Origin of the sequence: Eubacterium ramulus ATCC 29099 (genome assembly GCF_000469345.1) — a bacterium.
GTDB lineage: Bacteria > Bacillota > Clostridia > Lachnospirales > Lachnospiraceae > Eubacterium_I > Eubacterium_I ramulus.
Genome location: NZ_KI271135.1, coordinates 22,642 through 104,303 on the forward strand (window position 1 = coordinate 22,642; position 81,662 = coordinate 104,303).

Genomic DNA, 81,662 nt, shown 5'->3' on the forward strand with positions numbered 1-81,662 from the left:
CGTAAAGCGGACATTCGCAATCCGCTTTCGCTGCCTGCTCATGAATTGCATTTTACCAGACCTTACACTTCATGGCAAGTTGCCGGTCATCCATCGGAAACTTCTGCCCGCAGATTTCCTGATATTTCTCATGCCCTTTTCCGGCAATCACCACAATATCTCCCGGTTTTGCATGGGAGATTCCATAGGCAATAGCATCTCCACGATCCGGGATCCTGCCATATTTTCCTTTCGTTACGTCCAGACCCCTACAGATCTCATCCACAATTTTCTCCGGATCTTCATCCCTTGGATTATCCGTGGTCACCACCACAAGATCCGCCAGTCTTCCTGCCACTTCTCCCATCTGAAACCGTCGTTCTGCCGAACGGTTACCGCCGCATCCGAAGATGCAGATGATCCGGCCCGGATGATAGTCCTGCAGCGTAGTCAGCAATGCCTCCAGTGCCATGGCATTATGGGCATAATCAACCAATACAATAAAACGCGGTGACACAGAGAGCATTTCTATTCTGCCTGGCACCTGCAAAGTGTGCAGTACCTGCTCCATCACGTTCCACGGCACCTGGTAATGCTCCGCCACTGCAATGGCTGCCAGGGAATTATAAACAGAAAATCTACCCGGTGCATTGACCACGATGCGTTTCTTCTGTTCTTCCGGCTTTTTCTCTGTCACACCTTCTCCTGACTCTGTAAATGACGTTCCCTTTGTCATTCCCGCCTGCCCCGCATCATGTACCGTCAGCTCATACCGCACCCCCAGCCGGCTGCTGCCCCGTAAAAGCTGGGGAGCCAAAGCGCAATAGTCCGACTGACCGGAAAATCCATAAGTCACAGCCTGACAGCCACTTTCCCGCCACATTTCCTGCCAGTAATCGTCATCCTGATTGAATACTCCGCACCGGCACCGGCGAAACAGCTGCCGCTTGCAATCCATATATTCTGCAAAATCTGCATGTTCCCCTGCACCGATATGATCTGCCCGCAGATTGGTAAATACTGCTGTATCAAACACGATTCCTTCCACGCGGTGCAGTTTCAATGCCTGGGAAGACACTTCCATCACCACATATTTGCAGCCGCCATCCGCCATTTTCCGCAAAATCTCATACAGTTCATAAGATTCCGGTGTTGTATACTCGCTCTCCTGCTGCCAGGAACCATAACATACTTCAATGGTTCCGATCAATCCTGCCTCATAACCGGCGGCAACCAGCATCTTCCAGATCATCCAGACTGTGGTAGTCTTTCCTTTTGTCCCGGTAACCCCAAGGATGCACAGCTCTTTCTGCGGGTTATCAAACCACTGCCTGGAAATAGCTGCAAGTGCAATTCTGGTATCCGGAGTTTCCAGTACGCAGACCTCCTGCATATCCGGAATCTCCCTCAGATTTTCATCCAAACGACTGACACATTCTTTCCGTCTAACTGTTTTTCTCTCCCAACTTTCCACTGTGTATGATTCTTGTTTAAAATCTGTCGCTGCCTCCGTCAGGATCACGGAAGCACCCCGCCGCACAGACTCCCGGATAAACTGATGACCGTCCTGTCTGCTTCCCCGGATGCATACAAAAATACCTCCCGGCTCTACGTTTCTGCTATCGTAAGCCACCTGTGTAACTTCCCTTGGGAGTTTCCCACGGACGCATCGATATGTAAGTCCCTGCAGTAATTTTTCTGTCTGCTTCATACTAGACTCAGCCCCTGCTATTCCGTTGTATTTAGCATATGCCGGTTCTTTCAAATTGTCACACAACTGAGGTGACTGAATGTTCAAATTCCCACATTACCAGAGCCAACTCCCTATTGAATTTTAGGGTCTCATAGTATATGATATGTAAGAGAAAAATCGTCAAACGATAAATACATAATCATTAAGGAGGAGACCTATGAGACATTTAATGAGCCCTTTAGATTTATCCGTACAAGAAACAGATAAATTGCTCAATCTCGCGAACGATATTGAAAAAAATCCGGAAAAATATGCACACGCATGTGCCGGCAAAAAGCTTGCTACCTGCTTCTATGAGCCAAGTACCAGAACACGACTCAGTTTCGAAGCAGCTATGTTAAATCTTGGTGGATCTGTACTTGGTTTTTCCAGTGCGGACAGTTCTTCCGCCGCAAAAGGAGAAAGTGTTTCTGATACCATCCGTGTCATCTCCTGCTATGCCGATATCTGTGCAATGCGTCACCCGAAAGAAGGTGCTCCGCTGGTTGCCTCTGAAAAATCTGCAATTCCAGTGATCAATGCAGGTGATGGGGGACATCAGCATCCGACACAGACACTTACCGATCTTCTTACGATCCACAGTCTCAAAGGTCATCTCGACAATCTGACTATCGGTTTATGCGGTGACCTGAAATTCGGTCGTACTGTTCACTCACTGATTCATGCTCTGATTCGTTACCCGAATGTAAAATTTGTCCTGATTTCTCCGGAAGAACTGCGCGTACCAAGCTATATCCGCGAAGATGTCCTTGCACAGAACAACGTTCCGTTCAAAGAAGTAGTCCGTCTCGAAGACGCTCTGCCGGAACTTGACATCCTTTACATGACCCGTGTACAGAAAGAGCGTTTCTTCAATGAAGAAGATTACATCCGCATGAAAGATTTCTATATTCTGGACAAAGCAAAAATGGAGCTTGCTCCGAAAGATATGCTGGTACTTCATCCACTGCCTCGTGTAAACGAGATTTCTACAGAAGTAGATGATGATCCGAGAGCAGTATATTTCAAACAGGTTCAGTACGGCGTTTACGTTCGTATGGCCCTGATTCTTACATTATTAGGAATGGAGGTATAAGCAATGTTAAACGTAGGTGCAATCAAAGAAGGTTTTGTATTAGATCATATCAAAGCAGGCATGAGCCTTTCCATCTATCACGATCTGAAACTGGACGAGCTTGACTGCTGTGTTGCTATCATCAAAAATGCAAAAAGCAACAAAATGGGAAAAAAAGATATCCTGAAAGTTGAATGCAACATCGACAATCTGGATCTTGATATCCTCGGTTTTATTGATCACAATATTACAGTAAACATCATCAAAGATCAGCGCATTGTGGAAAAACGTGCATTAAAACTTCCGACATCCGTAACAAATGTCATCAAATGTAAAAACCCACGTTGTATCACATCCATCGAGCAGGAACTGGATCAGATCTTCCTTCTGACAGACGCTGAGCATGAAGTATATCGCTGCAAATACTGTGAAGCAAAGTACAAGAAATAAATATATCATTAAGAACAGACCACATACCTTGCTATGTGGTCTGTTTTTTTATATAATAAACACTGATGAGGATTTCGTTTTACTCATTATTTCAAGAAAAAAATCATTTTCATGAGGAGGGTTTTTACATGATCATTCCAAAGTATTTTGAAGACAATCATATCTTTGGTGTCAACGATGAGCCAATGCGTGCTTATTACATTCCGACATCACCGGCACAGGATCCGAACTGGATGAGCCGCACGGAAACGGATCGTTTCTTATTACTGAACGGCGATTGGAAATTCCGTTATTTCGACAGCATCTATGATTGTCAGGAAGCTTTTTATGATGAAGGGTATGACACGAATCACTTCGACACACTTCCGGTTCCGTCCAACTGGCAGGATCACGGCTACGATATCCATCAGTATACCAATACACGCTATCCGTTCCCGTTTGATCCTCCATATGTACCGCACGAAAATCCATGCGGTGCTTATGTGCACAGCTTCACATATAAAAAGCCGGAAGGAACCGCAACTTACCATCTGAATTTCGAAGGTGTGGACTCCTGCTACTATGTATGGTTAAACGGCATATTTATCGGATATCATCAGGTTTCTCATTCCACCGGTGAATTTGATATTACGAGTGCTCTGCGTGAGGGTGAAAACACACTTGCCGTTCTCGTTTTAAAATGGTGCGACGGCAGTTATCTGGAAGATCAGGACAAATTCCGTAATTCCGGTATTTTCCGTGATGTTTATGTATTGGCCAGACCTCAAAACTATATCCGCGATTTTTTTGTCCAGACGCAGTTAAAGGACAACTATACCGCTGCTGATGTAACGATCCCGCTGACCTTTGCCGGTGAACCCATCCCGGTTTCTTACAAACTGACCGCTGCCTGCGGCTGCATCGTTGCTGAAGGTATTTCCAACGGAGACAGCATCACATTTTCTGCTTTCGACCTCACACTCTGGAATGCAGAACATCCATACCTGTATACACTGACGCTGTCCACTGACAACGAAACCATCCGTCAGCGCATCGGTTTCCGTGAAATCAGCATCAGGGATGCCATTGTATACCTGAACGGTCAGAAAGTCCGTTTCCGCGGAACCAACCGTCATGACAGTGATCCTTATGTAGGTTCTGCTGTTACGCTGGAACATATCCGCAAAGATATGAGCCTGATGAAACAGCACAATTTCAATGCTATCCGCACCAGCCATTATCCGAACGCACCGGAGTTTTATGAGTTGTGTGACGAATACGGTTTCTATGTCATCGACGAATCCGACATAGAGATCCACGGTGTTGTAAACCTGTACAACCTGAATATCTGGAAAGAAGGAAAGAAAAACCCGTTCCCACCGTTTTTATCTGACAACGAAGACTGGACAGACAGCGTTGTAGACCGTGTCCGGAAAAATGTAATGCGTGATAAAAACCGTACCAGCGTGCTGATCTGGTCCATGGGAAATGAGGCCGGTTACGGTTGTACCTTTGAAGATGCCCTTGCCTGGACAAAATCTTACGATCCAACCAGACTGACCCACTATGAGAGTTCCATGCACCATCCGCGCAATCCAAAACGCGGAAAAACTGATTTCTCTAATATCGATCTGCGCAGCCGTATGTACGCTGCAATCCCGGAAATGCATGCATATCTGGGCAATAACCCGGATAAACCGTTTATTCAGTGCGAATTTGTCCATGCTATGGGAAATGGACCTGGAGACATCGAGGACTACTATCAGTTAGAGGAACAATATGACACATTCGTGGGCGGTTTTGTCTGGGAATGGTGTGATCACGGTGTTTATATGGGAACCACAGATGATGGACGCAAAAAATTCTATTACGGTGGTGACTCCGGTGAATATCCGCACGATGGCAACTTCTGTATGGACGGACTTGTTTACCCGGATCGCACACCAAGCACTGGTTTAAAAGAATATAAAAATGTGCATCGTCCGGTTCGTGTACATCTGGTGGATGCTGCTTCCGGTACTTACATCCTGCAGAACAATCTGGATTTTACAAACTTAAAAGAAGAAGTCTATCTGACCTATGAAATCCTGCAAAATGGTATGGCAGTTGCTTCCGGTGAAATCAGAGATACTGAGCTGTTAGATGTTGCTCCAAGAAGTAAAAAGACTGTTCAGCTGCCGATCAAGCCATTAGAAAACGGTGCCTGCTCTGTCATCATCAGTTCTCATCAGTTACATGAAAAGCCATTTACACCGGCTGATTTCAAACTTGGTTTTGACCAGATCATGTTGAACGAAAACTGCACGGATACATTAACCGCTCTGCTCAATGCGGAAAAAGCATCTGCAGACTCCTGCTCTTGCGCTGCAAATGGCACTGCTTCTGCTATTACTTATACAGAAAACGATCGTGTCATTACGATCAACGGTGCTGATTTTGTCTATGTATACAACAAACTCACCGGTATGTTTGACAGCATGATCTACAAAAATCACAGCTTCTTAAAACGTCCGATGGAAATGAATATCTGGCGTGCACCGACAGATAATGATCGTGTGGTCAAGAGACTGTGGTATGAAGCAGGTTATGATAAAATGACACAGCGAGCTTATAATACAACTGTAGAAGCACAGGAAGATGGTTCCCTGAAACTGCACACAACCTCTTCCATGGCCCCCATCTTCCGGCAGCGTTTCCTGGAGATTGATGCAGAATGGATCATCACACCGGATGGAATCGTCAGATCCAGCATGGAGATTGAGCGGGATGCGATCATGCGTGGCATGTACAGCGAATATTTCGAAGATGTGACAGAAAATGACAATCCATTCCAGCCAAATGAGGCATTTCTCCCTCGACTTGGTATCCGCCTGTTCCTGTCAAAACGTATGAATCAGGCAGAATACTTTGGATACGGACCTCATGAGAGCTATATTGATAAACGCCGGGCAAGCTATCTTGGCAAATTTACTTCCCGTGTCTGTGATCTGCATGAAGATTACATGCGTCCGCAGGAAAACGGAAGCCACTATCATTGCGAATATGTCAGTGTTGCTGATGACAGCCGAAAACTGACCGTATATAACGAGCAGCCAATTTCCTTTAATCTGTCCGAGTATACAGAAGAAGAACTGACCACGAAAGGTCATAATTATGAACTGGAAAAATCCGGATACACCGTATTCTGTATCGATTACAGACAGAGTGGTATCGGTTCCGGAAGCTGTGGTCCTCAGCTGGCAAAAGAATATCGTCTGGACGATACTCATTATACGTTCTCATTCCACTTGAAACCGGAAATTTTATAATTTCTTATCAAACACAAAAACATAAGACACATTCGATGCCGTAGAATGTGTCTTATGTTTTCTTTCTTATTACTTCGCACTTATAGAAGTGAGAGCCCATTACATATCTATCTTACCAGGCTCCGCTATATCCCAGTGTCACACTGCTGTTTTTTGCTCCCTGTTCCATGCTTTCCTGTAATGATTTTCCCTGTAGGATACCATATAAAAAGCCTGCAATGAAGCTGTCACCGGCTCCCATCGTATCCACGACATCGCATGGAATAATCCCAAACTCCGTATAACTTGTGCCGTCATAAGCAATACTTCCTTTTGTGCCTCTGGTAACGATGACTGTCTTTGCTCCTTTTTTCTGCATTTCTTCCATGAAGTTTCGCATCCATTCTTCATCTTCTCCATCATAGGCAAAAAATGCATAATCCACAAATGGAATCGCGATATCAATCACCGGGCTTTCATATTTCGTTGCAAAGTCAAAAGCAATCCTGGTGCCACAAGCCTTGATTTTCTCAAGATCATTCTCTATCATCCCCCAGATTCCGGATACAACCAGATCATGGCTTCCAAGAAATTCAATATCTTCTTCACTCAGCTTGAATTCTGCCATAACGCCTTCCTCATAGTCTCCGAGAATACGCTCCCCGTCTATGATTTCCACGTGTGTCACAGCCGTACTGCCAGGCATCACTTTCAAATGAGAAACATCCACCCCTTTTTTTGCAATTGAGTCCTTCATTAATTTCCCATATGCATCGTCTCCAACGACACCGGTATAAGACGCTTCCCCGCCAAGACGGACTGTATATACGGCAACATTCACCGGATTTCCTCCCGGAAATGCCTCACCTGTCTGATCATAAGCATCCACGCAATTGTCTCCTACAGCTGCAACTTTAATCTTTTTCTCCATGTTTAACATCCTCCCTTTCCTTCCAACATCATTTGCCGTACTCTGTCATGTGCCCGTTTTGCATACACATATGGTTCCCGGATATAAGCCGTTACCAACTCAATGGTAGCTGTGTCATGATAACCGAAATGCTGTATTTCCTCCAGAAGTTCCGGAAGAGGGAGCTCACCATCCCCCGGGATCACATGTGTCTCACTGTTGCAATCACAATCCACCAGATGGAGATGTCTGCAACGGTCACCCAGTTTCATAAAATAATCCATCACACTTTCGCCTTCAATGGATGGCACTACCACATCACACATTCCGTATAAATATTGGGAATCCACCATCTCAAGTACTTCCTGCAGATCATTTGCGTTAGTACATACATTTGTTTCAAAATGAGTCAGTGTCTCCAGCAAAACCGGTTCCTGGATCTGTTGTGCATATTCTGCCAGTTCCCTCAGCGTTTCGACCAGTCGCTCCTGGATTTGTCTGCGGCTTATGGTATTTTCCGCATGACCGGTAGAAATAAGTGTGTATTCTGCTCCCATTTCTTTTCCCATTTCAATTGCTGTCTTGAGATAATCTACTGCCTCCTTACGCTGGCTGGAATCTCCGATCATATAATTGTACGGATATGCATTGTGCTCCGGTGTATACACATGAACCGGCATTTCATAGACTTCAATCAATTTCTTTACCTGTTCTATCCCGCCCCGTTTCAGATCCGGTGGAAATGCATGGGGACGCCCTCCCCAGAGTTCTATATAATCATAGCCGATTCTTTTCGCATCCTGAAACGCAGCTTCCAGTGGATAATACTGATAGCCACTGGTAAACATTCCCAATTTCATACATTCCCTCCTTATTTTTTATATCCTGCACAAATAAGAGAACTGCCGAAAACATAACATTGATTTTCAGCAGTCCTCTTGTCACTTCATCCTTGTTCGTCTTTCAGCACGCAGAATCATTATTTATCTTTTCGCTCACATTCATTAATAATCAAACTGGCGATAATATCTTCTGATTTCCATTGGATGGCAATTGATCTGCTCCATATGCGCATCAATACGCTGTGTTACAGCATGCGTTACCAGATGAGACAGATTTCCACGGAATTCCTCGCTGATTCCTTTCAACTCATAGTCTTTGGAATCAATTACTGTGTAATTTGCACAAACACGCGGCAGGAATTTTACTACTCGTTCACTCAGAGAACGCTGTGCATCTTCACCTACAAATACAGTGACCGGTGTATCACGGTCTACAATTTCCAGCATTCCATGGAAAAATTCTGCACTGTGGATAGATTTTGTACGGATCCAATGCTGCTCTTCCCAGTAGCACATTGCATAAGAATATGTGGAACCATACTGATTACCTGCTCCTACAAAATAATGGATACTGTCATTGCAATGTTTCTTTGCAAATGCCTCTCCAAATGCATCCGCTGCTTTCTCAACTTCTACCAGATCTACAGCCAGATTTTCATCCAGTTCTTTGTAATACCGATCATATTCCGGGAATTCACCTGCATTGTACATAAAACGGTCTGCAACCATAAAAAACTTCAGCTGTTCATTGCCCGGATATGCAATTTCATAATCTACGATCTGTGCCAGTTCTGCAGTATCCACATCAATAAATCCAAGCACCTTTGCTCCCGCTGCAGAAGCTTTTTTGACACCTTCCACCATCTCGATGGTACTTCCGGTTACGGATGAAACCACAACAATCGTATCTGCTCCAACTTTTTTATTTCCAGTTGTCAGATATTCTGCTGCATTTTCCACGAAAAAGTCAAGTCCTGATTTTTCTTTCATATGAACTTCTGCCTGTAAGCAGGAAGCATAAGTGCCTCCTATGCCAAGCCAGCAGATATTTTTAAATCCATCTTTACAGATCTGGTCTACAATTTCTTCGATTTTCCCGCGCAATGCAAGTGCACCTTTTACTCTGTCAATCTGTTTCTGCTCATCAAATTTCAACATGATATTTTGATATCCTCCTTTAATTCCTTTTCCTTTTTTGTAACCACTTTATATGAATTACTATACCACATTTTTTTAAATAGTCAACATCTTTTTTTAAAATGTTATTCTAAGCATTTAATAACTATATGTTTTTTTGCGATTATATCTTGTGTTTTATTCATTATCATTCATTTTTTTGGCATATTTGCATAACCGACTGATTTAGACCACTAATCCGTTTTTTTATACCAATAATATTTGACGAACAGATTGCATCTGTTATATGATAGAAACAAGCAACTATTCGGTAGCATGAATGTAAAAGATGTTCTATAATAATCTTTTCATATAGTTATTTTTAAAATTGGAAGTAAAAGGAGCGTATTTTTAAAATTTATGAGAAAAAATTTACTGACAATGGATGTCATTCTTGCAAAAGAGATCATATACATGTTGAAAAATGAAGGCTATCACCCCGGAGACCGTCTTCCTTCTGAGCGTTTTCTTGCGGAACATTTTCATGTGCAGCGGCCTACTATCCGGAATGCCCTGGCACAGCTTGTGCGTGAGCATTACCTTTTTTCCCAGGAAAGACTTGGATATTTTGTTGCTCCGGATAGAATCAAAATATCTACTCACACCTGTACTGATAATTTTGATCCCGGAGAAAGATGTCCGAATATTCGCTGGCAGCCTTATTCTTTTGAAGAAATTTTAGTAGATAAACGTCTCTCCGGCAAAATGCTGATCCCGGAACAAACACCAGTTTATAAAATCCTTTTCATTTATTATGAAAACGACACCCCGCTGTGCCTGGATTATTCTTATACTCCAATCGATATCTATCCTGGTCTGACTGCTGAAATTCTGGGTTCACGCCCGATTTTGAATGTATTGCAGACTGATCTTCAGATACCGATTTTGAAATCCAATCAGCGTGTGACACTCATTTACACAAATGAGGAAGAATCCAGTCTGCTCCAAACTGCACCGGGTAGTCCCATGATGAAATACAAAGGTCTGGTATATGACGACACCGGCAGACTGATTCACTTTTTTGAAGACATTATGAAAATAGATGATTTTGCATTTATCAGAGATGCGGAAATGGAGGAATCATGGAACAATTAAATCATGTAGCAGCACAGGTGCGCGATATTATTGTAAGCAGGATTGAAAGCCATGAATATCTTCCCGGAGAAATGATCCCTAGCGAACGAGTCCTGGCAGAAATGTATGGTGTAAGCCGACCTACTATCCGCACAGCCATCGATGAACTTGTAAATGAGCATTATCTCGTGCGTCGACAGGGAAAAGGTACCTTTGTCAAGAAACCGGAATATAACAAAGTCGCTTTCGGTGTATTAAACGAATCCAAAAATGCCAGTTTCACTTCCCTTGTCCGCAATTTTGGAATCGAGATATCCAACAAATTACTGTGCACCGGTACCATCCAGGGACGTTATTATTATGCTGATAAACTTGGTCTTGCATTTGAAGAACCAATTTATGGAATCCACCGTATCCGCCAGGGTAACAAAGAGCCACTGGCTATTGAGTACACTTACGTTCCACTGAAATTTTTCCCGGATATCGATAATTATAACTTTGAACAGATTTCTCTGTATGACTACATGTCCACCAGAGATCACCTGCCCGTTGTTTTCCAGGAATCTCTGACCATGGTAGAAGCCGGAGATAAAATCCGTTCCTATCTGCATCTGGAAGATGAAATGATCGTCAATCACCTGGAACTGATTGGCTATGACCGACACGGTAACCTTGTAGAATATACAGAAAGTTATTCCCGCCCAGACAAACTGGAAGTACGTTTTGTATCAAATAATACAGATCAGAAACGCTGTCTGTAAAAAAATAAGTCGAGCGCACATGAAATTTGTGCGTTCGACTTATTTCTTCTTTATTCACTTTACCAGGTAGTTTTATGTTCATCAACAACCTGCAGGGTATCCGGATCAACAAGATAAAAATCTACCAGTTCCGTACTGTAGCTTCCACCCGGATATAATTTTTCCAGTACGATTTCTGTACAGGTTTTTCCTTCATCGTTTGTTTTTTCCCCATTAAAATTAATGTACAGACGATATTCCACATCCACCATGCGGGTTCCTGCCTGCTCCTGACCGGCACTGATAAGTCCATAGGTTTCTCCCTTTGCATTTGCATCGAAGCTCAATTCTGCGTCTGTAAACTGTCCTTCGTTTTGCAAATACTCAAACACTGCTGTTATCTCGTTTTCAAGCAGCTGATACTGTTCGAGTTCACTCGAATAAGAGTCAGAATCAGAAATGCCGTTATCTGTTGCGGATTCTCCGGCAGTTTCATCTGATGCGCTATTGGATGCGCCATTTGTTGAATTGTCTGTTATATCCTGATTGGCATCGGATGAATCAGTACTATCCTCTGACCAGTTTGAATCTGCTGACGGCAGACAGCTATTTATTCTTTGCATAACAAACGGATTATTTGTCCGATACAGTGTCGTTGTCACGTTATATGCGCGCTCAGAATACGCCTTCAGATAGGTATACTTTTCATCCTGCGATATCACTTCTTCCTTCCATTCCAGTCCCAAATAGATTATGACACTGTTTTCTGCCATGCAAAGCAGAAAGATTGCACATATAATAACAAAGCAGACCTTGTTAACGGAGCTTCTTCTCGAGAATGTTTCATTGCCAAACAGCCGGATATTCAGCCAGATGACCAGAACCAGCAGTCCAAGGAATGTCACCAGGATGGAGATCGTTGCAAACATATAACGAAGCACATATCCGCTGTCTGTATTGATTCCAAGTGCTGCCGCATAAAACAAAATGCAGTACGCAAGGAAAATGCTGATACATCCAATACGAAGCGGATGCTCCTTTTTCACCACAACACTCTGCTTCATGACTTCTGTTAAAGTTTCTGCATCTCTGTGATCCACACATTCTCTGACAATATCAGTAGCTGGAAATCCTTTTGATCTGACTTCAATGCCATTGTAACAAATGAATGTTTCCTGCATTTTCTCCTCATCATCAATGGCAAGCGCAATGATCAATCGCAGCAGCCAGATCTGTTTCAGCTGATCTGCCTTACATTTTTCCATGACAATCTGATCCAGCGCCTGTTCCGCCAGTTCGTATTTTCGCTGACAAACATCTGCCTGCGCGCATATCACCAGATAAAAGTTACCGAGCACAGTATTCTTTCTTCCATGTCTGTGATAAAAATACAGCGCATAATCATGCTTTTCATCCGATGACATTTTTCGTGTCTGTTTTCTGCTACCTGCATTCAATGCCAGGCGAAGCCCGAATGCCAGAATAACCATTGCCGCTCCATAGCCCCACAATGTCTGCGTAACAAAAGCATGTGTGACGAACAGAAAATACCCTAATAATCCATACAGAGCAAATATAAGCGCCACACCAACGCCAAGTTTTATAAAATAATTCCCTGCCCGCCTTTTTGCCACAGGATTCCAGGAGTATTCATTTTTTTGAAACTGGTCAATATTATATATATTCATAAATGCTCCATTAGAATGCCATTAAAATTTTCTGAGTCCAATACTTCCGTCATCTTCGGTGTTTTCAATGGCACGGATTTCTACATAATAACCGGCATTTGCATTGATCTCCACGTAAACACGGTCTCCGACTTTATGACCAAGAATGGCTTTTCCGATTGGAGATTCCGTAGAAATCCAGCCTTTCAGGGAGTTTCCGCGCACGGTTGTCACCAGTGTATACACTTCTTCTTCGTCATCATCTTCAAAATATAAAGTAACTTTATTGTTGATTCCAACTTCATCGGATTTTGACTCATCGGATACAACTACCGCTGTTTTGATCATGCGCTCCAGATAACGGATACGGCTTTCGTTGGCATTTTTATCTTTTTTTGCTGCGTGGTACTCAAAATTTTCACTGAGATCGCCATGCGCTCTTGCCTCTTTTACAGCTTCCAATGCTTCTTTACGAACTACCAGTTTCCGATATTCGATTTCCTCTTTCATTCGTTCAATGTCTTTTTCTGTCACTTCATCATGCATAATCTCGATACCTTCTTTCCAAAAGTGAAGCGGACACTCACGTTCTGCTCTCGCTACTTCTCTCTGACACAGTTACTTTACAGCCTGCATTCGACTTGAATCTATCGCCTATTTCGGTGGATTACATCGTAAAAAATCCGAACTGTGCCATTGAATAAGTGATCAGGATGATCACCAGCATTACCGGTGCAATATATTTTATCATCACATTGTACAGTTTTTCACGATTCATTTTTTCACCATTTCGTTTTACTTCATCTGTAACAGTCTTTGCTCCTGCCACCCATCCGATCAGAATACAGGTGCACAGTGCTACGATTGGCATTAGTACACTATTACTGATATAATCAAAGAAAGTCAAAAAGTCCATCCCAAGAATCTTGATATGTGCCCATGCACCATTGCCCAGAGAGGATGGAATTCCCATTATAATACTGATAATGATGCAGATTGCAACGCTTTTCTTACGGCTGATACCGAATCGATCCATAAAGGAAGATACGATAGCTTCCATAATCGAAATGGAGCTGGTCAACGCAGCTAAGAATACAAGCACAAAGAACAAAATTCCGATGATCGTGCCACCTCTCATTTGCTCAAACACTTTCGGAAGCGTCACAAACATCAATCCTGCTCCGCTTGCTTTTGTTCCTGCTTCACCGCTGAATACATAAACTGCCGGAACGACCATAAATCCGGCCAGCAGAGCAACGACTGTATCAAAAATCTCAATCTGATTTACAGATTTTATCAGGCTTGTCTCATTTTTTGTATAAGAGCCATAAGTAACCATGATTCCCATAGCCAGACTCATAGAATAAAACATCTGTCCCATGGCTGCACACACTGTTTTCAGTGAAAACTTTGTAAAATCAGGCAGGAGATAGTACTTAATGCCGGCACTTGCTCCCGGTAATGTAAAAATATAAATGGAAATAATCACAGAAATAATCAGCAATAACGGCATCAGGAATTTACTGATTTTTTCAATTCCTTTATTGACGCCAAGCAGGATAACTGCTGCAGTCAGTCCCAGATAAACAGCGAAATAGATCATCGGTGAGATCGAATTTCCGACAAAATTTCCAAAAAAACTATCTGCTGCTGCATCCAGTCCATGACCGGACACAAACGTCACCATATATTTAACAACCCAGCCGCCGATCACACAATAATACGGCAGAATGATCACCGGAACGATTGGTGCCAGCACACCTAAAAATCCAAATTTTTTATTGATGGCTTTGTATGCAGTACCCGGACTCTGTTTTGTCTTGCGTCCGATTGCAATCTCGGTAGTCATCAATGTAAAACCAAATGTCAGTGCCAGAATGATATATACCAGAATAAAAATACCTCCGCCATACTGCGCGGCAAGATAAGGAAAACGCCACAGATTACCAAGTCCCACTGCGCTTCCTGCTGCTGCAAGCACAAAACCGATTCCGCCAGAGAAACTACTGCGCTCCTTTTTGTTATGTTCCATATTAAATCCTCTTTCTCTCATTATTTCTTCTGTTCCGATTTTTTATCGTCGTATCCTTCATTATATCATTGGTGCTCATATATTTCAACAAATATACGGTTCAAATCACTTTAAAACTTTATACATGTCTTTTAATCCGAGGAAATAATCAAGACCATTCATCTACATTGTGATTCAAAAATATTGCAGAATATACAGAAGCGATGCAGAAAACGCAGAATCCTGTCCTGACAGGATTCTGCGTTTTCTTTCAAAATATTAAATTTTTAAAGCCAAAGAAGCATTATTTTTTAAACCGGATAAGCTCCATTTTTGTGGTCAGCCGCCTCCGGATCTACCTTTGTCTGCTGTGCCTCACGATATTTGAAGAAATCCAGTGCCTGCTGCGGGAAGAGTGCATAAGAAAGCACATCCTCATCCTGCTGTTTCCAGCGTGACATTTCATTCTCAATCTTGGCAAGTTCCGGTTCGATCAGATCTGCCGGACGACAAGTAATTGCCTTATCTTTATCCGCACCGAGAACTTTTTCCACTACTTCCGGATTGAATGGTTTTACTGTCTGACCATATTCACCAAGTAAAATGCTCTTGGTTTCTTTGGTAGCAACTTTATAACGCTCACCCATCAGAACATTTAATACAGCCTGTGTACCTACGATCTGGCTGGAAGGTGTTACGAGAGGTGGCTCACCAAGGTCTTTTCTTACACGCGGGATTTCTTTTAATACTTCCTCATATTTGTCCTCTGCGTTCTGCTCTTTCAGCTGAGAAATCATGTTTGAAAGCATTCCGCCCGGAACCTGATAACGTAAAGTATTGATATTTACGCCAAGTACCTTCGGATTTAACAGGCCGCTTGCCATTGCCTCCTCACGGATTTTGCCAAAGTACTCATTGATTTCAGCAAGAATATCCTGATTCAGACCGGTATCATACGGTGTACCTTTGAAGGTTTCAACCATAACTTCTGTTGCCGGCTGGGATGTGCCCAGTGCCAGTGGAGAAATTGCAGTATCAATGATATCGCATCCGGCTTCTACTGCTTTCAGACAACTCATAGAAGCCACACCACTTGTATAGTGGGTATGAAGCTCGATTGGAAGGCTTACATTTTCTTTTAATGCTTTTACAAGACGCTCTGCCTCATATGGAACCAGAAGGCCTGCCATATCTTTGATACAGATGGAATCTGCACCCATATCCTCGATACGTTTTGCAGTATCTACCCAATAATCCAGCGTATATGCCTCACCTAAGGTATAGGAAAGTGCAATCTGGGAATGACCTTTTTCCTTTTTGCAGGCATCTACGGCTGTCTTTAAGTTTCTCAGATCATTTAAACAGTCAAAAATACGAATGATATCGATTCCGTTTGCAATAGATTTCTGTACAAAATATTCTACTACATCGTCTGCATAATGACGGTATCCCAAAATATTCTGTCCACGGAACAGCATCTGCAGTTTTGTATTTTTGAAACCATCACGGAATTTTCTGAGACGCTCCCACGGATCTTCTTTCAGGAAACGCAGGGATGCATCGAAAGTTGCACCGCCCCAGCATTCAACTGCATGATAGCCGACTTTATCCATTTTATCGATGATCGGAAGCATCTGCTCTGTGGTCAGTCTGGTGGCCATCAGAGACTGATGCGCATCACGCAGAACAGTTTCTGTTATTTTCAATGGTTTTTTCTCCATGATAAATTATCTCCTTTTTTATAATCATTGCCTTTGTTTACGGATTGTTCCGCTGTTCCAGCTCCCACATTCCTCCCTCCATTCGAAAATCGCATGACTCTGTCCTGCTTTTTTTCTCATTGGAGGGGCGTGTCGCTAATCCTGTAAAGCATTTACATGCAAGCATGACATGCTTTTAGGATTTCGACACTGTAAACAAAGTTATACACCGAATATTGCCATGAATACTCCGGCTGCGATCGCAGTTCCGATAACTCCGGCAACATTTGGTCCCATGGCGTGCATCAGCAGGAAATTGGTCGGATCTTCTTCTGCACCAACTTTCTGGGATACACGGGCTGCCATCGGTACTGCGGATACACCGGCAGAACCGATCAGCGGATTGATCTTGCCTTTTGTTACAACGCACAGGATCTTACCAAAGATAACACCTGCTGCGGTACCAAATGCAAAGGCTACCAGACCAAGTACTACGATCTGAAGTGTTGTCACTTTCAGGAATGCTTCTGCACTTGTGGATGCTCCGACGGAGGTACCAAGCAGGATAACTACAATGTACATCAGGGCGTTGGATGCTGTCTCGGACAGCTGTTTTACTACGCCACTCTCACGGAACAGGTTACCAAGCATCAGCATACCTACCAATGGAGCTGTGGTCGGAAGCACCAGACACACAATAATGGTAACAACGATTGGGAAAAGGATTGCTTCCAGTTTGGAAACTTCACGAAGCTGTCCCATACGGATGGAACGCTCTTTTTTAGTTGTTAAAAGTTTCATGATCGGCGGCTGGATGATCGGTACTAATGACATATAGGAATACGCCGCCACGGCGATCGGACCCATCAAGTCATTTTGATGTAATTTTCCGGCCAGGAAGATGGAAGTCGGTCCATCTGCTCCACCGATGATGGATACTGCTGCAGCTGCTGCATCGGAAAAACCGAATACGATAGCCAGCAGATATGCGGCAAAAATACCGAACTGTGCGGCTGCTCCCAAGAGAAAACTGATCGGGTTTGCGATCAGCGGACGGAAATCCGTCAATGCGCCGACACCAAGGAAAATCAGGGACGGAAGAATGGACCACTCATCCAGTTTGAAGAAGTAGTGCAACAAACCTCCGACACCGTTGCTTGCATTTTCCGGAGAAATCATGATATCCGGATAAATATTTACCAGAAGCATACCAAACGCGATCGGTACCAGCAGTAACGGCTCATATCCCTTTTTGATTGCTAAATATAAGAACACACAGGCAACGGCGATCATCAGATAGTTTCCCCAGGTCAGATTGAAGAACGCGGTCTGATGCACGAGATTGCCCAATGTCTCTGCTATATTACCTGACATGTCTACCTCCTGTCTTATGCGTTCATAGTAGCAAGTACTGCTCCTGATTCTACTGTCTCACCTTTTGCTACATCCACACTGGCAATAGTGCCATCCTGTGGTGCAACAACTGGTGTCTCCATTTTCATAATTTCAAGTACAACGACAGGATCACCTTTCTTTACGGCTGTGCCCGGTGCTGCTACAACATCAACAACTTTACCTGCTGCACCTGCAGTAATGGAGATGCTTCCTGCTGCGCCTGCAGCTGCCGGTTTTGCTGCCGGAGCCGGAGCCGGTGCTGCTGCTCTCGGAGCCGGTGCTGCTGCCGGAGCGCCATTTGTATTTTCTTCTACGGTTACATCATATACGTTTCCGTTTACGGTAATTGTATAATTTTTCATTTTTCTATTCTCCTTAAACAAAATGGTGTGATTAGCGTCTCTTGATCGTACGGACTCTGAAACTGTCTACCGGTACATTCTCACTTGCTGCGATCGCGGCTGCGATAACAGCGACCAGCTCCAGATCATCCGTTTCCTGTACAGGAGCTGCAACAGCTGGTGCTGTCTTTGGTGCTTCTGCTGCCGGTTCTGCTTTTTTGGCAAATTTTTCCTGGATTACAGGAATGATCTTGAAACAATAAATGATCAGCGCAATTGCGATCAGCATAACGAATACCGTTCCCATACCAAGGACTGTATTCTGTAATGCATTTGCCAGCCGGGCTTTTCTGTCTGCTGCCTGCGCAAATACGGTCATTCCCGGAAGCTGTAAAGCCAGAAGTCCGAGACTGCCTGCCGCAATCCCTTTGATATTCTTTCTCATCTTCACTATCTTCCTTTCTTTTACAGCATGGAAAATGCCATGATCAGATGTTTTCTTGTCTGTGCCGGAGCGATGACTGCATCCACGCTGCCTCTTGCTGCTGCGGAAGTTACGGCATTCTGTTTTCCTTCATAAGCAGCTGCCTGTTTTTCAGTTGCTTTCTCTCCTTCAGCTGCAAATAAGATATTTGCTGCTTTTTCAGCTTCCATCATACCTACTTTAGCATCATCCCATGCAAATACCATATCGGCATCACTGATGCTTCTTGCGCCCATAGCCACATAAGCACTGCCGTAAGTATCGCCCATGATCAGGTTTACTTTGCTGTTGAAACCGCCGTTGTGATAAGCTTTTACCAGTTTTGCGATTGCCTGTGGAAGACCTTTTTCTGTCTGCTCTACTGCCGCAAATCCATCTGCTGCTGTCACAGTCAGAAGCGGAATCTCGCAATCGTTACAGAATGCGACGAAAGCTGCTGCTTTCTCACATCCGTCTACCGTAAGACCGTCAGCCAGATCTGCAGTCTTCTCACCTTTTTCATCATAAAGTGCATCGGCATTTGCCACTGCACCAACTAAAATTCCATTTAATGTAAGGAATCCTGTCACCATCTCCGGTGCGTAATCCGGACGGATCTCCAGGAATTTATCGTCTGCACACTCAGCTAACAATGCACGTGCATCTTTCATGGCACATGTTTTATCAGAAATGTAACGATTCAGATCATCCTCTCCACAACATCCATATTCTTCATCAATGAGCATTACTACCAGCTCACGGATTTTTGTCAGAACAGCCTCTTCGCTCTCCAGTACTTCTGCCTGTCCGGAAACTGCCGCCTGATATTTTGCAGAATCAAACTCGCGGGAAAGTTTTTTATTATCCTGAATGGTATGCGGTGCATTCACATACATCTGTGCTTCTTTTGTCATAAATGCAAAATCACTCATGGCCGGAATCAGTGTCATACCACCTGCACAGTTACCCATTACTGCGCTGATTTGAAGTACACTGTCCGCATACTCAGCCTGCTTTGCAAGGACACATCCAAAGCTGTCCAGTGCATCTACAGATTCCTGCAGACGAAAACCGCCGCAGTCTAACAGTCCGATCACCGGAGCTGCTGCCTTATCAGCCATATCATATAATTTTGCAATTTTCTTTGCGTGCATCTCACCCATCGTTCCGTTCAGCACATCACGGTTCTGACTATATACATACACCGGATTGCCCTCAATCTGTCCGTATCCTGTGATAACACCATCGGATGGTGCAGACTGGTCATTTACGGTAAAATCTGTTGTGCGGGCGGAAACTAATGCGCCAACCTCTACGAAACTACCTTCATCTAACAGACGGTTGATTCGCTCTAACGCTAAACATTCTGCCATATTGCCTCATACCTCCTTGAGATTGTTATTTTATTAACATACCAGATTCATTCTACTTCATTTTTTACAAAAATTCAAGAAAAATGTTCCTGTTTGCCTATACATTTTTTTGCATTTCCTTGGCATATTCACTTGTATTCTATGCAAAGTATACAAAATACTAAGCAGCATCCTTTTTGATTGTAAAAAATATAATTTTTTTATTAAACTTGCCTCATCCTCTGTAACTATTAAAACACCAGTTCCACTATTTTGTAAAAATCATTCTTGTTATGAAGATATTCCTTTTCGGAATCAGAAACAGAAATACGCACCATGCCTGCTATACATGGTGCGCATCCTGTAATTCTATGGAGTACTCAGTTTTGCAACCGAATGGATCTGCTCAGCATAAACACTCTTCTATATGCATAAATTTTTATTTGATGAATTTTACTTCCGGATAAATCTTCTGCTTTGCAGCTTCTTTTCTTTCATTATAAATAACTTTCTGTTCTTCGAATAAATTGCGTCCGTTTGCATCAATGGATACGATGAGCGGGCCAAATTCTTTGACCTTACAGCACCAGAGTGTTTCCGGCATTCCAAGTTCATCCCAGTGATGCTCCGCAATATACTGCACTTCGGTAGCAGCCACAACAGCGCAGCCTGCCGGGAATACACAATGAATGGCTCCGAAATCTTTACATGCACGCTCGGTATTCGGTCCCATGCCACCTTTGCCGACAATCACGCGGACACCGGTCTGCTCGGTAAATTCGTACTCGAATTTTTCCATACGCATGGAAGTAGTCGGTCCAACGGATACCATCTCATAATCATCCTCAGTTCCTTCGATTTTTCTTACAATCGGTCCTGCATGGAAAATTGCTTTGTTTCTGATGTCATATGGAAGCTCTCTGCCATATTCCACCAGTCTGCGGTGTGCCACGTCACGACAGGTCATCAGATCGCCGTCCAGCCATACAATGTCACCGATTTTAATATCTGCCAGATCCTCCTTGCTTACAGGAGTAACCAATACTTTTTTATCGCCTCTGATTTCAATCATCTTTTTATTCTCCTTTTTCACGAAATATTTGCATAGCTTTCACTTTTCGCCAATCATACATCTAGAAAGGAAAGCCGTTACTTTTTACTCAAATTTCCAGGTAGAATGTGTATCACAGACTACGTTCAGATCTTTGTCGATCACAATGTGACCACGACGGTGTGACCAGCATCCTACGTTTACAGCAACACCGATAGTAGACGGATGACGTGCTGTATTCTCAATATTTACACCCATGACAGAATATTTTCCGCCCATACCCTGCGGTCCAAGGCCAATAGCATTGATTCCATCCTCTAAAAGCTGCTCCATTTTTGCTGCATTTGCATTGTCATTGTGGGAACCAATCGGTCTCATCAGCGCCTTTTTAGAATTTAATGCTGCAGTCTCTACGGAAGTTCCGACACCGACACCAACCAGAAGCGGCGGGCAGGCATTTAATCCATAAGTAGTCATCTGATCCAGTACAAAATCGGTGATTCCTTCATACCCTGCACCCGGCATCAGTACCATTGCTTTACCCGGAAGAGTACATCCGCCGCCTGCCATGTAAGCATAAATCTCACACTGGTCGTTATTTGGGACAATATCCCACCATACCGTCGGTGTTCCTTTTCCGACATTTTTCTTTGTGTTGTACTCGTCAAACGTCTGTACAGAATTGTGGCGAAGTGGTGTGGCAAATGTTGCCTGCACAACCGCATCTGTCAGCAGAGCTTCCAGCTCATTGATGTACGGGAAATTTGTTCCGCATTTGAGCCAGAACTGAAGGACACCGGTATCCTGACAGCTCGGACGGTCAAGTTCTACTGCCAGTCCCTGATTTTTTGTCATGGTTTCATATAATACTTTCGGCAGTGCCGCATCTTCTTTGGAGCCAAGCTCCTCTAATTTTGCCACAACATCATCCGGCAGCTTTTTTCCGATATGTCCGACAAAGTCGGCTACCATGTCTGTTAATCTCTTGATTTCTTTTTCTTTCATTGAATCGCACCTCCAGCAATTTTTACTTTAAACTTTAATACTAGCTTCGCCGCTTATACAGCAGCTTTTTAATGATAAAATGGGAATAAAATTGGTAACAAAATCATACATAACGCAAAGGATACAAGGATCAGCGGCAGTCCTGATTTCACGTAATCTTTAAAGCTATAACCGCCAAGTCCGACTACCATGGTATTTGCAGGCATTCCGATTGGTGTTGCGTAAGCGCAGGATGCTGCAATTACCGTTGCAATAACCACTGCTCTTGGATCTGCCCCAAGGATATCTGACATAGATACCGCAATTGGAACCATCAGCGCTGTGGTTGCTGTGTTTGACATAAAGTTTGTCAGAACACATGACACTACAAAAATGACAAACAATAACATCATCGGGCTTGGATTTTTTCCAAGGAATCCTACGATTGTGTCCGCGATCATGGTTCCGGCGCCTGAGGTATCCAGTGCATTGGCAAGCGCCAGGGAACCACCGAAGAGGAGAACTACTTTTAAATCTATGGATTTCAGTGCAGCGCTTCCGGAAATAACACCGGTTAGTACAACTACACAGGCTCCGATACAGGCAGATACCTGAATTGGAATACCAATCTGTTTTTCAAAGATCATTGCTAAAATAACCGCGATCAGCACTACCAGAGACGTAATCTGTTTCCACTTTGGCACATGACTGAAATCTGGTTTTGTCTCTGCCACTTCTGCCACACTTTTTGCAGAAGTCTTCGGAAGCAGGCGGTATCCGATGAAAACAAAATAAACGATACCTGCCAGAAGCATTGGGATTCCAATCGGCGCATACATAAAAAATCCGGTTTCTTCACCAAGATTCTGCAGGGCATCCACACCCATCAGATTTCCCGGTGCTCCGATAATGGAGAGGTTTCCGCCAAGTGCTGCTGCAAATACCAGTGGCATGAGCAGGCGGCTTCTGGAATATCCGGATTCGTCTGCAATTCCACAGACAACTGGGATCAATACTGCTGCGGTCCCTGTATTTGACAGGAATCCTGACATGACTCCTACGATCACCATAATGGCAACCATCAGGATTTTTTCATTTTTTGCAAATCTGGTCACCACCCCACCAATCTTGTTTGCCATGCCGGTTTCAAAAAGTGCCTGTCCTACTACAAACATTCCAACGCACAGAATCACGTTGCTGTTTACATATCCGCTGAATGTCTGGGAAGCGTCCAGAACCCCGGTCACATTTAATCCGATTGCTACAATCGTAGCGGTAAGCCCCAGTGGAATCTTTTCTAATATAAAGCTGACAATCGCAAATATCAGAAATAAAATTGTTATTGTCGATGCTGACATTTTTCACCCTCCCTGTAAAGAATTGTGAATCGGCCGTTCTCTTTATTTGATATCTGTATTGTAAATCAGGTATATTCATTTGTCTATTTAATGAATTTTAACTTGCCATAAATAAAATTTATAGTATACTTTAAGCAAAAGGAAGTTATTGAATTCATCTGATCATTCATCAGTGGTGAATTTATGACGGAAAGCAGCTTCGACGAAAGGAGAATTTTTATGACCTTAAATCAGTTGAAATATTTTTGTGAAACATGCAGATGCCACAGCATCACCGCTGCTGCAAATCAGCTGTTTGTGACGCAGCCGGCCATTTCACTGGCTATCCGGGAACTGGAGGCTGAATTTGGCATCACACTTTTTACACGATTCAACAACCGGCTCACCCTGACGGAAGACGGCGCACTGTTTTATAAGAAAGCTGACTACATTCTGCAGTACTGCAAAGATATGCAATTTGAATTGAACGGCAGCCGGATTCAGCAAAATCCGATCCACGTCGGCATTCCTCCGGTGCTCAGCAGTTTTTTCTTTCCGGGACTCATTGATGCTTACCGTTCCAAATATCCAGATGCTCTTGTATCCCTGGAGGAATATGGTTCTGTACGTGCCTGCGATCTGGTTCTGGAAGATAAACTGGATCTGGCTCTCGTCAATATGGAAATGTATAACATCGACCAGCTGAACAGCCATGTACTTATTCACGACCAGCTTGTGTTCTGTGTATCCCCGGAACACCCACTGGCAAATCATACTTCTATCAAAGCTGCTGATCTGGATCATCAGAATGTTATTTTGTTTAATAAAGATTCTGTACAGAATGCCATTTTACGCACCCGCTTTGATTTCGGAAATGTCCATCCGAATATTATCATGCAGGGAAACCAGCTCTATACCATGATTAATTTTATTCGCTCCGGGACAGTGGGATGTTTTCTTTATAGCTGCATTACCGCAGGACTGCCGAAATACAAGGCCATGCCTATGGAGCCGCCAATGAAAACGGATATTGGTATTGTATGGAAAAAAGGACGCTATCTGACGACGCAGATGCAAAATTTTATTACGTTTGTGAAAAAATATTATGATGCATAAATGCAAAAAGCTTTCTGACAGAACCTATCATTCAATCATGATTTTTCTGGTCAGAAAGCTTTTTTAATTAACGATTTCTCTTGTTTTTATAAGGATAAACTCTGGGCAGAGACTCTCTCTGCCCCCAATCTTAGTTACCCGGATAAGTAATGACAGACTCTACGTCGTAACCTTTCAGTTTCTCACGACCGTTTAATCCAGCCAGCTCCATCAGAAATAATACTTTGACAACTTCTCCGCCAAGGCTCTCGATCAGTTTGATGGCAGCCTCGATTGTTCCGCCTGTTGCGATCAGATCGTCTACTACGACAACTTTCTGACCCGGTTTGATGGAATCTTTGTGCATCTCAATCTCAGCAGAACCGTACTCAAGATCATATTTGGCACAAACTGTCTCGCATGGAAGTTTTCCTTTTTTACGAACCGGCACAAAACCTTTGCCAAATTCATAAGCCAACGGTGCACCAAAGATAAATCCTCTGGATTCTGCTCCAACTACCACATCAAAATCAACGCCATCCAGACGCTCCTTTAATCCGTCAATCGCAAGTTTCAGTCCGTCCGGATCCTGTAAAACGGTTGTTATATCGCGGAAAATAATGCCCGGTTCCGGAAAATCCGGGATACTTCTCACGTAATCTTCTACTTTTTTCATAATATGTATAGTTCCTCCTGTTTTATGGATTATCACTCAACCTTATCATTATACATGAAAATCCATAGGATATAAAGACATTTTTTCTGTTCTTTGGAAAAACGAACACATCAGAAATTACAATTTCATTCTTCATCCTGAGACCATGCAAGTGCACAACGCACTGCGCGATGCCAGCCTTTCAGCAGTTTCGCACGCTCTGTTTCCTCCATGGTGGGTTCAAACGTACGGCCAAGATTCCAGTTTTTGCGAATTTCATCCTTGCTGCTCCAATAGCCTACAGCCAATCCTGCCAGATACGCCGCACCAAGTGCTGTTGTCTCAATGCATTTCGGACGCTCTGCACGGATTCCTGCGATATCTGCCTGGAATTTCATCAGCATATTATTCGCACTGGCTCCACCGTCCACTTTTAAATGTGTCATTTTAACTCCGGCATCTTCTTCCATTGCGGCAATGACATCATAAGCCTGATAAGCGATGGACTCCAACGTTGCACGGATAAAATGCTCTTTTTTACATCCTCTGGTCACACCTACAATGGTGCCCCGTGCATAGGAATCCCAATATGGTGCACCCATTCCGGTAAAAGCAGGAACGACATAAACTCCCTTGCAATCCGGTACTTCATCTGCGTACTCTTCTGACTGGCGCGCACTTTTGATCATGCGCATCTCATCCCGCAGCCACTGGATCGCCGCACCTGCCACAAATACGCTTCCTTCCAATGCATATTCCACCTCATCACTGACACTCGCCGCCAATGTCGTCAACAATCCATTTTTTGATGTGATCGGTTCATTTCCAGTATTCATAAGAAGAAAACATCCGGTTCCGTATGTAATTTTTCCTTCCCCTTTTCCAAAACAACTCTGCCCAAACAAAGCTGCCTGCTGATCTCCCGCTGCTCCGCACACCGGGATTTCTCCACCTGTCACCGCCGGATCAGTATAACCATAGATATAGCTGGATGGTTTTACTTCCGGAAGCATACTTTCCGGAATGTTGAATTTTTCCAGGATTTCCTGATCCCAGCAGCATTTGTGAATATCATAAAGCATTGTTCTGGATGCGTTGGAATAGTCTGTCACATGCACAGCGCCTCCGGTCAGATTCCAGATCAGCCAGGTGTCCACGGTTCCAAATAAAAGGTTTCCTTCCTCTGCCTGTTCCCGTGCACCTTCGACATTGTCCAGAATCCACGCAATCTTGCTCGCTGAAAAATATGCATCTGCGATCAGTCCAGTCCGCTCACGGATCAGCTCATCAAATTTTTCCTCTTTCAGACGGTCAATCTGTTCTGCCGTTCGACGACACTGCCAGACAATCGCATTGTATACCGGCACCCCGGTAAAACGATTCCACACAATCGTTGTTTCACGCTGATTCGTAATTCCGATTCCTTCAATATCTTCTGGCATTGCTCCTGTCACAGCCAGAGCTTCTGTCAAAACAGATAACTGTGTAGACCATATTTCACGCGGATTCTGCTCCACCCAGCCCGGTTGCGGATAAATCTGTGTCAGCTCTTTCTGTGCCATCCCACAGATATTTCCCTCATGATCAAATAAAATACACCGGGAGCTTGTGGTTCCCTGATCCAATGCCATGATATATTTTTTCCCCATGATTTCTCCTCATTTCCGTCAACTTTTCTTATTATTCTATGATGCCAGGGTCAAAAGCCTGAAACCACGATGTGCTCGCACAAGAGTGGTTTTATGGCTTAATGACCCGCCCTGATATGAGCATAAAAGTGGAGCGTCAGCTTCACGATATGCGAATATTGGGTAGAATTGTAGGAGTACGAAGTACGGAACAATTCTTATGGCATCTTTTGACCTCAACATCATTCTATCGTATCTCTCAAAATGTTTCAAGAATTCCCTCGGCATTCTTGTTGCTCACCACCTATAGAGGTGGGAGTCATCTCTCATCCGATATAGATTTCGTTGCGATCACATCCACGCCGGTATCTGCCACATTTTCCACAATCACATCACCGATCTGAACCGGTGCAGTAAGTGTCACTCCTTTTAATGCACACAGACATTCCCGGATTTTTCCCTTCGGAATATCTGATGCCGTTTTTACCGATACCACCGGCAGATTGCCTCCAGCTACCGGCACTGTCGATGTCACGATTCTTCTTGGGTCTGTCAGTTCCTTTCTGGCATAATCATCTCCGCGTTTGCATGTATTTCCATTTACAGATACCACCTGCCCGCCATCCATTTCCACTGTCAGATTACAGCCCAGCGGACAGCCGATACAAATCAGTTCTTTTCGTTCCATTATGCTTCCCCCTGTTCGATTCGAATTGTTATTTTGGACAGATTTTCATATTCCTGCAATTTTTTCTTTTGTAAAATTACCTGTTCCATCTCGCCCGGTGCCATAACTTTCTTTTTCAGACGCATGATACAACTATCGTCAAAATAAACACAGAGTTCACTGTTTTTGTATACATTTCCAACGCGGAAACGGACGATCTGTTTGTCCTGCATCCGATGAGGATGAATGGAAGACGGCACGGTATAGCGCACACCACCCTCCGGGCAGATAGCGATTTCTGTCGTGTCTTCCGCAAACTGCTGTGTCATATATTCTGCCGCAAACGTTCCTGCTGCGCCAGCTTCTTCGGATACATAATCCACCAGATCATGCACATGTAATACGTTTCCGCAGGCAAACACACCCGGAATATTAGTTTCCAGACGCTCATTTACAATCGGCCCCGAAGTCACCGTACTTAATTCCACACCCAATTTTCCGGAAAGCTCATTTTCCGGGATTAATCCGCAGGATAACAGTAAGGTATCACACTCGTAGGTTTCTTCTGTTCCCGGAATCGGTTTTAATTTTTCATCCACCTGTGCGATCGTAACTGCCTCCACCCGGTCTTTCCCTTTGATATCTACCACAGTATGACTTAATTTTAACGGAATATCATAATCATCCAGACACTGTACAATGTTTCGCTTCAACCCACCGGAATAAGGCATCAGTTCTGCCACCACCTGCACTTTAGCGCCTTCAAACGTCATGCGCCGCGCCATGATCAGACCGATGTCACCGGAGCCAAGAATGACCACTTTTTCACCTGGCATCCGTCCCTCTATGTTGACGTAACGCTGTGCGGTTCCTGCAGAATAAATTCCCGCCGGACGATACCCCGGAATATTCAGGGCACCTCTCGGACGTTCCCTGCATCCCATCGCCAGAATGATGGCTTCCGCCTCTAGCACAAACATTCCCTGTTCCCGGTTCATACAGGTAATCTTTTTCTCCGGACTGATATCCACCACCATAGTTGACAGCAGATATGGAATCTGCATTTCTTCCACTTCTGCAATAAAACGTGCCGCATACTCCGGTCCTGTCAGCTCTTCCTGAAACGTATGTAACCCAAATCCATTGTGGATGCACTGATTTAAAATACCGCCAAGCTGCTCATCACGCTCTAAAATCAAAATATCTTTCACACCGGCCTTTCGTGCCGCAACTGCTGCTGACAGACCTGCAGGACCGCCGCCGATGATTGCAATTTTCGTTTTCATATTACAGTTCCTCCTTATCATATCCGGTCAGGAATCCTGAATTTCTGCCTTTTTTCGTAATCTCACTGATGTCGCATCCAAGTTCCCTTGCAAGGATTTCCACGGTTTTCGGGGAACAGAATCCTGCCTGACATCTTCCCATTCCCGCACGGGTTCTGCGTTTCACTCCATCCAGCGTTGTCGCTCCCAACGGACGGTGGATCGCATCCAGAATCTCTCCTTCTGTCACCATCTCACAGCGGCAGATCACATTCGCATACGCCGGATTTTTCCGGATCATCAGATGGCGTTCTTCCATACTCAGTTCTTCCATGCAGACCACTCCTTTTCTGGTGGATACAAACTCCGGATTATCCTCTGCCGGAAGCAGTTTTTCAATCATTTCTGCCACATAAATGCCAATCGCCGGTGCACTGGAAAGTCCCGGAGATTCAATCCCTGCCACATCGATAAATCCCGGTGCATCTGCCACTTCTTCAATGATAAAATCATTCTTCTCTGTATGTGCACGAAGACCGGCAAATGACGTGATAGTCTGGCGTTTTGGCAGGTTTGGTGTACTTAAGCCCGCACGCTGCTGCAGATCCTCCAGACCTTCTGCTGTGGTTGCGATATTTTCCTTGTCCAATTCGTCCACTGCCGTCGGTCCAAGCATCAGATTACCATGTACGGTCGGCGTTACCAGTACACCTTTTCCATATTTTGTCGGAAGCTGGAAAATCGTATGAGAGACAAATTCGCCTACTTTTTTATCCAGCAGACAATACTCGCCCTTTCGCGGAATGATCTGAATCTTCTGTTCACTGACCATATTGTGAAAAACATCCGCATAAACGCCTGCAGCATTTACTACCAGTTTTGTCTCATACACATGATCCTGCGTGCAGACCTCATAATATCCATCTTTTTTTACAATATTCTGAACTTCCTGGTTCAGGAAAAACTGTACACCGTTTGCACATGCATTTTCTGCCAGTGCGATCGTCAATCCAAAAGGACATACAATGCCGCCTGCCGGCGCATACAGCGCAGCCACGACCTGATCCGACACCTGCGGTTCCATCTGCCGCACTTCATCACCGGAAATGATCTGACATCCTTCCACACCATTTTTCTCCGCTTTTTCCAGTAATTCTTCTAATTTTGATCTGTCCGCATCTTCAAAACAAAGCACCAGCGAACCATTCCGCTTATAAGAAAAATCAAGTTCCTTCGAAAGTGCTTCCATCCTCTTGCTTCCCTGCACATTCATCTTCGCTTTTAATGTTCCGGGTGTTGCGTCAAATCCGGCGTGTACAATGCCACTATTTGCCTTGCTGGTTCCTTCGCAAATATCACTGCAGCGCTCCAATACTGCTACCTTTCTCTTCTTACGCATCAGTTCCCGGGCAATGGCACTTCCTGTCACGCCTGCTCCTATGATCATTACATCATACATAACATTCTTCTCCTTTAACTAATAAAAGCCGAGCAAAAATAAACCACTCTCATGGTTTTTCTTTTTGCTCAGCTCATAATCTCATGCAAATCCCTATGCAATTTCTAAGATTATTTTAGCACTAATTCTGAGAACATACAAGTGACACTTTTCACTTTATTTATAAGTTACAGTTCACACGCGCCATTCGCAAAACGTCCTTTCAGGACTTCTCCGTAGCTACGCTACTACTTTTGCTCATAAAAAGGCGCTCCCTTCTCATTATGTATCCAAATATTTCCTCATGCAAGCATGATCAATATTTGAATACATATGATGAGTGAACTGTAATAATAAAAAAGTTTGTACTTCTTCTTATAATTATGTATAATAGTAACACTATAAAAAATGGACTCTGGAAATTTTTTAACAGTTCTGAGAGTACATATCATACAGAAGGAGATACTTATGAACAAAAACAATCAGAAAAAAAATGCCGGTGCCCTGATCGGTGCCGCATTCCTTATGGCAACTTCTGCCATTGGTCCGGGCTTTTTGACCCAGACCGGAAAATTCACTGACAGCTTACACGGAAGTTTCGGCTTTGTCATTTTGATTTCTATCATACTGGCAGCCATCGTGCAGTTAAATGTATGGCGTGTTTTATGTGTATCCGGCATGCGTGGACAGGATGTGGCAAATAAAGTCCTTCCGGGACTCGGTTATGTAGTAGCTTTCCTGATCGTTGCCGGCGGACTGGTCTTCAATATCGGTAACGTTGGTGGAGGTGCGCTTGGTTTTAACACACTGCTTGGTATCCCGACCACCGCAGGATATTTCCTGGCAGGTGCCATTGCCGTTCTTGTTTTCTTGTTTAAAAATGCTTTAAAAGCTATGGACACACTGACCAAAGTACTTGGCGGACTCATGATCGCTGTTATCTTTGTAGTGATTCTCATTGTTCGTCCACCAGTTGGCTATGCATTAAAAGAAACCGTTGCACCATCTGCACCAATGGGCGATATCTTCCCTGCAATCCTGACATTACTTGGCGGTACTGTCGGCGGATATATCACCTTTGCCGGTGCACATCGTCTGATTGATGCCGGTATCACGAAAAAGGAAAATCTGAGTGAAATCAGAAAAAGTTCTGTCATGGGACTTGGTATCGCAACCATCGTACGTGTACTGTTATTCCTCGCTATCCTTGGTGTTGTCGTTGCTACTGCAACTTCCGGTGCTCATACACTGGATCCGTCCAACCCTGCTGCTGATGCATTCAAAATCGGTGCCGGTGAGATCGGATATCGCTTCTTCGGGCTTGTGCTTTTATGTGCTGCCATCACTTCCATCGTTGGCTGTGCATATACTTCCGTATCTTTCCTGAAGACATTCAGCAAAGTAATCGAAAAAAATGAAAAATGGTTTATTGTCGGATTTATCATCCTCAGCACCATCGTTATGACTCTGATCGGTCAGCCGGCTACTCTGCTCGTTCTGGCAGGTGCCTTAAACGGTCTGATTCTTCCGATCACCCTGGGTGTGTGTCTGGTAGCTTCCAAAAAGAAAACCATCATGGGGGAGGATTACCATCATCCAACCTGGCTGCTGATCCTTGGTATCATTGTTGTTATCATCTCTGCATACCTCGGCATCACCTCCCTTGGAAACCTTGCAACACTTTTTGCATAATGGAGCATGATCAATTATGAAAGAGACAAAAATTCTTACCGCCGGAGATTCCTCCCTGCTCATTCAGTTTGGGCAGGAGATTTCTCCTGAAATCAATGCACAGATCACTGCATTTGTGCATCTGATGAGAGAACAGCATCTGGAAGGTGTCACAGATGTGATCCCTGCTTTCACAAGCCTTCTCATCAACTACGATCCGCGGGTCATTGACTATCGCAAATTAAAACGCCGTCTGGAAAAATTATTAAAACTGGAAGTCAGCAAAAAAGCTTCTTCTTCCCGTATTTTTGAAATTCCGGTATGCTACGGCGGGGAATACGGCCCGGATCTGGAAAATATTGCAAAACATGCAAACCTTACCACACAGGAAGTCATTACTATTCATTCATCCAGTGACTATCTGATCTACATGCTTGGATTTCTGCCTGGATTTTCCTACCTGGGCGGTCTGGATGAGCGTATTCACACTCCACGTCTGGCAAATCCACGTATCCGGATTCCGGCCGGAAGTGTCGGCATTGGCGGTTCCCAGACCGGCATCTATCCACTGGATTCCCCGGGTGGCTGGCAGTTACTGGGACTGACACCGGTTAAAACTTATGATCCGAACCGTGATGTTCCGATTCTTTTTGAAGCAGGTGATTACATCCGTTTCGTCCCGGTCAGTGAATCTGATTTTGCAAACATAAAAAATGAAGTGGATAACGGTACTTATACCTGTACCATTCATCCAAAGGAGGTGTAACCTATGGGCGTTCGTGTATTAAAAGGCGGCATGCTCACAACCGTACAGGATCTTGGAAGAACCGGCTATCAGAGCCAGGGCTTCGGCGTGTCCGGTGTCATGGATGTACGTTCCTTTAAAATTGCAAATCTGCTTCTGGATAATCCGGAAAATGAAGCGGTTCTGGAGTTTACCCTGATGGGACCAACCCTGGAATTCACTTCCGAGACCATCATTGCTATCACCGGCGGTGATTTCCAGCCACAGGTAAATGGTAAGCCGATCAAAAACTATACCGCAGTTTACATACACCGCGGTGATATCTTATCTTTCCGTGGAGCCAGAACCGGAAGCCGCGGCTACATCGCTTTTTCCAGCTACCTGGATATCCCGGTGGTGATGGGCAGCCGTTCTACCAATATCAAATGCTCCATCGGTGGATATAAAGGACGCCGCCTGATGGACGGAGATTATGTCGGTTTCCGTATCAAGCGAAGATATCTACCGTATTACCTGTCCCGCACCCTGGATCTGGATGAATTTGACCAGGATGAGGTGACTTTACGTGTCATCATGGGACCACAGGATAAATCTTTTACCACTGCAGGGCGAAAAACATTCCTGGAATCAGAATATACTGTAACCAGCGAATTTGACCGCATGGGATGCCGTCTGGAAGGGCCTTTTATTGCCTACAAAACGACATCGGATATTATTTCCGATGGAATTGCCTTTGGTTCCGTTCAGGTACCAAGCCACGGAAAACCGATCATTCTGCTTTCTGACCGCCAGACCACCGGAGGATATGCCAAAATTGCCACTGTCATTTCCGTGGATATTCCAAAACTGGTTCAGCGGAAAACAGACCACAAAGTACGGTTTCAGGCAGTTACTGTGGAAGAAGCCCAGCAATTGATGCAGGATGAACTGCACGAACTGCAGGAATTCCGCAAACAAATTTATCAGCCATGTAAAGAGGTACTGGACTGCAGGCTGGTAGCTAAGCGCCTGACAAAGCTGTTCCAGGACTAACTACTGAATAATTAAAGGAGTAACAAATTATCATGGATTTACAACAGATTGAAAAACTTGTACAGATTATTGAAAATTCTTCCATGCTGGAGTTTTCCATCCAGGAAGGCGATACAAAGATCAAAATGAGCCGCCGCGGAACTGCTGGTGTTCCGGGAGAAGCCGCAATCACCATCGCGCAGACAGCACCTGCTGCCCAGGCAGAAGAAGAAGCCGAAGATGAAACTTACATCACATCTCCGATTGTCGGCACTTTCTACTCTGCTCCGTCACCGGAAGCAAAAGCCTTCGTAAAAGTCGGTGACAGAGTCAAAGCCGGCCAGACTGTATGTATTCTGGAAGCTATGAAGCTGATGAACGAAATTGAAAGTGATTTTGACTGTGAAATCGAAGCAGTACTGGTCAGCAATGAACAGAAAATCGAATATGGCCAGCCACTGTTTAAGGTAAAAAAACTGGATGACTAAGGAGGCCTGCTGATGTTTCACAAAATATTAATCGCAAATCGTGGAGAAATCGCAGTCCGCATTATCCGCGCCTGCCGAAACATGGGAATCCGCAGCGTCGCTGTATATTCCAAAGAAGATCAAAACAGTCTTCATGTACAACTTGCGGATCAGCGTGTCTGCATTGGAGAAGGTCCTGCCCGCAACAATTACCTGAATATGGAACGCATTATCACAGCAGCCCGCAATGTCGGTGCTGATGCCATCCACCCGGGATTTGGATTTTTATCTGAAAATGCAGATTTTGTCCGTCTCTGCAACGAATATGGTATCGCATTTATCGGTCCGACTGCAGAAGTCATCAACAGTATGGGAAATAAATCCCATGCCCGCCAGACCATGATGGATGCCAAAGTACCTGTCGTTCCCGGCACAAGAGAACCAGTCTATGATGCTGAAACCGGTGAAAAATTTGCGGATGAGATCGGTTATCCGGTAATGATCAAAGCATCCTCCGGCGGCGGTGGAAAAGGTATGCGCGTGGCACAGTCCAAAGACGAGTTTGAATTTCATTTCAACATGGCACAACGGGAATCTGCAAATGCGTTTGGCGATGATACAATGTACATCGAAAAATATATCGAAAATCCGCGCCATGTGGAAATTCAGATCATGGCAGACAATTTCGGAAACGTAGTTGCACTTGGAGAACGTGACTGCTCGGTACAGCGAAATCATCAGAAGCTGATCGAAGAATCTCCATCTCCTGCCATCACAGAAAAAATGCGTGCTTCCATGAATCATGACGCAATTCTTGCAGCCAAAGCAGTGAATTATACAAATGCCGGAACTGTCGAATTTATCGTAGATCCGAAAGGCACTTACTATTTCATGGAAATGAACACCCGAATTCAGGTAGAGCACGGTGTCACAGAAATGGTCACCGGTACCGATCTGATCATTGAACAGATTCGCATAGCTATGGGAGAACCGTTAAGTTTTTCCCAGAATGATGTCACACCAAAGGGACATGCCATCGAATGCCGCATCAATGCGGAAATTCCGGAGAAAAACTTTATGCCAAGTCCCGGTGTGGTTAAACATCTGCACCTGCCGGCAGGAAACGGCGTCCGTGTGGACACCGCCCTTTACACCGGTTACCGCATTCCTTCCGAATACGATTCCATGATTGCAAAAGTCATTGTACATGCACCGGATCGTAAAGCTGCCCTGCAGAAAATGCGTTCTGCATTGGATGAAATGCTTATCATGGGTGTGGAAACCAACCTGGATTTCCAGTATCGTATTCTGAAAAATCCAGAGTTCTGTGAAGGAAAAGCCGACACCGGCTTTATTGAACGGATTTTGCGTCTGGACTGATAAATCCACAAATGTAAAGCATGATTTTTAATCAGAAAGAGAGGTCTTTACCATGTATCAGGTAGATTTAAATAGTGATCTGGGCGAAAGCTTCGGCCGCTATACCATTGGAATGGATGAAAAAATCATTCCCCTTATTTCCTCTGCAAATATTGCCTGCGGATATCATGCATCCGATCCTGTCGTAATGCTCGAATCCATTGCCCGCACCAAAGAGGCTGGCATCAAGATCGGAGCGCATCCGGGACTTCCGGATCTGATGGGATTTGGCCGCAGAAATATGGCAATTTCCCCAGAAGAAGCCAAAGCTTATACGCTGTATCAGATCAGCGCTCTTGGAGGCATGTGTCAGGCAAACGGAATGCGTCTGCAGCACGTCAAACCACATGGAGCCTTGTACAACATGGCTGCCAAAGATTATGCCCTTTCTCTGGCTATCTGCGAAGCGATCCACGACTATGATCCTGAAATTATTGTTATGGGATTATCTGGAAGTGAAATGATCCGTGCGGCAAAAGACTGTGGCTTAAAAGCAGCCAGTGAAGTATTTGCTGACCGCGGATATGAAGAAGATGGTACGTTAGTAAACCGTCGCAAAGAAGGCGCCATGATCACAGATGAAGATGAGGCTATTGCCCGTGTGATCCGTATGGTAAAAGAAGGCGTTGTCACTGCTGTCACCGGAAAAGATATTCCGATTCAGGCTGATTCTGTATGTGTACACGGAGATGGCGAAAAAGCATTGCTTTTTGTAGAAAAAATCCGTAAAGTACTTACTGAAAATGACGTACAGATCTGTCCGCTCGCCGATATAATTGGCTAAACGATATGTTGTAAAAAAGAAAGTCCAAAAAGCCGTCCCACATGCAAGCATGCGGACGGCTTTTTTGTTAGGGCATATGTGAGCTGTTGAATTACATCATTCCCATTCCCGGTGCACCACCTGCCGGCATTGCCGGAGCTGGCTCTTTGATGTCTGCTACAACAGACTCTGTTGTCAATAATGTAGAAGCAACGCTTGTTGCGTTCTGTAATGCACTTCTTGTAACTTTTACAGGATCAAGGATTCCTGCATCTACCATGTTTACATACTCTTCTTTTGCTGCATCAAATCCGACACCCGGCTCGCTCTCACGAACTTTGTTGATGATGACAGCGCCTTCGAGACCTGCATTTGCGGAAATGTAGAATAACGGAGCTTCCAGAGCTTTCAGGATTACTTTTGCTCCTGTCTTCTCATCACCTTCCAGTGTCTCAGCAAGTTTTGCAACCTCTTTTGTTGCATGGATGTATGCAGATCCGCCACCTGCAATGATTCCTTCCTCTACTGCTGCTTTTGTAGCTGCCAGAGCGTCTTCCATACGCAGTTTGCTTTCTTTCATCTCTGCTTCTGTAGCTGCACCTACACGGATCACTGCTACGCCGCCTGCCATCTTCGCAAGTCTCTCCTGCAGTTTCTCACGGTCGAAATCAGATGTAGTTGTCTCAATCTCTGCACGGATCTGAGCAACTCTTGCTTTAATTGCCTCAGAATCACCCTCACCGTCAACGATGATTGTGTTCTCTTTCTGAACTTTAACAGATTTTGCCTGACCAAGCTGATCTAATGTTACATCTTTTAATTCCAGACCAAGTTCGGAAGAAATTACAGTACCACCTGTCAGGATTGCGATATCCTGCAGCATTGCTTTTCTTCTGTCACCATATCCCGGTGCTTTTACGCCGACAACAGTGATTGTTCCACGTAATTTGTTTACGATCAGGTTTGTTAATGCATCACCCTCGATATCCTCAGCGATGATTAATAATTTTTTACCTGTCTGTAAGATCTGCTCTAACAGTGGTAAAATCTCCTGAATGTTTGTAATCTTCTTATCTGTGATCAGGATGTATGGCTCATCCAGGTTTGCTTCCATTTTATCCATATCAGTTGCCATGTATGCAGAAATATATCCACGGTCAAACTGCATACCTTCTACTAAGTCTAACTCTGTCTGCATTGTCTTGGACTCTTCGATTGTGATAACACCGTCTGCGGAAACTTTCTCCATAGCATCTGCTACCATATTTCCTACTGTCTCGTCGCCAGCGGAGATTGCTGCAACTTTAGCGATATGGTTCTTTCCGTCAACTTTCTGGCTCATAGCTGCGATTGCTTTTACAGCAGCCTCAGTTGCTTTCTTCATACCTCTTCTCATAACGATTGGGTTTGCACCTGCTTCCAGGTTTTTCATTCCCTCTTTAATCATTGCCTGAGCAAGAACGGTAGCGGTTGTTGTACCATCACCAGCTACATCATTTGTCTTTGTAGCTGCTTCTTTTACAAGCTGTGCACCCATGTTCTCGAATGCATCCTCAAGTTCAATGTCTTTTGCGATTGTAACACCATCATTTGTGATCAGTGGAGCACCAAAAGATTTATCCAGAACTACGTTTCTTCCTTTCGGTCCTAATGTAACACGAACGGTATCTGCTAATTTATCTACACCAGCTTCCAGAGCTTTTCTTGCCTCTGATCCATATTTTAATTCTTTTGCCATGATAATTTTCCTCCTTCAATTTTATTACTCTACTACAGCAAGGATGTCATTCTGTCTTACGATGATGTACTCCTCACCCTCTAATTTTACTTCGTTACCTGCATATTTAGAATAAATAACTTTATCACCAGGTTTTACCTGCATGGTTACTTCTTTACCATCTACCATTCCACCAGGTCCTACAGCGATTACTTCTGCTTCCTGTGGTTTCTCCTGTGCACTTGTTGTAAGGATCAGACCGGATTTTGTGGTCTCTTCTGCCTCTACCTGTTTTAATACAACTCTGTCACCTAATGGTACTAATTTCATGATGTGATTCCTCCTTATTCTATATATAAGTTCTATGCTTTCTTTTGTTTTATTAGCACTCATTTCTTCTGAGTGCTAACCGATAGTCATATAATAGTTTTTTTGCACCTGAATCGCAACTAAATGATTTCGTATATATGTGTGTATTTTTTCCACTTTCCTCTTATATACTCTTTTTTTCTTACTTTTTCTCACTTTTTCATTTTTTAAATCAATGCAAAATGCTTCAGTGCATGATAAATACCGTCTTCATGCAACCCCCTGGTTACATAGTCCGCATGCTCTTTAGCCACATCCGTTCCGTCCCCCATCGCAACTCCCACACCGGCAAACTCCAGCATGTCTACATCATTGGCACTGTCACCGAATGCATAGGTATCCTTTACATCAATTCCCAGTTTTTCGCATACAAAAGCAATTCCGCTCGCTTTGCTGTATCCTTTTGGTACTACTTCCATGGCCACATCCCCGTGAACCATAAAATCATAATCATCCTTTAATAATTCGATCACCGCCGGATAATCCCGATCATGGATTAAAACAGAAAACTTACTTGCTTCCCACTGTTCCTCATGCCCTTGAATCGGCAGCATACAGTCTTTCATAACCTCCAGCAGATATCTTCCGTATGCATCTCTGCTGATCTTGTCTGCATCCATGTACAGCATATGGCGGCCTTCCATAACCATGGCAATATCATAATCATAAAATACCTGTACTGCCTTTTTCAATAATTCCCGGTCAATCTCTTTGTACAGCATTTCTTTTCCTTTATATTCTATAAAGGTGCCACAACCGCAGACAATGCCGTCAAATCCCATACCGAGCAGCTCTTCACTGTTGATAAACACGCGTGTCCTTCCACTGCAGAGGAAGGTCTGATGTCCGTTCTCCTGAAGCTGATGAATTGCTTCTTTTGTGCTCTGTGGAATGTTATTGTCCCTGTCCCATAAAGTCCCGTCAATATCAAAAAAAATCGCTGCCATATATGTATGTGTTCCTTTCTTCTTACCTCATTTTTCCTGTTTTCTGATTATAACGGTTTTTACATACAAATGCAAATATTCAGGGTAAGTCATAAAGCACTTTTTCCAGATGAAAAATCGTTCCTTTATTTTGAAGATTTCCTTAATATTCTTTGAATTCACAGTTTCGCCACATCGTACATGCTATAATAAGTAGAAACATGTAAAATCGACAACACATGAGACTTGATACATGATTCTGGTCAATGTAGTCTATTACATTCTTCTCAGAATCATTGCATTTTCTCACCGACATTAAGAGGAGGTTACATTATGGCATATCCACATAAACGGCACCGTTTTCAAAAATTTATTGTTTTTCTGTTTGCTATCGTGATTATTTTACTGGTTAGCTATTTTGTTGCCTTACCAAAAATAAAAACAAAAGCCGCCGGCGTTGTAGCTGAAAAACTTCTGGAGTCACAAATCACATCCGATACATCTGCCATTGCAGGCGTCAATGCCCAGGAAATCCTTGATGCCATGAGCGACACAGACCGTGCAACCGTAGATCAGATCATTACAAATCATATGTCAGCAGATACAATGAAGGAAGCCTCTTCCTACATCACCAGCGGCGATACTGCCGGATTAAAACAATACGCAAAAGATACGCTGACTGCGTCTGAGCTGGAACAGATCAAAGAGCTTTATAATAAGTATAAAGGACAGGTTTCGATGAAGTAAAGCGTAACACTATATTAAAAAGGAGCGGAGAAAACTTACCTTGTTAGCTAACAATCGCTGCCAAGGTAAGTTTTCTCCGCTCCCTTATTTACAACATAATAGCTTACTGAAAACAGTACTGCAATATTTCTTGCGTAACTTGAAAACGCTTATGCCATAGCAAATTTATCATAATAAACAAGTACTTCTCATTCCGATAAATTTAGTTTTTTAATCTTTCACTCTTTTTACTTTATTCAACAACTCCTGATTAGCATTCTTTACAAATCCACAATTATCCCTATATAAAATCCAATTAACAAGTCAAAGTGACAAGATGTCACCCAAAAGTGGTAGATAAAAATATCAATGTGCCATATAATACAATAGAGGATTGCGTTTTGGCAGAGTCCTATGTAAAATAATCGGACAAGGATGAGAAGAAAAAGGAGATTCTTATGGGAACAAATGAAAAAAATATGACCACTGGATCACCTGGAAAACTGATCATTACTTTTGCTATACCACTGATGCTTGGAAATATCTTTCAGCAGTTTTATACGATGGCAGATACCATGATCGTCGGACAGGTGGTAGGGGTTGAAGCACTGGCGGCAGTAGGCGCCGGAGACTGGCTGGTATGGCTGGTGTTCGGTATCATGACAGGTATCACACAGGGTTTTTCTATTCTGGTAGCTCAGTTTTATGGAGCAAGGGAAAAAGAAAATCTGAAATGCGCGGTGGCGAAAAGCTATATCATGACAGCACTGCTTTCTGTGATTGTACTTGCGGTAAGTGAAGGGGCAGTTTATCATGTTCTTTTGTTTTTACAGACACCGGATAATGTCATTGACCTGACAATGCTATATCTTCGGCTGATCTTTGCCGGAATTCCGATCATAGCAGCTTATAATATATTTGCAGCGATTCTTCGAGCACTGGGTAACAGCAAATCTCCACTGATAGCAATGACCGTAGCAGCGTTGATCAATGTGGGACTGGACCTGTTATTTGTGGCAGTTTTTGGCTGGGGTGTAGCCGGAGCAGCAGTGGCGACAGTCATCGCACAGGGATTTTCAGCCCTGTACTGTCTGATGGTGTTACGGAAAATTCCGGATATCCGACTGGAAAAACAGGACTTCTACAGACAGCCGGCAATGAGTCTGCGGCTTTTGAAAGTGGCGACTCCTCTTGCGATCCAGAATGTGATCATCTCTGTAGGGGGGCTTACAGTACAGTATGTAGTCAATGGATTTGGATTCCTGTTTGTAGCTGGATTTACAGCATCAAACAAATTATATGGAGTTTTAGAGATGGCTGCCGTTTCATACGGATATGCAATTACAACCTATGTAGGCCAGAATCTTGGTGCAAAGAAATATCAGAGAATCCGGAAAGGTGTGCATAGCGGAACTTATATGGCATTGCTTACTTCTGTTATGATCTCAGGTGTGATGGTGTTATTCGGACGCAATATATTGTCACTGTTTGTATCCGGCGAACCGGAACAGATCCGACAGGTGTTAGACATTGCATATAAATATTTGTTTATTATGGCAATTTTTCTATGGGTACTGTATCTGCTGTATGTATATCGTTCGGCGATTCAGGGTCTGGGTAATACCCTGATTCCCCTCGCCAGTGGCATTGCAGAATTTGTGATGCGTGTCAGTGTTGCATTATTGTTACCAAAACTGATCGGTGAAGACGGAATTTTTTATGCGGAAATTTGTGCCTGGACCAGCGCAGCTGTTTTATTGTTTATAAGTTATATGATTATTATACGAAAATACAAAGAATAAGGTTTAGAGGAATAAGTTTTTAATATGATATAAAGAACTGCTGCATCACAGATTCATCTATGATGCAACAGTTCTTTTATATTAAGCTGCAATCGCATATATACTTTTCAAAATAATAAAAAAGAGGGATTGTTCATCAATGATAACAAATCACTGCACATCTACACTATTGTACCGAAAGATAAGAATATCCCATCAAGCTCTCATCTACTTCTCTGGCTGCTTCGCGCCCCTCACGGATTGCCCATACAACCAGTGACTGTCCTCTGTGCATATCGCCTGCGGTAAAGACTTTTTTCACATTCGTCTTGTAACGGCCTTCTTCGGTTTCTACGTTTGTTCTGACATTTAATTTCACCCCAAAGGCATCTGCCACATATTTCTCTGTACCAAGAAATCCTGCTGCGATAAGTACCAGATCTGCATCCAGTTTCTGCTCACTGCCTTCCACCGGAACCATGTTCATGCGACCGGTTTTCTCATCTTTTTTCGCTTCCAGTTTTACAGTAATCAGACCTGTCAGATTGCCGTTTTTATCTTTCAAGAACTCTTTTACCGTTGTCTGATAGATTCGCGGATCATGTCCGAATACGGCAATGGCTTCTTCCTGACCGTAATCTGTCTTGCAGATTTTTGGCCATTCAGGCCACGGGTTGTTCGCAGCGCGCTGATCCGGAGCTTTCGGCATCATCTCAAGCTGTGTTACAGATACTGCTCCATGACGAATGCTTGTTCCCACACAGTCATTTCCGGTGTCACCACCACCGATGATCACAACTTTTTTGCCCTTTGCAGAAACAAATTTTTTATCTTTCAGATTGGAATCGAGCAGACTCTTTGTGGTCTGTGACAGGAAATCCACTGCAAAATAAATACCTTTTGCATCTCTGCCCGGTGCATTGATATCACGCGGATTTTTGGCACCGCAGGCAAGTACCACGGCATCATACTCTTTCATAAGTTTTGCTGCTTTTTCGTCTTTTCCCACATTTACTCCGGTGACAAAGTTGATGCCTTCTTCGGTCATCACATTGATTTTGCGGTCAATGATGTGTTTTTCCAGTTTCATATTCGGAATGCCATACATCAGCAGTCCACCCACACGGTCATCACGCTCATATACGGTTACCAGATGACCTCTGCGGTTTAACTGGTCTGCTACGGCCAGACCAGCCGGGCCGGATCCGATGACAGCCACTTTTTTCCCTGTACGCACTTTTGGCGGATTTGCCTTCGCATATCCTTTTTCATATGCATATTCAATAATTCCGTACTCATTGTCCCGCACAGTGACCGGATCGTCGTGCAGACCACAGGTACATGCAGCCTCACACAGTGCCGGGCAGACACGGGATGTAAATTCCGGGAAGTTGTTGGTTTTATGCAGACGCTCGTAAGCCTGCTCCCATGTTCCCATATAGATCAGATCATTCCACTCCGGCACCAGATTGTGCAGCGGACAGCCACTGGTCATGCCCATGAGTGTCATACCTGACTGACAGAAGGGAACGCCGCATGCCATGCAGCGTGATCCCTGAATCTCCTGTTTTTTCTTTGAGAGGTGGATGTGGAATTCATCAAAATTTTTGATTCTTTCTTTCGGTTCAACCGCTTTGCTTACCTCTCGGTCATATTCCATAAATCCTGTTGGTTTTCCCATTTTAATCCTCCTGTTTTACCGAAATTACGCCTGCTGTTCCAAATTTGCATAAAATGCTTCAATCTGAGCCTGCTCTACGTTGTAGCCTTTTTCCTCCATCTGTACGATGGTTGTCAGCATATGATGATAATCATATGGCACTACTTTTTTGAATTTCGGCAGATATTCTCCGAAGTTATCCAGAATTTCTTTTCCTTTTACGGAATTGGTCAAAGCGACATGTTCCTGAATCAGTTCTTTTAATTCCTGTACATCGTATTTGTTGGTCAATTCCTCGGTAAATACCATTTCTTTATTGGTTCTTGTATACAGATCGTTGTCCTCATCCAGTACATATGCGACACCGCCGCTCATACCTGCTGCGAAGTTCTTGCCTGTTTTTCCGATAACAACTACGCGTCCGCCGGTCATATACTCACATCCGTGATCGCCGACACCCTCAACGACTGCAATTGCACCGGAGTTTCTGACTGCAAAACGCTCTCCTGCCACACCGTTGATAAATGATTTTCCGCTGGTTGCACCGTAAAGTGCTACGTTACCGATGACAATGTTTTCATCCTGACGGTATTTGATGCCTTTCGGCGGATATACGACCAGTTTTCCACCGGAAAGTCCTTTTCCGAAGTAATCATTGCTGTCACCTTCCAGCTCCAGTGTCAGGCCGTTCGGAATGAAGGCTCCGAAACTCTGTCCACCGGCTCCGTTACATTTTACCACGTAAGTATCATCTTCCAGTGTATCTTTGTATTTTCTTGTAATCTCAGAACCAAAAATGGTACCAAAGGAACGGTTGATATTAGAAACATTGATTTCAATGCTTCGTTTCTGTTTCTGCTCAAGTGCCGTTTTCATCTGTTTTAACAGCACTTTCTCATCGGCTGTTTTCTGCAGTTCGAAATCGTATACTTTTTTCGGATCAAAGATCACTTTATCCTTTGAGCTTGCAAACGGATTCTCCAGAATGTTCTTCAGATCCAGTTTTGCAGCGTGACCGGTTAAGTTATCACGTACTTTCAGCAGATCAGAACGTCCAACCAGCTCATCTACCGTGCGGACACCAAGTTTTGCCATATATTCGCGAAGCTCCTGAGCGATAAAACGCATGAAATTCATAACATATTCCGGTTTTCCGGCAAAACGTTTTCTCAGTTCCGGATTCTGTGTAGCGATACCAACCGGACATGTATCCAGGTTGCAGACACGCATCATGACACATCCCATTGTTACCAGTGGAGCTGTAGCAAAACCGAATTCCTCGGCACCAAGCATTGCTGCTACAGCAACATCTCGACCACTCATGAGTTTTCCGTCTGTCTCAATGCGGACTTTATTTCTCAGGCCGTTCATGATCAGTGTCTGATGCGTCTCAGCGAGACCAAGCTCCCAAGGAAGTCCTGCGTTATGAATAGAGCTTCTCGGTGCAGCACCGGTTCCTCCGTCATAACCGGAGATCAGGATAACCTGTGCACCGGCTTTTGCAACACCGGCTGCGACAGTTCCGACACCTGCTTCTGATACCAGTTTTACAGAAATTCGTGCTCTTGTGTTTGCATTTTTCAGGTCAAAGATCAGCTGTTCCAAATCCTCGATGGAATAAATATCGTGATGAGGCGGCGGTGAGATCAGACTTACACCCGGTGTGGAAAGTCTTGTTTTTGCAATCCACGGATATACTTTTTTACCCGGTAAATGTCCACCTTCTCCCGGTTTTGCGCCCTGTGCCATTTTGATCTGAATTTCCTGCGCGCTGACAAGGTAACGGCTGGTTACACCAAATCGTCCGGAAGCAACCTGTTTGATAGCAGAGCACCGCTCCGTATCCAGTCGTTCCAGGCTCTCACCACCTTCACCGGAATTGGATTTACCATGTAACCGGTTCATGGCGATGGCAAGTGTCTCATGAGCTTCCTGTGAAATAGAACCGTAGGACATCGCACCTGTTTTAAATCTTGTCACAATAGAGTCAACACTTTCTACTTCATCGATTGGGATGCCTGACTTCGGATATTTGAAATCAAGGGTTCCACGGATATTCATAATGTCGGTCTCATTATTGACCAGCTTTGTATACTCTTTAAATAAATCATAATCCCCACGTTTTGTGGACTCCTGCAGCAGATGGATCGTCTGTGGATTGTACAGATGTTTCTGTGCTCCGCTGCGCATCTTGTGATGTCCTTTGCTGTCCAGTGTCAGCTCCGTCTGCAATCCAAGCGGATCGAATGCCATGGAATGCAGCTCATTGACATCATTTTCAATATCAGAAATCGTGATACCGCCGATTCTGCTGACAGTATCCGTAAAATATTTATCAATGACGCTTCGATCAATACCGATAGCTTCAAAGATTTTTGATCCCTGATAGGACTGGATTGTGGAAATACCCATCTTGGAAGCAATTTTTACAATTCCATGTAATACTGCAGAGTTGTAATCATTGATCGCAGCATAATAATCTTTATCAAGCAAATGATCATCTACCAGCTGCTCAATCGTATCCTGCGCCAGATATGGGTTGATGGCACAGGCACCGTAACCAAGCAGTGTTGCAAAATGGTGGATCTCACGCGGCTCACCACTCTCCAGGATCATTGCCACTGCAGTTCTTTTCTTTGTCTGGATCAGATGCTGCTGCATTGCAGAAACTGCCAGCAGTGACGGAATTGCCACATGGTTCTCATCCACGCCACGATCGGACAGGATCAGGATGTTTGTGCCGTCACGGTATGCACGGTCTGCCTCTACAAACAGGCGGTCAATGGCTTTCTCCAGACTTGTGTTTTTATAATAAATAATCGGAACAACACCAACTTTGAAACCTTCTTTTTTCATATGTTTGATTTTCAGAAGGTCAGTATTTGTCAGGATCGGATTTTTGATCTTCAGTACCTGACAGTTTTTCGGCTCTTCCTCCAGAATGTTTCCATCTTCACCAACATAAACTGTTGTGGATGTGACAATCTCCTCACGGATAGCATCGATTGGCGGGTTTGTAACCTGTGCAAACAGCTGTTTGAAATAGTTAAACAGCGGCTGATGATCATCGGATAATACAGCCAGCGGTGTATCTATACCCATAGCTGCGGTAGATTCCGCACCGGTTTTTGCCATCGGAAGCATGACTGTCTTTACAGACTCATAAGAATAACCAAAGGCTTTCTGGATGCGGTGCAGATCATCGCCGGTGTAACGCGGTACACGCACATTCGGAATTTTCAGATTTTTCAATTCTACCAGGTATTCATCCAGCCACTGTCCATAAGGACGTTTGCCCGCATAAGATTCTTTCAGCTCATCATCATCGATGACACGGCCTTTGACGGTATCAACCAGAAGCATTTTGCCCGGACGCAGACGGTCTTTTGTAACAACCTTCGTCGGATCCACATCCAGCACACCTACTTCAGATGCAAGGATCAGATAATCATCATCTGTAATGTAATAACGGGACGGACGCAGACCATTGCGGTCAAGGACAGCTCCCATAATATCTCCATCACTGAATACGATGGATGCCGGGCCATCCCATGGCTCCATCATCGTTGCATAATACTGATAAAAATCTTTTTTCTTCTGACTCATCAGATGATTGTTTGCCCACGGCTCCGGAATAGTGATCATAACCGCCAGTGGAAGTTCCATACCACTCATTACCAGGAACTCCAGTGTATTATCAAGCATTGCGGAATCGGAGCCGGATGTATTGACTACCGGAAGTACCTTGGATAACTGACCTTTCAGATGTTCAGACTCCATGGTCTCCTCGCGGGCCAGCATCTTATCGGAGTTACCCTTGATCGTATTGATCTCACCATTATGTACCATAAAGCGGTTCGGATGTGCACGCTCCCAGCTCGGATTTGTATTTGTAGAGAATCTGGAATGAACCATTGCAATGGCAGATTCATAATCCGGATCCTGCAGATCTTTGAAAAACAAACGCAGCTCGTTTACGAGGAACATTCCTTTGTAAACAATCGTTCTGCTTGACAGTGATACTACATAGGTATTGTCGTTAGACTGTTCAAAAACGCGGCGTGCCACATACAGGCGGCGGTCAAAATCCAGACCTTTTTCCACATCATCCGGACGTTTGATAAACGCCTGCATAATGTATGGCATGCAGTCTACAGCTTTCTGTCCAATGACTGTCGGATCCGTCGGCACTTCTCTCCATGCCAGCAACTCTAACCCTTCTTTTTCAATGATGACTTCAAACATCTTTTTCGCCTGATTGCGTTTTAACTCGTCCTGTGGGAAGAAGAACATACCAATTCCGTAATCTCTTTCTTCACCTAAAAAGACGCCGAGGGATTTCATGGTTTTGGAGAAGAATCTGTGAGATATCTGTAACAGAATACCTACTCCATCACCAGTTTTTCCTTCGGCGTCTTTGCCAGCTCTATGTTTTAAGTTTTCAACAATTTTTAATGCGTTCTCAACCGTCTGATGTGTTTTCACACCTTTAATGTTTACCACAGCACCAATACCGCAGTTATCATGCTCGAACCTTGGATCGTACATGCCGACAGCCTTGGCGTTGCTCTCGTTCATATGAAGTTTCATAACATCTTCCTTTCTGTAATCCGTTACATACGCTTTTTTACATGTATTAACGCAAACTGATTGATTGGGTATACTATACCGCTTTTTTTTTTAATTGTAAACCCACTTTTTTTCTCAAATTGTCAGATAGTCAGATAATTCTTTTTTAATTATATTGTTGTTTCTAAATTATTTTAATTATCTGTCCATTTTGTTTTATATCGCACAATTTCACTTTGTATTTCTTTATAAAAAAATTTACCTGTAAGAATCAAATTCATGTATTACAGGTAAATTTTTCGAATTTTATATTCAATTCATTCTTTTTCGGGAATGTTGGCTAAAATATAATATTGTGAATGACGAAATCAGAAGTACAGTTTTAAAACTGTATCGTCAGTTTTTTTGCCAACTACGGAACCAATCACCATGCAAAGCAGTGATACACTGATGCCAATCAGAATCTGGTGCAGATTCGCGATTTTCCATCCAAAGAACATGGTCACACAATAGCATACCGCACCACCGATGATTGCACTGATCGCTCCGGCTTTGTTTGCTTTTTTCCAGAACATACCAAGCAAGAAAATCCAGAAAAATGCACTTTCCAGTCCACCAAAGGCAAACATATTGATCTTCCAGATCACACTTGGCGGATTGATGGAAATTCCAAAAATAATAAGTCCGATCACCAAGGTACAGATCTGGCTGAGCATCGTTGTTGTTTTTTCAGATACTGCATGTCCCTTTTTCTCTTTCTCATGCATATACACATCTTTTACGATGGAAGATGTCGTGCTCAGCAGCAGAGATGAAATTGTGGAAATGGATGCTGCGATTGGTCCAATGATACAGATTCCGGCCACTAATGGTTTTAAGGAACCTGCAATAGCAAGCGGAATGATATTATCCACACTGTTTCCATAGTCTGACAGATTTCCGGTCAGAACACCTGCGGATAATACACCAATAAAGTTCATGCCGATATTCATAGCGCCGACAACAACGGTACCAAGAATAATCGCATGATGCAGCGATTTTGTATCTTTGTAGCTTAAACAGCGCACTGCTGATTGCGGTAATCCCAATGTAAAGATACCAACCAGCATCCACTGGGAAATGTACAGACTCACCGGCATATTTCCACCGGATAATGGCTCCAGCATCTCAGGCTTTGTAGCCGCGATGTTTTCCATAATGTTCTCATAGCCGCCGCCCTGACGGATAATGCCAATGAGCAAAATCACCATACCTGCCAGCATAACTACCGCACAGATGGCATCTGTAATCGCTACGCCGCGAAATCCACCGACAGTCGTGTAGATAACAACAACCAGGCCGAATACGATCAAACCCGTGAGATAAGAATATCCTGTGACTGCCTCAAATAATTTCGCACCACCTACAAACTGAGCAACCATCGTTGCCGCGAAGAAAATAACGATGATAATTGCGGAAATATTTGCCAGCACATCAGACTGATACCGATGTCGGATCACATCAATAATGGTCACTGCATCAATTTTTCGTGAAACCATCGCCATTTTTTTACCAAGGATACCAAGCACCAACAATAACGCTGTCACCTGAACGACGGACATATAGATCCATCCGAATCCAATGCTCCATGCCTGTCCCGGTCCGCCGACAAAGGAACTTACCGAACTGTAAGTTGCAACGGTGGTCATCGCCAGTACAAAGCCTCCCAGACTACGGGAACCGATAAAATAATCTTTTACAAAGCCTTCGGAGGCTTTTTTTGCAGATGCCCGGCGCACATAAATACTTACGATCAACATAATGATCATAAAAACAAACACCGGCATCAATGCCAGAATATTCTTATTCATCTGCATTTTCCTCCTCCAGATCAAAGTCTTTAAATACGCGTTTCATCAGATATACAACGACAATAATGGAAAATATCCATGTGCCGATACATCCTGTGACAGCCCATAACGGAGTATGGAAAATAGTGATATGTAACTTGCTTACTCCAAACCCTGCAACTATCCAGAACACGATAATTGCAATGACTGCCCAAAGGACAGATTTCGCCTCTTTTGCGATCTGCCGCAATTTTTCCTTTCGCTTCATGACGTCCTCCCTCATTTTTTGGCTCGTGTCAACGATTCCACAGTTCACTCAGTTTCGTTCTGATTTTTCATCTCTGATTAATTATACACAGACATAAAAACTTATCTATTATAACTTATACCAATGCTTCCCGCAATGCTTTCTGGTCTTCATATACGGCCACAGCACCTGCGTTCCACATTTCTTCTGCGCCTCCGAATCCATAGCCTACTCCGATGCAGTCAATACCGCCTTCCTTTGCACCATCCGCATCATAATGCGTATCTCCGATCAGCACTGTTTGTTCTTTGGAAAAATCCACATACTGTGCTTTCATCCGTCGAAATGCTTCCTGCAATACTTCAATTTTTGTATCAATTCTGCCATCATGACTGGCACCGACTACTTCATCTAATTCTGTCAGCAGATCAAATTTTTCCAGCACCTGGCGGCACTGTGCCTCCGGCTTGGATGATGTGATGACCTGAATGTATCCTGCTTCTTTGAAAGTCTGAATTGTCTCACGTACGCCTTCAAATAATTCACACTCATATACTCCGATCGGTATATAGCGCTCCCGATAGCGCACAATTGCTTTTTCTGCTTCTTCCTCACTGAGTCCGCAATATGTTGTAAAAGAAAAACGAAGCGGCGGTCCGATAAACTTCCGCAGTTCCTCCTCTCCTTCCAGATGGATTCCGTATGGTTCCATGGCATATTTCACACAGTTTGTCACACCCTCATAAGTATTCGCCAGTGTGCCATCCATATCCCAGAAAATAAACTTATACTTCTTCATTCATTACTCCATTTATTCTGTGTCTTGCTGATCAGTTCCTGACGAAGCTGCGCAACGGTCTTATGCAACACCGGATGGACCTTTCCCGGGCAAAGCATGTAGAGTGGTTCCAACACAAACAATCTGTTCTGCATATCGATATGCGGAATGATCAGTTCTGACTCTGCCACGATTTCATCATCATAAAATACAATATCCAGATCGATGGTGCGCGGTCCCCAGTGAATCACACGCTCCCGCCCAAGTTCTGCCTCAATTTTATGGATGACGATCAGCAACTCCTGCGGTGTAAATAATGTCTCAAGTTCGATGGCACCATTTAAAAAAGCAGGCTGCTCTGTATAGCCATACGGAGCTGTCTCCATCAATTTTGACACTTTCAGATTGCGGATTTCACTGCATTCCTGCAAAAGTCTCACTGCTGCCCGCAAAAACTGCTGGCGTTCTCCAAGATTTGAACCTGCAGAGAGATAGACTGTATGCCAGCCGCGGCTGATCTCCACCGATACATTTTCCAGAGGCAATCCGATCGGTGCCCAGGGTTTCCGAATCTCCAGATCCAGTTTCTGTAAAAGCGGATATTCCATCAGCATAGCCTGTGCCATATGCTCTGCTACCGCTTCAATCAGTTTAAATGTATGATTTTGCATGTAACCTGTAATAAAATGACAAACTTCACCATAGTTGATAGATTTTTCCAGGTCATCTGAATAACCGGCTGCACGCGTATTTGTGTACATTGTTGCATTTACCAGAAATTTCTGTCCCAGTTTTGTTTCCTCGGAAAACACCCCATGGTGTCCGAACACTTCCAGATTCTGTATTTTTATACGATCCATATTACGCCTCCATAATCGCTTTTGTCATCTGAATTGCCTGTTTATTTGCCTTGATATCATGTACACGAACAAAGGCATAGCCCTGCTGTACCGCAAATACGGTTGTCACAGCGGTTCCCAGCGCACGGTCGGTCACAGGTGTATCGAGTGTCAGTCCGATCACCGATTTTCGCGATGTTCCAAGAAGCAGCGGATAACCAAGTGTTTTCAGTTTGTCCATATATTTGATGGTGATCAGATTCTGCTCATACGTCTTTCCAAAACCAACCCCGGGATCCAGAATGATTTTATCATCCGCAATGCCGGCTGCTTTTGCCAGTGTCACGCACTCTGCAGTTTCATCGTACCATTCCTTCAGGAAATCTGCATAATTGCTGTTGTCTCGGTTGTGCATCAGGCAGCATGCCACATCGCCTTTAGCGATTACTTCAGCCATCTTCGGATCATATTTTAATCCCCAGATATCATTGATCAGATCTGCACCTGCTGCAATTCCTGCTTCTGCCACTGCACTTTTGTAAGTATCCAGTGAAATCGGTACATCAAATCTGGATTTTACCGCTTCAATGATCGGCGTCACACGGTCAATTTCTTCCTGATCTGTAATTTGCACATGCCCCGGACGGGTGGATTCTCCGCCAATATCGATAATATCAGCGCCTTCTGCCAACATTTCCTCTGTATGGCGCAGTGCCGCATCCAGACAATTAAAATTACCGCCATCTGAGAATGAGTCCGGTGTCACATTCAAAATGCCCATTATATATGTCTCATGGTCTGTGTCAAAATTTTTCTTTCCTATTATCATTTTTTATTTTCCTTCTAAAACGCTATATTCGGTATGCTTTTTTCCATTTATTCTATATACCGAATATGTTTTTTATGTCAAAACCGTTCCGTTTTTCACTACACTTTTACCAGCAAATCGTCTGATTACGTTCTTCTTTCTTCCATTTACAGGAATCTGATGCTTCACAGAAAAAACAGTTTCTTGAAAGATGATCCGCCCGGCGAATATAGTATTCCATCCTAGAAAGCTCGCCATCCGTTTCTTCTCTCCCATGATGCACACCCACAATCTGCAAAGTCTCACGCATCCATTCCGACGGATATTCAATCTCTGTCAGCAATTTTTCTGCAATCCGCACACCGGCAACGCTGTGATGTTCCCCGGTCTCATACTGTGCCACTCTGCCAATATCATGCAACAGGCCAGTCACGTAAAACTGATCTTTTTTAGCCAGCATGTTATCTGCATTCAGGTATGGTTTCTCCGTATGGTCAGCATCGTCTGTTTGTAGATCTGTTATATATTGTCCTGCAATTTCAGCACGGTATTTCTGTTCACTGGCCTCTACTTTTGCTTCCTTTTTTTGCCGATAATCTTTCAAATGTGTCTTATATTCATCTTCCAGATACATCATCCATGCCATTCGGCAGACATCCAGCGCATGTGACAGTTCATGATGACAGTATATTCTGTCCTGTTCCATCTCCTGCACACGTTTCTGCAACTGCAAAAATTCCGGGTGTTTCAATAATTTTTCTGCAAATTTCATAAATCTTTCTTTTCCTATTTCTGTGCAACTGTTCTGATATTAACTCACATCAAATTATTTTTAGTAAATATATCTAATTTACTCATCTGATTTTTCACTCTCATATGCATTACGCACATCCCGCAGATACGACAGTGATCCAAAAGCCAGTATCATATCCTCTTTCTGCGCGTCCCGCAAAGCATATAATACCGCATCCTGAATATTTTCACAATATTGTGCATCAATATTTTGCCCGAAAAGTTGCTTTTCCAGTTCTTTACCGTCCAGCGCCCGGGGATTCTGAGGTGTCACAGTGTATACACGATCTCCAGGATGATACATCATCGTAATCATTTTTTCATAATCTTTGTCAGCCAGAACCCCCATAATATATACGATTCTTCGGTTCGAAAAACTTTCGTCCAGTGTTTTTCTCAACTTACGCACTGCGTCTTCATTATGCGCCCCATCCAGATAGAAATCCGGTCCCGTTCCGATTTGTTCCATACGACCGTGCCAAATGGTATGTGAAAGTCCTTGTTGAATCACAGTTTCTGTGATTTTCGGATACTTTTTCTGTAGAATCCGCAATGTATTTATCACACAGACTGCATTTTCTACCTGAAATGCACCGCAGAGGGAAAGTGTAACTGGAATACACAGAAAATCTTTTTCTGATTCTTCTTTCTGGATATTGTTTTTTACAGCATCCGGTGCAATACATACCTCATTGCTATTTCTCCTTGGTGCTTTCCATTCAAATGCATACCGACCATCTTTTTGCGTTATGTTCTGCACCTGCGTGATATCCGCAACAATCAACTCTGCCTGCATTTCTTCTGCTTTCTTCTTAATGACTTCCATTGCCTCCGGCTTTTGCTGCATGGTAACTACCGGCACCTGTGGTTTGATTATGCCGCTTTTTACAGTTGCGATCTCTGCCAGTGAATTCCCAAGAAAACGGATATGATCCATACTGATGGATGTCAGTACGCTGACCAGTGGCTTTTTGATCAGATTGGTTGCATCTGTCGCACCGCCCATTCCGACTTCAAGCAATGCCATGTCACAGTTTTCTTCATAAAACCATAAAAAGGCTGCCGCGGTTTCCACTTCAAACCGGGTAGGATGTGCCATTCCCTGTGCCACCAGTTTTTCACAGGCCGCTTTTACCCTTGTAAAAAGCTGTGCCAGCCGTCCTTTTTCTATATTTATGCCATTCATCTGAAACTCATCTTCATAAACAAATACATCCGGCGTACAGAATCTGCCCACGCGATATCCGGCTTCTGTCAAGACCTGGGAAAGCATAGCGCCCACAGAACCTTTTCCATTTGTCCCACCGATGTGTACCAGTGGGATTTTATCCTGTATATTGCCAAGTTCTGCCATCAGATTCTGAATACTGGTCAGCCCCAGCTGACTGCCGTATTTCTTTGTTTCTTCCAGGAAATCCATTGCGTCTATATAATTCATTGTCTTTTCCATACTCCTTTTTCTGTCACCAGATATTCCACAGGCAGATCATTTTCTTCCGTTGGCAGTTGATCCGCCACCTGCAGTTCATAAGCTACTCCTACTTTTACACAATCTGTTTTTCCTTCAAAAAACCGGTCATAGTAGCCTTTGCCATATCCCATACGGTTACCCTGACGGTCAAAAGCTACTCCCGGCACAAACACCAGAGCTTCTTCCCAGTCCACCGGATTTGTCTCCACCGGTTCCATTACATGAAATGTACCTTCCTTCAGTTGTGAAAAACTGCTGATTTCAAAATATCGCATGGTATCTCCAAATACTTTTGGAAACACAATTCGTTTCTGCTGCCGCCAGCCTTCTTCTATCACCGGACGGATATCCACTTCATTTCCAAGTGGCGCATACGCCAATATTCTTTCTGCCTGCTGAAACAAATTACTTGAGATGATGTTCTGACAGATTCGATCTGATTTTTCTTTTACTTCCATCTCGCTCATTTTATTTCGCAGCATCTTGTATTGTTTTCTGATTTCTTTCTTTTCCATCATTTACCATTTCTGTACCATATCGTTTTTCGTAAAGCGGACATTCGCAATCCACTTTACATGTCGCTAAATTATTAGTCAACCGTCTTTTGCATATTCCGCTAATTATAACGCAAATACGGCATAATATCAATTTGTTTTGATATTATGCGTATTTATTTTTCTGCATTCATTTGATTAACAAACGTCAATCGCCAAATTTCATATTTTATTTCATTTTCTTCAATGGACCTTCATGCTCTTCCATTCTTCCGCCTGGAATCGCATTTTCATATCCCATTTTCTTTAATTTTTTTGCTGCCTTTTTCGGTTCATTATCATAGCTTCCAACGATATAAATCTTTTTCTCCTTATCCGGAACACGTTTTTCGATCAGTTCTAACTGCGTCATTGGAATATTGATGCTTCCGCTGATATACCCGCGTTTATATACATCTTTGGCACGAATATCGATCAGTACTGCATTTTTATCTGTTCTAGACTCATTAATGGCATCATTTACCGTTAAAACCTTAAATCGATCAAAAATCCCCATTTTCTATTTCTCCTTCACCTTATCTTTTCTTTTATGCCCGTTATCTGCCATACCTTTTTTACGTGCAGAATCCGATTACATGTAGAACAGTATATAACCGACCATAAAATCTGGCAAGCTTTTATTTCTGAAGAAACGCTAAAATCTTATTGATATACTTGTCCATCGTCTCATCATTGCTGCTGTATGTCTCATGTTTTGTTTCTGACAGATACAGGTATTCACATTCAGCTATACCATGTTTTTTAATCTTATCAGCAAACTTCTGTATTTGACTTGTCCACACATAATCGTCCTGTTCTGCCTGAATGATCAACATCGGTGCCGTATACTTTTTCCACGCATGACGCATCAGATACGTGTTCATCTTTGCAGCATTCGACAGCCAGCTATAAGATGCCGCACAGGTCTGCATCTCTTTTGTCGCTTTTCTGCGTTCGTTAAAGCGGGTAAATCTCGGTTTTGATGTAGATGCACTTGTCTCAAATGTTTCACTCGCTTCATATGGTTTCTGTCCAAGCACATAATGTTCTGCTTTTCCGATCAGGCACTGGAGCGTTGACACCGACGCAGAAATTCCCCACGGAACATTTGCAGTATGTGGTCGGATCATCGGAGAATTTAAAATCACATGTTGAAACCACTCCGGCTTCCAGGACACTGCAATGGCTCCGATTGCCCCTCCCATCGAATGGGCAAACAAGTTTAACGGCAAATTCGGATATTCTTTTTTTGCCATCTGACAAATTTTCAGAAAATCTCTGATATAACGTTTCCATGTATCAATATGTACCAGAGAAGAATCTTTCGTCAGGCGATAACTCCATCCATGTCCGCAATGTTCCGGCAGCCACACATGATAACCGGCCTGTAAAAAGTAATAGACCAGTTCATCATATTTCGGATAGGATTCCGTAAATCCATGACAGATCACAATCACACCTTTTGGCATGTCTGCCTGGTAACGTAAAACATGCAGTTTCCCGACTGCATCATAACTGTCTGTATATCCGCTTATGCATCGTTGTTTCAGATATGGTTCTACCGTCGTCTTCATAGTCTCATCATATTTTACTTCCTGTATAATTTCCATATTGTCAGTCCTTCGTATCCTGTCTTTTGCCCTTCCCTGTTACAAACAATTACTTTCCGCTGATAATCCCGTTAATTCTTTTTTCATTATAAAACGCAAGAATAATACCGCCAACACAGCAAAATACTGCTGCTCCAAATGCTGCGATCCGATAACCGGTTCCGTTTCCCACTTCAATCGTAGAAACAGCTGTAAAAATCAGCATGGAAAGGCTCTGCCCAAGTTTAAATGCAAAGGTTCTTGCTGCATAAAACATGCCTTCCCGGTTGCTTCCGGAAGTTATAGCATCACTCTGTGCGATATCTGCAACGACTGCCTGCGGGAGAATTCCGAAAATTGCCATCGGCAGCGCTGCTACAACCATAAGAATCAGTCCCTGTACGTTTTCCGGTATCAAAGAAATTTTTCCCATAAAACCGGTATAAAAATAAGCCAGACTGAATACCACAAATGCAAACAGAATCATCTTTTTCTTTCCGATCTTCGGTGTCAGCTTATTAACCGGTATGTAAAACACCAGAGATAATGCAGTCATTCCGACAAAATAAATTGTTGTCATTGTCTCCGGAAGACGCAACAGACTGGTAACGAAAAACGGAAGCCCTGTCTGGAACATTGTCAACGCAATCCAGTAAAAAATATCTGATCCGACAAATTTGCGAAATTCCCCATTTTTAAATGTTTCCACAAGAGAACGAAATGCTGATTCTTTTGCCGGAACCGTATTGACATAATCTTTTTCCCGGATACAGAACACCGGAACAAGCATGCAGATAAATGCAATCACTGCCATAATCGTAAAAGTCACACGGATTGCACCGACTCTTCCAAATGCCGGAATAAACATGCCCCAGATGGTCGGTGCCAGATAAGCAACTGCTGTTCCCGCAATAAATGTAAAGGAAATCACAGTGGAAATATTCAGCCGTTCCTGCTGCGTATGTCCAAGCTCCGGAATCAACGCATTGTACGGTGTACAATATGCCGTAATTGATAAATAGTATGCCAGAATCATGACCAGTAAAAATACTGCGTTAATTCGGCTGTTTTTATTCACCGGTGACCAGAATACAAGCACGGTTGAAAGTGCCAGTGGCAAAGATGCCCATTTCAAAAATGGGATTCTTCGCCCATGTTTCGATGTACAACGGTCAGATAACGATGCGATCATCGGATCTGTAAACGCATCAAAAATCCGTCCAAACGCGGTAATTCCCCCGATAATAGTAAAGATTCCAAAGACTACCAATCCCTGCGGAATAAATACCGTCTGTCCCTGACTGATAGCTACCTGATCCGGCTGATAAAAGTATACCAGCCAGTTTGAAATAATTCCCGACAACATTGCCCAGCCAAACTGACCTGCTGCAAACTGCCATATTTTTGCCGTTGATAATTTTTTCATAATACCGTCTCCTTCTATTTTTTATCCAAAGAATTCTGCTGTAATCCCCTCAAAATCACTCCTGTCATCACCTGAAGCTGTACGTTTCCTTCCACAATCCGATCAGAAGTCAAAATATCTCCTCCCACTGCCAGTTTTTCCATCAATGACAACAGTGTATGGGTCAGTGAAAAATACATTTCATCTACTGAACAGACAAAAGCAAGACTTCCATCTTCCAATCCTGTTTCCAGTGCATTTGTCACATATGGTTTCAACTTCAAAATGCCATCTTCGTAATCAGACAGACCTTCTTGGGAAATCTCATATTTTTTTACAAACACATCAAATTCCTGTAAAAATTTCAAAAATGCTTTCTCTTCTTCAAAAATCCGGCAGAAAGTATGTAAAATCTGTTCCAAACGCTGATAACCGCTCCACATCTTTAAAGAAACAGATTCCGCTCTTTCCAGCTCTGTCAGATATTTTCCTGCTACCTGTTCCCAGTAGTGTCCCGCAGTCTCAATCACCAGTTCGATTTTCGTAGAAAAATAACGATATACCGTCGCAGCCCCCACACCGGCATGCTTCGCAATTTCTTCTATTGAAGTGTCTTCGATACATTTTTTCTCAAACAAGGTCATCGATGCCGTCAGAATCTGCTTTCTTTTCTGCTGTGCCTGTCGCTCTCTTGTGCTGAGTACTATTTTATCTCCACTCATATGTTTATCACCTTCTTTTTATGATAGTAATACTATCACTTTTATCATTATCTTACAATATATTTCCTGTCAAACAAAAAGAGAACCTCCGGTTCCTGTCTGAAACAGGAACCGGAGGTTCTCTTTTCTTATATTTATTTCATCAAACAAATATGAACATTCTTCGTCAACGATCTATTTTCTTATCTTAGAAAATTAACAGTCCACCAACCTGTAAGAACAGTGGGGCGAATACTAATGACACGATTGTCATCAGTTTAATCAGGATGTTGATGGAAGGACCTGATGTATCCTTGAACGGATCACCTACAGTATCACCAACAACGGCTGCTTTGTGCGGCTCGCTTCCTTTTCCACCATGATTTCCACCCTCGATGAATTTCTTAGCATTATCCCATGCTCCACCGGCGTTAGCCATAAAGATAGCCATCATAACACCAGTAACCAGAGCACCTGCAAGCAGTCCGCCAAGAGCTTCTGTACCAAGCAGAAGACCAACGACAATCGGAACAATGATTGCCAGAACACCCGGAACGATCATCTCTTTTAAGGATGCCTGTGTAGAAATACCTACGCAAGTCTTGTAATCCGGTTTGCTTGTTCCCTCAAGGATTCCTTTGTCAGATCTAAACTGACGACGAACTTCTTCGATCATCTTGTAAGCAGCTTTGGAAACTGCTTCCATTGTGATGGATGAGAACAGGAATGGTAACATGGCACCGATGAACAGACCAGCGATAACAACCGGGTTCAGGATACTGATACCGGACTCCATCAGATCAACTGCTTCTGCATAACTTACGAAAAGTGCAAGAGCTGTCAGAGCTGCAGAACCGATAGCAAAACCTTTACCAATAGCTGCTGTTGTGTTACCTACAGAATCCAGAGAGTCTGTGATGTCACGAACGCTCTCGTCCAGACCGGACATCTCTGCGATACCACCAGCGTTATCTGCGATCGGACCGTATGCATCAACGGCTACTGTACTTCCTGTTGTGGCAAGCATACCTACGGCTGCAAGTGCGATACCGTATACACCAGCCATCATGAAAGCTACGATAATTGCAACTGCGATCAGAACAACCGGTAATGCACAGGACTGCATACCAACTGCAAGACCACTGATGATGTTTGTAGCGGAGCCTGTCTCAGACTGATCTGCGATCTTCTGTACATGTCTATAATGATCAGATGTATACCACTCTGTGATTTTACCGATCAGCAGACCAACAATCAGACCTGCAACGATTGCAACAAACGGTTTCATAGAACCAAGCATAACGTGGGAAAGAATTGCAGCGAGCACGATTGTGATCACATAAGAAACATTCTCACCAGTGTTCAGTGCTTTCTGCGGATTAACACCATCTTTACCACGTACAAAGAAAATACCGATGATAGAAGCGATGATTCCGACTGCAGAAAGTACTAACGGATAGAAAGCTGCTCCAATGGTTCCTGCTGCTCCGATATAAGATGTAGATGCTGCAATACCAAGTGTGATTGCAGAAATGATAGAACCTACATATGACTCAAAAAGGTCAGCTCCCATACCGGCAACGTCACCTACGTTGTCACCTACGTTATCAGCGATAACAGCCGGGTTACGAGGATCATCTTCCGGAATACCAGCTTCTACTTTACCAACAAGGTCAGCTCCTACGTCAGCAGCTTTCGTATAGATACCACCACCAACACGGGCAAATAAAGCAACGAAAGAAGCACCAAGACTGAAGCCGAACAGGATGGATGAGTTTCCTGTCAGTACATAAATGATGCTGACACCAAACAGACCAAGTCCAACTACACAAAGTCCCATAACTGCACCGCCACGGAATGCAACGGATAAAGCAGCTGCCATACCTTTCTCTTTTGCAGCATTCGCAGTTCTGACGTTTGCTCTTGTAGCAACTGTCATACCACAGAAACCTGCAATAATAGAGAAAAACGCTCCGATTAAGAAACATAAAGCTGTTGTCCAGCCAATTGCAAATCCTACTGCCACAAATACAATGACAATAATGATTGCAAGAATTTTGTACTCAGCGAATAAGAACGCACGAGCACCTTCATGGATTGCTGCTGCAATTTCTTTCATACGGTCTGTACCTTCAGACTGTTTTTTTACATTGGCAGCTAATCCTGCGGCAACCAATAAAGCGATGATGCCGATGATTGGAATAATAATAGTCCAAGTCATGATGTATTAACTCTCCCTTCGATAGTCATAAAGTATGTCCTTATATTCATACTTCATTGTGAATAGCCAATCCCTGCATCTTTCATATTTCATGCCATACATTCTTATTTCGTGTTAAAAATGATGCCACGACTATAAAAGCCTGCAAAAATTGTCTAGGCATTATACTAGCATATGCAAAACGGGCTTGTCAACGATTGTTATGCAATTATCAATCTATTCTGTGCAAATTCAACCATTATATCTTTGATTACGTCATTCTTTTCGTCATTATTCCATGTGTTTTTTCCATTTTTTTCTACATTTTTTCAAGAATCACTATTTTTCAGAACAAATCAGATGCAATTTCATTTTCCATAAATCGATGTTTTATGATACAATAATGCATGGCATTATTAATGCTTTTTTACTAATTATATTATTCGAGGTGAATGTTTATGCAGTCAAATATCGCAACAGAATTAATACAGTTTATAAAGACAAGTCCATCTGCTTTTCATGCAGTAGCCACAATGAAAAAAGAGTTTCTGGCAAATGGTTTTACCGCTCTGGCAGAAAATGAGCGCTGGAATCTGAAAGCCGGCGGACAGTATTTTATCACACGCAATGACTCATCCATCATTGCTTTTTCTATTCCGGAAAATGGATTTCACGGTATGCGCATCATGGCTAGCCACAGTGACTCTCCTTCCTTTAAAATTAAGGAAAATCCAGAAATGGAAGTGGAAAAACACTATATCAAACTCAATGTAGAACGCTACGGCGGCATGATTTTTGCGCCTTGGTTTGACCGTCCGCTTTCCGTAGCCGGACGTCTGATCATCAAAAATCCATCTACCGGAACACTCGAAAGCAGACTGGTCAATGTAGACCGTGATCTGGTCATGATTCCAAACCTGGCCATCCATATGAATCGTGAAGTAAACAGCGGCTACAAATATAATGCGCAGAAAGACATGCTTCCACTCTACGGCATGAGTACAGCAAAAGACACCTTTATGGAAACAGTTGCTGGCGCAGCTCATGTATCCACTGATGACATTCTCGGACACGATCTCTTCTTATATAATAGAGAATCAGCCAGCATCTGGGGAGCTGATGAAGAATTCATCTCTGCTCCACAGCTTGATGATCTACAATGTGCATTTTCATCCATGAAAGGCTTCTTGTACGGAGAAAAAAACAATTATCTGGCTCTACATTGTGTATTTGATAACGAAGAAGTGGGAAGTGGTACCAAGCAGGGCGCTGCATCTACTTTTTTACGTGATACCCTGCAGCGTATCCACGAAGTATTAGGCTACGACTGTGAGGATTATCGCATTCATCTGGCTAACAGCCTGATGTTCTCTGCAGATAATGCACATGCGGTCCATCCGAACCACACCGATATGGCAGACCCGACAAACCGCCCGTACCTGAATGGTGGTATTGTGATTAAATTCAATGCAAACCAGAAATATTGTACCGATGCAGTATCCGCAGCAATGTTTCGCGATATCTGCAAACAGGCAGATGTACCGGTACAGACGTTCACAAATCGTTCCGATATCGCAGGCGGATCCACACTGGGCAATATTTCCAATACACAGGTCGCACTCAATACAGTGGATATCGGATTACCTCAGCTGGCCATGCATTCACCATATGAGACAGCCGGAGTGAAAGATACCGAATATCTCATACGGGCTGCACAGGAATTTTTCTGTTAGCAAAAGTATATTTTTCACATTACACAGCAAAAATACCGATTTCTCATCATCATCGAGAAATCGGTATTTTATTTACAACATGCTCGAGTATAAAACACACACTTTTTTCTATTGTTGTATCGAATTCGCTATATATTACTTCTTCACACCACGCGTATCACGGTTCGCGATTCTTAGCCGGTTCAGATGCACGGCTTTCTCTTTTATCATAATAATCTCTTCTTTTTCATTGTTCAGCTGCCATACATCCGTCAGCAGTTCCCCATCACCAAGCCGCATGCCCCGGACACCGACAGCGCCTTTTTTCTTTTCCGGAATATCTTCGGTTGCAAAGCGAAGGAAATAGTTTTTCTGTGACCGGAGTACTAATGTTGTCTCCAGTTCTGCGACTGCCAGATACAGGATTTTGTCTCCTTCCTGCAATTTTGTAGCTGCAGTGGTTCGTTTTGAAACATCAAATTCGCTGCCTGCCACCAGTTTGCACATAGACTGTTCTGTCACAAAAAGCAGCTTCTTGTCCATGATAGATTCCAGTGCTGTAATGTATACAATATTTTCTGTGCTGCTGTCATAATTACTGATATTATCCACCGGGATTCCCTTATCGCGGAATTTACCATATGGAATATCTGACACTTTTACCAGATGCAGCTGCCCGTCATCGGTAAACAGACAGATTTTCCCGTCACTCATACAAGGAACAATCTGCTTATTTTCACTGTCTGCCGCTTCTTTGTTGCGCTCGTAAACAGAATTGTCCACGGTCTTTACATATCCAAAACGATCCATCAACAATACAACCGGAACTGCCTCAATCTCTTTTTCTTTGTATACAGCAGCTTTTCCGTTTTCTATTACAGTCAGGCGCGGATGTGCAAATTCTTTTTTCAATGCTTTCAGTTCCCTGATAATGACTTTAGCCATGACCGAACGGCTTCCAAGAATTTCCTCATACCGTGCAATGTTTTTCAATGTTTCCTCATGCTCTGCCATCAGTGCTTCTATTTCGAGTCCGATCAGCTTGTACAGACGCATTTCCAGGATTGCGGTAGCCTGACGCTCAGAAAAATGAAGCATGGAAGCGGTTTTTTCGGAAAGTTTGGACTTGAATTTGATTCCTTCTGTTTCTCCGGTGATCAGGCACTTTTTCGCCTGTTTGATATTTTTACTTCCACGCAGGATTTCGATGATCAAATCAATGACATCGCAAGCCTTGATCAGACCTTCCTGAATCTCACACTTATCCTGTTCCTTTTTCAGCAGGGTTGTATACTTGCGGGTTGCAAGTTCATACTGGAACTGTACGTTGTGGCGAATCACGGATACTAGTCCCATAGTTTCCGGTTTTCCATTAGCTACTGCCAGTATATTTACGCCAAAAGTATCTTCCAGTCGTGTCTTCTTATATAAGAGGTTACACAGATTCTGCGCATCAGCGCCTTTTTTCAGTTCAATGACAATACGAATGCCTGCTTTAGAGGACTGATTGGAAATATCCACGATATCGGATGTTTTTTTCGTTTCAACCAGACTGTATACATCATTCAGGAATTTACCGATATTTGCTCCGATCATGGTGTATGGAATCTCAGTGATAACGATACGTTCTTTTCCACCCTTCATCGGCTCAATCTCTACTTTTCCGCGCAGTTTGATCTTTCCATTTCCGGATTCGTAAATGGAAACCAGTTCATCTTTATTAATAACGATTCCACCGGTCGGGAAATCCGGTCCCGGAATATATTCCATTATTTCTTCTGTGGTAATATCCGGATTTTTCATATAGGCAATCACACCGTCAATGACTTCACCAAGGTTATGCGGTGGTATGCTGGTTGCCATACCAACCGCAATTCCTTCTGCACCATTGATCAGAATGTTCGGTACTTTTACCGGAAGTACGGAAGGTTCTTTCTCTGTCGCATCAAAGTTCGGGATAAAATCTACCACATCTTTATCTAAATCTGCCAGATATGCCTGCTGTGTGATTTTCTGCAGACGTGCCTCGGTATAACGCATTGCTGCGGCTCCGTCACCCTCTATGGATCCAAAGTTTCCATGCCCATCCACCAGCGGCATACCGTATTTGAAGTCCTGCGCCATCACGACCAAGGCTCCGTAAATGGAACTGTCACCATGAGGATGATATTTACCCATGGTGTCACCGACAATACGCGCACACTTACGATACGGGCGGTCATAACGGATGCCCAGTTCATGCATATCGTACAGAGTTCTGCGCTGCACCGGCTTTAATCCGTCCCGCACATCCGGCAAGGCTCTGGCAATGATAACACTCATTGCATAGTCAATATATGATTTCTGCATGATCTCCGAATACTCGGTCCGGATGATCTGCTCTCTGTTTTCTGCCATGTTTTTCTCCTACAATCACTATTCAGGATTCACCTGCAAATCCTGATCCGGATCAGACTAATACTCTTTTTTTCTGATCCGGATTTTTCTACTCTATTCGTTCATAGAATAATTATATCATTTACTTACATTACTTTCCTTATTAGATATCCAGCTCTGCATCATTGGCATGCTCATAAATAAACGCTTTTCGCGGCGGTACATCCGTACCCATTAGCATTTCTGTCACATCCGATGCCATACGTCCATCCTCGATCTCTACTTTTTTCAGCATACGTGTCTCCGGGTCCAGTGTGGTCTCCCAGAGCTGTTCTGCATCCATCTCACCCAGACCTTTGTAACGCTGCAATGTGAAACTTCCAGTGTGCGTCTTGCGGTAACGCTCCAGAGCTGCATCATCATAGAGATACTCTTCTTTTCCCTTTGACGGAATCACTTTATAAAGTGGCGGCATGGCAATGTATACATGCCCCTCAAAAATCAGTTCCGGCATAAAACGATAGAATAATGTCAGAAGCAGTGTGGAAATATGCGCACCATCCACATCGGCATCTGCCATAATAACAATCTTATCATAACGCAATTTGGAAATATCGAAATCGTTGCCGTATCCCTCGGAAAAACCGCATCCAAACGCATTGATCATGGTCTTGATCTCCGCATTGGCCAGCACTTTATCAATACTTGCTTTCTCAACATTCAAAATTTTTCCACGGATTGGAAGAATCGCCTGGAAATTACGATCACGGGCGGTCTTTGCGGAACCACCGGCAGAATCTCCCTCGACGATGAAAATCTCACATTTGGAAGCATCCCTGCTCTCACAGTTTGCCAGTTTTCCGTTGGAATCAAAAGAAAATTTCTGTTTCGTCAGCAGATTTGTTTTTGCCTTTTCCTCTGTCTTGCGAATCTTTGCTGCTTTTTCCGCACAGGAAAGCACTGTTTTTAAGGTCTCCAGATTTTTATCAAAAAACAGCTGGATCTCGTCACCGGTAACTTTTGCTGTAATACGGGAGGCATCCTGATTATCCAGTTTTGTCTTGGTCTGTCCCTCAAAACGCGGATCCGGATGCTTAATGGAAATAACCGCGGTCATACCGTTACGCACATCTGCACCGGTAAAATTTGCATCTTTTTCTTTTAAAATTCCAAGCTGGCGAGCGTACTGATTCATTACCGTTGTAAAAATCGTCTTGAATCCAGTGATATGGGTACCGCCTTCCGCATTGTAAATATTGTTACAGAAGCCAAGAATATTTTCATGAAACTCATTGGTATACTGAAATGCCGCTTCCACGGTGATATCTTCGCTCTCACCCTTGAAATAAACCACGTCATGCAGCACTTCTGCCTTTTTATTCAGATCACGGACAAATCCGATGATTCCTTCTTCTTCATGATAAACAATGTGTTCCGGCTCCTCACCACGCAGATCTTCGTAAATAATCGTCAACTTCGGATTCAGATATGCTGTCTCATGCAGACGGCTTTTTACCTCATCCTCTTTGAATCTTGTTTTTTCAAAAATCTCCGGATCCGGAAGAAAATTAATCTTTGTTCCGGTCTTTTTTGTCTTTCCGATCACCGGAAGCAAACCATTCACCAGCGGTTCTACTGCCACACCACGCTCATACCGGTCATGATGGATCGCACCGTCCCGGCTGATCTGCACATCCAGATACGTGGACAGTGCATTTACAACCGAAGAACCCACACCATGCAATCCGCCGCTTGTCTTATATACAGAATCGTCAAATTTTCCTCCTGCGTGCAATGTAGAAAACACAAGTCTTGCCGCCGGAACTCCTTTTTCATGCATTCCCACCGGAATACCACGGCCATTATCCTCTACTGTACAGGAACCGTCCGCTTCCAGCGTCACTTTAATCTCGCTGCAGGCTCCTGCCAGATGCTCATCCACTGCATTATCCACAATCTCATAGATCAGATGGTTTAACCCCTTACGTGAAACACTTCCGATGTACATACCGGGACGCTTGCGCACTGCTTCCAGCCCTTCCAGCACGGAAATACTTCCCGCATCATATGTTACTTTATCTGCCATTCTCTCACCCTTTCCATTGTAATTCGTTCCTATCATTCACCGGTTCCATATCATCAGTCCGTTCCCATACGAATCAAGAAAACACACTGTTTTTGTGTACCAGGTTCGCTGTAACCAAAAATTAACTGCCAAAATATCCATTTTCATGCAGCAGAACTCTTTTCTGTGCTTCCGGATTCTCTTTCGGCAGCTATCCTTGTCTTTTTATCTCAGCCTGAGATAAACGCTCCGCGTGGATGCGCAGTGATTCTGAGATGAATATGTCAGCCTATGCTGACCAGAATCACGCATCAAGTCTCACGTGCGTTCGGCTTGAATTTGTTCACATTGTTTCACAACGATATACTTGGCAATGAACATTTGTTCACCAAAGTTTTTTTATTTTACCATAAAAATGGGAATCCTGCAAGGCGGATTCCCATTTTCAAGAATGTCCTCGACATTCTTGCTACGAGATGCACGTCATGTAATGCATGACATATTCTTCTGTGTATCTCTGCAAGCCTACACTCCGATTTAAATCAGTGTAATCACATTTTTTCAGAATCTGATTTCTGTTTCCCCTTTTTTCTGTCTTTTCTCTTTCGCAAAATCCTGCGAACTACCATAAAAGCTGCCACACACACGATCACAACCGGAACCAGGATCGGCAGACCTCCCAAAAAACCGATCAGGAAATTTTGAAATCCCTGCCCCATCCGATACAGATTATCATTCCATCTGGTATACACACGATCACCAAACGTTTTACCGGTAGTCGAACTTTCCCGTGTTACCTCGTACAGATCCAGATATATCGTACTATAATTGACCTGATTGTCGTATACACGAAGCTGGGACTCATAACTTTCAATCTCATAACGGACATCCGTGATCTGGGACTGAATGGACAGGATATCCGTCATAGAATCTGCCTGCTCCATCATGGTAAATAACGCATCCAGTTCCTCCCGCAATGCTCTGATATGTGTGTCCATATCGATATACTGCAGCGTGACATCCTCCGTGTTCTCACTGAAAGACCGTACGTTAGTGGTATCTTTTAATCCATTTACAAAATTATCCAACTGATCTGCCGGAATCCGCAGAACCAGATACGCATACCGCGTCATATCCATTCCATAGTTTCCGCCAATATCGGAATTTTCCACATAACCGCCGACACTCTTCGTTTTTTCCCGCACATCTGCTACCAATGTATCAAACTCGGTAGTCTCTGCTGACATATTGACCGTTTTGATCAGTTTCTGATCTGTGTTAACCCCTTCCACCTGTTCAAATTCTGTTCCGGTCGTATCCGTTCCCTGTTCTCCGGAGTCCTGTACACTTTGTTCCACGGTATCGTCTGTATTTACTGTTGCTTCTGTGACACCACCTTCAGCCGTTGTTTCCGCACTGACTTTTTTCTGACTTTCTGCCTGAAAAGTTCCAAAACCACTTTCACTGTGATTTGTGGCACTGCTGTCTGCACTTGACTGCGCGCTTTTTCCACATCCGATTGTGGACAGCATACATCCAACTAACAGCATACAAAGTATCCATTTTCCAAAAACAGAACATTTTCCCGCTTTTTTCTTTTCTCTCATAATTCTTCTCCTCCCGCAATCACTGCTGTTATCTGACATCAAATTCGATCCGAATTGGCTCTAGCTGTTATCTGACATCAAATTCGATCTGAATTGGCTGTAGCTGTTATCTGACATCAAATTCAATCTGAATTAGCTGTACATACTGGTCGCCACCATCGATATTTCCAATGGAAATATTTTTCTGCAGGCGATAATGCCCTGCCCCAAGAGAACCATATACATTTGCCCAGTCCACATACCAGTCAAACCAATTCTGTTTATCCCCTGACTTCACAAAATGTAAAATATCGTAACATGCGATTTCATACTGCTTTTGACACTCCATCCATGTATCTGTCGTCTCATCATAAACTTCTATACCTTCGTAATCATCTCCAAAACTAATATCTTCATCGCCGTTATTTGTCAATCTTACTTTCAGGGATGTTGGTGTCACTTCCAGCACTTTTATATCCACATTCTGTGCAAGCATCCCCGTAGATGCTGATGCGTCTTCCTCTGTGCCCGCCGAATCCTGACTGCTTTCTGTTTCTTTCTTATCCTCATTTAAAACATTAGATTCATTCTCCTGCGTATCCGAAGCATCCACGTTTCCACTTATTGTATCAGCATAATCTGACTTTCCCATTTCAGGGCTTTCCTCCTGGCTTGCCGTTTCTGTTTTGCCAGTTAAAGCAGAGGATTCCTTCTGCGACATTTTCAAATTTCCACGCAGCCCGACCCAGCTTCCGCCTGCCACAACCACACATACAATGCATGCGGCTGCCACACGGGTCCATCGCCGCCCACGTGCTTTCTTTTTCTGCTGTTCTTCCGCCTGTTTTCCCTGTTTTAAAATAAACTGCATTTTTTCAATAAACGGCTTTGAAAATGCATGCTGTCCTTCTCGTTCCAGCTTTTTCTGTACCTGGTTCGTTTCTTCCTGCATGCAGTCTGCCAATGCCCGTTTTAGTACTTCATCTGCGCCCCGCACTTTTTTTCGTTTTTTATAAATATACTCGCTTTTCTCTGATTTTCCCTGATTTCGTCTGTTCACTGTGCCATCACTCCTCTCTCAGAAGATTTTGCAATTTTTTCCGTGCCCGGAAAATCCGCACATTCACCACTTTTGGTGTTACGCCAAGCAGATCAGCAATCTCCCTGTCGGAAAGTTCATGCAAATATTTGAACTCAAATACCACACGATAAATCTCATCCAATTTCTGAATGGCCTGCAAAATGCGTTCATAACTTTCCTTCACCAGATACTGATCCAGCACATCTTCACCGAAAACCTCTGCTTCCTGTTTTGGGGAAGCCTCTTTCTCTTCCATGATTCCCTGACGCTTTCTCCATAGATCCGTTGCTTTATTTTTTACAATTGTTGCCAGAAAATTCCGCGTTGCTGCAGATTCCACACAGCCAACCTTGTCTATGTGATGCGTCAGTGCCAGAAATGTCTCCTGTACTGCATCTTCTGCCAGATGGTCATCCTGTAGCCTTTCACATGCCAAATACCACAAAAAATAACGATATTTATGATAAAGCTGAACAAATTTGGACCGGTCCTCATCGCTGTCCAGCATGATTAAAAACAAAAGCATAACGTTTCCTCCCCGTTATTTACATACATTCTCGAAATCTTTTAAACAAAGATTCGAAAACCCATTTACAGATATCCGTAGTAAAAAGATTGTGATTTATCTCTTATATATATAATAACGGAAAAAGCCTGTCGTTTACTACAGAATTTTCCATTTTCATAATATTTTTTTACAAAAGATGTTATCCTAAAACACAAAATAGGTAAAAACGAAAAAAATACCTTGTCCATTCAAAACCATAGACAAGGTACTAAAATGTCATAAAAATATATCGATATATCTCTGAGAAAAATTTATAATATGACTTTAAAAAACAGGAATATAACTATCACTGCAATTATAGTGCCCCAAACGAACACTCCACACCTGTGAGATTCCTGTGAAAATCTACTGTGCTTTCCTTTTTGTTGTGAATCGTCACACTGCCGCGATGCCGATTTCCCCCCTGATGATGAATGAGTCTTTCTGTTTGACCTGATTGTTTTTCGATATAAAGCCAGCGGATCACTTGTAGACATCATCCGAGTATAAAAATTATTTATCCATTGTATATCATCACGGTTACACATGTTTGTTTCCGTACATCCCGGTTCATGCACAATTTGATTTCTCACCCAACGATAATGTTTTAATTGCTTCAAATCCTCATTCCAACTTTTAACATAACACGAACCAACAGGTGTATTAATCATTTCATCAATATATAATGAGACACCATGCTTATCGCCGTACATCTCATTGCATAATTTTTCAAGCTTCTTATAAGAATCAATAAAATTCATCATTTACTCCGTACTAACTGAGTTTTTAGACATCATACGCCATACGGAACACTTCCAATATGTCATCGTATGCCAGTTCTTTGTAACCGATCAGTGTACGTGTTTTCCCTCTGGAGCACTTAAACGCCAGCATCTCCAAATCTGTTTCTTTCACACCAAGCATTTTCAAATTTGTTGGCATTCCAATAGATGCATAAAATGCTTCCTGCATGTTAATGGCCGTCTCAATGGTTTTCTCCGGGTGTTCAAAATCCACATCTACATTCCATACATTCTGTGCATACTGTAACCAGCGGTTGATGTTTGCCTTGTATACATAACGTGCCCAACTGCACCAGAGTGCTGCCAAGCCAGCTCCGTGTGCCACCTGTGTATACATTCCGGAAACCTCATGCTCTAATTGGTGAACAACAAGCTGAGTCTTTCGTCCACATCCTGTCAGACCATTATGAGCCAGTGAAGATGCCCACATCATATTTGCACGCGCTTCATAATTTTCCGGATCTGCCAGACAGTCTTTTCCGGCTTTCATCACATTTTTGATCACTGCTTCTGCAATGGCATCCGTCAGATAAGTATCTTCGCCCGGGCAGAAATAACGCTCAATCGTATGCATTGCAATATCCACGATACCGCAGGCGGTCTGATATGGACTTACCGTATAGGTCAGTTCCGGATTTTCAACAGCAAAATCCATACGGTTGCAGCTGCATCCATAGCCTCGTTTTTCGTTTGTTTCCGTATTTGTAATAACACAGGAATTGGACATTTCAGAACCGGCTGCTGCCAGTGTCAGGATTGCTCCCTTATGTAATGTTTTCTGTGGTACACATTTTCCCAGCGAAAAATCCCACACGTCAATATCCGGATTTGCCACACCGTTTGCAATATCTTTAGAAGAATCCAGTACAGAACCACCACCAACGGCTAATACAAAATCAACGCCTTCCCGCTGACAGAGTGCGATTCCTTCCCTCACCAGCTTCAGTTCCGGATTGGCTGTCACACCGCCAAGTTCCACATAAGCGATGCCTTCTGCTTCCAACGCTTTTTCCACGCGGTCCAACAGTCCGCTTTTTCTGGCAGACTGACCGCCAAAATGAACCAGCACTTTCTTCGGTGTAAATCCGGCAATGATTTTTCCTACGTTTTGTTCTTCACCTTTTCCAAAATAAACTTTCGTGGGTGTTTCATATACAAAGTTTTCCATACCATTCTACCTCCAGCAAACATTTACTTGTGTTGCTACTACTTTATAACAATCCGTAAAAATGTTCAACCAATCCTTCGATATTCTATATACTTTCACTTAAGCATGCTCCATACTGTTTGTAAAGCGGACATTCGCAATCTGCTTTCGCTACTTGCTCATTCCCATTTTTCAGATTCTTTGATTTTATACTTCCAGTTTCATGTCACCGTCTTTAATCCATCCGGCTTTTCTCATTCCTTCTGAGAAGATCAGTGTCACAACTGCCGGCAAAACAAAATGCATAATGATGATCTGAATCAGTGCCACTTTAGAAGACATGCCTGTTTCAAGCATTGCTCCATAAGCTGCGATCTGTCCGACAAAACCTGCGGAACCCATTCCAGATCCGATTGGTGTACTTACCATATGTAAAACTGCAGATGCAATCGGTCCTAAAATCGCACTGGAAATGATTGGTGGAAGCCAGATCAACGGTCTTCGCAAAATATTTGGCACCTGAAGCATGGATGTTCCGATTCCCTGCGCAATAAAACCGCCAAATTTGTTTTCCCGATAACTTGCTACCGCAAAACCTACCATCTGACAACAACATCCAATCGTCGCTGCACCTGCTGCAAGCCCTGTCAGTCCCATGGAAACACCAAGTGCAGCAGAACTGATCGGTAAGGTCAGAATCATTCCCATAAGAACGGATACTGCGATACCTCCAAGAATCGGAGATGCCTCTACGTTAATATTTACAAGGTTTCCAAGCCATTTCATAAAATTAGAAATCGGCGGTCCTACAATAAATCCTGCTGCCGCGCCGGTACAGATAGATACCAATGGCGTCAAAATAATATCAATTTTTGTTCTTCCTGCAACCAGCCTGCCGCACTCAATGCCGATCAGAGCTGCCACAAAAGCTCCCAGAGGCTCTCCTGCTTTTCCCAATGCAAAACTTTCCATTCCCAGTGCCGGAAACGCTCCGATCATACCGGCTACCGCAGCTGAAACTGTTACAAGCGGTCCCTGTTTAAACTTTGCAGCGACACCGACACCAATACCTGCTCCGGTCACTGTTTTTGCCACACTGGAAACCGCAATCAGATAAGTTCCAATCTCATTTCCAACTAAAGTTCCAATCTGTCCAATGATTGTTCCGATGATCAATGTAGAAAAAAGCCCAAGTGCCATTCCACTCAAACCATCAATAAAAATGTGATTTAGTATCTTTTTCATAAAACTACTCTCCTTTATTCTCATATCGCTATAAGGATATGGTTTTTCATAGGATAGACAAATACACTTAATTTCGTTGTTTTGTCTGTCTTGTCACTTGTCGTCACATTATAGCACAGAGTGTTTAAAAAGAGAAGTCCATCTTTGTCTCTTAGTCTCTTATTTTCCCCGCAATTTCTTCTTGTTTTTTAATCAGCAGGCTTACTTTTGGATCGACTGGCGCTTAAAGAAAAATGCCAGCACCATGCATCCTGCCACGATCAGCATCGGTAGCCAAAACAGATTCATGTAAATGGCACAAATTGCCTCCGGACTTTGCTGCGCCGTCTCTGCCGCATAATGTCCTGCATGGAGCACCACTGAAAATACCACTCCGGCAATGGCAGTCCCGGCTTTCATCGTGCACATCATAAAGGATGTCATCACCCCCTGCGGACGTTTTCCAGTCAACGCTTCTACTTCATCTATCGTATCCGCACAAATGGCATAACATGGACTGGTTGCCATACTTTTTCCAAGCCCTGCCAATAACATAAAAATGCAGAATAAGATCAGATTTTTCCTAAATGCAAACATAACCACTGTCAACACCAGAAAAACACCAAATCCAAACAGCATACAGTTTCTGTTTCCAAGCCAATTCAGCATCTTATCCATAAACAATGCCGCCAAAAGCTGTGTCATTGTATAAATCGTGAGAATTAATGTTGCCCTGCTCTCATCCATCAAAATATATTTCGCGTAATACATAATGCTCTGGTTCTGCAGTATCATAACAACCATAACACAGGCTCCGATCACACAGAGCAAAATCCATGATCGGCTTTTTGCCGCACAGTGCAGAGATTCCTTTAAACTCATACGTGCTTCCCCGTCTGTCTGCACACGTTCCCGACAGGAAATACTACAATTTCCAAGTAACACCAGATTGATCACACCATAGATTACCGCCACCGGTGCAAAACTGAAACGTCCCTGCACGCCGCACAGTGCTACCAATGGCAGCGTCAGGAAACTTACCAGCAAACTTCCTGTTCCGCTTCCAAATACTTTAAAACTATTCAGCACACGCCGTTCTTTCACGTCACTGGTCAGCAACGACAGCAATGTGCCGTAACCAGTGTTGTTGACCGCATACAAGATACAGAATAATAAATAAGTAATAAACGCAAACGTCACCTTCCCGTGTGCGCTCAGATCCGGTACCATAAAAACCAGAATAACCATAATTGTCAGCGGGATTGTAGTTGCATAAATAAACGGCTTTGCCTTACCACCTTTGAAATGACTGCCATCAATAGCAACGCCCGTCAGGAAATTCACCAGTGCTTCCAACAATCTTGTCACGCCAAAGATCACGCCCACTGCTGCAATGGAAATTCCTGCGATATCTGTATAATAATAGGAAAGGTAAGAACTGACTGCACCAAACGTAATGCAGCTTGCCACATCCCCGCCGCTGTAGCTAAGTTTTTCCCATAAAGATATTTTACCAGATTCACTTTTTATGTTTGTAGTTTTCATTGTCTGCCCCCAACTTGAACTGTTTTCATTCATTAACAATATAAATCTTATAAAAACAAGTTTACTACTTTGATAAACAGAAATATAGAAATATTTTTCCCAAATACTGTAAATTTGTATCATTATGTTACACTTTGTTCATTTCATGGATTGAAAGAATGATTGTACTTGCAGGAGAATTTATTCGATAGCTTACTGAAAAAAGACATGCCAAAATACAAAATTTTATATCACCATAATAATTATAACGCAAAAATCAGCAGATATACTCTGCTGATTTCAATGATGCAGGAAAAGGGACTTGAACCCTCATGACTGCAATAGTCACACGGACCTGAACCGTGCGCGTCTGCCAATTCCGCCATTCCTGCATATCAATTTGCTTTGCTGCCTCGCAGCTGACAAAGTATATAATACAACAACGCCATTTAAATGTCAACACCTTTTTCGTATTTTTTGAAATATATGTTTTTTATATTTTTTTCACAAAACTGTTGACATTATGCCCGCCTTTTGGTATCATTCTTTCTTGTCGGAAACAAATTAATACGACGCATGCGGAAGTGTCGGAACTGGCAGACGAGCAAGACTAAGGATCTTGTGACTATTGCAGTCGTGTGGGTTCAAGTCCCATCTTCCGCACTAAAAGACCTCAAACTTTGGTTGGGGTCTTTTTTTGCGGCCGGAGGTAGGAACCCAAGATTCATATCGCCGCTTCCTATGCAGCATTAGTACATGGCATCTTCCAATAATCATAGACATCATCATACTCGTCATCATAATCACCATCACCAATTTTTTCTGCCTTATATTAATCCCTTAAATCAATAAATATAATTATTTTATTCATCTCATCATATGTATTCCAATGTTCTTTTTTTATATTAATTCCCGTATAATTGAATAATTCTTTTATCATTTCCATGATTTTATCACTGGAAAATCCTGTCAGTTTCAATTACTTTTACAGTCAGCATAACATATCCGAGTGTTTTTTGTGATTATTTTACATTTTCAATGTATTTTTTGCCATTTTTTTCGCATTTGGCACAAATATATTTTCTTTTTATTTACTTCAACAACATCAATGAATGATATGGTAAAAAAACTCTCAGGAAGCTCTCTTCTACCATATTTATATTTTTTCTTGAATGTATTTCATCAATCATGTATATTATAATAGTTTGATTATCAAATTTTTTATACAGAAAGGTTTTATACACATGAATATATTGAAGAAGAAAAAACTAAGCGTCAAAAAAGTTATATTAACACTTGTAGCAGTTCTCATTGCTCTGCTCGTTCTCATCTCACTCTTTGCCGGAAATTATCTTGTGAATTATTCCATTGGTCGTTCCGGTGACGGTGGAAACAGAACCGTTGCCCTGGAAATTCCGGAAACAGCCGATGATACAGAACGTACAATCGCAGAAGGCAAAATTGCTCAGCAGGAAGCAAACGAAGCTTTTCTTGCTGAAAATCCGGGACAGACGGTTGAAATCACAACTGAAGATAATATTCACTGCAATGGTGTTTATTATCCAAATGGCGAATCCCATGATTGGGTAATTGCCCTGCATGGCTACCGCGGCGATCATCTCGGTGCAACCAGCCTGGCTCAGCACTACTATGCTCACAATTATCAGGTATTGACACCGGATCTGCGTGCCTGTGGAGATACAGATGGCAATTACCTTGGCATGGGCTGGCTCGACCGAAAGGATATCCTTTCCTGGATTGACTGGATCGTCGCTCAGGATTCCGATGCCAGAATCGTTATTCAAGGTATTTCCATGGGTGCTGCCACAACCATGATGACAGCTGGTGAAGATACCCCGGATCAGGTAGTTGCCTTTATAGAAGACTGCGGTTATACCAGCGTGTGGGATATTTTTTCCAGTGAATTGAAACTTCGTTTTGGTATGCCGGAATTTCCGCTGATGTACACTGCCAACCTGTTTGCCATAGCAAAAGCCGGTTACTCTTTCAAAGAAGCATCTGCTCTAAATCAGGTAAAAAACTGCAAAAAGCCGATGTTGTTCATTCATGGTACCGCAGACGATTTCATTCCATATGAAATGATGGATATTTTATATCAGGCAAAACCTGGTAATAACAAAGAAAAAATCACGGCCCCAGGTGCAGGTCACGGAGAAGCAATGTATCTACTGGGCGAGGAATACTGGGATGATGTCTTTACTTTCTTAGAGTGAACTACATCGGAAGTCAAATCACCTGTGGCCACTTACTAACCTAATTCGGATTACAAAATTGCCTCGTTTCAGCTTCAGCAGTATTACGTATGATCAGTGGTATATTTTATTAGATTATTTTCAAAAATATAGCTTGACATTTTATACTTATTTTGTTATTATAATCAAGTCGTTTGAAACAACTACATAATGACAAATGCGGAAGTGTCGGAACTGGCAGACGAGCAAGACTAAGGATCTTGTGATTATTGCAATCGTGTGGGTTCAAGTCCCATCTTCCGCATTAAAAAAACCTCAACATAATGTTGAGGTTTTTTATGTTTTTAAAAGTAAATAACAAAACAAGCACTTCTATAACAAAAAATATCTGATCATCCATTCACTACTTTACATCAGCCATAAATTATGTTAACTTTTCCAGCACCGCCAGCGTCAGTTCCCAGTTGCGCTTCACAGATTCGATATTCAGCCGTTCTCTCGTTGTATGAATATCGTTTATCTGCGGACCGTAGGAAATACAGTCAAGCCCCGGCATTTTTTCGCAGAAGATACCACACTCCACACCGGCATGGATTGCTGCTGTTTCTGGCTTTTTGCCTGTGATTTCTTCATAAGTCTCAATCATCAGCGGACGGATTTTGGAATTCGGCTGATACTCCCAGGCCGGATATACGCCAGAAATTCTGCAGTAGCCGTCAACGCTTCCTGTCAGATGCTGCATCTGCTTCATCAACCATTCTTTTTCACTTGTAACGCTGCTCCGCACGGAAAATGTCATGGAAATTTCGTCTTCTGTCTGTGCCAGGATTCCCATATTCAGGGATGTCTGTACACTGTCCGGAACTTCCGGAATGCGCTTCTGTACGCCATTCGGCAAATGGGTCAGCAAAAACATCAGTTTCTGTGCAATCTCCCCGGTAAGTACCTCAGTCTCTCCACAACATTCTTTTTCCACATAGATATGCATCTGTGGATCCGTAAAATGATGCTCCCTTTTTAACATTATCTCAAATGTCTGTACCGCATCCTCAAAAGATGCCGTCTTCTCTTCCGGTACAACCAACCGAGCAGTGCACTGTTTTGCAATCGCATTATCCTTCTCTCCACCACTGACCGACACTATAGAAAATCCAATTTCATCCATGCATTCTGCCAGAAACCTGCCGAAGATTTTATTTGCATTAGCGCGCTCACGGCTGATCTCCATACCGGAATGACCACCCATCAGCCCCTCTGTATGCCATACATATTGCTGACCGTACACCGTTTCCTTCTTCACCGGAAGGCAGCATGCTACTGTAGCTGCACCAGCACAGCCGATCAGAAAGATACCATCATCCTCAGAATCGATATTCATCAGAATTTTCCCTTTCAGATCAGACGTATCCAGAGCTGTTGCTCCAACCAGCCCGACTTCCTCACCGACCGTAAATACTACCTCCAGAGCCGGATGTGGAATATCATCTGCTGCCAGAATGGCCAGCGCATAGGCTACTGCAATACCATCATCACCTCCCAGTGAGCTTCCTTTTGCCTGTATCCACGCTCCGTCAACCTCCGGAATCAGCCCATCTTTCTCCAAATCGAGTGGACAATCCGCATCTTTAACTGCTACCATATCCATATGCCCCTGCAAAATGACCGTGTCTGCCTGCTCATATCCCGAAGTGGCATCTTTCCATATAACGACGTTACCACATTCTTCCTGCCGATAGTTCAACCCGTGCTCTTTTGCAAAGTTCACGCAATAATCACTGATTTTCTGTGTATTTCCCGATCCATGTGGGATGCTGCAGATATCTTCAAAATAATAAAATACTTCCTTTGGCTCCAGATTTTCAAATACACGCATCTTCATTCCTTCTTTCTACTATCAAAATAAGTCAGAGCCATGCAAAAAACTGTCATGACTCTGAATGGTATACATTTATGTGTTTACTTTTTTGTTTTTTTCTTAACAGAAGACAAGCCAAAAATAATGGCCAGCAATACTGCTGCAAATGTCATCCAGCCTGCTAAAACCTTCGGTCCCATCTTGGCAAAGGTGTCATAATATCCTTTCAGATATACAATAACAATAATGGCCGGCAAAATATAGGTCATATAAAATTGCAGTTTATTGGAAATCTTCAGTCCTTTTCCATCATTTGCCTCTTTGCGGAAATTCTCCCATCCCCATCCGTTTTTCTTTACACAAAACAGGACAAAAATCATACTTCCCAGTGGAAGCAGATTATAAGACACCAGAAAATCTTCCAGATCCATCACAGAACTTCCTGCTCCCATTGGCTGGAAACCAGACAGCAGATTGAAGCCCAGTACCGCCGGGAGTGACAGTGCAATGATCAGTACGATATTAAAGATTACCGCTTTTTTTCTGCTCCAGCCACCCATGTCCATATAGAAGGATATGATATTTTCAAATACCGCAATGATCGTGGACAATGCTGCAAATGACATAAAGATAAAGAAGCAGGTTCCCCAGATTCTTCCTCCTGCCATGTTATTAAATACGTTCGGCAGTGTGATAAACAGCAGAGACGGACCTGCATCCGGCTGTACACCATAAGCGAAACATGCCGGAATAATAATAAATCCTGCCATCAGTGCCACAAACGTATCCAGAATAACGATATTCGTCGCCTCACCCGGAAGGGAATGTTCCCGTTTCTGGTAACTTCCGAAAATCTCCATCGCACCAATGCCGACACTCAGTGTAAAAAATGCATGCGTCATGGCATCAAATACCACGGCACCCAGACCACGGCTTTTGATGGCATCTAGATTTGGAACCAGATAAAACTTTACTCCTTCCATGGCATTTGGCAATACCAGAGAATGAATCGCCAGGATAACGATCAGAATGATCAGTATACTCATCATGACTTTCATGATTTTCTCCATACCGCCCTGCAGACCAAGCGCACAGATACCAAATGCAATGAGAACTGCCAGGATCATCCAACCAACCATTGCCCCGGGAGAAGCCAGCATGTCAGAAAATGCTGTTCCTACTTCATCCGTAGACATAGATGCCAGTCTCCCGCTGGCACTGCGGTAAATATAAAACAGCATCCAGCCGCCTACCATTGTGTAAAACATCATCAACAGGTAGTTGCCGAAAATAGAAAACCACTTGAAATGATGCCATTTTGTGCCTTCCGGTTCCAGTTTTTCATAAGCTTTGGCTGCACCGAAACGGCTGCCTCGTCCGACTGCAAACTCACTGATCAGAATCGGCAGTCCAAGAATTGTCAAAAACACCAGATAGATCAGAATGAACGCAGCACCTCCATTCTGTCCGCAAATGTATGGGAACTTCCATACATTTCCAAGTCCAACCGCACACCCGGCTGAAACCAGTATGAATCCCAGACGGGATCCAAATTTATCTCTTTCCTTCATAGTAAATATTTCTCTCCTTTATATTCATTATCTCTTCCCATTCTCTGGGCAATGGGTATTTTAGAACATAATGGCAGACAAAATTCCCCTGTCTCTGTTCTGACATCTGCTCTGCTATCACATAAAATCCGTAACGCCGATAGCGTTCCATATCCATCAAATTCACAGCACTAATCCGTGTATACATTGCCGTACATCCGCTGCACCAGCATTTATACTGGATAAACTGCAGCACAGCATCCAGATAGGAATAATCCAGATAGTCCTGCTCCATATGCATCCGTTCGATCCAGAACTGACAGTTTCCCCGCCCTGTCTGGCACGGTTTCACTGCATAAAAAAATTCTGCTGCTTTTCTGCCCTGTTCCAACACTTCATAAAAAACAGCTGTTCCTTCTTCTCTTTTTCGTTCATATCTCATACCATCAATCTGCCTCCAATTATTATGCTCCTGTACTCCTTTTCCAGCTTCAAGAATGCCCTCGGCATTCCTGTTGGTCATCACCTATAAATATGGGCGTCATCTCATACTGATATATTCGACTTGCCTCACACGCAACCTGCGGAGCATTTTGGAAGTATTACTGCTGTTTCACACCTTCCCGGTATTATAACTGCATATTCAAGTCGAACGCACGTGAGACTTGGT

The 81,662-nt window shown here is 43.3% G+C and carries 67 protein-coding genes and 3 tRNA genes; 18 read left to right on the forward strand and 52 right to left on the reverse strand.

Annotated elements, in window-relative coordinates:
- Positions 1 to 52: 52 nt before the first annotated feature.
- Positions 53 to 1,690, reverse strand: coding sequence for a UDP-N-acetylmuramoyl-L-alanyl-D-glutamate--2,6-diaminopimelate ligase (locus tag HMPREF0373_RS09470; protein ID WP_044963735.1), 1,638 nt, complete (start codon positions 1,688 to 1,690; stop codon positions 53 to 55).
- 199 nt (positions 1,691 to 1,889) lie between these two features.
- Between HMPREF0373_RS09470 and pyrB the strand changes: the two genes are divergently transcribed.
- The 3 genes from pyrB to HMPREF0373_RS09485 all read left to right on the forward strand — a co-directional run bounded on the left by pyrB (position 1,890) and on the right by HMPREF0373_RS09485 (position 6,523).
- Complete coding sequence (gene pyrB / locus HMPREF0373_RS09475) at positions 1,890 to 2,807, forward strand: aspartate carbamoyltransferase (RefSeq protein ID WP_022036493.1); 918 nt, start codon at positions 1,890 to 1,892, stop codon at positions 2,805 to 2,807.
- A gap of 3 nt (positions 2,808 to 2,810) precedes the next feature.
- Complete coding sequence (locus HMPREF0373_RS09480) at positions 2,811 to 3,236, forward strand: aspartate carbamoyltransferase regulatory subunit (RefSeq protein WP_021739486.1); 426 nt, start codon at positions 2,811 to 2,813, stop codon at positions 3,234 to 3,236.
- Between the two features lie 128 nt (positions 3,237 to 3,364).
- Entirely contained in the window at positions 3,365 to 6,523 is a 3,159-nt protein-coding gene (locus tag HMPREF0373_RS09485) for a glycoside hydrolase family 2 TIM barrel-domain containing protein (protein WP_044963737.1), read from the forward strand.
- Between the two features lie 112 nt (positions 6,524 to 6,635).
- Here the strand turns inward: HMPREF0373_RS09485 and frlD are convergent, their stop codons facing one another.
- From frlD to HMPREF0373_RS09500, 3 genes are all read right to left on the reverse strand, one after another.
- Positions 6,636 to 7,433 carry a fructoselysine 6-kinase gene (gene frlD, locus HMPREF0373_RS09490; RefSeq protein ID WP_044963738.1) on the reverse strand — a complete coding sequence of 266 codons (798 nt, stop codon included), beginning with the start codon at positions 7,431 to 7,433 and terminating at the stop codon, positions 6,636 to 6,638.
- Between the two features lie 2 nt (positions 7,434 to 7,435).
- Entirely contained in the window at positions 7,436 to 8,272 is an 837-nt protein-coding gene (frlC, locus tag HMPREF0373_RS09495; protein ID WP_021739489.1) for a fructoselysine 3-epimerase, read from the reverse strand.
- Positions 8,273 to 8,416: 144 nt separating this feature from the next.
- Complete coding sequence (locus tag HMPREF0373_RS09500) at positions 8,417 to 9,412, reverse strand: SIS domain-containing protein (protein WP_021739490.1); 996 nt, start codon at positions 9,410 to 9,412, stop codon at positions 8,417 to 8,419.
- 399 nt (positions 9,413 to 9,811) lie between these two features.
- On the opposite strand from HMPREF0373_RS09500, the gene HMPREF0373_RS09505 reads away from it, so the two are divergent.
- Both HMPREF0373_RS09505 and HMPREF0373_RS09510 read left to right on the forward strand, forming a co-directional pair.
- Complete coding sequence (locus HMPREF0373_RS09505) at positions 9,812 to 10,525, forward strand: GntR family transcriptional regulator (protein ID WP_275951504.1); 714 nt, start codon at positions 9,812 to 9,814, stop codon at positions 10,523 to 10,525.
- Positions 10,513 to 11,265, forward strand: a complete 753-nt coding sequence (locus tag HMPREF0373_RS09510) for a GntR family transcriptional regulator (protein ID WP_021739492.1) — start codon at positions 10,513 to 10,515, stop codon at positions 11,263 to 11,265. The genes HMPREF0373_RS09505 and HMPREF0373_RS09510 overlap by 13 nt, the downstream gene beginning before the upstream one ends.
- A 59-nt stretch (positions 11,266 to 11,324) precedes the next feature.
- Here the strand turns inward: HMPREF0373_RS09510 and HMPREF0373_RS09515 are convergent, their stop codons facing one another.
- From HMPREF0373_RS09515 to HMPREF0373_RS09565, 11 genes are all read right to left on the reverse strand, one after another.
- Positions 11,325 to 12,932: a hypothetical protein gene (locus tag HMPREF0373_RS09515; RefSeq protein WP_021739493.1), complete on the reverse strand. Its 1,608-nt coding sequence runs from the start codon at positions 12,930 to 12,932 to the stop codon at positions 11,325 to 11,327.
- Positions 12,933 to 12,953: 21 nt separating this feature from the next.
- The gene (greA, locus tag HMPREF0373_RS09520; RefSeq protein WP_021739494.1) at positions 12,954 to 13,457 is read right to left on the reverse strand and encodes a transcription elongation factor GreA; all 504 of its coding nucleotides are present in this window, start codon (positions 13,455 to 13,457) and stop codon (positions 12,954 to 12,956) included.
- A 121-nt stretch (positions 13,458 to 13,578) separates the two neighbouring features.
- Positions 13,579 to 14,943 (reverse strand): sodium-dependent transporter, encoded by a 1,365-nt coding sequence (locus HMPREF0373_RS09525; RefSeq protein ID WP_044963742.1) that lies wholly within the window; start codon positions 14,941 to 14,943, stop codon positions 13,579 to 13,581.
- A 290-nt stretch (positions 14,944 to 15,233) separates the two neighbouring features.
- A complete protein-coding gene (locus HMPREF0373_RS09530) occupies positions 15,234 to 16,643 on the reverse strand; it encodes an oxaloacetate decarboxylase subunit alpha (RefSeq protein WP_021739496.1) in 1,410 nt (469 codons plus the stop codon).
- Between the two features lie 201 nt (positions 16,644 to 16,844).
- The gene (locus HMPREF0373_RS09535) at positions 16,845 to 17,996 is read right to left on the reverse strand and encodes a sodium ion-translocating decarboxylase subunit beta (RefSeq protein ID WP_021739497.1); all 1,152 of its coding nucleotides are present in this window, start codon (positions 17,994 to 17,996) and stop codon (positions 16,845 to 16,847) included.
- Positions 17,997 to 18,010: 14 nt separating this feature from the next.
- Positions 18,011 to 18,379, reverse strand: a complete 369-nt coding sequence (locus HMPREF0373_RS09540) for a biotin/lipoyl-containing protein (RefSeq protein ID WP_021739498.1) — start codon at positions 18,377 to 18,379, stop codon at positions 18,011 to 18,013.
- A 31-nt stretch (positions 18,380 to 18,410) separates the two neighbouring features.
- Positions 18,411 to 18,803, reverse strand: a complete 393-nt coding sequence (locus HMPREF0373_RS09545) for an OadG family protein (protein ID WP_021739499.1) — start codon at positions 18,801 to 18,803, stop codon at positions 18,411 to 18,413.
- Between the two features lie 20 nt (positions 18,804 to 18,823).
- Complete coding sequence (locus tag HMPREF0373_RS09550; RefSeq protein WP_021739500.1) at positions 18,824 to 20,194, reverse strand: carboxyl transferase domain-containing protein; 1,371 nt, start codon at positions 20,192 to 20,194, stop codon at positions 18,824 to 18,826.
- Positions 20,195 to 20,612: 418 nt separating this feature from the next.
- A complete protein-coding gene (gene ttdB / locus HMPREF0373_RS09555) occupies positions 20,613 to 21,245 on the reverse strand; it encodes a L(+)-tartrate dehydratase subunit beta (protein ID WP_044963748.1) in 633 nt (210 codons plus the stop codon).
- Between the two features lie 84 nt (positions 21,246 to 21,329).
- On the reverse strand, positions 21,330 to 22,229 hold the full coding sequence (gene ttdA / locus HMPREF0373_RS09560; RefSeq protein ID WP_021739502.1) for a L(+)-tartrate dehydratase subunit alpha: 900 nt from the start codon (positions 22,227 to 22,229) through the stop codon (positions 21,330 to 21,332).
- Positions 22,230 to 22,297: 68 nt separating this feature from the next.
- Positions 22,298 to 23,566 carry an SLC13 family permease gene (locus HMPREF0373_RS09565; RefSeq protein WP_021739503.1) on the reverse strand — a complete coding sequence of 423 codons (1,269 nt, stop codon included), beginning with the start codon at positions 23,564 to 23,566 and terminating at the stop codon, positions 22,298 to 22,300.
- Between the two features lie 219 nt (positions 23,567 to 23,785).
- Between HMPREF0373_RS09565 and HMPREF0373_RS09570 the strand changes: the two genes are divergently transcribed.
- Positions 23,786 to 24,661, forward strand: a complete 876-nt coding sequence (locus tag HMPREF0373_RS09570; RefSeq protein ID WP_044963750.1) for a LysR family transcriptional regulator — start codon at positions 23,786 to 23,788, stop codon at positions 24,659 to 24,661.
- A gap of 130 nt (positions 24,662 to 24,791) precedes the next feature.
- Here the strand turns inward: HMPREF0373_RS09570 and HMPREF0373_RS09575 are convergent, their stop codons facing one another.
- The 5 genes from HMPREF0373_RS09575 to HMPREF0373_RS09595 all read right to left on the reverse strand — a co-directional run bounded on the left by HMPREF0373_RS09575 (position 24,792) and on the right by HMPREF0373_RS09595 (position 30,314).
- Entirely contained in the window at positions 24,792 to 25,316 is a 525-nt protein-coding gene (locus tag HMPREF0373_RS09575) for an adenine phosphoribosyltransferase (RefSeq protein WP_021739505.1), read from the reverse strand.
- A 125-nt stretch (positions 25,317 to 25,441) separates the two neighbouring features.
- A complete protein-coding gene (gene glpK, locus HMPREF0373_RS09580; RefSeq protein ID WP_021739506.1) occupies positions 25,442 to 26,944 on the reverse strand; it encodes a glycerol kinase GlpK in 1,503 nt (500 codons plus the stop codon).
- Between the two features lie 298 nt (positions 26,945 to 27,242).
- A complete protein-coding gene (locus HMPREF0373_RS09585; protein ID WP_021739507.1) occupies positions 27,243 to 27,611 on the reverse strand; it encodes a DUF1667 domain-containing protein in 369 nt (122 codons plus the stop codon).
- Complete coding sequence (locus HMPREF0373_RS09590; RefSeq protein WP_021739508.1) at positions 27,611 to 28,876, reverse strand: NAD(P)/FAD-dependent oxidoreductase; 1,266 nt, start codon at positions 28,874 to 28,876, stop codon at positions 27,611 to 27,613. The genes HMPREF0373_RS09585 and HMPREF0373_RS09590 overlap by 1 nt, the downstream gene beginning before the upstream one ends.
- A 1-nt stretch (position 28,877) precedes the next feature.
- On the reverse strand, positions 28,878 to 30,314 hold the full coding sequence (locus HMPREF0373_RS09595; RefSeq protein WP_021739509.1) for an NAD(P)/FAD-dependent oxidoreductase: 1,437 nt from the start codon (positions 30,312 to 30,314) through the stop codon (positions 28,878 to 28,880).
- Positions 30,315 to 30,761: 447 nt separating this feature from the next.
- Between HMPREF0373_RS09595 and HMPREF0373_RS09600 the strand changes: the two genes are divergently transcribed.
- The 6 genes from HMPREF0373_RS09600 to HMPREF0373_RS09625 are packed head-to-tail and all read left to right on the forward strand — an operon-like array spanning position 30,762 to position 36,390.
- Entirely contained in the window at positions 30,762 to 31,985 is a 1,224-nt protein-coding gene (locus HMPREF0373_RS09600) for an NRAMP family divalent metal transporter (protein ID WP_044963753.1), read from the forward strand.
- 16 nt (positions 31,986 to 32,001) lie between these two features.
- A complete protein-coding gene (gene pxpB / locus HMPREF0373_RS09605; protein ID WP_021739511.1) occupies positions 32,002 to 32,730 on the forward strand; it encodes a 5-oxoprolinase subunit PxpB in 729 nt (242 codons plus the stop codon).
- A 3-nt stretch (positions 32,731 to 32,733) separates the two neighbouring features.
- Positions 32,734 to 33,741 carry a 5-oxoprolinase subunit C family protein gene (locus HMPREF0373_RS09610; RefSeq protein WP_021739512.1) on the forward strand — a complete coding sequence of 336 codons (1,008 nt, stop codon included), beginning with the start codon at positions 32,734 to 32,736 and terminating at the stop codon, positions 33,739 to 33,741.
- A gap of 32 nt (positions 33,742 to 33,773) precedes the next feature.
- Positions 33,774 to 34,208: an acetyl-CoA carboxylase biotin carboxyl carrier protein gene (gene accB / locus HMPREF0373_RS09615; RefSeq protein ID WP_021739513.1), complete on the forward strand. Its 435-nt coding sequence runs from the start codon at positions 33,774 to 33,776 to the stop codon at positions 34,206 to 34,208.
- Positions 34,209 to 34,220: 12 nt separating this feature from the next.
- Positions 34,221 to 35,567 (forward strand): acetyl-CoA carboxylase biotin carboxylase subunit, encoded by a 1,347-nt coding sequence (gene accC, locus HMPREF0373_RS09620; RefSeq protein ID WP_021739514.1) that lies wholly within the window; start codon positions 34,221 to 34,223, stop codon positions 35,565 to 35,567.
- A 52-nt stretch (positions 35,568 to 35,619) separates the two neighbouring features.
- Positions 35,620 to 36,390, forward strand: coding sequence for a LamB/YcsF family protein (locus HMPREF0373_RS09625; RefSeq protein WP_021739515.1), 771 nt, complete (start codon positions 35,620 to 35,622; stop codon positions 36,388 to 36,390).
- Positions 36,391 to 36,481: 91 nt separating this feature from the next.
- On the opposite strand, the gene groL is transcribed toward HMPREF0373_RS09625, so the two are convergent.
- The 3 genes from groL to HMPREF0373_RS09640 all read right to left on the reverse strand — a co-directional run bounded on the left by groL (position 36,482) and on the right by HMPREF0373_RS09640 (position 39,402).
- Positions 36,482 to 38,107: a chaperonin GroEL gene (gene groL / locus HMPREF0373_RS09630; RefSeq protein ID WP_021739516.1), complete on the reverse strand. Its 1,626-nt coding sequence runs from the start codon at positions 38,105 to 38,107 to the stop codon at positions 36,482 to 36,484.
- 24 nt (positions 38,108 to 38,131) lie between these two features.
- Positions 38,132 to 38,416, reverse strand: coding sequence for a co-chaperone GroES (groES, locus tag HMPREF0373_RS09635; protein ID WP_022036466.1), 285 nt, complete (start codon positions 38,414 to 38,416; stop codon positions 38,132 to 38,134).
- Between the two features lie 206 nt (positions 38,417 to 38,622).
- Positions 38,623 to 39,402 (reverse strand): Cof-type HAD-IIB family hydrolase, encoded by a 780-nt coding sequence (locus tag HMPREF0373_RS09640; RefSeq protein ID WP_021739519.1) that lies wholly within the window; start codon positions 39,400 to 39,402, stop codon positions 38,623 to 38,625.
- 312 nt (positions 39,403 to 39,714) lie between these two features.
- Here HMPREF0373_RS09640 and HMPREF0373_RS09645 point away from each other — a divergent pair, with 312 nt between their 5' ends.
- Positions 39,715 to 40,128, forward strand: coding sequence for a hypothetical protein (locus tag HMPREF0373_RS09645; protein ID WP_021739521.1), 414 nt, complete (start codon positions 39,715 to 39,717; stop codon positions 40,126 to 40,128).
- 437 nt (positions 40,129 to 40,565) lie between these two features.
- Positions 40,566 to 41,909 (forward strand): MATE family efflux transporter, encoded by a 1,344-nt coding sequence (locus tag HMPREF0373_RS09650; RefSeq protein WP_021739522.1) that lies wholly within the window; start codon positions 40,566 to 40,568, stop codon positions 41,907 to 41,909.
- A 166-nt stretch (positions 41,910 to 42,075) separates the two neighbouring features.
- Here the strand turns inward: HMPREF0373_RS09650 and HMPREF0373_RS09655 are convergent, their stop codons facing one another.
- The 15 genes from HMPREF0373_RS09655 to HMPREF0373_RS09725 form a co-directional block, all read right to left on the reverse strand.
- Positions 42,076 to 43,569: a glutamate synthase subunit beta gene (locus tag HMPREF0373_RS09655; RefSeq protein WP_021739523.1), complete on the reverse strand. Its 1,494-nt coding sequence runs from the start codon at positions 43,567 to 43,569 to the stop codon at positions 42,076 to 42,078.
- A gap of 24 nt (positions 43,570 to 43,593) precedes the next feature.
- Entirely contained in the window at positions 43,594 to 48,138 is a 4,545-nt protein-coding gene (gene gltB, locus HMPREF0373_RS09660) for a glutamate synthase large subunit (protein WP_021739524.1), read from the reverse strand.
- Between the two features lie 347 nt (positions 48,139 to 48,485).
- Positions 48,486 to 49,967 (reverse strand): sodium/pantothenate symporter, encoded by a 1,482-nt coding sequence (panF, locus tag HMPREF0373_RS09665; RefSeq protein WP_044963756.1) that lies wholly within the window; start codon positions 49,965 to 49,967, stop codon positions 48,486 to 48,488.
- Positions 49,960 to 50,214 (reverse strand): YhdT family protein, encoded by a 255-nt coding sequence (locus HMPREF0373_RS09670; protein WP_022035535.1) that lies wholly within the window; start codon positions 50,212 to 50,214, stop codon positions 49,960 to 49,962. The genes panF and HMPREF0373_RS09670 overlap by 8 nt, the downstream gene beginning before the upstream one ends.
- Before the next feature lie 115 nt (positions 50,215 to 50,329).
- Entirely contained in the window at positions 50,330 to 50,992 is a 663-nt protein-coding gene (locus HMPREF0373_RS09675; protein WP_021739527.1) for an HAD hydrolase-like protein, read from the reverse strand.
- Positions 50,989 to 51,831, reverse strand: coding sequence for a 2-amino-4-hydroxy-6-hydroxymethyldihydropteridine diphosphokinase (gene folK / locus HMPREF0373_RS09680; protein ID WP_021739528.1), 843 nt, complete (start codon positions 51,829 to 51,831; stop codon positions 50,989 to 50,991). Before folK ends, HMPREF0373_RS09675 begins: the two co-directional genes overlap by 4 nt.
- 1 nt (position 51,832) lies before the next feature.
- Positions 51,833 to 52,639: a dihydropteroate synthase gene (gene folP / locus HMPREF0373_RS09685; protein WP_021739529.1), complete on the reverse strand. Its 807-nt coding sequence runs from the start codon at positions 52,637 to 52,639 to the stop codon at positions 51,833 to 51,835.
- A 106-nt stretch (positions 52,640 to 52,745) separates the two neighbouring features.
- Positions 52,746 to 53,390 carry an HD domain-containing protein gene (locus HMPREF0373_RS16070; protein WP_021739530.1) on the reverse strand — a complete coding sequence of 215 codons (645 nt, stop codon included), beginning with the start codon at positions 53,388 to 53,390 and terminating at the stop codon, positions 52,746 to 52,748.
- A 78-nt stretch (positions 53,391 to 53,468) separates the two neighbouring features.
- A complete protein-coding gene (locus HMPREF0373_RS09695; RefSeq protein ID WP_044963759.1) occupies positions 53,469 to 54,848 on the reverse strand; it encodes a bifunctional folylpolyglutamate synthase/dihydrofolate synthase in 1,380 nt (459 codons plus the stop codon).
- On the reverse strand, positions 54,845 to 55,399 hold the full coding sequence (locus HMPREF0373_RS09700; protein WP_021739532.1) for a 5-formyltetrahydrofolate cyclo-ligase: 555 nt from the start codon (positions 55,397 to 55,399) through the stop codon (positions 54,845 to 54,847). Before HMPREF0373_RS09700 ends, HMPREF0373_RS09695 begins: the two co-directional genes overlap by 4 nt.
- A gap of 205 nt (positions 55,400 to 55,604) precedes the next feature.
- A complete protein-coding gene (locus HMPREF0373_RS09705; RefSeq protein WP_021739533.1) occupies positions 55,605 to 55,931 on the reverse strand; it encodes a rhodanese-like domain-containing protein in 327 nt (108 codons plus the stop codon).
- A gap of 121 nt (positions 55,932 to 56,052) precedes the next feature.
- On the reverse strand, positions 56,053 to 57,024 hold the full coding sequence (locus HMPREF0373_RS09710) for an alpha/beta fold hydrolase (RefSeq protein ID WP_021739534.1): 972 nt from the start codon (positions 57,022 to 57,024) through the stop codon (positions 56,053 to 56,055).
- 49 nt (positions 57,025 to 57,073) lie between these two features.
- Positions 57,074 to 58,429, reverse strand: coding sequence for an MFS transporter (locus HMPREF0373_RS09715; RefSeq protein ID WP_021739535.1), 1,356 nt, complete (start codon positions 58,427 to 58,429; stop codon positions 57,074 to 57,076).
- 14 nt (positions 58,430 to 58,443) lie between these two features.
- Positions 58,444 to 59,130 (reverse strand): TetR/AcrR family transcriptional regulator, encoded by a 687-nt coding sequence (locus tag HMPREF0373_RS09720; protein ID WP_021739536.1) that lies wholly within the window; start codon positions 59,128 to 59,130, stop codon positions 58,444 to 58,446.
- A gap of 187 nt (positions 59,131 to 59,317) precedes the next feature.
- Positions 59,318 to 61,330, reverse strand: coding sequence for a sodium-translocating pyrophosphatase (locus tag HMPREF0373_RS09725; protein ID WP_021739537.1), 2,013 nt, complete (start codon positions 61,328 to 61,330; stop codon positions 59,318 to 59,320).
- A gap of 437 nt (positions 61,331 to 61,767) precedes the next feature.
- Here HMPREF0373_RS09725 and HMPREF0373_RS09730 point away from each other — a divergent pair, with 437 nt between their 5' ends.
- Positions 61,768 to 63,042 (forward strand): M18 family aminopeptidase, encoded by a 1,275-nt coding sequence (locus tag HMPREF0373_RS09730; protein WP_044963761.1) that lies wholly within the window; start codon positions 61,768 to 61,770, stop codon positions 63,040 to 63,042.
- Between the two features lie 135 nt (positions 63,043 to 63,177).
- Here HMPREF0373_RS09730 and HMPREF0373_RS09735 read toward each other — a convergent pair whose 3' ends face one another.
- The 10 genes from HMPREF0373_RS09735 to HMPREF0373_RS09780 all read right to left on the reverse strand — a co-directional run bounded on the left by HMPREF0373_RS09735 (position 63,178) and on the right by HMPREF0373_RS09780 (position 75,766).
- Positions 63,178 to 65,418, reverse strand: coding sequence for a DNA gyrase/topoisomerase IV subunit A (locus HMPREF0373_RS09735; protein WP_021739539.1), 2,241 nt, complete (start codon positions 65,416 to 65,418; stop codon positions 63,178 to 63,180).
- A gap of 142 nt (positions 65,419 to 65,560) precedes the next feature.
- A complete protein-coding gene (locus HMPREF0373_RS09740) occupies positions 65,561 to 67,483 on the reverse strand; it encodes a DNA gyrase/topoisomerase IV subunit B (protein WP_044963764.1) in 1,923 nt (640 codons plus the stop codon).
- 530 nt (positions 67,484 to 68,013) lie between these two features.
- Positions 68,014 to 69,069, reverse strand: coding sequence for a DUF4349 domain-containing protein (locus HMPREF0373_RS16075; RefSeq protein ID WP_021739541.1), 1,056 nt, complete (start codon positions 69,067 to 69,069; stop codon positions 68,014 to 68,016).
- A 106-nt stretch (positions 69,070 to 69,175) separates the two neighbouring features.
- A complete protein-coding gene (locus HMPREF0373_RS09750) occupies positions 69,176 to 70,108 on the reverse strand; it encodes an immunoglobulin-like domain-containing protein (RefSeq protein WP_021739542.1) in 933 nt (310 codons plus the stop codon).
- A gap of 7 nt (positions 70,109 to 70,115) precedes the next feature.
- Positions 70,116 to 70,655: an RNA polymerase sigma factor gene (locus tag HMPREF0373_RS16080; RefSeq protein ID WP_021739543.1), complete on the reverse strand. Its 540-nt coding sequence runs from the start codon at positions 70,653 to 70,655 to the stop codon at positions 70,116 to 70,118.
- A gap of 293 nt (positions 70,656 to 70,948) precedes the next feature.
- Complete coding sequence (locus HMPREF0373_RS17775) at positions 70,949 to 71,440, reverse strand: DUF6548 family protein (RefSeq protein ID WP_021739545.1); 492 nt, start codon at positions 71,438 to 71,440, stop codon at positions 70,949 to 70,951.
- 22 nt (positions 71,441 to 71,462) lie between these two features.
- Positions 71,463 to 72,647, reverse strand: a complete 1,185-nt coding sequence (locus tag HMPREF0373_RS09765) for an iron-containing alcohol dehydrogenase (RefSeq protein ID WP_021739546.1) — start codon at positions 72,645 to 72,647, stop codon at positions 71,463 to 71,465.
- A gap of 186 nt (positions 72,648 to 72,833) precedes the next feature.
- Positions 72,834 to 73,871: a PTS transporter subunit IIC gene (locus HMPREF0373_RS09770; RefSeq protein WP_044963769.1), complete on the reverse strand. Its 1,038-nt coding sequence runs from the start codon at positions 73,869 to 73,871 to the stop codon at positions 72,834 to 72,836.
- A gap of 201 nt (positions 73,872 to 74,072) precedes the next feature.
- Positions 74,073 to 75,395 (reverse strand): MFS transporter, encoded by a 1,323-nt coding sequence (locus tag HMPREF0373_RS09775; protein WP_044963771.1) that lies wholly within the window; start codon positions 75,393 to 75,395, stop codon positions 74,073 to 74,075.
- Positions 75,396 to 75,681: 286 nt separating this feature from the next.
- Positions 75,682 to 75,766, reverse strand: a tRNA-Leu gene (locus tag HMPREF0373_RS09780).
- Positions 75,767 to 75,952: 186 nt separating this feature from the next.
- On the opposite strand from HMPREF0373_RS09780, the gene HMPREF0373_RS09785 reads away from it, so the two are divergent.
- Positions 75,953 to 76,037 (forward strand) — tRNA-Leu (locus tag HMPREF0373_RS09785).
- Positions 76,038 to 76,206: 169 nt separating this feature from the next.
- Here the strand turns inward: HMPREF0373_RS09785 and HMPREF0373_RS17780 are convergent.
- Entirely contained in the window at positions 76,207 to 76,353 is a 147-nt protein-coding gene (locus tag HMPREF0373_RS17780; RefSeq protein WP_081695251.1) for a hypothetical protein, read from the reverse strand.
- Between the two features lie 265 nt (positions 76,354 to 76,618).
- On the opposite strand from HMPREF0373_RS17780, the gene HMPREF0373_RS09790 reads away from it, so the two are divergent.
- Together HMPREF0373_RS09790 and HMPREF0373_RS09795 are read left to right on the forward strand one after the other, a co-directional pair.
- Positions 76,619 to 77,608, forward strand: a complete 990-nt coding sequence (locus HMPREF0373_RS09790; protein ID WP_044963805.1) for an alpha/beta fold hydrolase — start codon at positions 76,619 to 76,621, stop codon at positions 77,606 to 77,608.
- Positions 77,609 to 77,806: 198 nt separating this feature from the next.
- Positions 77,807 to 77,891, forward strand: a tRNA-Leu gene (locus HMPREF0373_RS09795).
- 120 nt (positions 77,892 to 78,011) lie between these two features.
- Here the strand turns inward: HMPREF0373_RS09795 and HMPREF0373_RS09800 are convergent.
- From HMPREF0373_RS09800 to HMPREF0373_RS09810, 3 genes are all read right to left on the reverse strand, one after another.
- Positions 78,012 to 79,460, reverse strand: coding sequence for an aminoacyl-histidine dipeptidase (locus tag HMPREF0373_RS09800; protein WP_044963773.1), 1,449 nt, complete (start codon positions 79,458 to 79,460; stop codon positions 78,012 to 78,014).
- Between the two features lie 83 nt (positions 79,461 to 79,543).
- The gene (locus tag HMPREF0373_RS09805; RefSeq protein ID WP_021739552.1) at positions 79,544 to 81,013 is read right to left on the reverse strand and encodes a sodium-dependent transporter; all 1,470 of its coding nucleotides are present in this window, start codon (positions 81,011 to 81,013) and stop codon (positions 79,544 to 79,546) included.
- Positions 80,997 to 81,434, reverse strand: a complete 438-nt coding sequence (locus HMPREF0373_RS09810) for a hypothetical protein (protein WP_147597887.1) — start codon at positions 81,432 to 81,434, stop codon at positions 80,997 to 80,999. The genes HMPREF0373_RS09805 and HMPREF0373_RS09810 overlap by 17 nt, the downstream gene beginning before the upstream one ends.
- Positions 81,435 to 81,662: the final 228 nt, after the last annotated feature.

What these genes read in the sequence shown, in the direction of transcription:
- frlD (WP_044963738.1), bottom strand. Translation starts at nt 7,433, where the DNA reads ATGGAGAAAAAGATTAAAGTTGCAGCTGTAGGAGACAATTGCGTGGAT.
- frlC (WP_021739489.1), bottom strand. Translation starts at nt 8,272, where the DNA reads ATGAAATTGGGAATGTTTACCAGTGGCTATCAGTATTATCCACTGGAA.
- HMPREF0373_RS09505 (WP_275951504.1), top strand. Translation starts at nt 9,812, where the DNA reads ATGGATGTCATTCTTGCAAAAGAGATCATATACATGTTGAAAAATGAA.
- HMPREF0373_RS09810 (WP_147597887.1), bottom strand. Translation starts at nt 81,434, where the DNA reads ATGAGATATGAACGAAAAAGAGAAGAAGGAACAGCTGTTTTTTATGAA.
- HMPREF0373_RS09545 (WP_021739499.1), bottom strand. Translation starts at nt 18,803, where the DNA reads ATGAGAAAGAATATCAAAGGGATTGCGGCAGGCAGTCTCGGACTTCTG.
- HMPREF0373_RS17775 (WP_021739545.1), bottom strand. Translation starts at nt 71,440, where the DNA reads ATGATGAATTTTATTGATTCTTATAAGAAGCTTGAAAAATTATGCAAT.
- HMPREF0373_RS09800 (WP_044963773.1), bottom strand. Translation starts at nt 79,460, where the DNA reads ATGCGTGTATTTGAAAATCTGGAGCCAAAGGAAGTATTTTATTATTTT.
- HMPREF0373_RS09570 (WP_044963750.1), top strand. Translation starts at nt 23,786, where the DNA reads ATGACCTTAAATCAGTTGAAATATTTTTGTGAAACATGCAGATGCCAC.
- HMPREF0373_RS09740 (WP_044963764.1), bottom strand. Translation starts at nt 67,483, where the DNA reads ATGGCAGATAAAGTAACATATGATGCGGGAAGTATTTCCGTGCTGGAA.
- HMPREF0373_RS09700 (WP_021739532.1), bottom strand. Translation starts at nt 55,399, where the DNA reads ATGATGGAAAAGAAAGAAATCAGAAAACAATACAAGATGCTGCGAAAT.
- HMPREF0373_RS09525 (WP_044963742.1), bottom strand. Translation starts at nt 14,943, where the DNA reads ATGGAACATAACAAAAAGGAGCGCAGTAGTTTCTCTGGCGGAATCGGT.
- HMPREF0373_RS09790 (WP_044963805.1), top strand. Translation starts at nt 76,619, where the DNA reads ATGAATATATTGAAGAAGAAAAAACTAAGCGTCAAAAAAGTTATATTA.
- ttdB (WP_044963748.1), bottom strand. Translation starts at nt 21,245, where the DNA reads ATGATTGAAATCAGAGGCGATAAAAAAGTATTGGTTACTCCTGTAAGC.
- HMPREF0373_RS09540 (WP_021739498.1), bottom strand. Translation starts at nt 18,379, where the DNA reads ATGAAAAATTATACAATTACCGTAAACGGAAACGTATATGATGTAACC.
- accC (WP_021739514.1), top strand. Translation starts at nt 34,221, where the DNA reads ATGTTTCACAAAATATTAATCGCAAATCGTGGAGAAATCGCAGTCCGC.
- folK (WP_021739528.1), bottom strand. Translation starts at nt 51,831, where the DNA reads ATGGATCGTATAAAAATACAGAATCTGGAAGTGTTCGGACACCATGGG.
- HMPREF0373_RS09720 (WP_021739536.1), bottom strand. Translation starts at nt 59,130, where the DNA reads ATGAGTGGAGATAAAATAGTACTCAGCACAAGAGAGCGACAGGCACAG.
- HMPREF0373_RS09585 (WP_021739507.1), bottom strand. Translation starts at nt 27,611, where the DNA reads ATGGAACGAAAAGAACTGATTTGTATCGGCTGTCCGCTGGGCTGTAAT.
- glpK (WP_021739506.1), bottom strand. Translation starts at nt 26,944, where the DNA reads ATGGGGAAAAAATATATCATGGCATTGGATCAGGGAACCACAAGCTCC.
- HMPREF0373_RS09500 (WP_021739490.1), bottom strand. Translation starts at nt 9,412, where the DNA reads ATGTTGAAATTTGATGAGCAGAAACAGATTGACAGAGTAAAAGGTGCA.
- HMPREF0373_RS09595 (WP_021739509.1), bottom strand. Translation starts at nt 30,314, where the DNA reads ATGTATGATGTAATGATCATAGGAGCAGGCGTGACAGGAAGTGCCATT.
- HMPREF0373_RS09550 (WP_021739500.1), bottom strand. Translation starts at nt 20,194, where the DNA reads ATGGCAGAATGTTTAGCGTTAGAGCGAATCAACCGTCTGTTAGATGAA.
- pyrB (WP_022036493.1), top strand. Translation starts at nt 1,890, where the DNA reads ATGAGACATTTAATGAGCCCTTTAGATTTATCCGTACAAGAAACAGAT.
- HMPREF0373_RS09485 (WP_044963737.1), top strand. Translation starts at nt 3,365, where the DNA reads ATGATCATTCCAAAGTATTTTGAAGACAATCATATCTTTGGTGTCAAC.
- HMPREF0373_RS09715 (WP_021739535.1), bottom strand. Translation starts at nt 58,429, where the DNA reads ATGAAAAAATTATCAACGGCAAAAATATGGCAGTTTGCAGCAGGTCAG.
- HMPREF0373_RS09730 (WP_044963761.1), top strand. Translation starts at nt 61,768, where the DNA reads ATGCAGTCAAATATCGCAACAGAATTAATACAGTTTATAAAGACAAGT.
- HMPREF0373_RS09725 (WP_021739537.1), bottom strand. Translation starts at nt 61,330, where the DNA reads ATGACTTGGACTATTATTATTCCAATCATCGGCATCATCGCTTTATTG.
- ttdA (WP_021739502.1), bottom strand. Translation starts at nt 22,229, where the DNA reads ATGAAAGAAAAAGAAATCAAGAGATTAACAGACATGGTAGCCGACTTT.
- HMPREF0373_RS09695 (WP_044963759.1), bottom strand. Translation starts at nt 54,848, where the DNA reads ATGAATTATATAGACGCAATGGATTTCCTGGAAGAAACAAAGAAATAC.
- HMPREF0373_RS09805 (WP_021739552.1), bottom strand. Translation starts at nt 81,013, where the DNA reads ATGAAGGAAAGAGATAAATTTGGATCCCGTCTGGGATTCATACTGGTT.
- HMPREF0373_RS09575 (WP_021739505.1), bottom strand. Translation starts at nt 25,316, where the DNA reads ATGAAAAAAGTAGAAGATTACGTGAGAAGTATCCCGGATTTTCCGGAA.
- HMPREF0373_RS09735 (WP_021739539.1), bottom strand. Translation starts at nt 65,418, where the DNA reads ATGGCAGAAAACAGAGAGCAGATCATCCGGACCGAGTATTCGGAGATC.
- HMPREF0373_RS09480 (WP_021739486.1), top strand. Translation starts at nt 2,811, where the DNA reads ATGTTAAACGTAGGTGCAATCAAAGAAGGTTTTGTATTAGATCATATC.
- HMPREF0373_RS09675 (WP_021739527.1), bottom strand. Translation starts at nt 50,992, where the DNA reads ATGAAGAAGTATAAGTTTATTTTCTGGGATATGGATGGCACACTGGCG.
- HMPREF0373_RS09710 (WP_021739534.1), bottom strand. Translation starts at nt 57,024, where the DNA reads ATGGAAATTATACAGGAAGTAAAATATGATGAGACTATGAAGACGACG.
- HMPREF0373_RS09600 (WP_044963753.1), top strand. Translation starts at nt 30,762, where the DNA reads ATGAACAAAAACAATCAGAAAAAAAATGCCGGTGCCCTGATCGGTGCC.
- panF (WP_044963756.1), bottom strand. Translation starts at nt 49,967, where the DNA reads ATGAATAAGAATATTCTGGCATTGATGCCGGTGTTTGTTTTTATGATC.
- pxpB (WP_021739511.1), top strand. Translation starts at nt 32,002, where the DNA reads ATGAAAGAGACAAAAATTCTTACCGCCGGAGATTCCTCCCTGCTCATT.
- accB (WP_021739513.1), top strand. Translation starts at nt 33,774, where the DNA reads ATGGATTTACAACAGATTGAAAAACTTGTACAGATTATTGAAAATTCT.
- greA (WP_021739494.1), bottom strand. Translation starts at nt 13,457, where the DNA reads ATGCATGATGAAGTGACAGAAAAAGACATTGAACGAATGAAAGAGGAA.
- HMPREF0373_RS09530 (WP_021739496.1), bottom strand. Translation starts at nt 16,643, where the DNA reads ATGGAGAAAAAACCATTGAAAATAACAGAAACTGTTCTGCGTGATGCG.
- gltB (WP_021739524.1), bottom strand. Translation starts at nt 48,138, where the DNA reads ATGAAACTTCATATGAACGAGAGCAACGCCAAGGCTGTCGGCATGTAC.
- HMPREF0373_RS09650 (WP_021739522.1), top strand. Translation starts at nt 40,566, where the DNA reads ATGGGAACAAATGAAAAAAATATGACCACTGGATCACCTGGAAAACTG.
- HMPREF0373_RS09640 (WP_021739519.1), bottom strand. Translation starts at nt 39,402, where the DNA reads ATGGCAGCGATTTTTTTTGATATTGACGGGACTTTATGGGACAGGGAC.
- HMPREF0373_RS09670 (WP_022035535.1), bottom strand. Translation starts at nt 50,214, where the DNA reads ATGAAGCGAAAGGAAAAATTGCGGCAGATCGCAAAAGAGGCGAAATCT.
- groL (WP_021739516.1), bottom strand. Translation starts at nt 38,107, where the DNA reads ATGGCAAAAGAATTAAAATATGGATCAGAGGCAAGAAAAGCTCTGGAA.
- HMPREF0373_RS09470 (WP_044963735.1), bottom strand. Translation starts at nt 1,690, where the DNA reads ATGAAGCAGACAGAAAAATTACTGCAGGGACTTACATATCGATGCGTC.
- HMPREF0373_RS09655 (WP_021739523.1), bottom strand. Translation starts at nt 43,569, where the DNA reads ATGGGAAAACCAACAGGATTTATGGAATATGACCGAGAGGTAAGCAAA.
- HMPREF0373_RS09625 (WP_021739515.1), top strand. Translation starts at nt 35,620, where the DNA reads ATGTATCAGGTAGATTTAAATAGTGATCTGGGCGAAAGCTTCGGCCGC.
- groES (WP_022036466.1), bottom strand. Translation starts at nt 38,416, where the DNA reads ATGAAATTAGTACCATTAGGTGACAGAGTTGTATTAAAACAGGTAGAG.
- folP (WP_021739529.1), bottom strand. Translation starts at nt 52,639, where the DNA reads ATGATAATAGGAAAGAAAAATTTTGACACAGACCATGAGACATATATA.
- HMPREF0373_RS09535 (WP_021739497.1), bottom strand. Translation starts at nt 17,996, where the DNA reads ATGTCAGGTAATATAGCAGAGACATTGGGCAATCTCGTGCATCAGACC.
- HMPREF0373_RS09515 (WP_021739493.1), bottom strand. Translation starts at nt 12,932, where the DNA reads ATGAATATATATAATATTGACCAGTTTCAAAAAAATGAATACTCCTGG.
- HMPREF0373_RS16080 (WP_021739543.1), bottom strand. Translation starts at nt 70,655, where the DNA reads ATGCTTTTGTTTTTAATCATGCTGGACAGCGATGAGGACCGGTCCAAA.
- HMPREF0373_RS09510 (WP_021739492.1), top strand. Translation starts at nt 10,513, where the DNA reads ATGGAACAATTAAATCATGTAGCAGCACAGGTGCGCGATATTATTGTA.
- HMPREF0373_RS09705 (WP_021739533.1), bottom strand. Translation starts at nt 55,931, where the DNA reads ATGGGGATTTTTGATCGATTTAAGGTTTTAACGGTAAATGATGCCATT.
- HMPREF0373_RS09775 (WP_044963771.1), bottom strand. Translation starts at nt 75,395, where the DNA reads ATGAAAACTACAAACATAAAAAGTGAATCTGGTAAAATATCTTTATGG.
- HMPREF0373_RS09610 (WP_021739512.1), top strand. Translation starts at nt 32,734, where the DNA reads ATGGGCGTTCGTGTATTAAAAGGCGGCATGCTCACAACCGTACAGGAT.
- HMPREF0373_RS09645 (WP_021739521.1), top strand. Translation starts at nt 39,715, where the DNA reads ATGGCATATCCACATAAACGGCACCGTTTTCAAAAATTTATTGTTTTT.
- HMPREF0373_RS09565 (WP_021739503.1), bottom strand. Translation starts at nt 23,566, where the DNA reads ATGTCAGCATCGACAATAACAATTTTATTTCTGATATTTGCGATTGTC.
- HMPREF0373_RS09590 (WP_021739508.1), bottom strand. Translation starts at nt 28,876, where the DNA reads ATGAAAACGAAAATTGCAATCATCGGCGGCGGTCCTGCAGGTCTGTCA.
- HMPREF0373_RS16070 (WP_021739530.1), bottom strand. Translation starts at nt 53,390, where the DNA reads ATGAAATTTGCAGAAAAATTATTGAAACACCCGGAATTTTTGCAGTTG.
- HMPREF0373_RS09770 (WP_044963769.1), bottom strand. Translation starts at nt 73,871, where the DNA reads ATGAAAAAGATACTAAATCACATTTTTATTGATGGTTTGAGTGGAATG.
- HMPREF0373_RS09765 (WP_021739546.1), bottom strand. Translation starts at nt 72,647, where the DNA reads ATGGAAAACTTTGTATATGAAACACCCACGAAAGTTTATTTTGGAAAA.
- HMPREF0373_RS16075 (WP_021739541.1), bottom strand. Translation starts at nt 69,069, where the DNA reads ATGAGAGAAAAGAAAAAAGCGGGAAAATGTTCTGTTTTTGGAAAATGG.